At 36.9% G+C, this 115343-nt stretch carries 102 protein-coding genes, 1 tRNA gene and 1 pseudogene (2 of these 104 only partly in view); 60 read left to right on the top strand and 44 right to left on the bottom strand.

Going from position 1 to position 115343, the window contains the following annotated elements; translation table 11 throughout:
• From atpA to ACU8DI_RS03480, 10 genes are all read left to right on the top strand, one after another.
• Positions 1–962: the 3' portion of a F0F1 ATP synthase subunit alpha gene (gene atpA, locus ACU8DI_RS03525; protein ID WP_447111354.1), read on the top strand. The gene continues 619 nt to the left of window position 1, outside the view; the window shows 962 of its 1581 coding nt (coding positions 620–1581); its start codon lies beyond the left edge, outside the window; it ends in the stop codon at positions 960–962.
• Positions 963–1014: 52 nt separating this feature from the next.
• Positions 1015–1875 (top strand): ATP synthase F1 subunit gamma, encoded by an 861-nt coding sequence (gene atpG / locus ACU8DI_RS03520; RefSeq protein ID WP_447111353.1) that lies wholly within the window; start codon positions 1015–1017, stop codon positions 1873–1875.
• Positions 1876–1975: 100 nt separating this feature from the next.
• The gene (locus ACU8DI_RS03515; protein ID WP_447111352.1) at positions 1976–2491 is read left to right on the top strand and encodes a hypothetical protein; all 516 of its coding nucleotides are present in this window, start codon (positions 1976–1978) and stop codon (positions 2489–2491) included.
• Positions 2492–2516: 25 nt separating this feature from the next.
• Entirely contained in the window at positions 2517–2978 is a 462-nt protein-coding gene (locus tag ACU8DI_RS03510; RefSeq protein WP_447111351.1) for a hypothetical protein, read from the top strand.
• 57 nt (positions 2979–3035) lie between these two features.
• On the top strand, positions 3036–4466 hold the full coding sequence (locus ACU8DI_RS03505; protein ID WP_447111350.1) for an oligosaccharide flippase family protein: 1431 nt from the start codon (positions 3036–3038) through the stop codon (positions 4464–4466).
• A gap of 21 nt (positions 4467–4487) precedes the next feature.
• Positions 4488–4922 (top strand): dUTP diphosphatase, encoded by a 435-nt coding sequence (dut, locus tag ACU8DI_RS03500; protein ID WP_447111349.1) that lies wholly within the window; start codon positions 4488–4490, stop codon positions 4920–4922.
• A gap of 25 nt (positions 4923–4947) precedes the next feature.
• The gene (locus ACU8DI_RS03495) at positions 4948–5967 is read left to right on the top strand and encodes a sugar phosphate nucleotidyltransferase (RefSeq protein ID WP_447111348.1); all 1020 of its coding nucleotides are present in this window, start codon (positions 4948–4950) and stop codon (positions 5965–5967) included.
• 42 nt (positions 5968–6009) lie between these two features.
• Positions 6010–7371, top strand: a complete 1362-nt coding sequence (locus tag ACU8DI_RS03490; protein ID WP_447111347.1) for a tetratricopeptide repeat protein — start codon at positions 6010–6012, stop codon at positions 7369–7371.
• 3 nt (positions 7372–7374) lie between these two features.
• Positions 7375–8157 carry a DUF4292 domain-containing protein gene (locus tag ACU8DI_RS03485; RefSeq protein ID WP_447111346.1) on the top strand — a complete coding sequence of 261 codons (783 nt, stop codon included), beginning with the start codon at positions 7375–7377 and terminating at the stop codon, positions 8155–8157.
• Positions 8147–9364, top strand: a complete 1218-nt coding sequence (locus tag ACU8DI_RS03480; protein ID WP_447111345.1) for a murein hydrolase activator EnvC family protein — start codon at positions 8147–8149, stop codon at positions 9362–9364. The genes ACU8DI_RS03485 and ACU8DI_RS03480 overlap by 11 nt, the downstream gene beginning before the upstream one ends.
• A 42-nt stretch (positions 9365–9406) precedes the next feature.
• Here ACU8DI_RS03480 and ACU8DI_RS03475 read toward each other — a convergent pair whose 3' ends face one another.
• Complete coding sequence (locus ACU8DI_RS03475; RefSeq protein ID WP_447111344.1) at positions 9407–9916, bottom strand: acyl-CoA thioesterase; 510 nt, start codon at positions 9914–9916, stop codon at positions 9407–9409.
• Positions 9917–10008: 92 nt separating this feature from the next.
• On the bottom strand, positions 10009–10947 hold the full coding sequence (locus ACU8DI_RS03470) for an HU domain-containing protein (RefSeq protein WP_447111343.1): 939 nt from the start codon (positions 10945–10947) through the stop codon (positions 10009–10011).
• A gap of 101 nt (positions 10948–11048) precedes the next feature.
• Here ACU8DI_RS03470 and dprA point away from each other — a divergent pair, with 101 nt between their 5' ends.
• Positions 11049–12152 (top strand): DNA-processing protein DprA, encoded by a 1104-nt coding sequence (gene dprA / locus ACU8DI_RS03465; protein WP_447111342.1) that lies wholly within the window; start codon positions 11049–11051, stop codon positions 12150–12152.
• Positions 12153–12164: 12 nt separating this feature from the next.
• Here dprA and trpS read toward each other — a convergent pair whose 3' ends face one another.
• A complete protein-coding gene (trpS, locus tag ACU8DI_RS03460) occupies positions 12165–13133 on the bottom strand; it encodes a tryptophan--tRNA ligase (RefSeq protein WP_447111341.1) in 969 nt (322 codons plus the stop codon).
• A 113-nt stretch (positions 13134–13246) separates the two neighbouring features.
• On the opposite strand from trpS, the gene ACU8DI_RS03455 reads away from it, so the two are divergent.
• Positions 13247–13975 carry a lysophospholipid acyltransferase family protein gene (locus ACU8DI_RS03455; RefSeq protein WP_447111340.1) on the top strand — a complete coding sequence of 243 codons (729 nt, stop codon included), beginning with the start codon at positions 13247–13249 and terminating at the stop codon, positions 13973–13975.
• An 82-nt stretch (positions 13976–14057) separates the two neighbouring features.
• Here the strand turns inward: ACU8DI_RS03455 and ACU8DI_RS03450 are convergent, their stop codons facing one another.
• The 4 genes from ACU8DI_RS03450 to recA form a co-directional block, all read right to left on the bottom strand.
• Positions 14058–15662, bottom strand: coding sequence for a hypothetical protein (locus ACU8DI_RS03450; RefSeq protein WP_447111339.1), 1605 nt, complete (start codon positions 15660–15662; stop codon positions 14058–14060).
• Positions 15662–16204, bottom strand: a complete 543-nt coding sequence (locus tag ACU8DI_RS03445; RefSeq protein WP_447111338.1) for an RNA polymerase sigma factor — start codon at positions 16202–16204, stop codon at positions 15662–15664. The genes ACU8DI_RS03450 and ACU8DI_RS03445 overlap by 1 nt, the downstream gene beginning before the upstream one ends.
• Positions 16205–16229: 25 nt before the next feature.
• On the bottom strand, positions 16230–16637 hold the full coding sequence (locus tag ACU8DI_RS03440; protein WP_447111337.1) for a hypothetical protein: 408 nt from the start codon (positions 16635–16637) through the stop codon (positions 16230–16232).
• Positions 16638–16761: 124 nt separating this feature from the next.
• The gene (gene recA / locus ACU8DI_RS03435) at positions 16762–17766 is read right to left on the bottom strand and encodes a recombinase RecA (protein ID WP_447111336.1); all 1005 of its coding nucleotides are present in this window, start codon (positions 17764–17766) and stop codon (positions 16762–16764) included.
• 562 nt (positions 17767–18328) lie between these two features.
• Between recA and trhO the strand changes: the two genes are divergently transcribed.
• From trhO to ACU8DI_RS03400, 7 genes are all read left to right on the top strand, one after another.
• The gene (trhO, locus tag ACU8DI_RS03430; protein ID WP_447111335.1) at positions 18329–19393 is read left to right on the top strand and encodes an oxygen-dependent tRNA uridine(34) hydroxylase TrhO; all 1065 of its coding nucleotides are present in this window, start codon (positions 18329–18331) and stop codon (positions 19391–19393) included.
• 5 nt (positions 19394–19398) lie between these two features.
• Positions 19399–20403, top strand: coding sequence for a radical SAM protein (locus ACU8DI_RS03425; RefSeq protein ID WP_447111334.1), 1005 nt, complete (start codon positions 19399–19401; stop codon positions 20401–20403).
• A 107-nt stretch (positions 20404–20510) separates the two neighbouring features.
• Entirely contained in the window at positions 20511–21686 is a 1176-nt protein-coding gene (locus tag ACU8DI_RS03420) for a PSP1 domain-containing protein (protein ID WP_447111333.1), read from the top strand.
• Positions 21673–22176, top strand: a complete 504-nt coding sequence (locus tag ACU8DI_RS03415; protein WP_447111332.1) for a gliding motility lipoprotein GldH — start codon at positions 21673–21675, stop codon at positions 22174–22176. The genes ACU8DI_RS03420 and ACU8DI_RS03415 overlap by 14 nt, the downstream gene beginning before the upstream one ends.
• A gap of 2 nt (positions 22177–22178) precedes the next feature.
• On the top strand, positions 22179–24536 hold the full coding sequence (locus ACU8DI_RS03410; RefSeq protein WP_447111331.1) for a penicillin-binding protein 1A: 2358 nt from the start codon (positions 22179–22181) through the stop codon (positions 24534–24536).
• A gap of 87 nt (positions 24537–24623) precedes the next feature.
• Positions 24624–25325: a CoA transferase subunit A gene (locus ACU8DI_RS03405; protein WP_447111330.1), complete on the top strand. Its 702-nt coding sequence runs from the start codon at positions 24624–24626 to the stop codon at positions 25323–25325.
• Between the two features lie 2 nt (positions 25326–25327).
• Positions 25328–25981, top strand: coding sequence for a 3-oxoacid CoA-transferase subunit B (locus tag ACU8DI_RS03400; RefSeq protein WP_447111329.1), 654 nt, complete (start codon positions 25328–25330; stop codon positions 25979–25981).
• Positions 25982–26370: 389 nt separating this feature from the next.
• Here ACU8DI_RS03400 and ACU8DI_RS03395 read toward each other — a convergent pair whose 3' ends face one another.
• Complete coding sequence (locus ACU8DI_RS03395; protein ID WP_447111328.1) at positions 26371–28062, bottom strand: ABC transporter ATP-binding protein; 1692 nt, start codon at positions 28060–28062, stop codon at positions 26371–26373.
• Positions 28063–28246: 184 nt separating this feature from the next.
• Here ACU8DI_RS03395 and ACU8DI_RS03390 point away from each other — a divergent pair, with 184 nt between their 5' ends.
• The 4 genes from ACU8DI_RS03390 (at position 28247) to ACU8DI_RS03375 (ending at position 44518) form a co-directional block, all read left to right on the top strand.
• Positions 28247–28372, top strand: coding sequence for a hypothetical protein (locus ACU8DI_RS03390; protein WP_447111327.1), 126 nt, complete (start codon positions 28247–28249; stop codon positions 28370–28372).
• 381 nt (positions 28373–28753) lie between these two features.
• Positions 28754–30970 (top strand): M43 family zinc metalloprotease, encoded by a 2217-nt coding sequence (locus tag ACU8DI_RS03385; RefSeq protein ID WP_447111326.1) that lies wholly within the window; start codon positions 28754–28756, stop codon positions 30968–30970.
• A gap of 223 nt (positions 30971–31193) precedes the next feature.
• Positions 31194–37142, top strand: coding sequence for an immunoglobulin-like domain-containing protein (locus ACU8DI_RS03380; protein WP_447111325.1), 5949 nt, complete (start codon positions 31194–31196; stop codon positions 37140–37142).
• A 242-nt stretch (positions 37143–37384) separates the two neighbouring features.
• Positions 37385–44518 (top strand): M14 family zinc carboxypeptidase, encoded by a 7134-nt coding sequence (locus ACU8DI_RS03375; RefSeq protein ID WP_447111324.1) that lies wholly within the window; start codon positions 37385–37387, stop codon positions 44516–44518.
• A gap of 3 nt (positions 44519–44521) precedes the next feature.
• Here ACU8DI_RS03375 and ACU8DI_RS03370 read toward each other — a convergent pair whose 3' ends face one another.
• The 3 genes from ACU8DI_RS03370 to ACU8DI_RS03360 are packed head-to-tail and all read right to left on the bottom strand — an operon-like array spanning position 44522 to position 47105.
• Entirely contained in the window at positions 44522–45235 is a 714-nt protein-coding gene (locus tag ACU8DI_RS03370; protein WP_447111323.1) for a 3'-5' exonuclease, read from the bottom strand.
• 46 nt (positions 45236–45281) lie between these two features.
• Entirely contained in the window at positions 45282–46445 is a 1164-nt protein-coding gene (locus ACU8DI_RS03365) for a serine hydrolase domain-containing protein (protein ID WP_447111322.1), read from the bottom strand.
• Between the two features lie 54 nt (positions 46446–46499).
• Positions 46500–47105: a TetR/AcrR family transcriptional regulator gene (locus ACU8DI_RS03360; protein WP_447111321.1), complete on the bottom strand. Its 606-nt coding sequence runs from the start codon at positions 47103–47105 to the stop codon at positions 46500–46502.
• 72 nt (positions 47106–47177) lie between these two features.
• Here ACU8DI_RS03360 and ACU8DI_RS03355 point away from each other — a divergent pair, with 72 nt between their 5' ends.
• Positions 47178–47612 (top strand): cupin domain-containing protein, encoded by a 435-nt coding sequence (locus ACU8DI_RS03355; protein ID WP_447111320.1) that lies wholly within the window; start codon positions 47178–47180, stop codon positions 47610–47612.
• Positions 47613–47615: 3 nt separating this feature from the next.
• Here the strand turns inward: ACU8DI_RS03355 and ACU8DI_RS03350 are convergent, their stop codons facing one another.
• Genes ACU8DI_RS03350 through hemA form a run of 9 tightly spaced genes read right to left on the bottom strand, consistent with a single transcriptional unit; the run spans position 47616 to position 56293 of the window.
• The gene (locus ACU8DI_RS03350; RefSeq protein WP_447111319.1) at positions 47616–48089 is read right to left on the bottom strand and encodes a methylated-DNA--[protein]-cysteine S-methyltransferase; all 474 of its coding nucleotides are present in this window, start codon (positions 48087–48089) and stop codon (positions 47616–47618) included.
• Entirely contained in the window at positions 48089–49174 is a 1086-nt protein-coding gene (locus ACU8DI_RS03345) for a CNNM domain-containing protein (RefSeq protein ID WP_447111318.1), read from the bottom strand. The genes ACU8DI_RS03350 and ACU8DI_RS03345 overlap by 1 nt, the downstream gene beginning before the upstream one ends.
• 28 nt (positions 49175–49202) lie before the next feature.
• Positions 49203–50192, bottom strand: a complete 990-nt coding sequence (gene hemB / locus ACU8DI_RS03340) for a porphobilinogen synthase (protein ID WP_447111317.1) — start codon at positions 50190–50192, stop codon at positions 49203–49205.
• Positions 50193–50216: 24 nt separating this feature from the next.
• Positions 50217–51119: an oxygen-dependent coproporphyrinogen oxidase gene (hemF, locus tag ACU8DI_RS03335; protein ID WP_447111316.1), complete on the bottom strand. Its 903-nt coding sequence runs from the start codon at positions 51117–51119 to the stop codon at positions 50217–50219.
• A gap of 3 nt (positions 51120–51122) precedes the next feature.
• On the bottom strand, positions 51123–51659 hold the full coding sequence (locus ACU8DI_RS03330; RefSeq protein WP_447111315.1) for a GNAT family N-acetyltransferase: 537 nt from the start codon (positions 51657–51659) through the stop codon (positions 51123–51125).
• Positions 51659–52426, bottom strand: coding sequence for an EI24 domain-containing protein (locus ACU8DI_RS03325; RefSeq protein WP_447111314.1), 768 nt, complete (start codon positions 52424–52426; stop codon positions 51659–51661). The genes ACU8DI_RS03330 and ACU8DI_RS03325 overlap by 1 nt, the downstream gene beginning before the upstream one ends.
• 10 nt (positions 52427–52436) lie before the next feature.
• Positions 52437–53462 carry a uroporphyrinogen decarboxylase gene (hemE, locus tag ACU8DI_RS03320; RefSeq protein ID WP_447111566.1) on the bottom strand — a complete coding sequence of 342 codons (1026 nt, stop codon included), beginning with the start codon at positions 53460–53462 and terminating at the stop codon, positions 52437–52439.
• 1 nt (position 53463) lies between these two features.
• Positions 53464–55038 (bottom strand): hydroxymethylbilane synthase, encoded by a 1575-nt coding sequence (gene hemC / locus ACU8DI_RS03315; protein WP_447111313.1) that lies wholly within the window; start codon positions 55036–55038, stop codon positions 53464–53466.
• Positions 55031–56293, bottom strand: a complete 1263-nt coding sequence (gene hemA / locus ACU8DI_RS03310; protein WP_447111312.1) for a glutamyl-tRNA reductase — start codon at positions 56291–56293, stop codon at positions 55031–55033. The genes hemC and hemA overlap by 8 nt, the downstream gene beginning before the upstream one ends.
• 170 nt (positions 56294–56463) lie before the next feature.
• Between hemA and ACU8DI_RS03305 the strand changes: the two genes are divergently transcribed.
• Complete coding sequence (locus tag ACU8DI_RS03305; protein ID WP_447111311.1) at positions 56464–57384, top strand: helix-turn-helix transcriptional regulator; 921 nt, start codon at positions 56464–56466, stop codon at positions 57382–57384.
• 70 nt (positions 57385–57454) lie between these two features.
• Here ACU8DI_RS03305 and ACU8DI_RS03300 read toward each other — a convergent pair whose 3' ends face one another.
• Positions 57455–58057 carry a DUF6705 family protein gene (locus ACU8DI_RS03300; RefSeq protein ID WP_447111310.1) on the bottom strand — a complete coding sequence of 201 codons (603 nt, stop codon included), beginning with the start codon at positions 58055–58057 and terminating at the stop codon, positions 57455–57457.
• Positions 58058–58277: 220 nt separating this feature from the next.
• Between ACU8DI_RS03300 and hemH the strand changes: the two genes are divergently transcribed.
• The 7 genes from hemH to ACU8DI_RS03265 all read left to right on the top strand — a co-directional run bounded on the left by hemH (position 58278) and on the right by ACU8DI_RS03265 (position 67880).
• Positions 58278–59309: a ferrochelatase gene (gene hemH / locus ACU8DI_RS03295; protein ID WP_447111309.1), complete on the top strand. Its 1032-nt coding sequence runs from the start codon at positions 58278–58280 to the stop codon at positions 59307–59309.
• Positions 59309–60661, top strand: coding sequence for an MATE family efflux transporter (locus tag ACU8DI_RS03290; protein WP_447111308.1), 1353 nt, complete (start codon positions 59309–59311; stop codon positions 60659–60661). The genes hemH and ACU8DI_RS03290 overlap by 1 nt, the downstream gene beginning before the upstream one ends.
• Positions 60662–60707: 46 nt before the next feature.
• The gene (locus tag ACU8DI_RS03285) at positions 60708–63800 is read left to right on the top strand and encodes a VPS10 domain-containing protein (RefSeq protein ID WP_447111307.1); all 3093 of its coding nucleotides are present in this window, start codon (positions 60708–60710) and stop codon (positions 63798–63800) included.
• Complete coding sequence (locus ACU8DI_RS03280) at positions 63800–64348, top strand: CopD family protein (protein WP_447111306.1); 549 nt, start codon at positions 63800–63802, stop codon at positions 64346–64348. The genes ACU8DI_RS03285 and ACU8DI_RS03280 overlap by 1 nt, the downstream gene beginning before the upstream one ends.
• 45 nt (positions 64349–64393) lie before the next feature.
• Complete coding sequence (locus tag ACU8DI_RS03275) at positions 64394–65848, top strand: sensor histidine kinase (RefSeq protein WP_447111305.1); 1455 nt, start codon at positions 64394–64396, stop codon at positions 65846–65848.
• 14 nt (positions 65849–65862) lie between these two features.
• Complete coding sequence (locus ACU8DI_RS03270; RefSeq protein WP_447111304.1) at positions 65863–66645, top strand: enoyl-CoA hydratase/isomerase family protein; 783 nt, start codon at positions 65863–65865, stop codon at positions 66643–66645.
• 161 nt (positions 66646–66806) lie between these two features.
• Positions 66807–67880 (top strand): PA0069 family radical SAM protein, encoded by a 1074-nt coding sequence (locus tag ACU8DI_RS03265; protein WP_447111303.1) that lies wholly within the window; start codon positions 66807–66809, stop codon positions 67878–67880.
• Positions 67881–67929: 49 nt separating this feature from the next.
• On the opposite strand, the gene ACU8DI_RS03260 is transcribed toward ACU8DI_RS03265, so the two are convergent.
• The 3 genes from ACU8DI_RS03260 to ACU8DI_RS03250 all read right to left on the bottom strand — a co-directional run bounded on the left by ACU8DI_RS03260 (position 67930) and on the right by ACU8DI_RS03250 (position 71612).
• Positions 67930–68003, bottom strand: a tRNA-Asn gene (locus tag ACU8DI_RS03260).
• A gap of 129 nt (positions 68004–68132) precedes the next feature.
• Positions 68133–69596 carry an RIP metalloprotease RseP gene (gene rseP, locus ACU8DI_RS03255; RefSeq protein ID WP_447111302.1) on the bottom strand — a complete coding sequence of 488 codons (1464 nt, stop codon included), beginning with the start codon at positions 69594–69596 and terminating at the stop codon, positions 68133–68135.
• Positions 69597–69674: 78 nt separating this feature from the next.
• Positions 69675–71612, bottom strand: a complete 1938-nt coding sequence (locus ACU8DI_RS03250; RefSeq protein WP_447111301.1) for a M1 family aminopeptidase — start codon at positions 71610–71612, stop codon at positions 69675–69677.
• A gap of 107 nt (positions 71613–71719) precedes the next feature.
• Here ACU8DI_RS03250 and ACU8DI_RS03245 point away from each other — a divergent pair, with 107 nt between their 5' ends.
• The 3 genes from ACU8DI_RS03245 (at position 71720) to feoB (ending at position 74786) form a co-directional block, all read left to right on the top strand.
• A complete protein-coding gene (locus tag ACU8DI_RS03245) occupies positions 71720–72388 on the top strand; it encodes an SCO family protein (RefSeq protein ID WP_447111300.1) in 669 nt (222 codons plus the stop codon).
• Positions 72389–72460: 72 nt separating this feature from the next.
• The gene (locus ACU8DI_RS03240; RefSeq protein WP_447111299.1) at positions 72461–72694 is read left to right on the top strand and encodes a FeoA family protein; all 234 of its coding nucleotides are present in this window, start codon (positions 72461–72463) and stop codon (positions 72692–72694) included.
• Positions 72687–74786 carry a ferrous iron transport protein B gene (gene feoB / locus ACU8DI_RS03235; protein WP_447111298.1) on the top strand — a complete coding sequence of 700 codons (2100 nt, stop codon included), beginning with the start codon at positions 72687–72689 and terminating at the stop codon, positions 74784–74786. The genes ACU8DI_RS03240 and feoB overlap by 8 nt, the downstream gene beginning before the upstream one ends.
• Before the next feature lie 167 nt (positions 74787–74953).
• Here the strand turns inward: feoB and ACU8DI_RS03230 are convergent, their stop codons facing one another.
• Positions 74954–75388, bottom strand: coding sequence for a hypothetical protein (locus ACU8DI_RS03230; RefSeq protein ID WP_447111297.1), 435 nt, complete (start codon positions 75386–75388; stop codon positions 74954–74956).
• Positions 75389–75505: 117 nt separating this feature from the next.
• On the opposite strand from ACU8DI_RS03230, the gene ACU8DI_RS03225 reads away from it, so the two are divergent.
• The 6 genes from ACU8DI_RS03225 to ACU8DI_RS03200 are packed head-to-tail and all read left to right on the top strand — an operon-like array spanning position 75506 to position 80933.
• The gene (locus ACU8DI_RS03225) at positions 75506–76162 is read left to right on the top strand and encodes a metal-dependent transcriptional regulator (protein WP_447111296.1); all 657 of its coding nucleotides are present in this window, start codon (positions 75506–75508) and stop codon (positions 76160–76162) included.
• Entirely contained in the window at positions 76152–76958 is an 807-nt protein-coding gene (locus ACU8DI_RS03220; protein ID WP_447111295.1) for a transporter, read from the top strand. Before ACU8DI_RS03225 ends, ACU8DI_RS03220 begins: the two co-directional genes overlap by 11 nt.
• A 49-nt stretch (positions 76959–77007) precedes the next feature.
• Positions 77008–77916, top strand: a complete 909-nt coding sequence (locus ACU8DI_RS03215) for a metal ABC transporter solute-binding protein, Zn/Mn family (RefSeq protein WP_447111294.1) — start codon at positions 77008–77010, stop codon at positions 77914–77916.
• Positions 77916–78653, top strand: coding sequence for a metal ABC transporter ATP-binding protein (locus tag ACU8DI_RS03210; protein WP_447111293.1), 738 nt, complete (start codon positions 77916–77918; stop codon positions 78651–78653). Before ACU8DI_RS03215 ends, ACU8DI_RS03210 begins: the two co-directional genes overlap by 1 nt.
• Positions 78653–79780, top strand: coding sequence for a metal ABC transporter permease (locus ACU8DI_RS03205; RefSeq protein WP_447111292.1), 1128 nt, complete (start codon positions 78653–78655; stop codon positions 79778–79780). Before ACU8DI_RS03210 ends, ACU8DI_RS03205 begins: the two co-directional genes overlap by 1 nt.
• Entirely contained in the window at positions 79773–80933 is a 1161-nt protein-coding gene (locus ACU8DI_RS03200; RefSeq protein ID WP_447111565.1) for a metal ABC transporter permease, read from the top strand. Before ACU8DI_RS03205 ends, ACU8DI_RS03200 begins: the two co-directional genes overlap by 8 nt.
• Here ACU8DI_RS03200 and ACU8DI_RS03195 read toward each other — a convergent pair.
• The 3 genes from ACU8DI_RS03195 to ACU8DI_RS03185 all read right to left on the bottom strand — a co-directional run bounded on the left by ACU8DI_RS03195 (position 80930) and on the right by ACU8DI_RS03185 (position 84597).
• On the bottom strand, positions 80930–83086 hold the full coding sequence (locus ACU8DI_RS03195; protein WP_447111291.1) for a hypothetical protein: 2157 nt from the start codon (positions 83084–83086) through the stop codon (positions 80930–80932). The genes ACU8DI_RS03200 and ACU8DI_RS03195 overlap by 4 nt on opposite strands.
• A gap of 10 nt (positions 83087–83096) precedes the next feature.
• Positions 83097–83639 carry an RNA polymerase sigma factor gene (locus ACU8DI_RS03190; protein WP_447111290.1) on the bottom strand — a complete coding sequence of 181 codons (543 nt, stop codon included), beginning with the start codon at positions 83637–83639 and terminating at the stop codon, positions 83097–83099.
• A 172-nt stretch (positions 83640–83811) separates the two neighbouring features.
• Positions 83812–84597 carry a TerB family tellurite resistance protein gene (locus ACU8DI_RS03185; RefSeq protein ID WP_447111289.1) on the bottom strand — a complete coding sequence of 262 codons (786 nt, stop codon included), beginning with the start codon at positions 84595–84597 and terminating at the stop codon, positions 83812–83814.
• 123 nt (positions 84598–84720) lie between these two features.
• Between ACU8DI_RS03185 and ACU8DI_RS03180 the strand changes: the two genes are divergently transcribed.
• The 4 genes from ACU8DI_RS03180 to ACU8DI_RS03165 all read left to right on the top strand — a co-directional run bounded on the left by ACU8DI_RS03180 (position 84721) and on the right by ACU8DI_RS03165 (position 87150).
• Positions 84721–85125 (top strand): hypothetical protein, encoded by a 405-nt coding sequence (locus ACU8DI_RS03180; RefSeq protein ID WP_447111288.1) that lies wholly within the window; start codon positions 84721–84723, stop codon positions 85123–85125.
• 128 nt (positions 85126–85253) lie between these two features.
• Positions 85254–85664 (top strand): BrxA/BrxB family bacilliredoxin, encoded by a 411-nt coding sequence (locus tag ACU8DI_RS03175; protein WP_447111287.1) that lies wholly within the window; start codon positions 85254–85256, stop codon positions 85662–85664.
• Positions 85665–85749: 85 nt separating this feature from the next.
• Entirely contained in the window at positions 85750–86490 is a 741-nt protein-coding gene (locus ACU8DI_RS03170) for a lysophospholipid acyltransferase family protein (RefSeq protein ID WP_447111286.1), read from the top strand.
• Complete coding sequence (locus tag ACU8DI_RS03165) at positions 86491–87150, top strand: HD domain-containing protein (RefSeq protein WP_447111285.1); 660 nt, start codon at positions 86491–86493, stop codon at positions 87148–87150. It abuts the gene before it with no gap.
• Here the strand turns inward: ACU8DI_RS03165 and ACU8DI_RS03160 are convergent, their stop codons facing one another.
• Positions 87151–88023, bottom strand: coding sequence for an AraC family transcriptional regulator (locus ACU8DI_RS03160; protein WP_447111284.1), 873 nt, complete (start codon positions 88021–88023; stop codon positions 87151–87153).
• 201 nt (positions 88024–88224) lie between these two features.
• Between ACU8DI_RS03160 and ACU8DI_RS03155 the strand changes: the two genes are divergently transcribed.
• The gene (locus tag ACU8DI_RS03155) at positions 88225–88800 is read left to right on the top strand and encodes a hypothetical protein (protein ID WP_447111283.1); all 576 of its coding nucleotides are present in this window, start codon (positions 88225–88227) and stop codon (positions 88798–88800) included.
• 48 nt (positions 88801–88848) lie between these two features.
• On the opposite strand, the gene ACU8DI_RS03150 is transcribed toward ACU8DI_RS03155, so the two are convergent.
• The gene (locus ACU8DI_RS03150; protein WP_447111282.1) at positions 88849–89811 is read right to left on the bottom strand and encodes an NAD-dependent epimerase/dehydratase family protein; all 963 of its coding nucleotides are present in this window, start codon (positions 89809–89811) and stop codon (positions 88849–88851) included.
• A 153-nt stretch (positions 89812–89964) separates the two neighbouring features.
• Here ACU8DI_RS03150 and ACU8DI_RS03145 point away from each other — a divergent pair, with 153 nt between their 5' ends.
• Positions 89965–90489 carry a hypothetical protein gene (locus ACU8DI_RS03145; RefSeq protein ID WP_447111281.1) on the top strand — a complete coding sequence of 175 codons (525 nt, stop codon included), beginning with the start codon at positions 89965–89967 and terminating at the stop codon, positions 90487–90489.
• Positions 90490–90593: 104 nt separating this feature from the next.
• Entirely contained in the window at positions 90594–92657 is a 2064-nt protein-coding gene (locus ACU8DI_RS03140; protein ID WP_447111280.1) for a M13 family metallopeptidase, read from the top strand.
• A gap of 63 nt (positions 92658–92720) precedes the next feature.
• Here ACU8DI_RS03140 and ACU8DI_RS03135 read toward each other — a convergent pair whose 3' ends face one another.
• Positions 92721–93410 (bottom strand): tetratricopeptide repeat protein, encoded by a 690-nt coding sequence (locus tag ACU8DI_RS03135; RefSeq protein ID WP_447111279.1) that lies wholly within the window; start codon positions 93408–93410, stop codon positions 92721–92723.
• Positions 93411–93478: 68 nt separating this feature from the next.
• Positions 93479–94285, bottom strand: coding sequence for an NAD-dependent epimerase/dehydratase family protein (locus ACU8DI_RS03130; RefSeq protein ID WP_447111278.1), 807 nt, complete (start codon positions 94283–94285; stop codon positions 93479–93481).
• A 108-nt stretch (positions 94286–94393) separates the two neighbouring features.
• Here ACU8DI_RS03130 and ACU8DI_RS03125 point away from each other — a divergent pair, with 108 nt between their 5' ends.
• Positions 94394–94858, top strand: a complete 465-nt coding sequence (locus tag ACU8DI_RS03125; protein WP_447111277.1) for a CBS domain-containing protein — start codon at positions 94394–94396, stop codon at positions 94856–94858.
• A 4-nt stretch (positions 94859–94862) separates the two neighbouring features.
• Here ACU8DI_RS03125 and ACU8DI_RS03120 read toward each other — a convergent pair whose 3' ends face one another.
• Together ACU8DI_RS03120 and ACU8DI_RS03115 are read right to left on the bottom strand one after the other, a co-directional pair.
• Positions 94863–95552 carry a hypothetical protein gene (locus ACU8DI_RS03120; RefSeq protein WP_447111276.1) on the bottom strand — a complete coding sequence of 230 codons (690 nt, stop codon included), beginning with the start codon at positions 95550–95552 and terminating at the stop codon, positions 94863–94865.
• Between the two features lie 50 nt (positions 95553–95602).
• Positions 95603–95971 (bottom strand): hypothetical protein, encoded by a 369-nt coding sequence (locus tag ACU8DI_RS03115; protein ID WP_447111275.1) that lies wholly within the window; start codon positions 95969–95971, stop codon positions 95603–95605.
• Between the two features lie 195 nt (positions 95972–96166).
• Between ACU8DI_RS03115 and ACU8DI_RS03110 the strand changes: the two genes are divergently transcribed.
• On the top strand, positions 96167–96499 hold the full coding sequence (locus tag ACU8DI_RS03110; RefSeq protein WP_447111274.1) for a single-stranded DNA-binding protein: 333 nt from the start codon (positions 96167–96169) through the stop codon (positions 96497–96499).
• A 66-nt stretch (positions 96500–96565) separates the two neighbouring features.
• Here the strand turns inward: ACU8DI_RS03110 and ACU8DI_RS03105 are convergent, their stop codons facing one another.
• Entirely contained in the window at positions 96566–98929 is a 2364-nt protein-coding gene (locus tag ACU8DI_RS03105) for a hypothetical protein (RefSeq protein WP_447111273.1), read from the bottom strand.
• A gap of 194 nt (positions 98930–99123) precedes the next feature.
• Between ACU8DI_RS03105 and ACU8DI_RS03100 the strand changes: the two genes are divergently transcribed.
• Both ACU8DI_RS03100 and ACU8DI_RS03095 read left to right on the top strand, forming a co-directional pair.
• On the top strand, positions 99124–101706 hold the full coding sequence (locus ACU8DI_RS03100) for a phosphoenolpyruvate carboxylase (RefSeq protein WP_447111272.1): 2583 nt from the start codon (positions 99124–99126) through the stop codon (positions 101704–101706).
• Between the two features lie 42 nt (positions 101707–101748).
• Positions 101749–102243, top strand: a complete 495-nt coding sequence (locus tag ACU8DI_RS03095; RefSeq protein WP_447111271.1) for a hypothetical protein — start codon at positions 101749–101751, stop codon at positions 102241–102243.
• Positions 102244–102253: 10 nt separating this feature from the next.
• Here the strand turns inward: ACU8DI_RS03095 and ACU8DI_RS03090 are convergent, their stop codons facing one another.
• The 4 genes and pseudogenes from ACU8DI_RS03090 to metG all read right to left on the bottom strand — a co-directional run.
• Positions 102254–103156, bottom strand: a complete 903-nt coding sequence (locus tag ACU8DI_RS03090; RefSeq protein ID WP_447111270.1) for a histone deacetylase family protein — start codon at positions 103154–103156, stop codon at positions 102254–102256.
• Between the two features lie 70 nt (positions 103157–103226).
• Complete coding sequence (locus tag ACU8DI_RS03085; RefSeq protein ID WP_447111269.1) at positions 103227–103934, bottom strand: OmpA family protein; 708 nt, start codon at positions 103932–103934, stop codon at positions 103227–103229.
• 2 nt (positions 103935–103936) lie between these two features.
• Entirely contained in the window at positions 103937–104410 is a 474-nt protein-coding gene (locus ACU8DI_RS03080; protein ID WP_447111268.1) for a lipocalin family protein, read from the bottom strand.
• A gap of 111 nt (positions 104411–104521) precedes the next feature.
• Positions 104522–106594 (bottom strand): annotated as a pseudogene (gene metG, locus ACU8DI_RS03075) (methionine--tRNA ligase); the annotation flags it as partial.
• A gap of 120 nt (positions 106595–106714) precedes the next feature.
• Between metG and ACU8DI_RS03070 the strand changes: the two are divergent.
• The 5 genes from ACU8DI_RS03070 (at position 106715) to ACU8DI_RS03050 (ending at position 110302) form a co-directional block, all read left to right on the top strand.
• Complete coding sequence (locus ACU8DI_RS03070) at positions 106715–107308, top strand: hypothetical protein (RefSeq protein ID WP_447111266.1); 594 nt, start codon at positions 106715–106717, stop codon at positions 107306–107308.
• A gap of 130 nt (positions 107309–107438) precedes the next feature.
• A complete protein-coding gene (locus tag ACU8DI_RS03065; protein WP_447111265.1) occupies positions 107439–108419 on the top strand; it encodes a S66 peptidase family protein in 981 nt (326 codons plus the stop codon).
• A 5-nt stretch (positions 108420–108424) separates the two neighbouring features.
• Positions 108425–109186, top strand: coding sequence for a HEAT repeat domain-containing protein (locus tag ACU8DI_RS03060; RefSeq protein WP_447111264.1), 762 nt, complete (start codon positions 108425–108427; stop codon positions 109184–109186).
• Complete coding sequence (locus ACU8DI_RS03055; RefSeq protein WP_447111263.1) at positions 109187–109546, top strand: YraN family protein; 360 nt, start codon at positions 109187–109189, stop codon at positions 109544–109546. It begins immediately after the preceding gene.
• A gap of 135 nt (positions 109547–109681) precedes the next feature.
• Positions 109682–110302: a hypothetical protein gene (locus ACU8DI_RS03050; protein ID WP_447111262.1), complete on the top strand. Its 621-nt coding sequence runs from the start codon at positions 109682–109684 to the stop codon at positions 110300–110302.
• Positions 110303–110305: 3 nt separating this feature from the next.
• On the opposite strand, the gene nadD is transcribed toward ACU8DI_RS03050, so the two are convergent.
• From nadD to ACU8DI_RS03035, 3 genes are read right to left on the bottom strand one after another with little or no spacing between them, the layout of a single operon-like run.
• Positions 110306–110884, bottom strand: a complete 579-nt coding sequence (nadD, locus tag ACU8DI_RS03045) for a nicotinate (nicotinamide) nucleotide adenylyltransferase (protein ID WP_447111261.1) — start codon at positions 110882–110884, stop codon at positions 110306–110308.
• Positions 110885–110887: 3 nt separating this feature from the next.
• A complete protein-coding gene (gmk, locus tag ACU8DI_RS03040) occupies positions 110888–111478 on the bottom strand; it encodes a guanylate kinase (RefSeq protein WP_447111260.1) in 591 nt (196 codons plus the stop codon).
• A gap of 22 nt (positions 111479–111500) precedes the next feature.
• Complete coding sequence (locus ACU8DI_RS03035; protein WP_447111259.1) at positions 111501–112358, bottom strand: YicC/YloC family endoribonuclease; 858 nt, start codon at positions 112356–112358, stop codon at positions 111501–111503.
• A 104-nt stretch (positions 112359–112462) separates the two neighbouring features.
• On the opposite strand from ACU8DI_RS03035, the gene ACU8DI_RS03030 reads away from it, so the two are divergent.
• Positions 112463–112939 carry an acyl-CoA thioesterase gene (locus tag ACU8DI_RS03030; RefSeq protein ID WP_447111258.1) on the top strand — a complete coding sequence of 159 codons (477 nt, stop codon included), beginning with the start codon at positions 112463–112465 and terminating at the stop codon, positions 112937–112939.
• Here the strand turns inward: ACU8DI_RS03030 and ACU8DI_RS03025 are convergent.
• Both ACU8DI_RS03025 and ACU8DI_RS03020 read right to left on the bottom strand, forming a co-directional pair.
• Positions 112931–113824 carry a DMT family transporter gene (locus ACU8DI_RS03025; RefSeq protein WP_447111257.1) on the bottom strand — a complete coding sequence of 298 codons (894 nt, stop codon included), beginning with the start codon at positions 113822–113824 and terminating at the stop codon, positions 112931–112933. The two genes, ACU8DI_RS03030 and ACU8DI_RS03025, sit on opposite strands and share 9 nt — an antisense overlap.
• Positions 113817–114176: an arsenate reductase family protein gene (locus ACU8DI_RS03020; RefSeq protein ID WP_447111256.1), complete on the bottom strand. Its 360-nt coding sequence runs from the start codon at positions 114174–114176 to the stop codon at positions 113817–113819. The genes ACU8DI_RS03025 and ACU8DI_RS03020 overlap by 8 nt, the downstream gene beginning before the upstream one ends.
• 106 nt (positions 114177–114282) lie before the next feature.
• On the opposite strand from ACU8DI_RS03020, the gene ACU8DI_RS03015 reads away from it, so the two are divergent.
• Positions 114283–114738 (top strand): DinB family protein, encoded by a 456-nt coding sequence (locus ACU8DI_RS03015; RefSeq protein WP_447111255.1) that lies wholly within the window; start codon positions 114283–114285, stop codon positions 114736–114738.
• Positions 114739–114742: 4 nt separating this feature from the next.
• Positions 114743–115343, top strand: the 5' end (the start) of a protein-coding gene (locus tag ACU8DI_RS03010) for a cation:proton antiporter (protein WP_447111254.1). It continues 647 nt past the right edge of the window; the window shows 601 of its 1248 coding nt (coding positions 1–601); its start codon is at positions 114743–114745; the stop codon falls past the right edge of the window.

The following is a 115343-nucleotide window of genomic DNA, read 5'->3' as shown; positions in this document are numbered from 1 at the left end:
AAAAAGCATCTACGGTAGCAAACATTGCTAAGGTCCTTGAAGAAAAAGGGGCTTTGGCTTATACCACTATTGTTGCGGCTAACGCATCCGATCCTGCAGCCATGCAGGTTTATGCACCTTTTACTGGAGCATCTATTGGAGAGTACTTCAGAGATACTGGTCGTCCAGCATTGATTGTTTTTGATGATTTATCAAAACAAGCCGTTGCATACCGTGAGGTATCTTTATTATTACGTCGTCCTCCAGGACGTGAAGCGTATCCTGGTGACGTTTTCTACCTACACTCAAGATTATTAGAGCGTGCAGCAAAAGTAATCGCTGATGACGGTATTGCTAAAGACATGAACGATTTACCAGATAGTTTAAAACCAATAGTTAAAGGTGGTGGATCATTAACAGCCTTACCAATTATTGAAACACAAGCTGGTGACGTTTCTGCTTATATTCCAACGAACGTGATTTCTATTACAGATGGTCAGATATTCTTGGAATCCGATTTGTTTAACTCTGGTGTACGTCCTGCGATTAACGTTGGTATTTCTGTATCTCGTGTGGGAGGTTCTGCTCAGATCAAATCGATGAAGAAAGTAGCCGGTACGCTTAAGTTAGATCAAGCGCAATTCCGTGAACTAGAAGCCTTTGCTAAGTTTGGTTCTGATTTAGATGCAGCAACATTAAATGTTATCGAAAAAGGTAAACGTAACGTTGAAATCTTAAAGCAGGCACAGAACGATCCTTATACAGTAGAAGATCAAGTAGCGATCATTTATGCAGGTTCTAAAAACTTATTGAGAGATGTTCCTGTAGATAAAATTAAGGAATTTGAACGTGATTATCTAGAGTATTTAAATGCAAAACACAGAGATGTATTAGATACTTTAAAAGCAGGTAAATTAACTGATGAAGTGACAGACACCTTGTTAAAAGTGACTAAAGACTTATCAGCAAAGTATAGAGCATAATTAATAATCCTACACTAGCAATGGTTGGTGTAGGATCTTTCATATTTCATATATGGCTAATCTAAAAGAAATACGTAACAGAATATCTTCGGTATCGTCAACGATGCAGATTACCAGTGCCATGAAAATGGTTTCTGCTGCAAAATTGAAGAAAGCCCAAGATGCGATTACTGCGATGCGTCCATATTCTGATAAGTTGACCGAGCTTTTACAGAGCTTGAGTGCAACACTAGAAGGGGACTCAGGTAGTAAGTTTGCAGAACAACGTGAGGTTAAAAAAGTCTTACTTGTAGTGATCACTTCCAATAGAGGTCTTGCAGGTGCTTTCAATTCCAACATCATTAAGGAGGTTACTAATCTTTCGAAAGAGACTTACGCAAACCAAGAAGTATCTTATTTAGCGATTGGAAAAAAGGCAAATGATGCTTTTAAGAAAACCAATAAAGTTATCGCTAATAAAAGTGATATTTACGACGACTTAACCTTTGACAAAGTAGCGGATATCGCTGAATTGCTAATGGAAAAGTTTGTAGAAGGTGCGTATGATCGCATTGAAATTGTCTACAACCACTTCAAAAATGCGGCTACACAAATCGTAAAAACCGAACAGTTTTTACCTATTCAGCCAATAGAAGGAGACCTGAACGTTAATGTAGATTACATATTTGAACCTTCAAAGGTTGAAATCGTTGAAGAGCTAATTCCGAAGTCATTGAAAACACAGTTATATAAGTCTGTTCGTGATAGTTTTGCTTCAGAGCATGGCGCACGTATGACAGCGATGCATAAAGCAACCGATAACGCGACTGAGCTAAGAGATCAATTGAAATTAACTTATAATAAAGCACGTCAAGCTGCTATTACCAATGAGATACTCGAGATTGTTGGTGGAGCTGAAGCTTTAAATAACTAAGTTGATATCCAATTATAAAAAAAAGTCCTGCTTTAGAAGCAGGACTTTTTTTATGGCATTAATTTTGAAATTGTATATTTATAAGATTCAAAATAATATCATGAAAACAATTAATGATCTTTCGTTTTTAGGCCTTATGGTCGTGTTTGTAGTGAGTTTTTCCCGATGTTCATCAGCTCAAAAATTGCAAAAGGAAGCGCCGTTAGATATTGGTGATGTGTATTTTCAGCGTTGGACAGGTGGCGTTAAAGGCGCGGGTTCTGGATTAAACATTTTTATTCCAACAGAGCAAAGCGCAGTCATCTTAGATAGTGTTTATTTTAGAGAAAAAGTGGCGAAATTGGAATTAGCAGAGACCGATGATTCCCACCTTTATATAGGACGATTTAAAACGGCATTTAATGAGCCTGACACTGATCTGGTTTTAAGTAGTGATCAGAAGGAAGAATACAGTAATCAGTTACCTAAAAAGAAACATGAGTTACCATTTGAGATATCAGATACTGAATGTATTGTGAGCTATCGCAAAGGTGAAAAGCAGTATTATTTTAAAATCTCCAATATTCAGGAAAAAGAACCGTTACTTTATCCGAGTACACCACCAAATCACAATTAACTAATTCCCCAAAACACTTAGCCAAATGTCATATTCAAAATCAACCGTGTTATTATGTCTTTTAACACTCACTTTGCTGTACGGGTGCTCTAATGCTTACAAACTTCAAAAAACAGCGCCTTTTCAATACACACGAGCCTATTTTCAATATTGGACAGCTCCCATTAAAATTGGAAGCTCAGGCATTAATTTACATATTGCGAATTTAACGCCTAATAACAATGTCGTTATCGATAGTGTCTTTTTTAGAAACATGAAAGGTAGGTTAGTCCCTGGGAAAGGGAAGTATTTTTGTCAATTAATAAAACGAAAGCCTATTGCTGAAGGGCATACGCTAATGACGCTGTCAGATTTTCCATTTGATATTTCCAATCGGGATTGTGTTGTTAGCTACCGTGTGGAAGGTGAAACGAAATATGTTAAAGTTGCTAATCTCATTGAAAATGAAGGAGTTTACTATGAAAGTGGTGTGCCAGATAAGCTCTAATATATCCTTGGTTTGCGTTGTCTAAAAACGTAATTTTAACAGCATAAAACACATTTCTTGAGTGTACTAAAAACCTTTTTCAAAGACACGGTTATTTATGGGTTAGCAATCGTTTTGCCAAGACTCATTAATTTCCTATTGGTACGACTTCACACAGATGTACTTCCAAATGAAGGGTATTCTGAAAACACTGAATTTTATGTCGTTGCTGCTTTCTTTAATGTCATACTTACCTATGGAATGGAAACTTCTTTTTTTAGGTTTTTCAGTAAAAACAAGGATAAAAAGGCGGTGTTATCTACCGCGATTCTTACAATTTTAGGTAGTACACTTTTGTTTGGAATTGCGCTGTTGGTCTTTCGAGAGACCATTTCAGAAATATTAAGAATTAATACAGATTTTTATACGCTTCTCGTTGGAATCACGCTCATTGACACCTTGATTGTCATACCGTTTGCGTATCTCAGAGTCACGGGTAGACCCATCAGATTTGCTTCCATCAAATTGATAAACGTACTAATTATCGTGGTTCTTAATGTACTGCTCTTATCTAAAACTTATGGTTGGGAAGGTCTGAGAGAATGGTTTCATGTTGAAAATAAGGTAGAATATATTTTTATTGCGAACCTTATAGCTAGTGCGGCTGTTTTAATACTTGTTTCTCCCTATTTCTTTAGATCTAAATTTCAGTTTGACACAAAAATTTTAAAGCAATTATTAACCTACGGTTGGCCAATTATGGTCGCTGGTTTAGCTTTTGTAATTAATGAGAATCTCGATAAATGGTTATTGCCGAGTCTAGAAAGTGAATTTGTAAATGGAGCCTATAGCGCCTGTTACAAATTAGCGGTTTTTATGACCTTGTTCATTCAAGCATTTCGCATGGGAGCAGAACCATTCTTTTTCAACCATTCAGATAAAGACAATGCTACTCAGACCTATGCGACCATTCTTAAGTACTTTACGATTGTTGGCGCTCTGGGCTTAATGATTGTTGTGATATATATTGATTTGTTACGACCGTTATTCATTAATAAAGAAAGCTATTTATTAGCGTTGGATATTGTTCCAATCGTACTCTTAGCAAACCTTTGCCTTGGGATTTACCATAATTTGTCAATATGGTATAAACTTACTGACCGCACCAAATTTGGTATGTATATCTCAATCATTGGAGCAGGAATAACAATTGCTGTTAACCTTATTTTTATTAGCAAAATCGGTTTTATGGCTGCAGCATATGCCACACTCATGGCCTACGGAATCATGATGCTGCTGTCTTATCTTCTTGGTAGAAAATATTACCCTGTTCCATATCAAGTATCAAGAATAGCACTATATCTATTGCTAAGCGCTGGCCTAAGTTTTATAACTTATTATAAATTTGATAGAGATATTTTATTAGGAACTGTATTTTTGTTACTCTTTTCGGCATTAGTGGTTTTTTTAGAACGAAAAGAACTAACGAAGTTGTTGAGAAAAAGATAGTTAAATCGAAATTGTAGTGACATGCAAATTAAAATCATTAATAAATCAACTCATGACCTGCCACATTACGAAACCATCGCTTCTGCTGGTATGGATTTGAGAGCAAATTTATCTGAATCTAGAATACTAAAGCCTCTTGAAAGAAGTATTGTTGGAACAGGTTTATTTATCGAATTACCAATAGGCTATGAGGCGCAAGTGAGGCCACGCAGTGGCTTGGCAGCAAAAAAAGGCATTACAGTATTAAACGCACCAGGTACTGTGGATGCCGATTATAGGGGAGAAATTGGCGTCATTTTAGTCAATCTTTCAAATGAGGATTTTGTGATTAACAATGGCGAACGCATTGCCCAACTAGTCATCGCGAAACATGAAAGAGCAGAATGGAACTTGGTGGAGGAATTATCTGAGACATCAAGAGGCGAAGGTGGTTTCGGAAGTACAGGTGTAAAATAACAAAGAATTCAATTTAGAAAAACACATGAAAATTATAGTACCAATGGCAGGTCGAGGGTCTCGATTACGTCCACATAGTTTAACCGTACCGAAACCGTTAATTCCAGTAGCTGGCCAACCGATTGTTCACAGATTAGTGAAAGATATCGCTAAGGTTTTAAAGCAACAGATTGATGAAATTGCTTTTGTTCTTGGTGATCCAGCATGGTTTGGGGATGACGTTGTAGAAAGTTTGGAGTCTTTGGCTAAAAGCTTAGGAGCAAAACCATCTATATATCGTCAAGATCAACCCTTAGGAACAGGCCATGCCATTATGTGTGCCGAACCTTCGCTTTCTGGACCAGCAGTGGTCGCTTATGCCGATACCTTAATTCGCGCTGAATTTGATTTGGACGCCAATGCCGATAGTGTTATCTGGACTAAAAAAGTGGCGAACCCTGAAGCTTATGGCGTTGTGAAATTAAATGAAAAGAATGAAATCATAGAATTGGTAGAAAAACCAGAAACGTTTGTGAGCGACCAAGCTGTTATTGGTATTTATTATTTCAAGGATGTTTCTGTGTTGAAGCAGAAACTTCAAGAAGTACTCGATGAGCACATTATGAATGGTGGAGAATATCAAATTAATGATGGAATCAAACGCATGATGGCTGAAGGAAAAGTGTTTAAGACAGGAACTGTAGATGAATGGATGGATTGTGGAAATAAAAACGTCACGCTAGATACCAATACCAAAATGCTCCACTTTCTAAAAGCGGATGGTGATGAACAACTGATTGCAAACTCTGTAAAAAACACAAATTCAACCATTATTGAGCCTTGTTTTATAGGAGAGAATGTAGTTCTTAATAATGCCACTGTAGGACCAAATGTCTCTATAGGAAATAACTGTGTCATTGAAAATACAACCGTTAAAAATAGCTTAATTCAAAACGAAACTATCATTAAAAACGCTATTTTAGATGATGCGATGATTGGAAACCATGTCAAGTATAATGGTGATTTTAATTCTGTGAGTATTGGTGATTACTCCGTTTTGGAATAATTATTGAAACGACCTGTAAGCATCGCTGTCAAATCTCTATAAATGAAAACGCAACTACATATCATCATTGTAATCTTCGGTATCTTAATGTTTCCGCAGCAGGTTGTGGCGCAAGTTGATTTCAATAAACGTCCAAATGATGATTTGGGAAATGTAGAAGATAAATTTCAGGAATATTTCTTTGAAGCCTTGAAACAAAAGGGTATTGAAAACTATCAGAAATCGGTGGATGCCCTTTTAAAATGCATTGAATTAGACGACAGCGACCCTGTTCTTTATTATGAACTAGGGAAAAACTATAAAGCTCTGAAAAATTATGGTGCTGCAGAGGATGCTCTAAAAGAAGCTGTTTCTGAAGACCCGCAAAACGAATGGTTTTTAGATGAGTTATACGATGTCTACATTCAGCAGAATGATATGGATAAAGCGCTTAAGACCGTCAAACAACTCGTAAAATTCCATCCAGATTACAAACAAGACTTGGCGTCGCTTTATATTCAAGTCAAGAAATATAGAGATGCGTTAAAACTGTTGGATGAAATGGATGAAGAGTTGGGATACAGTCAGGACCGAGATTATTTACGAAATCAGATCTATACTATAACTGGTAATGATGAAGATCGTATCGAGAACCTTGAAGAACGTGTAAAAAGTAACCCTGAAGACGAGTCCAACTATTTAAGACTTATTTTCCGATATAGTGAAACAGGTGAGACCAAAAAGGCATTTGATGCCGCAAAACGCTTGCAAAAGCTGCATCCAGATTCTCATTTAGTACATTTGGCGCTGTATAAATTCTATTTGGATGAAAACAATACAGAGGAAGCCATTAATTCTATGAAGGTCGTTTTGACGAGTCCGATTATTACACCAGAAGCCAAGACTAAAGTGCTTAACGATTTTGTAAAGTTTGTTTCCACTCATCCAGAACATGAACAAGACTTAATTGAAATTACGGCTTTGGTTAGTGAAGACAAAAGTGTTATAACTTTATTGGAGCTCGGAGATTATTACCTCAAATTAGAAGAAAAAGAAAAAGCATTGTCTTACTATGAGGAGGCTTTAAAACAGGAGCCCAATGAATTTAAAATTCTAACAGATGTCTTGATGTTGCAAATTGACCTCAATAAGGATAGTCAGGCTGCTCAAAAAAGTATGGAAGCACTTGAAATATTTCCAGCTCAACCCATCTTATATCTCGTGAATGGTGTTGCCAATAACAAACTTAAACAGCCTCAAAAAGCGATTGAAAGCCTTGAAATGGGATTGGATTTTATTGTAGAGAACCCAAAAATGAAAGCGGATTTTTTTACACAATTGAGTTTGGCATACAAACAAGTTAATAATATTAGTCAATCGGAAGCGTTTGCTAAGAAGGCGGAAGCCTTATTGAAAGATCAATAGTTTATGAAGATTATAAAATTCAGTTGTGTTTGTATGGTTCTTGCCTTTACAATTTCTTGTAAATCGGCCAGAAGTGTGGTGGCTTCAGGAAAAGTAGATGAAAAACTTACAGCCAAACAATTGATAAGAGAAAGTGGGAGGCGTGAATCAGATTTTAAAACCCTTCAGGCTAAAGTAAAGATTGATATCATTCAAGACTTAAAAGAATCATCATATACTGTGAACCTCAGAATGGAGAAGGACAAAACTATTTGGATTAGCGCTACCTTAGGACTTGCTCGCGCTATGATTACTCCAGATAAAGTACAGTTTTATGATAAAATCAACAATCAATATTTTGATGGTGATTACCGTTTATTAAGTGACTTGTTGGGTGTTGAACTGAATTATCAAAAAGTTCAAAACCTTTTGATTGGTGAGCCTTTATTTAATTTGAAAGATGATCAGTACATCATTTCCATAAATGACAATTCCTATATTTTGCAGCCTAAAAATCAAAGCCAGTTATTGGAGCTGTTTTTACTGTTTAATCCTTCGCATTTCAAAATGGATTCGCAACAGTTAATGCAACCGCTTAAAAGGCGCTTTTTACAAGTTGACTATTTAAAGTATCAGGATGTAGATAAAGAAATATTACCGCAAAACTTGAATATTATTGCTATTGAAGACAGCGAAGAACTTAATGTGATGATGGAATACAAATCAGTTTCTGTCAATGAAGACCTGAGATTTCCGTTCAAGATTCCTTCTGGTTTTGAAGAAATAATTTTAGACAATGCGAAATAAGATATTCTATATAGGCTTTCTTTTTTTTCTACTGAATAGTGTTTCAGTAGTAGCTCAAAGTGCCAAACAAAAGGCATTGGAGGCCAAACGTCTCAAATTTCAACAAGAACTTAAACAATTAAATACACTGCTTTTTTCAGATAAGAAAAAAGAAAAATCGGTGGTATCGCTTGTAGAGGATTTGAATTCTAAAATTAGTGTGAGAAGAAACCTGATCAATATCACGAATGATCAAGCTAATTTATTGACTAGAGAGATCAATGCTAATCAAAATGAAATTTCAAGCTTAAGAGACCAGCTCGTCACTTTAAAAAAGGACTACTCTGAAATGGTCGTGAAATCTTATAAAAGTAAATCTGAACAAAGTAAAGTGATGTTCCTCTTGTCTTCAGAGGACTTTAAACAAGCTTATAAACGTCTTCAGTATATCAAACAATATGCAGATTATCAAAAAGAACAAGGAGATTTGATAAAATCGAAAACGGAAAAACTACAAGAACTCAATACCGATTTATTACGACAAAAGAAGGACAAAGATCAATTGGTTGCGGAAAACAGACAGTCTAAGATTGAACTTGAAAAAGAGCTTAAGGAGCAAGAAAAACTCATAGCTTCGATACGTCAAAGTATGAGTAGCTATGCTTCTAAGATTAAAAAGAAGCAGCAACAAATTGATGAGATTGATGGAGAGATTGATAGGATTATTAGAGAAGCCATTGCCGCATCGAATAAAAAAGCGGGAAAATCAACGTCGTCTAAAGGCTTTGCATTAACACCTGAAGCTAAATTAATTGCCAAGAATTTTGCATCTAACAAAGGGCAATTACCATGGCCTGTTGAAAAAGGCGTGGTAAAAGTGCGTTTTGGTATGCAACCATCTCCCATTGATCCAAGCATTTCAATAAAAAGTAATGGTGTTAGAATAGCAACAGAGCGTAACGCCTCTGTTCGAGCAGTCTTTAATGGTGAGGTCTTAGCAGTAACGGGTAAAAAGTACCAAAACCCGACCGTTTTGATTCAACATGGTAATTATATTACGGCCTATAGAAATCTATCCAAGGTGTTTGTGCAAAAAGGTGATAAGATCTCTGCGAAACAAGTGATAGGGGAGGTGTTTACTAATAACGGGGGTGATACCATACTTGGGTTTGGTCTTTTCAAGGAAAAAGAACCACAAAATCCAGCGGGATGGATTTATAAAATGTAAATGCAGTAAAACATATGCCTAATAGATGGGTAATCTCAAGACTTACAAAAACAAGGCCTTTAGTTCGGTAGCATCCACAGGTTTCATTTTTCCAGCCAATACCAAACTCAGTTGTTTACGACGTAAAGCCGCTTCATAGCGTTCTTTTTCCAATTTGGTTTCAGGAATTAATTCGGGCACTTTTACTGGACGACCTGTCTCATCTACAGCTACAAACGTATAAATTGCTTCATTCGCTTTTATCGAATCACCAGACTCACGATCTTCAGTCCAAACATCCAGATACACTTCCATCGAACTCTTGAATGAACGAGACACTTTAGCCTCAATAGTCACGACACTTCCTAAGGGAACAGACCTGTTAAAAGCTACATGATTCACAGATGCTGTCACGACAATTCGACGACTATGACGACGTGCCGCAATACTGGCTGCACGATCCATACGCGCCAAAAGTTCACCTCCAAAAAGGTTGTTTAATGGATTGGTTTCACTTGGTAGAACCAAGTCGGTCATGACGGTTTTTGACTGAAATGCAGTTTTTGGGCTCATTATCGAGATGATTTAATTTTGCCGCAAAGGTAAGACGAATTTCAATCTTAGATAACAGATTTAAGAAATTATAAAGAAAAGAGCGTTTGTACTTAATCTAAAGCTTTCACAAGTAACCACGCATCCGAATTGTGTGAGCGTTTGATAGATCTGAGCGTTTCTAACGCTTCAATACGATCTACATGGCTAGAATACACCACTTCATGAAGCCCATATTTATTCTTACCAATCTTACGTGCTTTAAATCCTTGGTCTCTAAGTTGCTGTACTTTTTTATCTGAATTCGCTTCAATTCTAAAGGCACCAGCTACGATGTGGTAATTACCAGATGGCTTTTCGACGGTAAGCGTGGCTGCAGGCAACGGATTGTCAATAACGAAGGTTGCCTCTTGTACTTTAGTATCTAATTGCTGATTGGCTTCTTCTTGTGCTATTTGATTATGACTCTCTATTTGATTTACATAGTAATTTGAAGCCGTAAAACCGCCAATAGTTAGGGCAATGAGTGCAATGGCAGCATATTTTAAATAAGGTCTGTTGCGACGTTTTTGTGGAGTCACTGTGATTGGAATGGCGTCTTCTAACGCTTCAACTTGCTCCTTGTAAACTTCTCTTGTAATGTCTTTGGTTGAAAATTGAGAAAGTCCAAAAGCATCTGTCAGATAATTGATATGATGTGAAGGTTCAAAATTAACTTTTCCTTCGGTATTCAAAATTAAATCACCAATATTATCAAAGGCAATCGTTTCGCCCGCAATGAGATAAGATTTTATAGCTTTGACTTGCTTAGCGATTTTTTCTACAGCGACTTCATAAGGAACTTTTTCAATTTCAGCAATATAACTTGCTAAAAGCCCATCATTATGTTGTAATTGCTCATTAAAGGACAAAGCCTTTTTTGGAGGATAAAATGAATGTGTCGTCTCATGAACCTTAGCTGAAACACGATGCGTTAAAAATGCTCCAAACTGTGGCACAGTCACACAATCATATCTATATAACAAATCGCCTATGTAAGTTTCTAATTGCATAAAAACAAAGTTAAAATTTTTTTGATGTGAATAAAACATCGTGATAAGTATTTATTAACAAGGGAAATTTTGTTTATTGCATATAGAAAATATACTATAAAATGACAGATACTGAATTACTCTATGTCTTGGCACTACAGCACATTCCTAAAATAGGTGATATTTCAGCTAAAAAACTGATTGAACATTGCGGCTCTGCCGAAGCCGTATTAAAAGAGAAGCGATCCAATCTTTTAAGTATTAATGGGATTGGAATCAATACCATAAAAAAACTCACCAATAAAGCGCATTTAAAAGCGGCAGAGCAGGAGCTTCAATTTATTCATGACAATCAGATTAAGTGTTTATATTTTAGGGATGACGATTATCCAGCTCGTTTAAAGCATTGCATTGATGGACCAATCCTTTTATTTCAAGCGGGAAATGTGAGGCTTAAAGATGATCCCATAATTAGTATTGTGGGCACTAGAAATATAACCAAACAAGGCGTCATGTTTTGTGAAAGGTTGGTTGAAGAATTGGCGCCATTTAATCCAATAATTGTGTCCGGATTTGCCTATGGAACAGATATTTCAGCACACAAATTTGCCATTAAAAATAAGCTACAAACTATTGGGTGCTTAGCACATGGCTTGAATCAAATTTATCCGAAAGTTCACAAAAAATATATGGTAGATGTTGAAAAGCATGGTGGATTTCTCACTGATTTTTGGAGTTCTGATACCTTTGATCGCAATAATTTTTTAAAACGAAATCGTGTCATTGCTGGTGTTAGCGAGGCCACAATCGTTATTGAATCTGCTGAAAAGGGTGGTAGCTTGGTCACTGCAGATATTGCCAATTCTTATAATCGCGACGTTTTTGCGGTTCCAGGTCGCGTTACTGATAACCAGAGTATTGGGTGTAATAATCTCATTAAAACACAACAAGCTCACCTACTTTCAAACCCGTTAGATATTCCTTATATGCTCAATTGGCAAGTAGGTTCAGAGAAGCAACCAACCATTCAAAAAGAACTGTTTATAGCCTTAACCACAGAGGAAGAGTTAATCACTGAAGCCATGAAAAATGGTGCGCCACAATTACTTGATGTTATTGCATTAGAATCCCAACTGCCCATTTATAAAGTGGCCAGTTTACTATTGCAAATGGAGCTCAAAGGTATTGTGAGACCACTTCCAGGAAAAATGTTTGAATTGGTTTGACTGTAAAAACGATTAATAGCCCACTTTTGAACGCACACGATCAAGAACATCATTAGCGACGATTTTCGCTTTTTCCGCACCAATGGCAAGAGCATCATCGAGTTCATTAAGATGATTCATATAATGATCATAACGCTCGCGTTGTGCGCTAAATTTATTTAAAATCAATTCAAACAAGGCTTGTTTAGCATGGCCATAGCCATAACCACCATTTTCATAATTGGAAATCATCGTTTCAATCTCTTGTTCAGAAGCCAATAATTTATATAAAGCAAAGCAATTACAAGTACGCCAGTCTTTAGGCTCTTCTAACGGAGTACTATCGGTTTCGATAGCCATGATTTGTTTTCGTAATTTTTTTTCTGGCAAGAATATATTGATAAAGTTATTTCTACTCTTGCTCATTTTTTCACCATCAGTACCAGGAATTAATTTGGTCTGTTCTTGTACTTTACTTTCAGGTAAAACAAAAGTTTCTCCCATTTTGGCATGAAAACGAGTGGCAACATCACGCGTCATTTCTATGTGTTGTAATTGATCTTTTCCTACTGGGATGATATCTGCATCGTATAAAAGGATATCTGCAGCCATAAGCATTGGATACATAAAAAGACCTGAATTCACATCATCCAGCCGATCTGCTTTATCTTTAAAGCCATGAGCTAGCTTCAGTCGTTTAAAAGGAAAAAAACAATCTAAATACCAAGCTAATTCAGTTACCTGCGGAATATCACTCTGTCTGTAAAATACGGTTTTATTAATATCTAAACCGAAAGCTAACCAAGTAGCTGCAACAGAATAGGTGTGTTGTCTTAATAATGTAGCATCTTTGATTTGTGTTAGGGTGTGCAAATTCGCAATAAAAAGATACGACTCGTTTTTTGAATCGTTCGCCATTTCAATAGCTGGTAAAATTGCGCCTAAAATATTACCTAGATGTGGTGTTCCTGTACTTTGTATGCCGGTGAGTATTCTTGCCATGACGGTTTGCCGCAAAAGCGGAAATAAATTTAATTGTTCATTCAACTTATATCGTCAGCAAAGGTAATTTTTTTAATAGAAATGTTGAATTAATTTAAGTAGTTTTGAGCCCTATGAAGCTATTTAAACACGTCTTTTGGGTTTTCTATCGTATATGGTTCTATGTTTTGGTAGCCATACCAATTATCATACTCCTTCCCATACTCGTGATTTCCATATTAAAAGAATCGTGGTATCCCTTCTTTTTTAGATTAGCTAGGTTATGGGCACGCTTTATTCTATTTGGAATGGGGTTTCGTGTCAAAATTCAACGAGAACAATCACCACAACCTGATAAAAGCTATATGTTTATTGCAAACCACACTTCTATGGCCGACATAATGCTCATGTTAGTCACGGTGAAAAACCCATTTGTGTTCGTTGGTAAAAAAGAATTGGCAAAAATACCCTTATTTGGGTTTTTCTATAAGCGTACGAGTATTTTAGTGGATAGAAGTAGTGCGAAAAGTAGGCAAGCCGTATTTTTAAGAGCACAAAGACGGTTAAAACAAGGCATGAGTATTTGTATTTTCCCTGAAGGTGGTGTGCCAGATGAACACATCATACTTGATGATTTCAAAGACGGTGCTTTTCGAATGGCAATTAATCATCAGATTCCTATTGTTCCTATTACATTCATGGATAATAAAAAGCGGTTTTCTTATACGTTTTTCAGTGGAGGACCCGGACCTATGAGAGTGAAGGTACATACTTTTATTCCTACGAAAGACCTCACTATAGAAGATACAAAAAGCATAAATGCAAAGGCGCATCAGCTTCTTTTAGCGCAATTAACCCATTAAAAAAGCCGCTCTTGGCACAGAGCAGCTTTTTCATCATCATTGCATATTAAGTTTGCAATAACTATCTAACCAACTAAAAAACCTAAAACTTAAAACTAAGTCCTGTATAAACTCCAATAAAAAAGGGCTGAAAATCTCCAGCGGTATTATTGAAGGTATTTATTTGATACTTGAACGTAGGTTCAAGATTGAATTGTAATTGTCTCGTAAAATTGTAATTCACACCAATACCAAAATTGGCACTGTAGCTCATGTCCCGAATATTAGTGGCTTCTCCCATAAGCGTTCTATTGCCATTATTTTGTACTGAGTAAACTTCATTATCGCTTAAGAATAGGGTACTAAACCCACCGATAAGATTCACACCAACTTTCTTATTGAATAATTGGTATTCAATTTCAACAGGAACTTCAATAAAACCTAAACGTTGATCAATTGAACCTTGTTCTTTCGTGGATAAAATATTTGGCCCAGACGCAAAGCTCACACTATTGGCACTTACATAAGCATTGTTATTCATCGTGTCATTCAGTTTAATATTTTGCAAGAGTCGGCTATTTTCAACAGAAGCATTGGCATCATTAAACACTAAAATGTTATCAGTGGTATAGCCCATATCTACTTTGTGCACACCCGCACGTATCCTTAATTTTTTACTAATAGCGTACGTCCCTTTGATACCATAACTCATAGTCACATCTCCTTCTTTATTATTATCAATGAATTGATTATCCAAAGAAGAACCTCTGCCTAAGGTGTTGAAATACACTGGAGCTACATTGGGTGCGACACTCCATCGGGTCATCGGAATAGCCGCTTTATCAATCGAATCCTCTGACTTTTCAGCATCTGCAATGGCCTCCTCAATGGCATTTTTTTCTTTCAGAGCTTGACTAGCTTTAGTCGAATCAATGGTCTCAAGCTGATGTTCTGTTTCAGAATTATTTGCAGTTGTGACCTGTGTTGATTTCCCGTTTTTTGAATCCTTAAGTAATTTGTCAATTTCTGATTGGTCTTTTCTTAAGTCATCCGTAGATTTACTCTGATTTTCTTTTGAAACGGCCATGGCGTTTTTCTCGTTTTTCTCAGTGTTATTTACAGGTAATTGGCTTTTATTCAAGGGGTTTTGCGTCTCTTTCTTCTGAGAATTAGTGTTGGCAACAGCCTCTTTCGTTGGCGCTTTTTCCTTGAGTATGGAAGGGTTTTTATTTATGTTCTTATTTGAATCTTCAGATGTGTTAGTCACAGAGTTATTGGTTGATGCTTCATTAGTTAAAGCTTCAGTGTCAAAACTTTTTTCTGAGGTGTTTGAATCTGTAGACTCCCTTTGATTATTATCAACCACTGCGTCATCGGTCGCTTCTTCCGACAATAATTGATTTGTTGCCTTATCTTTTTTGTCTTTACCAATCGTCTCGTTTGAATCGGTCTTAATTTTAGTGTCTCCAACCTGAGGTTGCACGGTATCAGTACTCTTATTCAATAAAGTGTTTCCAACGGTAAACATTACTACAAGTGCGGCCGCAACACCAGCAACTTTCCACCAAAGAGGAATAATGATTCGTTTTTTGCGATCTTCCTTGTGGAGTTCCTTCTCAATTCGTTCCCAAACAGCGTCATCTGGAGCAACTTCAAAATTTTTAAGTTGCTCTTTAAAGAGTTTGTCTATATGTTTTTTATCACTCATTATAAACTTTGCGAGTTGAGACTCGCTTTATGTTCTTCAATTTTATCTTTTAAAATCAAACGCGCTCTTGCTAAATTTGATTTTGATGTACCTGTTGAAATATCCAACATGTCTGCAATCTCCTTATGCGAATAATCGTCTAAGGCATATAAATTAAATACCAATCGATACCGATCTGGTAATTCTTGAATGATGTTTAAAAGAAAGTCAAGACTCATCTGATTGTCTTCAACTTCCACCGACACATCTTCAATTTGTTCTTCATTGACAATACTAAAAACTCCAGCACTTCTGTAGCGCTGCAAAGCCGTATTAATCGTAATTCTTTTCATCCAACCTTCCAGAGAACCTTGACTTTTAAATTGATGTATTTTTTTAAAAATCGTGATATAAGCGTCCTGTAAATTATCTTCCGCTTCGGCATAATTACGGGAATACTTCAAGCAAATCGAAAACAGTTTACTCGCGTATAGCTTATATAGTTGACTTTGTGCTTGAGCATCATTTTTTTTACACTGCTCTATGAGTTGGTCTAAACTCACATGATTGGATTTTATTAAAAGTTAATTATTCTACTACAGGTACTTCAACAATGTAGTAGGTGTCATTCCCGTTTTCATCGGTTCCTTGCCAAAATCTAAAAGTGTATGGTTCAAAGCTGTTAACTTCAAAATTAAAAGACACCTCTTCAAGATTATTCACATCATTACAATTTTGATTGGTATACACAGAAGTCACCACAGCTACGGTTCTTTGGTTGAGGTCTGTTTCATAAAAAAAATTGTTAAACACATGGCAATCAGTTGGCTTGTAATAGGTTAAGGAAATTTCATGAACACTTCCAAACTGAAATTCATCAGGGATATCCACACTTTCCACAGGCAAAATCTCATAATAGAAATTAGGCGTATCGTCTCCTACACTACATGAAAACAGGGAAAACAGTAAAAAACTTATTATAAAAATCTTCTTCATTTGTAAAATTTGGTTTTGAAATACGGTTGATTTCAATAACTAGATGCAAAATGTATACAATGGTTGCGTCTAAAAGCAAAAAAAATCCCAAAAAGAGGGATTTTTTTATTTCGCGATTGTTTTTTTAGTCGTTTGAACTAATAATTGCTCGAACTTTTTCTTCCAATTCATCCATAAGCTCAGGATTATCTTTAATAAGAGATTTTACAGCATCACGACCTTGACCTAGTTTCGTGTCACCATAACTAAACCATGAGCCACTCTTTTTAATGATTTCGTGCTCTACAGCCACATCTAATATTTCACCGACTTTTGAAATTCCTTCACCATACATGATATCGAATTCACACATTTTGAATGGTGGAGCGACTTTGTTCTTGACGACCTTTACTCTGGTTTTGTTTCCAGCAACAGTGCCATCGGTTTCCTTAATTTGTGTCGACCTTCTAATATCTAACCGCACAGATGCGTAGAATTTCAACGCATTTCCACCTGTTGTGGTTTCTGGGTTCCCAAACATAACGCCAATTTTTTCACGTAATTGGTTGATAAAAATAACCGTACAGTTGGTCTTACTAATCGAACCTGTAAGTTTCCTCAATGCTTGTGACATTAATCGGGCATGTAATCCCATTTTGGAATCTCCCATTTCTCCTTCAATTTCACTTTTAGGTGTTAAGGCGGCTACGGAATCCACAACGACGATATCAATAGCGCCGGAACGAATCAAATTATCAGTGATTTCAAGTGCTTGTTCACCGTTGTCGGGTTGAGAGATAATCAAGTTATCAATATCCACATTCAGTTTTTCGGCATAGGTTCTGTCGAAGGCGTGTTCTGCATCTATAAAAGCTGCTATACCTCCAGCTTTTTGTGCTTCAGCAATGGCATGCAAAGTCAAGGTTGTTTTACCCGAAGACTCTGGACCATAAATTTCTATCACACGTCCTCTAGGATATCCACCTACTCCTAAAGCAATGTCGAGTCCTAAGGATCCCGACGGAATAGCATCTACATCAACGACCGCCTGATCGCTCATTTTCATTACTGTTCCTTTTCCGTAAGCCTTATCTAATTTATCTAAAGTTAATTTTAATGCTTTTAATTTTGCGTCTTTTTCACTGCTCATCTATCTGTAATTTTTAATTTGAAACGTTAGCTAAAATACAACATCTTTTAATTTTTTTGACCTTAAGACGCAACCTTTTTAAACTTTTTGCATCTACCAATTGAGATTGGGAAATCTTGTTATGAAAAAGAAGCTTTTAAACTAATGAAAAAGGAAGCTTTACTATCATTTCTGAATTTGATTGACTTTGTGCTTTTTCTAGAAAAGCAGCGCGACTGAGTCAAGAAAATCAGTTAATCTAGTAAGTTCCGAGACTCAAAGGCTATAAAGCATATCCAAAAATTTAATGCTTATTTGAAAATGAGATTCTTTAGAAAAATTATTTTAAATTTCGCATTAGGTGTTTCAGTTACTGTAGGTATAAACAGTAATTGTAAAGCCGATGGAGGTTAACTCGTTCCATATTTTTAAGACAAACATTTTAAAAATATTAATAACGAGTTAGTCCTCAAAAAAGCCCTTTAGCAACGCTAGAGGGCTTTTTTATGTCATCCATTTGATATTTGTTGAAAAAGAATACCTTTGCAACATAGATAATCTTTAACCTTAAAATTAGTATAGCATGCAACTGTACAATAACTTAAGTGCTGAAGAAAGAGCTAGTCTCATCGAAAAAGCGGGAAAAGAACGCTTAACGATCTCTTTTTATAAGTACGCCAAAATTAATAATACCGAAATTTTTAGAAACCACATGTTCTTAGCATGGGATCAGCTAGACGTTTTAGGTAGAATCTACATTGCGAACGAAGGCATAAATGCACAACTTTCTGTGCCTGCAGATAATTTTGAAGCTTTTAAAAACCATTTAGATACGATTACTTTTTTAGAAAATGTGCGATTAAACATAGCCATAGAGCATGATAATTTTGCCTTTTTGAAATTGAAAGTCAAAGTGCGTCATAAGATTGTGGCTGATGGCTTAAATGACGATACTTTTGATGTGACTAATAAAGGTATTCATGTTGGTGCCGAACAATTCAATACGCTTATAGAAGACCCAAATACTGTATTAGTGGATATGCGCAATCATTATGAAAGTGAAATAGGTCATTTTAAAAATGCTGTAACACCTGATGTGGATACGTTTAGAGAATCCTTGGATTTAATTGAAGAGGATTTAAAAGAACACAAGGAAGATAAGAATCTTGTGATGTACTGTACAGGAGGTATTCGCTGTGAAAAGGCGAGTGCTTACTACAAACACAAGGGGTTCAAAAATGTGTTTCAACTGGAAGGCGGCATTATTAATTATGTGAGACAGGTTGAAGCGAATAATTTGGAGAATAAGTTCATAGGAAAAAACTTTGTGTTCGATCAACGACGTTCTGAACGCATTAGTGATGACGTTATTGCCAACTGTCATCAATGTGGGAAGCCGGCAGATATGCACACTAATTGTGCGAATGAGGCTTGTCATTTACTTTTCATTCAGTGTGAAGAATGTAAAGCTCAAATGGAAAATTGTTGCTCTACCAATTGCATGGAAATCAATAGACTTCCTTACGAAGAGCAAAAAGCATTGAGAAAAGGACAAGGCAATAGTAATGACATTTTTAAAAAAGGACGAGCAGATCATTTGCCTTTCAAAAAAGATCTCAGGAATATTTTTGAGTCGCTCAAAAAATAGACACCGTGAATATTTACAAGCTATTACAACTCAATAGAAAAATAAAAAGCCATAGAATTAAGTTTCTAGGGCTTTTTTTGTTACACAAGCTTAATAAAAGGTATTTAGCTGTGAACCTGGATCCTGTGATGGCTTGTAATTTGCGTTGTAAGATGTGTTATTTTACGGATGCCGATTATGTTAAAACCCTAAAAGGTCAATTTAAACCTGATGATTTAGATTTGGTGGCAAAAGCCATATTTAAACGTGCTTTAAAACTTCAAATAGGCTGTGGAACAGAACCTACCTTATACAAGAATCTTGAAAAAATTGTCGCTTTAGGGAAACAATATCAAGTGCCTTATATTTCCATTACAACCAATGCCAATTTACTTACTGAGGAAAAAATTGAAGCCTTGTTGAAAGCAGGGCTTAATGAGTTTACGATTTCCCTTCATGGGGTCACTAAGGAGAGTTACGAAAGCTTTATGCAAAAGGCTAGTTATGAAAAATTCCTCAATGCATTTAAGGCATTTGAAGCCTTAAAAGCTACTTATGATTTTAAGGTTAGAATCAATTACACTTTTAATAAGGACAATTTTTACGAGTTGCAAGAATTTTTCAAGCATTTCAGTCCGGAAAGTTTTGATATTCTTCAAATTAGACCCATTCAGAAAATCGGAAATACCGAGTACAATGACTTTGATATTTCCACCTTAACAGATGATTACCCTGAAGTGATTAGGACTGTTAGGGAACGCTGTAAGCAGTATGATATCACTTTGTTAGCGCCACAATCGATTTCTAGCCTGTCTAATGAAAATGAATCGAGCTTTATTTTTGATTATACGTTTTGCTATATTTCGCCTAATAAATTTTGGAAAGAAGGATTTAATTGGAGAGAAGAGTCATTCAATGATTTCTCAAAACAAATTGGTTGGAGCCACACACTTTTCTCTAATATTTTTAAGACCAAAAAGCAATTAAGGTCACTCACAAATAGATTAAATTACGAAATTGAGTTTAATTGAGTCAGGCCTTTTTTAAGTCATTATAATAATCTTATCTTTACATTTCAAAATAATTATTAATCGCCATTTGACAACACTGAGAGTTGTCGAATTTTATATATAATTTCATGAGTTGTAACAGTTGCTCAACTGGAAAGGATGGACAACCGAAAGGATGCAAAAACAATGGGACTTGCGGCACAGATAGCTGTAATAAACTGACTGTTTTTGATTGGTTGGCCAACATGTCGTTACCACAAGGACAAGACCCATTTATTGGCGTGGAAGTCCGATTTAAAAATGGGCGAAAGCAATATTATAAAAACACCGAAAATCTCACATTAAGTATCGGAGATATCGTAGCGACCCAAGCCAAAACGGGTCATGATATCGGGATGGTGACGCTTACAGGCGAGTTGGTGAGAATACAAATGAAACGTAAAAAAATTGCTATCGATGATAGTGAAAACGTTTTAAAAATTTACCGTAAAGCTAGTCAAAAAGATATTGATGTATGGTCTGCTGCCCGAGACAAAGAGGAGCCTATGAAGGTGAAGGCCAGACAATTTGCTATTGATCTAAATCTAAAGATGAAGATTTCGGATATCGAATATCAAGGCGATGCAAGTAAAGCGACATTCTATTATACAGCTGAAGAACGTGTTGATTTTAGAGAATTAATCAAAGTGTTCGCTCGAGAGTTTAGAACACGTATTGAAATGAAGCAAGTAGGTTTCCGTCAAGAAGCTGCACGTCTTGGAGGTATTGGGTCCTGTGGTCGAGAACTTTGTTGCTCAACTTGGCTAACTGATTTTAGATCAGTGAGCACGTCTGCGGCTAGATACCAGCAATTATCCTTGAATCCATTAAAATTGGCAGGACAATGCGGGAAGTTAAAATGCTGTCTTAATTATGAATTAGATGCTTATCTTGATGCCTTAAAGGCCTTTCCAAAAACAGAAACACGTTTATATACTGAAAAGGGAAAAGCAGTTTGTCAAAAGACAGACATATTTAAAGGTCATATGTGGTATGCTTATGAAGGGGAATGGATGAACTGGCATAAATTGACAACGGATCAAGCGAACGAAATTATTGAAAAAAACAAACGAAAGGAAAAAGTTGCCAGCCTTGAAGAATACGCTTCTGAACTTATAGAAGATACTAAAACAGAGTTTGAAAACGTTGTGGGTCAAGATAGTTTAACACGTTTTGATAGTCCAAGACGTAAAAACAAACGTAGAAATAATAAAGGGAAGAAAAGACGTCGCAATAAATCAAATAATAACAATGCAAAAAAATAAGTATTGGATCCTTGGTTTGTTTGTCCTGATGACACTAGCTTCTTGTGATAACGACCGAGTTTTTGACGAGTATCAATCAGTACCTGACGAGTGGGATAAAGATGAGCGTATAGAATTTAAGTTTACACCACCAGATACGATCAATGCCTATAACTTATTCGTGAACCTGAGGAATACAGAAAATTATAAATTCAGTAATTTATTTTTAATTGTAGAGTTAGGGTATCCTAATGGAAAAACATTAAAAGACACTTTGGAGTATAGAATGGCCTATCCAGATGGGACTTTTATGGGAACTGGATTTACAGATTTGAAAGAGAATAAATTGTGGTACAAAGGCTATATCGACCCGTTTGTATTTGAGGAAAGTGGCGAATATACTGTCAATATTCAACATGCTATGAGAAAAAATGGGATTGTTGAAGGCGTCGATAAATTAGAAGGTATTACAGATATTGGTTTTAGAATTGAACATTCAAAAACAAATTGATTATGGCAAAAAAAACAGCAACAAAGAAGAAACCTGTTAAGAAACCAACGCAAGACTTTTCTAAATACGTAAGACGTTTTTGGATGATCTTTGCAGGTGGAGTCATCGCCTTTTTCGGAATGTTCTTATTGGCTTCTTGGGGACTTTTAGGAGAGATGCCAGATCATACCATTCTTGAAAATCCAAAAACATTTTTGGCCACAGAGGTCATTTCTTCAGACAATAAAACACTCGGAAAATTTTATCTGGAAGACAATAGAACGCCTGTTGATTTTGAAGAATTACCAAAGGACTTAGTCGATGCCTTAGTTGCGACCGAAGACATCCGGTATTTTGACCATTCTGGAATTGATTTCCGAGGAACATTAAGAGCCATTGCTAAGTTAGGTAAAGGTGGTGGTGCAAGTACGATTTCACAGCAGTTGGCGAAACAGTTATTTACAAAGCAGGTATCCTCAAACCGATTTATGCGTGTGGTTCAAAAAGTTAAAGAATGGGTCATTGCCATTCGTCTTGAACGTCAGTACACAAAAGAAGAGATCATTGCGATGTATTTTAATATTTATGACTTCGGAAATAATGCCGATGGTATCAGAAGTGCCTCAAGAATTTATTTCGGTAAAGAACCAAAGGAATTGACACTGAAAGAGTCGGCAATGCTCGTTGGCATGTTTAAGAACTCATCGCTCTACAATCCAAGACCGCATCGTAATCCAGAAGGCACCAAGAATAGAAGAGATGTCGTGCTCGCTCAGATGTACAAATACGAGTACATTTCAGAACAAAAAAAAGACAGTTTACAAGCAACAGAGTTGGGACTTAATTATACTCCTGAATCTCATAGGGAAGGAACAGCGACTTATTTTAGAGCGTATTTAGATGAGTTTATGAAAGATTGGATCAAAGAAAATCCAAAACCTGATGGCTCTAAATACAGTCTATATAATGACGGACTCAAAATATATACGACTATAGATTCCAGAATGCAAAGATATGCGGAGGATGCCGTGGCAAGACACATGCCGAGATTACAAGCAGCATTTGATAGTCAAAACACGCCAAAACAAAATAAAACAGCGCCTTTTCTTGAATTAAGTGAAAAGGAAATAGAAGATTTACTAAACCGAAGTATGTCGCGATCAGAACGATGGAGAATTATGAAGGCGGCAGGTAAATCAGAAAAGGAAATTCGTGATTCCTTTGAAAAACCAACTCAGATGACAGTTTTCAAATGGGTGAATGGTAAAGCCAGTGAAGTCGATACGGTATTGAAGCCAATAGATTCTATGCGCTATTATAAATCGTTTCTACAACCAGGTATGATGTCTATGGATCCACAAACAGGTCATGTAAAAGCCTGGGTTGGTGGGATGAATTTTAGACATTTTCAGTATGATCATGTTAAAAAAGGAAAACGACAAGTTGGTTCTACGTTCAAACCTTTTGTCTATGCCACGGCAATTGATCAGCTTCATTTGTCTCCTTGTGATACTATTCCACAACAACAAATTACGATTGAGGCTAATAAATATGGAAACCCCTTGCCTTGGACGGCCAAAAATTCAAACGGTCGTTATGATGGATTTCTAACACTAAAAGATGCGTTGGCAAATTCAGTGAATACTGCCACAGCACGTCTAATGGATAAGGTAGGACCAGAGCCTGTTATTGATATGGTTAAAAATTTAGGTATAGACTCTGATATTCCTGCTGTGCCTGCCATAGCTTTAGGAACGCCGGACATTAGCGTTTACGAAATGGTAGCTGCCTATGCGACGTTTGCTAACAAAGGTGTTTACAACAAACCTGTTATGGTCACACGTATCGAGGATAAAAATGGAACCGTTTTATATCAATTTACGCCAGAAACCAAAGATGTTTTGAGTGCCGAAGTGGCTTATACCACCATTAATTTGATGGAAGGTGTTACCAAGTCTGGGTCAGGAAAACGTTTATGGCATACTTGGGCAGTGAATGCACCAGTGTATAAGGAAATAATTACAGGTTATCCTTACGAATTAACGAATCCAATTGCAGGAAAAACAGGGACAACTCAAAATCAAAGTGATGGTTGGTTCATGGGAATGGTTCCAAACTTAGTCACGGGTGTTTGGGTAGGCGCAGAAGACAGAGCAGCTCATTTTAGAAGTCTTGGCTATGGTCAAGGAGCATCTATGGCTCTACCAATCTGGGGCTTGTATATGAAAGCTTGTTATGCAGATGAAGAATTAGGTATTTCTAAAGAAGAATTTGAGAAACCAGCAAATTTATCCATTGAAGTTGATTGTAGTAAATGGGAAGGTAATGATGGCGATGGCAATGATCCGGTGGATGAATTAGATGGCGTTATCGATTTTTAAGCTTTTTAAAGGAAAGAAAAAGGCAAGCCATTCATTTTTGAATGGCTTTTTTATTTCGTAATTTTCACTTGACAAATTAGAGAACAAATGATAAGTAAAAAAGTGGTGAATGTTCAGGAGGCGCTAAAAGGCGTTTCAGATAATATGACCTTCATGTTTGGTGGTTTTGGCCTATCTGGTATTCCTGAAAATGCGATCGCAGAATTAGTACGATTGGGCGTCAAAGGATTAAAATGTATTTCCAACAATGCGGGAGTTGATGATTTTGGGTTAGGACTATTATTACAAGGCAAGCAAATAGATAAAATGACCTCTTCTTATGTGGGAGAAAATGATGAATTTGAGCGCCAGATGCTATCAGGTGAACTAGAGGTTGAATTAATTCCACAGGGCACACTCGCAGAGCGTTGTAGAGCAGCTCAGGCAGGATTTCCAGCTATTTACACACCAGCAGGCTATGGTACGGAAGTTGCCGAAGGTAAAGAGACACGAGAGTTTGACGGTAAAATGTATGTCTTAGAACATGCTTTTAAAGCAGACTTTGCATTCGTAAAAGCTTGGAAAGGGGATGAAGCAGGTAACCTTATATTCAAAGGAACAGCTCGTAATTTCAATCCGAATATGTGTGGTGCAGCAAGGATTACAGTTGCCGAAGTAGAAGAGCTAGTACCAGTTGGAACCCTTGATCCAAACCAAATACATATACCTGGTATTTTCGTTCAACGTATATTTAAAGGAGAACGTTATGAGAAACGAATTGAACAACGAACTGTAAGACAAAGAAATTAATTATGTTAGATAAAAACGGCATTGCAAAACGTATCGCTAAAGAAGTTCAAGATGGCTATTATGTGAATCTCGGAATCGGAATTCCGACGTTGGTAGCTAATTATGTGAGAGATGATATTGAAGTAGAATTTCAAAGTGAAAATGGTGTCTTAGGAATGGGACCATTCCCCTTTGAAGGAGAAGAAGATGCCGATATCATTAATGCGGGCAAACAGACCATTACCACCTTACCTGGTGCAAGTTTTTTTGATTCTGCTATGAGTTTTTCAATGATTCGCGGTCAGCACGTGGACCTTACGATTTTAGGTGCTATGGAAGTGGCTGAAAATGGCGATATCGCTAATTGGAAAATTCCTGGAAAAATGGTGAAGGGAATGGGAGGAGCCATGGATTTAGTAGCTAGCGCAGAAAATATCATCGTGGCCATGATGCATACGAATCGTGAAGGTGCATCAAAGTTATTGAAACGCTGTTCTTTACCGCTAACAGGCGTGGGCTGTGTAAAAAAAGTGGTGACTAATTTGGCTGTTTTGGAAGTAACACCTAACGGATTTAAACTTTTAGAGCGTGCACCAGGAGTTTCTGTAGAAACTATTGAAAATGCCACGGAAGGAACTTTAATCATTGATGGAGACATTCCTGAAATGGACATTTAAAATTTTCCTCCGTTAATAGAAAATGCAAGCCACTTTTGAAGTGGCTTTTTTATTTTAAAAAGAAATACTAATAAAGTTTATTTGTAGGAAAATACGCTTTTATAGGGCTTAAATGTTAAAATAATGTGTATTTCATCGATTTATTATGTATTTAAACTGATAAATTGAAAATAAGTTTCATATTAGCAGAACCAAATCGAAATAACCAAATTTACTGTTTACTAACTTTTATGATTTGCCCCAAATCTATCATAAATTTTAACCAAATGAACTTTTTTGCCCCAAATCTACCTAAACCTACATTGACTGAGAACAAGCTTCTAGCGAGTTTTCAAAACACTTTAAGATTGCTCAAAAATATCTTAACCCTAACTAAAAAAATATTCATGCTATAATCCTTTCGGAATAGCATGAATAAGTTTTTTAGTGTATGCCGTTTTTGGCGACTTGTAGATATGATCGGCATCTCCCATTTCTTCAATTTTTCCTTGATTCATGACAATTAGTTGATCGGACATGTATTTGACTACTGCCAAGTCATGTGAAATAAAAATATAGGTAAACCCGTAGTTATTTTTTAATTCGTTGAGTAAATTTAAAACTTGTGCCTGAACAGAAATATCTAATGCAGATACAGATTCATCGCAGATAATTAGTTTCGGTTCCAAGGCAATGGCACGTGCAATACCAATTCTCTGACGCTGTCCTCCGGAAAATTCATGAGGATAACGGTCAAAGTAGCTGTCGTCTAAACCTACTTTTAAAAGTAGTTCTTTAGCCTTGTTTATTCTATCATCGTCTGTTGAACCAATACCATGAACTTTCATTGGCTCTGTAATAGCTTTACCAACTGTTAGTCGAGGGTTTAATGAGGCATATGGATCTTGAAAAATTATTTGTATGTCTTTCCGCAATCGTCTGATTTGTGAATTTGTAAGTTTTGTAATGTCCACACCTTGATATAAAATTGATCCTGCTGTGGGCTTATCTAATTGCAATATCGCGTTAGATAATGTCGATTTTCCACATCCGGACTCACCAACCAGACCTAAAGTTTCACCTTCATATAATTTAAATGAGACATTATCTACGGCTTTGAAACTTTCTGGTTTTGAAAACCAGCCTGATTTTGAAATGTATGTTTTTTCCAAGTTCAAGACCTCTAAAAGTGGCGCCTTGTCATAAAGTTGTCGGAGTTTAAGTAAGCGTTCCTCTGAAGTTACAACAGCGTCATTTGCAGTGTCATTGATGAAATCATCAATCGTGGGAAGTTGTTTCAATCGCTTATCCATAGAAGGTCTAGAATTAATCAGTGCCTTGGTATATAATTTTTGTGGCGCGTTAAATATTCTTGCTACTGGACCTTGTTCTACGATATCTCCCTTGTACATAACCAAAACACGATCGGCAATTTCAGAAACAAGTGATAAATCGTGTGAAATAAATATCACACTCATCTGTTCTTCTTTTTGTAATTGCTTTAATAGTGCAATGATGTCTTTTTGTACCGTGACATCCAATGCCGTAGTCGGTTCATCTGCCACCAAAATTTTTGGTTTACAAGCAATGGCCATGGCTATCATAACCCGTTGTTTTTGACCACCAGAAATTTCATGTGGATAGGCATTATAAACCCGATCAGGCAGTGGTAATTTTACTTTTTCAAATAACTTGAGGACTTCTTCTTTAGCAGCATCCTTGTTAAGTGAGGTATGTTGCCGTAAAATTTCAAGTACTTGTTTACCACAAGTCATTGAAGGGTTCAAGGAACTCATTGGTTCTTGAAAAATCATCGCAATCTCTTTTCCTCTCAGTTTTTGAAATGCTTTATTGGAAATCTTGGTCAATTCATTAGCATTATAACGGATGGTACCACCTGTTATTTTCGATATCCTTTTTGGTAATAACCCAAGAAGCGCTAGTGACGAAACAGACTTTCCTGAACCGGATTCACCTACAATTCCTAATATTTCATTAGGATACAATTCGTAAGATATTTGATTGATAATTTGAGTCTGTTTTCCTTCAGAAAAAAAGGAAATCGATAAGTCTTTAACTCGAAGTAGTTCTGGTTTGTCCATAAGTAAAAGTAGCTATTTTCAGTAAAACTCTTAAGAAAAATCTCAAGTGATGAACCTTAAATAGGTTGTTTGACGAATATGAGAATTTAATATTTTGATTTTAACAAAATTTTAATAAATTCAACTCTTTTTATAAACGGAAGTATTGGACTACAATACTTGTTGAAACTAAAAGTCATCTATTATGAACAAAAGGTTGCGTCTCATTGTGGCAGGTTGCTTTATTATGCTGATAACCATCGGAATTATTATGCTTTATCCTTCTCAAGATAATGAAGACAAAACAGCTGTTCATGTCACTGAGATATGAACGCGATATTTTAAGTTCCAATCAACATCCTAGGTCATCAAATCCTTAAGAAGAATACAACAATTTTAATTCTAAAATTGTTTTTTGAGGTCTTTTTGAGACACTATCAATTTTTTTTGATTCAAATTTTAGCAATCTCTCATATCATAAATTCTCTGGGTATTAACTCCAGACTTTTTTAATTTATGCGCGCTCCTCATTTGGCTAAAAAAGGACGTTTTGTAGGAAATTGATTAAGCCAAATTACGGAGAAACCGTAAGGTTTTTTTTTATTCTTGTATTTCAACGAAAACGTTATCGTAAAATTTTGATATTCGCAAAATTTTAATAGTTTCATTCGATTTTTAACACATATTAACACATTTTAATTTAACTATCAGTATGAAAAAAACAATTACATTAATGACTGTGTGTTTTCTATTAGTGACTTCGGTTTTTGCACAAGACAGAAACTGTTCGTCAATGGAAAACTTAGAGTACAGAATGCAGCAAGATCCAAATCTAGCGCAACGAATGGCTCAAATTGAAACTTATACCCAAAATAAGATTCAATCGATGCAACAAGATAGAATAGACGGTTCTGTCATTACAATCCCAGTTGTGGTGCACGTGCTGTATCGAACTTCACAAGAAAACATTAGTGATGCCCAAATCTTATCTCAAATTCAAGTTTTGAATGATGATTTCAGAAGAATGAATGCTGACGCTGACAACACTTGGTTGCAAGCAGCGGATACTGAAATACAATTTTGTATGGCAACTGTTGACCCTAATGGTAACCCTACCAACGGAATCACCAGAAAATCAACAAATAAAACATCTTGGGGAACCAATGATGCGATGAAAAAATCCTCACAAGGTGGTGTCGATCCTTGGGACACATCCCAATATTTAAATATGTGGGTTTGTAACATTGGTGGTGGCATTTTAGGATATGCACAATTTCCAGGAGGAAGTGCTGCAACCGATGGTGTCGTTATGGGACCAAATTACTTCGGCAGTGTTAATGGAGGATCTGGATTTTATTTATCTGCACCATTTAATCTTGGAAGAACCACAACTCATGAGGTTGGACACTTTTTAAACCTAAGACATATATGGGGTGACGGTGGTTGCTCTGTGGATGACTTTGTTTCTGATACGCCAACTTCCGATGGTGCCAATTACGGATGTGCCACAAGTCACGTATCATGTGGGACAACAGATATGGTACAAAACTATATGGACTACAGTGATGATGCTTGTATGAATTTATTCACACAAGGACAACGTGACAGAATGCGCGCTGTCTTGCTCCCAGGAGGAGTGAGAGCAAGCTTAGGTGCTTCTACGAAGTGTGATGGCGGTGGATCTACACCAACTTGTTCTGATGGTATTCAAAACGGAGATGAAACTGGCGTAGATTGCGGTGGTTCGTCTTGTGCTCCTTGTCAAACGGCTTGTAATGATAACGATGTTAATTTATCTATTACTTTTGATAATTACCCTGAGGAAACAGCATGGACATTAACGAATAGTGGTGGACAAACAGTTGCTTCTGGTGGCACTTATGGAAGTCAGCCAGATGGGTCAACTTATACTGAGAGCTTGTGCTTACCAGATGGTTGTTATACGTTCACAATTACCGATGCTTATGGTGATGGTATTTGCTGTGCTTATGGAAACGGGTCTTATAGTCTTACTGATAGTTCAGGAGTATTAGCTTCTGGTGGATCCTTCTCATCATCTGATGTGACTGATTTCTGTTTAGGCAGTAGCCCAGCTCCAACTTGTACAGACGGTGTTCAGAATGGTGATGAAACAGGTATTGATTGTGGTGGCTCTTCTTGTGCGCCATGTTCAACTCCAGGAACAACCATCTTGAGTGAAGGTTACTTCGAATCTGGATGGGATGGCTGGTCTGACGGCGGAAGCGATTGTGCACGTTATTCAGGATCCAATTCTTACGAAAACAATTATTCAATAAGATTAAGAGATAATTCAGGTGTAGCGTCTGCAATGACATCTCCTACTCTGAATTTAACAGGTTTTGATCAAGTTGAAATTGAATTCTACTTCTATGCGGTGAGTATGGAAAATGGTGAAGATTTCTGGGTGCGTTACTATAACGGATCGTCATGGTCTACAGTTGCTGCCTATGCGCGAGGAACAAGCTTTAATAATAATACCTTCTATACAGCTACGGTATCTTTGAATGCTTCTGAAGTTAACTTCGCTAGTAATTCTCAATTTAGATTCCAATGTGATGCTTCTGGTAATAATGATCAAATCTATATTGATCAAGTGACTATTAGAGGTATTAACGGTTCTGGAAAAGTAGATAGTATTAGAGCGTTAGGTGCAAGTGAACCAGATAGCGTTTTTGAATCTGAAGAGGATTTCGTGATTTATCCGAACCCAGTGAAAGGTAGCACCTTATTTGTGAAATTACCAAACGGCGTAGATTCGTCTTTCAGAATTATAAATATGCTAGGTCAAACGATGATGCAAGGTGATTCTGTGAAGGAAATCAATGTGTCTAATTTAAAATCAGGCATGTATTTCATCGAAGTCAATGATGGTGATGAAACTTTGACCAAGAAATTTATTAAGCAATAACACTAACCGTTTACTTAATAGTAAAAGTCCAGATGTTAAATCTGGACTTTTTTTATGCTTGTAAGACAAGTCTGAAAGAAGATTACGGAAAAACCACAAATTTGCTATCAAATCTAAAATTTTAAGAAAAATGCTATCTAGACTTGTAAAAAAAGTCATTAAATTCAAATGAATTCTTACGAATTTTCATGCTATTAATTATCCATTTTAAATCACCATACCGATGAAAATTAAATTACTCCTGCTCATATTTTTAATGAGCTGCAACTTTGCACTGTCACAAAGTAAAAACCTTTGGCAGAAACAATCAGTTGCTAATTTTTCTAAAGTGAAAGCTAGTAAACAGCAATTGCCAAGGACTCAAATTTATACGTTAGATTTAGTAGCTTTAAGGCAGGCTTTAAGTAATGTTCCAGATAGAAGTGCTTTGGGTACTTCCGCAGGAACCCTATTATCATTTCCGAATGATTCTGGGAAACTTGAAAACTTTCGGGTTGTTGAAGCCTCTAACTTTAGCCCAGATCTTCAAGATCGGTATCCAGAAATCAGGTCTTATATAGGTCAAGGCATTGATGATCCTTCCTCTGTGATACGATTCAGTATCTCTCCTCTAGGTTTTCAAAGTATGCGCTTATCTGCCAATCAGCCTGCATCTTTCATTGAAGCACTAACGACTGATTTATCACAATATGTCGTTTTTAAAAGAGCTGATAAGATCAATTATTCTGATGATTTTGAATGTCAGGTTACAGAAAGTTTGAACAAATCAATGGATGTTGGAGATGTCAATATGATGCGTAATGCAGACGATGGCATTTTAAGAACCTATAGACTCGCTGTTTCTGCCACTGGAGAATACACACAATATCATGGTGGTACCAAAGCCTTGGCATTAGCGGCAATTAATGCGACAATGACACGTGTTAATGGGATTTATGAATCTGATTTCAACGTGACTTTAGTTCTTATAGGAAATACAGATGATGTCATTTATACGAGTACCAACAGTGATCCTTACGGAAATACAACTTCAGGCTACAATAGTGCACTTCAGTCTACTTTGACCAATGTTATTGGTGAATCAAATTACGATATCGGCCACTTATTTGCGAATCTTCAAAATAATGGAAATGCGGGCTGTATTGGCTGTGTTTGCGTGAATAACCAAAAAGGAAGTGGATGGACATCACATACAGTACCGGAAGGCGATCCTTTCGATGTGGATTATGTAGCGCATGAAATGGGACACCAATTTGGAGGCAATCATACTTGGACTTTTGGAGGTAATGAAGGGACGAATGCTCAAATGGAACCCGGAAGTGGCTCCACTATCATGGGATATGCTGGGATTACCGGATCAACGGATGTACAATCGAATAGTGATCCTTATTTTCATGCCATTTCGATTCAGCAAATAACCGATTATATTAAATCTACAAGTTGCCAGACCAATACAAATACTGGAAATTCGGTGCCATCAGTAAATGCTGGTGCCAATTATACAATTCCTAGAGGAACAGCGTTTGTTTTGGAAGGCACAGCTTCAGATGCTGATGCTGGTGATGTACTAACTTATTGTTGGGAACAATTTGATGAAAATAATGCATCTACAACAAACCCTAGCGTCAATGCCACTTCTGGAGTTGCTTTTAGATCATACACTCCAACAACAGATAATAAGCGCTATTTCCCTAGATTATCCACTATAAAAACTGGAGCTACTTCATGGCAATGGGAAGCCGTTCCGAATGTGGCTCGTACTTTGAATTTTAGGTTGACTGTAAGAGATAATCAAGCAGGTGGTGGCACCAATAATAGTGATGATATGGTCGTATCCGTTAATGGAACTGCCGGTCCTTTCGTGGTCAATTCGCCCAATACAAATGTCACTTGGAATGCAGGAACCACACAATCCGTTACCTGGAATGTCGCAGGAACCACTGGAAATGGCATTAATGCAGCCAATGTAGATATATTCCTATCTACCGATGGTGGTAACACATACCCTATTGCTTTAGCATCAGGAGTACCTAATGATGGGTCACACGATATCATTGTTCCGAATAACCAAGGAAACCTGAATAGAATCATGGTCAGGGGATCAAACAATATATTCTTTGATATTTCAAATTCAAATTTTACCATTGCAGGTCAAGTGGTGTGTAATGCGACCATACCTACAGGACTGTCGGCAACTAATGTAACTGCAAATTCTGCGACTTTAAGTTGGGGTGCTGTTCCTGGTGCCAATTATGATTTAAGGTATCGTGAATTAGGATCTTCCACATGGATAACAACGAGCGTCACAGGAATCTCCACAAACATTAATGGATTGACCGAGTTAACAGATTATGAGGCTCAGGTAAGGAGTAAATGTACAGATGGGTCAAATTCTGCTTACAGTACGTCGGTTAATTTTACAACGACAGAAGTACAATTGAATTATTGTAACTCAGCAAGTACTAATGTTAATGACGAATATATCAGTCGTGTGCAATTGAATACTATTGACAATAGTTCTGGAGCACAGTTTTACTCTGATTTTACAGGTATTTCAACCACATTAACTAAGGAAACAGCATACACCATCACTGTTACACCAACTTGGACTGGAACTGTCTATAATGAGGCATATTCCGTATGGATAGACTACAATCGTGATGGTGATTTTAATGATGCCGGTGAACAGGTTTGGTCGCAATCGCCAACCCAGGCTACGCCTGTCAGTGGGACTTTTACAATTCCATCAGGAGCTGTCGAAAATTCTACTCGAATGCGTGTTTCTATGAAGTATAACGCGCTTCCAACGGCTTGCGAAACCTTTACTTATGGTGAAGTAGAAGATTATACCGTGAATATTGAAGGTTCAGGACCAGATACTATAGCTCCTATTATTACACTGAACGGAGCTTCAACGATTAATTTGAACTTAGGAGATACCTATACAGAATTGGGTGCTACCGCAACAGATGATGTTGATGGCGATATTTCAGCAAATATCATTATTGGTGGTGATGTTGTTGATTCGAATACAGTAGGTACTTATGTTGTAACGTATAATGTGAGTGATGCTGCAGGTAATGCTGCCAATGAGGTCGTTAGGACTGTCAATGTACTTCCTGATACTACGGCTCCTGTGATTACACTGAACGGAGCTTCAACGATTGACTTGAACTTAGGTGATACCTACACAGAATTGGGTGCTACCGCAACAGATAATATTGATGGTGATATTTCAGGGGATATCATTATTGGAGGTGATGTTGTTGATTCAAATACAGTTGGGACCTATCTTGTAACTTACAATGTTAGTGATGCTGCTGGTAATGCCGCCTCGGAAGTGATTAGAACTGTTAATGTAAATTCTGACACTCAAGCACCAACAGCACCAACAAATCTCACAGCTTCAAATACTACCCAGACAACTACCGATTTAAACTGGAATGCATCAACAGATAATATTGGTGTTGTGAGTTACAACGTGTATCAAGATGGCGGTTTAATAGCAAACATATCAGGAACATCTTATGGCGCTACAGGTTTGTCTCCAAGTACTAATTATGATTTTTATGTCATAGCTCTCGATGCGGCTGGCAATGCATCTCCATCGAGTAATATAGTCAATATAACTACTTTAAATCCTCCAGACACACAAGCACCAAGTGCACCCACAAATTTGACAGCATCGAATACGACAGAAGCTTCAACGGATTTGAATTGGAACGCATCAACTGACAATGTGGGAGTATCTGAATATGATGTGTATCAAGATGGTAATTTAATTGCAAACGTGTCCAATACATCATACCAAGTAACTGGCTTATTACCTAGTACTAATTATGACTTTTATGTGGTAGCTAAAGATGCTGCAGGTAATAGTTCGTCACAAAGTAATTCAGTTAATGTCACGACATTAGATGCCCAAGTTTCTTATTGTAATTCAGCGAGTACAAATGTGAATGATGAATACATAAGTCGCGTGCAATTAAATACTATTGATAATAGTTCTGGACCGCAATTTTATTCCGATTTTACCAATATTATTACTACCGTTACAAAAGGGACGCCATATACAATTTCAGTGACACCTACATGGACTGGAACTGTTTACAATGAAGCATATGCTGTTTGGATCGATTATAATAAGGATGGCGATTTTGATGATGCTGGAGAACAAGTTTGGACGCAATCACCAACGCAAGCTACGCCTGTAAGTGGGACTTTTACAATTCCAGCGGGCGCTGTTGAAAATTCGACTAGAATGCGTGTTTCTATGAAATACAATGCGATTCCTACCTCTTGTGAGACGTTTACGTACGGTGAAGTTGAGGATTATACACTTATTATTGAAGGTGCTGGACCAGATACTACGGCACCAATCATTGCATTAAATGGCGCAGCAACTATTAACTTAGATTTGACAAGCACGTATACAGAATTTGGAGCCACAGCAATCGATAATGTCGATGGTGATATAACTGCAAATATTATTATTGGTGGTGATGTTGTGGATACCAATACTGCTGGTACTTATTTGGTGACTTACAATGTGAGTGATGCAGCAGGTAATGCAGCAGCTGAAGTTGTTAGAACAGTTAATGTCATACCAGACACGACAGCACCTGTAATTACCTTGAATGGTGCAGCAAATATTGATGTCACTTTGGGTGAGAATTATGTTGAATTAGGTGCTACCGCAACAGATAATGTTGATGGCGATATTTCGTCGAATATAATTATTGGAGGAGATAGTGTAGATGAAAACTCAATTGGCACTTACATAGTAACGTATAATGTGACAGACGCCTCTGGAAATGCAGCGGCAGAAGTTGTTAGAACGGTGAATGTTACTGAAGCGTCTTCTGGATGTACTGGAGGGATCTCATCATTCCCATATTCAGAAGGTTTTGAAAACACTCTTGGTGCATGGACGCAATCTACTGAAGATGATATCGATTGGACCGTGGATGCCAATGGTACACCTTCCAATAATACAGGGCCTTCATCTGCAGCACAAGGAACCTATTATGTGTATGTTGAAGCCTCGAGTCCAAACTTCCCAAGCCGACGTGCTATCTTGAATTCACCATGTTTTGATTTAAGTACTTTATCTGAAGCATTCTTCAGTTTTAAATATCACATGTATGGCTCTTCAGATATGGGAACAATCGACTTGGAAGTTAGTGACGATGACGGAGCAACATGGACCAGCATTTGGAATGAAACTGGAAATAAGGGCAATTCATGGTTGACAGCCAATGTTGATTTGTCGTCGTATGTAGGATCTTCTATCAAATTACGATTTAATCGATTTGTAGGAGGAACTTGGCAAGCAGATATTGCCATTGACGATGTGAGTCTAACAGAAGGAGGTAGTTCAGGAGGTAATGGTTGTACCAATGGGATTACCAGTTATCCATATTCAGAAGGTTTTGAAAACACCTTGGGAGCATGGTCTCAATCCACAGCCGATGATTTAGACTGGACGATAGATGCTAACGGTACACCTTCTAGTAATACAGGACCGTCGAGTGCTATTCAAGGCACTTACTATATTTATGTAGAAGCTTCTGGCAATAATGTGGGATATCCTAACAAGCGCGCAATCATAACTTCCCCTTGTTTCGATTTGAGTTCACAGACTTCGGCCACATTTACTTTTAATTACCATCAATATGGCGCAGCCGATATGGGTACTTTAGATCTTGAAGTTAGTGTGGACAATGGTTCAACTTGGTTGAGTATTTGGAATAGTTCAGGAAATCTAGGAAACTCATGGCAATCTGAAAGTGTAGACCTATCGGCTTACACAGGAGAGACTGTGCAATTGCGATTTAATCGATTTGTTGGCAGTACATGGCAGGCCGATATTGCCATAGATAATATCAACTTATCTACAGGAACTGCCAAAGATGTTATGGCTAGACCTGCAATCGAAGAAGAAGAATTCGGTGTTACTATGTATCCAAACCCTGTTAAAGGAGGTGAATTACACATTCTTTCGAACTTTGACAATATTAACTATGAAATCTATAATACAGTAGGTCAATTAGTTGCAAAAGGTATTGTAAATAATCAGGTAATTGATGTTAGTGACCTAGATGGTGCTGTGTATCACATAAAATTTGATGCTGCAGGCAACACCTTTACCAAAAGATTTATCAAGCAGTAAAAGTCGCTGATAAACGATCAACTAAAAGTCCAGATATCATATTTGGACTTTTTTTGTTTCCACCTCTGAATAGACTATAACGATCAATAAAATTAAAAAACTGAAAATCAGATACTTAAATAATTATGTAAAAAATAAATACACACTTAATCGGTTTTTTATGCGTTTTATGGATAAAAATTCAAATAATATGATATATTAGCACCTTGAATACGAGCTATGAATTCATCCCTATAAAACGAATGAGAAAAATTACCCGCTTAACTTTGCTATTAGTACTTATCGTACAATCGGTATTTTCCCAAGATAAAGTATCTAGAATTAAAATAACAAATCCAGACCAATCAACCATTAACACCATAGCTAGTCAAGGTATTGACCTAAGTTGTGGAGCCCAACACGATGGTTTGAATTTGATAATTGAACTATCTGAACTGGAAATCAATAGTCTTGATGCCAACAATGTCAATTATACGGTTTTGATAGATGATCTACAGTCATTTTATGCGGATAGAGCGCAACAAGACCTTCCCAAAGCAATAGCTGCCTTAAATGCTGAAAAAGCTGTGGCTGCAAATGCCGGTGAAAGATCAATTTCAAGTGTCGTTTTAGACAATGTTATTCAGTATGCTGAATGTGATGAAATTCCTTGGGTAACACCTTCAAATTTCAACTTAGGAAGTATGGCAGGATGCCTAACCTACAGTGAGATGAAGTCGGAGTTAGACGATATGTATGCCTATTCGCAAAGCAACGGATTGGATATCGTCTCTCAGAAAGCCAATGCTTCTTCCACAGGCCAAACTACATGGGGAAATCCGGCATCAACGATTACTAATAATGGTTTAACATATTCTGGGCAAGGAACCACAAGATGGAATCCTGAAACTATTTGGTATGTTAGGATCACAGGAAACCAAAGTAGCGTGCCTGAAAACTCAAAACCGCAAATGTTGTTCACTTCTATGATTCACTCTAGAGAAGTAAGTGCATTGATGAACAACATCTTTTTTATGTGGTACATTATAGAAAACTACAATACCGATCCAGCCATTCAGGAATTGGTGGATAATAATGAACTTTATTTTGTTCCAGTCGTTAATCCAGATGGTTTGCGTTGGAATGAACACCTCAATCCCAATGGTGGCGGACTTCAACGTAAGAATTTAAGACCAAATACTGGAGGTACTGGGAACACTTCAAATAATAGAGGTGTCGACCTCAACAGAAATTTCGATTATTTCTGGGGAATTAATAATATTGGTTCCTCTGGAACTCAAACCAGTGGAACTTATAGAGGACCGTCTCCAGAATCAGAACCAGAAACACAAATAATGGTGGATTTTATAACCAATAGAAATATAAAATCAGCCGTATGGAACCATTCATTTGCTAATTCAGTACCTCATCCTTATGGTGGTGTACCATCGCAAAGTTCTGGTAGGGAAGATGAGTATTATCGCTGGCACGAGGAAATGACCAGATATAACAGATATCTTTATGGTGCGACTATTTTTTATGAATCCAATGGTTTACCTGATGACTGGATGATGGGTGGTGCACCTGATAATAATGGCTCAACGGGTTCTGGACAAGGGATAATTGCAACCACACCTGAACATGGCGGACAAGGATTTTGGCCTACGCCTTCAACCATTATACCTATTGCTAAACAATCCATGCGTATTTCTTTGGGAACTGCTTATTATGGAGGTAAGTATGCGAAATTACACGACTTGACACAAAGCAATATCACGACACTCACCTCAAACTTAGATTTTGGTATTGAACGTATTGGTCAAACAGCCAGTAATTTTACGGTGACTGTGACACCAATATCTCCAAACATCACGAGTATCATATCACCAACGATGCAATCAGGCATTGCTGTATTGGATCAAAGAAATGTCTCCGCTGTTCTTCAATTGGATCCAAGTATTACAGCTAATGAAATCATTGCTTATAATGTGACGCTTGCAAATGATGATGGCGTTATTTATGAAGCTAATTATGAAAAATATTATCAGCCTTCCTTACTGTTTGATCATAATCCAGATATAAATGGGTTGACTGGTTGGACGCAATCTGGTGGATGGAATAATACCACTTCAGATAGTTATTCAGGATTAAATGCACTAAGCACAGGAACGTATTCTAATAATGCCACTAAAACTCTAACGACTACCAATAGTTTTGATTTTTCGAATTCAAGTGAGGTCTTGATTCAGTTTTATTCAAAATGGGACATTGAGAGAAATTATGATTTTGTTGAAATTTTAGGGTCACCAGATGGTGGTTCTAGTTGGATTTCTCTTTGTGGAAATTATACGAAACCGAATGCTACTTCTGCTACAACAAGTCACGATAATAAAAGTGCCACGTATTCAAATTTTCAAGCGAATAGTCTTGGTCAAGTCTATGATGGTGACCGTATGGATCATTGGGTAATGGAAGAAATCGCTATCGACGACAATTATACGGCGTTATTAAATTCCAATGATGTAAAAATCAGATTCAATTTTAGGACAGACGCACTCAATGTGAATGAAAATTATTCCACAACTAATGATGGATTCTTTATCGATGATTTTAAAATCATTAGTGTTAATGTACCTTGCCAGACAACAGTGCCTACCGGAATTAGTGTGTCTAATGTAAATGCCATTTCAGCAGAAGTTAGTTGGAATGAGGTTCCATCTGCAACCTATGATTTGAGATATCGTGAAATTGGAAATCCGACTTGGATTGAAACAACCGATATACCAACAGCGACTTACCTTTTAACAGGTTTGTCTGCTGCTACGGATTATGAAGTGCAAGTGGCTACAAGATGTATTTCAAACACTTCAGTCTATAGTGTTTCCACTAATTTTACAACCACAACACCTATTCCCTGTACAGGAAATGTGGTGTCAACATTTCCTTATTTAGAAAACTTCGAAGCGGATGAAGGGCTTTGGGAACAGACCACCGATGATGACATCAATTGGACTCGTGACAGTGGTGGAACGCCTTCCAGTAATACAGGACCTAGCACTGGTGATGGTGATACCTTTTATATGTATACGGAAGCGTCAGGAAATGGGACAGGCTTTCCTAGTAAGGTTGCTAACTTTGAAAGTCCGTGTTTCGATTTTACGGGAAAAGATAATATTCAGTTTACTTACAGTTACCACATGTTCGGTGGATCTATTGGATCTTTAAGATTTCAAATAAGTTTGGATAATGGTGCCTCTTATATAACGATTGATGAGTATAGTTCGGAAATTGGGAATGTTTGGAATCAACAAACCGTAGATTTAAGTGCTTATAAAGATCTAGTCGTTAAGTTCCGATTCAATGCGATAACAGGCGCTGATACTACAACGGGTTGGGCTAGTGATATTGCTATTGATAATATTAATGTGACAGCAGATGATGCAGGATCCGATCCTCCAGTAGCCGTCTGTCAAGATATTACCGTTCAACTGGATACTACCGGAAATGCAGTGATTGTTGCAGCAGATCTAGATGGTGGTTCAACAGATGATGTAGGCATCGTCGATAGGAGTATTGATATAGATACGTTTAACTGTTCCAATATAGGGACACCAGTTGCTGTGACACTTACAGTGACTGATGAAGATGATCAAACGGATACTTGTGTTGCTACGGTTACTGTGATGGATGAGGTAATTCCTGAATTTGTCGACTTGCCTGCTGATATCAATTTATCTTGTGGAAATAATCAACCAACATGGACAGACCCAACAGCAATAGATAATTGTACAACGCCTGTTACTCCTGTAAGAACAGATGGAACAGGTCTTAATAGTGGCGATGTGTTTCCAGTTGGAACTACCGTTATAAGTTATGCTGTTACAGATGCCTATGGTAATGTAAATACCGGCTCTTTTAATGTGATTGTTGAGGTAGATAATGAAAATCCTGTAGCTATTTGCCAGAATATTGCTGTGCAATTGGATGCGACTGGAAGCGCAATAGTTACAGCTGCTCAAATTAACAATGGTTCTACAGATAATTGTGGTATTGCCTCCATTTCATTGTCAGAAACTAGCTTTACATGTGCAGACGAAGGAGACAATAATGTGACTTTAACAATCACAGACACCAATGGAAACACAGATACTTGCGTGGCTGTAGTTACCGTAAGTGTTCAAGATGTACCTACAGGATTAAATTGTTGGGAAGTAGCCAATTATAATTATACAACTTGTTCTTGGGATATCAGCGGAATACAACCTGAAGAACCCGTAGCTACTAATTGTTGGGATGACTATCAATTCAATACAACCACCTGTTCTTGGGAGAACCAAGGAACGGAACCAGAAGAGCCAGTAACGCAATGTTGGGAAACAACTAATTTTAATACAACTACCTGTTCATGGGAGATTACTGGAACACAACCAGAAGCACCAACACCAGTAAATTGTTGGGATGATTTCCAATTTAATAATACTACGTGTGCTTGGGAAAATCAAGGTACGGAACCTGTTGAACCCGTTGCCGTTAACTGTTGGGATGATTATCAATTTAATAGTACCACCTGCGCCTGGGAAAATCAAGGTATAGAACCGGAAGAGCCAGTAACACAATGCTGGGAAATCACGAATTTTAATACGACAACATGCTCTTGGGAAATTAGTGGTACGCAGCCTGAGGAACCAGTGGCCGTGAATTGTTGGGATGATTACCAATTCAATACAACCACTTGTTCATGGGAGAACCAAGGAACGGAACCGGAAGAGCCAGTAACGCAATGTTGGGAAACCACTAGTTTTAATACCACAACCTGTTCATGGGAAATTAGTGGCACCCAACCAGAAGAACCACTAGCTGTGAATTGTTGGGATGATTATCAGTTCAATACCATCACATGTACTTGGGAGAATTTAGGAGTTGAACCTGTGGAACCAACAGGTCTTGAGTGCTGGGAATCGACTAATTTTAATGCAAACACTTGTGCTTGGGAAGTGAGTGGGACACAGCCAGAAGAGCCTCTTGCTGTGAATTGTTGGGACGATTATCAGTTCAATACAACCTTGTGTATTTGGGAGAATCAGGGAGTTGAACCTTCCGAACCAACAGGACTGATTGTAGATTTTATAACAACTACCGAAGCCACTGTGACTTGGAATAACCTACCAAATGTAACTTATGACTTAAGGTATCGCGAAGTTGGTACTACAACTTGGATTGAACTTCAAGATATTACTGTAAATACACAATTATTATCAGGATTAAATCCTTCAACTCGTTACATAGTGCATGTACGCAGTAAATGTTCTGCAATTTCAACTTCAGAATACTCAGATATTGTATCATTCACGACTTTAGATATTGTTTTGACGTATTGCGATTCCCAAAGTAATAATGCCACTGAGGAATATATCGAAAATGTCCAATTGAATACTATTAATAATACCTCTGGATCACAAAACTATTCGGATTTCACGAGTATTTCAACCATCTTAGCTGAGGGACAGACCTATAATATTTCTGTAACAGGTGTCTGGACAGGAACGGTTTACAATGAATCCTATTCAGTTTGGATTGATTATAATAATGATGGCGATTTCGAAGATGCAGGTGAGCAAGTATTCACGCAAGGTAATACACAGGCCAGCCCAATAGGTGGAAGCTTTACAGTACCATTTGGAACATCTAGAGAAACGACTCGTATGAGAGTGTCTATGAAGTACAATGCCTTACCAGGACCCTGTGAAACTTTTGATTTTGGTGAAGTGGAAGATTATTCTATTACCTTGGTTGGAAGTAACGATTTGATATATACGAGTAGTGCTTGGTCTCCATATGCGCCTTCAGCTCTCACTGCCACAGACAATGCCTTAATATTAGACGGGACTTACGCAGTGACAGATGACGTACAAATCAATAATATGATTGTTTATGATGGTGCAGGAATAACCGTTGAAAAAGCGAAATCACTCACCATAAATGGGGATTTAGTCTCTAAAGATAACGTTGTGTTGGAGTCGGATTCCGATGAATATGCGAGTCTTATTGTCAATAATTTCGTGATTGGAGATGTCCTTTATAAGAGACATGTGAATACAACAGCAGCCGTTGGAGGCAATGATTTAGTGGCACCACCTGTTTATGGTGAGTCGTTTATCGATTTTAGAGCTGTGAATCCAAATATCTTGAGTAACGCTACCAATACCTTGTTCTTGTTTGGTCCTTTTGATAAAGTGACTGATACGTATGTGCTATATACAAATACTGAAACAGCGCCTATGGAAGCAGGCATAGGTTATCGCGCAGCCTCTACAGATGCAGGAACTTTTACCTTTACAGGACTTGTGGAAACAGGAAACGTGAGTGTGCCTATTGTGAATAATGGTCCGACAAATCCAGAATGGAATTTAGTTGGAAACCCTTATCCTTCTTATATTGATCTAGGAGAATTTTTATTAGCGAATAATACACAATTTGATACCCAAAGTGCTGGTATTTATGGCTACGATGGCGATGCATCCAATGGTTGGGCCATTTGGAATCAGGCCTATGCAGATGCGAATCCTGATGCGGTAATAACACCAGGTCAAGGCTTCCTGATTGCATCTGCAACTAATAATGGACAAATTGATTTTACACCTTCCATGAGACGCATTGGTAGCTCAGACGATTTCATCTTAGGAAGACAAAGCAATTCATCTGAGATTTCTCATCTTCAATTAGATTTATACAACACATCGGAAGGTCATTATAAAACGGACTTTTACTTTACGGATAATGCTTCTAACGGTATGGACTTTAATTATGATGCGAGTATTTACGGAGATCAAGCACCTTCAGATTTTGCATTGTACTCACATCTTTTGGAAGAAAACGTAGGCATCGATATGGCTATCCAATCTTTAGGTTTTGATGCCTTGTCTAGTGCAGTCATTCCTTTAGGAATTCATGCAGAACAAGGGCAGCAATTAACCATTAGTATTTCAGAAAGCACCTTGCCACAGAATATTGAAGTGTATTTAGAAGACACTTTAAATAATAGCTTTACACTATTGAATGCAACGGACTATACCATTACGCCAACTGGGAACATCAACTCCATTGGTCGTTATTTCCTAAGATTTAATGAAGAGACTTTGAGTGCTGCGTCGCATGAGCATACTAACTTAGATATTTTCACAACAGTCTCACCTAGACAAATTATTGTGAAAGGATATTTGATGGAGAATACCAAAGTGATGATCAATGATTTACAAGGTCGCTTAATTAAAACGGTGACACTTGATGCTTCGGAAAGCTTACATTACATCGACATGTCCTCTTTTAGTTCGGGTGTCTATATGGTTTCAGTTAGAAATAAATTCCAACAGGCTCATGAAAAGGTAGTGATTAAATAATAATCATACATGAATAATTTCAGAATCATCTAGGAGTTCATCGCCTTGAAATTTTAGAAACACTTGTGCGACCGCTATAGTATCTTTTTCACAGTAGGTAATAATTCTATCGATGTCATTATCTTGATAATAGACGCTATAAACTTGACTACCACTGATATCATCTTTAGGAGAAGGAATCCCAAGGACATTGGTTAATAGTTTCAAAGATGTGAAGGTTTTATAATCGCCGAATTTCCATAGCTCTAAGGTATCGAGATGTGGCACTTCCCAGGGTTTTTTACCGAAAAGATTTAGCTTGTACGGAAGTTCTATACCTTGGATGATCATACGTCTTGCGATATAAGGGAAATCAAATTCCTTTCCGTTGTGTGCACAAAGTAAATGTTTGGTACCACTATAATGTGTAATGATGAGGTTTTTAAAGTCTTTTAGAATCTTAACTTCATCGCCATAAAAAGAGGTAACTCGAAACGTTCTAATAGCGCCTTCCACTTTAAAGTAGCCTACGGAAATACATATAATTTTACCGAATTCCGCCCAGATGCCTGCACGTTCATAAAATGCTTCAGCGGTATACTCATCGCGTCTCTGATACTGCGATTTAAGCTCCCAAAGTTCTTGTTTTGTTGCATCCAATTGCGAATAGTGCTCCGTTTCTGGAACTGTTTCAATGTCTAAAAATAGAATATTTTCTATATGTAATTTCGAAAGCATGACCGTAAGATTTTGAAGAATTGATACATTTTTTTAATGAATTATATTATTGGATAGATTGTCCGAGCATTTTATAACCTTCCTCAATATACAAAGAAATATCGTCAGTAAAAGTTTTAGTTCCAATATCTGGAGACTTCTGATGACCTAATCTCACAATGATAATATTATCATCAGGCTCCACAAATACATACTGTCCTAAATGACCTCGCATCATAAAGAAGTGTTTGTCTCCCATGTTTCGTAACCACCAACCGTAGCCATACTCTGGGCTTTCAGGGAAACGTGGTTGTACGGAGGTTGCGATAAACGAAGAATCCAATAATTGTTTGCCTTGCCACTTCCCATGATCTTTATACAATTTTCCGAAGCGTGCAAAGTCTTTGGCATTACTAGCAATACAACAATAAGCTTTGACTAAATCATGATCTTCACTATCTACTTGCCAAAGGGCATCATTTTCAGAGCCTAGTGGTTTCCAAAAACTTTCTTCAAGATAATCGTACAATTTTTTACCTGTGGCCTTTTCTATCACCATCGCGAGCATTTGAGTGTCGCCACTGGCATACTTAAATACTTGTCCTGGTTCGTCTACCACTTTAAGTCCGTTCATTACTTTAGCAAGATCATCATCAAAATAAGCTCTTGTCGTAATGGATAAAGGAGAATAGTAAGCTTCATCCCAATTGGTGCCTGAGGCCATAGATGACAAATCACCAACCGTCATTTTTGAAGCCTTTCCGTCGCAAAACGCCGGTAGGAAATCACAAACAGGTTGATTCAAACTTTTAATATGTCCATCCATGATGGCTTTTCCTAAAAGACCAGATACATAGCTTTTAGCCATGGAAAAAGAGTTAGACTTAGAGGCTTCTCCAAACCCATCATAGTACTTTTCAAACCAAATACTGTCATTTTTTATGATAACATAGGCTATGGTTTCCCAATCTTTATTGGCTTTTTGCAACCTTGGAGTCACAGAAACTGAATTGTAATCCTTGTGATTTGGCCATGATACTGGCGTACTAGAAGCCTCAATAATTTGGTTATCAAATTCTTTATAATCCTCTAAAAAAGCAGTGCTGTGACCTTTCATGTAAATCGTTCTAACAGCTTTAATGAGATAATCGGTATCTGTGATGTACAGTAAAGCAATGACAAGGGCCAAGAAAACAATAAGAAATTTGAAGAGCTTTTTTAAGAATTTCATTCAAGTGGATTTATTCAACTAAATATAGGAAATAATATGGATTGTTAAATTGAGTTATTGGACTTTATTTAAAATCGTTTTTTCCAATAGAATTTGAAGTGCCCACCTTAACGTTTCAATGGCTTTTTCGTTGGAGAGCTGACAGACATCTTTGGCGGCAATCATGGGTTCTATTCCCATGAGTATGGTAGCACAATGAATAAGATGATGATACTCCTTTTTTTGTATCTGATCGCGAATGGGTGATAGCGCGAGTTTTAAAGATTCAACGCGTCGTGAACCTCTGGTAGCTGATTTGTTATCTTTTAAATAGACACTTAAGTAGGTCCTGAAAGCCATTTCATTATCTAATGCTAGTTGGTTGTAATAGTTTTGAATAGCAATAATACGCTCGATAATTGATAAATGCTGAAATTCATCGAACAAGGTGTCTGGTGATTTGGTATGAATGTCTAATCCTGCTTCAGAACACAATACGTCTATATTTGAAAAGTAGCGGTATACCGTAGCTCTAGAGGTATTGGAATGTTTCGCTACATCTTCTAAGGTAAAGGGTTTCCCAAGACTCAAAAGATTTTGAGCCGATTGCAATAACTGTTTTCTCGTTTTTTTCTTTTGAGCTTTTCGTCCTGTCTCTAAAAGATCATTTTTTTTATTCATAAGACAAATGTCTTATAAAGTTTTCGATTTTCAAAAAAAGAATTTATATTTGTGAGACAAAAATCTCATAAAATGAAACAATCAGCTACCAAATGGGTGTTAGGTCATAAAGTGACGCCTTGTGATGTCACCGGTGATTACGATTTTGTATTGGGTGAAACTCCAGCCAAAGTTCAGGGACCACCTCCACATAGTCATGCTCAATACAATGAAACGTTTTTGATTACGGAAGGTGAAATGGAATTTATGATAAATGGTGATATTAAAACGTACAAGGCAGGTGACTTTATTGACTTACCGCCGAATACGGTTCATACCTTCAATAATTCTAGTGATGCTGTTTGTAAATGGGTGAATATTCACAGCCCTAAAGGTTTTAGATCCTTTTTTGAAACCTTGGGAGTTCCTATCGAAGAAGCGGATTCTCAAATGAAATCTGTGGCTGAAGATAAAATTAAATTGGTGATAGAAACCGCTGCGAACTACGATATGCTACTCAAATTATAAGGTTTAAAAAAGCCGTTGTTGCTTATATGGGCTTTCGTGCTCTAACAACCATTGTTTACGATAAAGTCCACCAGCATAACCCGTAAGACTACCATCACTTCCTATAACGCGGTGACATGGAATAATAATCCATATTGGGTTTTTGCCATTGGCATTGGCAACAGCTCTGATAGCCTTAACATCACCTATTCGCTTTGATAATTCTAAGTAGGAGCATGTTGAGCCGTAGGGGATTTGTTCTAAGGTTTTCCAAACTGATTTTTGGAAATCGGTGCCTTCAGGATTTAATACAAGGTCAAATTGGGTCCGAGATCCTTCAAAATATTCTTGCAACTGCCTAACACAATCTTCCAAAACTACAGGCACAATATCAGTTTCTTTCTCTTCAGAATTTAAAACGGTCACTTGAGAAATTCCAGAATCATCGCCCACTATTTTTGTAGAACCCAAAGGTGAATGGATGATGCACGTTTCCATTAGTCAATAGTATCTTCGGAAGCATTGTTATCTAATATACCAAGCTTTTTTGCTCTAGTTTCCCAGCTTTTACGAGCCATAAGTTGCAAGTCAGACACATTATCACTTTCATCCATAATTTCCATACCGAGTAAGGTTTCGATAACATCTTCCATGGTTACCAAACCACTCACTGAACCGTATTCATCAACGACAAGTGCCATATGGTTGCGGCTTTCCACCAATTGTTCAAATAATTTTGGTATCGGTAGGTCACGTTCTACCACAATAATATGTCGCTTGAGTTCTGACAATTTTCTGGACCCATTATCTAGTGCCATTTCCTTAAACACTTCATCTTTTAAAACAAGACCTTTTATATTGTCTGGGCTATCAGAATAAATTGGGATTCTAGAAAATCGCAAGTTCATGTTTTTATTAAAAAATGCTTCGACCGTCGTATTTTCATCAACGGCTTTCATAACAGTTCTTGGCGTCATCACATCTTTGGCAAACACTTCCTTAAACGTCAATAGATTTTTTATGATTTTACTTTCGTTCTCTTGAAAAACACCTTCTTCATGAGCCATATCGGTCATGACCATAAACCCTTCTCGACTTAACACACTGCCATGGCCTTTACCTCCAATCAATTTGGTGGTAAGTTGCATAAGCCATAAAATGCCAGTCCACTTTAATGGAAAGATAAGCACGTTTAAAGCTTTGGTTGTAAAATTGGCCAATTGTTTCCAATAGGTCGCACCAATGGTTTTAGGAATGATTTCTGAAGCGACCAAAATGAGAAAGGTCATCACAGCAGAAACGATAAACACGCCATAACTGTCACCACCACCGTAAAGTTGTTCTGCTTGTTTACCTACGAGAATAGCACCTACCGTATGTGCAATGGTGTTTAAAGTAAGAATCGCAATTAATGGTCGGTCTACATCTTTTTTTAAGGCCTCTAAATCGGTGGCGTACGATTTTCCCTCACGTTTTTTGACGTTCAAGAATGTTGGCGTGATACTAAGAAGCACGGCTTCCAGAATGGAACATAAGAACGAAAAGAAAATAGAAATTAGCGCGTAAAATATGAGTAATCCCATGGACAGATTTTGGTGTTAAATTACGAATTTACGATAATAATTTCACAACATCCTTGGCAAAATAACTCGCAATCACATCGGCACCTGCACGTTTGATGGCTGTAATTTGTTCTAGCATCACGGCATCATGGTCTAACCAGCCTTTTTCGGCCGCTGCTTTTAACATGGCATATTCTCCAGATACTTGATAAACAGCTACTGGCACGTCTACTTCATTCTTAATTTCTCTTACGATGTCTAAATAACATAATCCCGGCTTAACCATAACAATATCTGCACCTTCATCAATGTCCATTTCTGTTTCTTTTAAAGCTTCAAATCGATTAGCATAATCCATTTGATAAGTTTGTTTATCCTTTGGAACATTTTTGATGTCTGCAGGTGCAGAGTCTAAGGCATCGCGAAAGGGACCATAAAAAGCAGAGGCGTATTTAGCTGAGTAACTCATAATTCCCGTATCCACAAAACCATTATCTTCCAAGGCTTCCCGAATAGCCAAGATACGACCATCCATCATATCACTAGGAGCCACAAAATCTGCTCCAGCCTGAGCATGCGATAAGCTCATTTCAGCTAATATATCTACGGTGTCATCATTGACAATTTTTCCTTCAGCTACAATTCCATCGTGACCATAAGAGGAATAGGGATCAAGCGCAACATCGGTCATCACTAACATATCCGGACAGGTGTTTTTTACGGTTTTTATCGCGCGTTGCATCAAGCCATGAGCGTTGAGTGCTTCTCTACCTTGATTGTCCTTAAGGTTGTCTGGCACTTTCACAAATAGTAAAACAGATTTCAATCCAAGTTGCCAAAGCGCTTTCACTTCTTGTTCGAGTAAATCTAAACTATAGCGATAATAATTAGGCATGGATGCGATCTCCTGTTTGATACCATTCCCTTCAACAATAAAGAGTGGCACCAAAAAATCGTTGGGAGAAATAATGGTTTCTCGCACCAAATTTCTAATGGTGTCGTTGGTTCTTAATCTTCGGTTTCTTCGTAATGGATACATTTAAAAAATGTTTTATTAATTATACTAGACCCAATCTTTAGGATGTTTTAAAACGTCTAAAAGCTTGGCCTCTTCACTTCCTTTTTCTGGATGATGATCATACACCCATTGCACATGTGGCGGCAAACTCATCAAGATGCTTTCGATGCGACCATTGGTTTTTAGGCCGAAAAGTGTCCCCTTATCGTGCACTAGATTAAATTCTACATAACGACCACGACGAATTTCTTGCCAATCACGTTGCGCTTGCGTATAAGTGAGATATTTTCGTTTCACAACGATGGGAACATAGGCATCGAGGAAATGATTGCCAACGTCGGTTACAAAGTCATACCAATCTTGCATGCGCATGTCTTCTGTTTGTTTGCAATAGTCAAAAAAGAGTCCGCCAATGCCTCTACCTTCTTGTCTGTGCGCATTGTAAAAATAATCATCGCATCGCTTTTTGTAAGTCGTGTAAAAGTTTGGGTTATGTTTATCACAGACTGTTTTACAAATGTGATGAAAATGAACCGCATCTTCTTCGAATAAGTAGTATGGCGTAAGATCTTGTCCGCCACCAAACCACTGGTCCACAATTTGACCTTGTTGATCATACATTTCAAAATAGCGCCAATTAGCGTGCACTGTTGGGACCATTGGGTTTGTAGGATGTAATACCAGACTGAGTCCGCATGCGAAGAAATCAGCATCCTTAACACCAAAATAGGCTTGCATGCTTTCAGGTAATTTACCGTGGACACCAGAAATATTCACACCGCCTTTTTCAAAGACCTCACCGTTTTCAATCACTCGAGTACGTCCGCCACCACCTTCTGGACGGTCCCAAAGATCCTCTCGAAATTTAGCTTTGCCGTCAATTTCTTCTAGTGTCTTAGTGATGGTATCCTGTAGGTCGTGTATGTAATTAAAGAAAGTATCTTTCAAAATTTAATATTTATAACGTTCATAAAGTTCCATATCCATTGGCTGTTCTCCCGTTGGTGTAAATTCTTTTTCTAAGGTGCGTTGCCATTCAAAATTATTATTGAGTGCCACTTTGATGCTGGAAGGATTACTTTTATTTACGATGATTTGAATAGTCTTCAATTCTAAGGTTTTAAAAGCGTATTTGGTCAGCGCGCTTACCGCTTTAGAGGTGAGACCTTTTCTTTCGAAAGGATAGCCAATACAATAGGCAAATTCCCCTTGTTTTTTATGCCAATCTAATTCTTTGAGATAAATTAAGCCAGCGAGTTCTCTGGTTTCACTGTGTTTTAGTGTAAATAAAAATGTCTCTTTATTTTGAAATCCCTTTACATGTTGATCTACAAATAACTTGGAAAGGGTCGGATTTAAATTCTGCTCTAAGGTTTTTGGAAAATAGCGTTTAAGACGATCGGCATTGGCAACCACAAAATCACAAGTTTTCCAGGCGTCACCTTCGTGAATCGGATTGAGTTCGAAACCATCAAACTTAGCTACCATTACACCACCGATTTAGAGTTTATAAGTATCTGATCTTCTTTCAACAGATTTACTGTTTTTAAGGATGCTGCAGTAACACTCATGGGTAACACTAAAATGATTCCTATTACAGGAATAAACAAAAACAGCATAAAAACAATGCCATTTCCAATGGCAATACCACGATGTCTTTTTACAAAATTAATGCTTTCACGATATTTGAAATGGCGCTCTAAGGTGTAATCCATATTACCAAAACCTGCATAATAGGCTTGTACTAAAAATAACAACACCGTAGAAGCGATATTAACAACAGGAATAAATTTCAGTAATAATATAGGAAGCGTGATCAACAGTTCTTTTGCCAAGTTTCTCAGGTTGATACGAATACCACGCCACAACTGTTCCTGAAATGTTGTATGACGATGCTCATGTTTTTCCACACCAGTTAAGTGGGCTTCAATTTTTTCTGAAACTGGACTCATAAAAGGTGCCGATAAGGCCATGATGATATGTTTGTAAAGTATCAATCCTATGGCTAAAACGATTATGGCTCCAATAAAGGTTGAAATAGAGGTGAAGGTCGTTTTTCCAAACTCCCATGGCCATGCCCTTGAGATAAAGTTGCCTATATTGTCTGATAATCCATAGGATAAAAAGCCTATGGTTAAGGCCGTAATAATACTAATAGCGATAGGAATAAAAAAGAACTTCCAAAGCTTCAACTTTGATATGAGTGCAAGGGCACCAGAATATGCTTGGATACCTTTAAGAATGTTCTTAATCATAAGAAATCATTTAAACCTTATATTCTTTAACCGCATCAATAAACGCCTTAGCATGATCGAGCGGGATGTTAGGCAAAATACCATGACCTAAATTTACAATATATTTATCCTTTCCAAAGTCATCAATCATTTGGTGCACCATTTTCTTTATTTCTGAAGGTGGCGAAAATAACCGTGTCGGGTCAAAATTACCTTGTAAAGTTATTTGACCACCTGTTAAGTAACGTGCATTCTTTGGAGAACAAGTCCAATCTACACCTAAAGCCGAAGCACCCGATTTGGCCATCACATCCAGAGCAAACCAACAGCCTTTTCCAAAGGCAATGACAGGTGCATCCTCTTTGAGCGCATCAATAATTTGTTGGATATATTTCCAGGAGAACTCTTGATAATCGGTAGGAGATAACATGCCACCCCAAGAATCAAATACTTGAACAGCGTTACAACCGGCTTTTACCTTTTCCTTGAGATAGGCGATTGTTGTATCTGTAATTTTTTGCAATAAATGATGCGCTGCGATTGGATTCGTAAAGCAAAATTCTTTCGCTTTATCAAAGTTTTTAGAGCCTTGACCTTGCACACAATAACATAAAATCGTCCATGGAGATCCAGCAAACCCAATGAGCGGAATCTCATTATTTAGTTTTTCCTTAGTGGCTTTAATTGCTTCATACACATAATTAAGTGCCTCTTTAACATCCGGAACAATCACCTGATCCACATCTTTTTGAGTGCGAATAGGATTGGGTAAATACGGACCAAAATTAGGCTTCATCTGCACCTCGATATTCATCGCTTGTGGAATCACCAAAATATCACTGAAAAGAATAGCGGCATCCATCCCATAACGACGAATAGGTTGTACCGTTATTTCACTTGCGAGTTCTGGTGTTTGGCATCTGGTAAAGAAATCATATTTTGCCTTGATTTCCATGAATTCTGGCAAATAGCGACCTGCTTGACGCATCATCCAAACTGGCGGACGTTCAACAGTTTCTCCTTTTAAAGCTCTTAAAAATAAATCGTTCTTTATCATGTTAGGCGTAATATTCATTCACTAATTTTATAACACTTTCCACAGTGGGCATTTTTGCAGTTCGAACATCTTTAAAATGTTTGCTTGCTTCTTTTGCTGTTGTTTCTCCAATGCAAAATGCCACCACATCATCGTCATTCTCCTGTTTGTAACTTTGTACAGTAGATGGACTATAAAACATGACGCCTTCTACTGATTGTGGAATTTTGGTAGCATCGTATTTCGTTTCATAAGCAACAACTTCGTGGAGATCAATATGGTTGTCTTTTAATATTGAAGGTAATTCGTCAAGCCTCATATCACTGCAAAAATAAGTGGCTGTAGTTCCTTCCATAAATTCGATTAAATGTTCAGCGAGTGCTTTTGCGTTGTTTTCTGTGTGTTTAACTTTCCCAATTTTACGTTCCACCAAACGTTTGGTGCGTCGGCCAACACAATAGATATTTTCAAATTTCAACTCTTGTGGTGCAAAATTGGTGAGCAATGCTTCAACCGCATTTTTACTCGTAATAATGACATTTTTAGGCATAGGCTTTAAAACGCTTGGTGTCATCCTATTGATGCTGATTTTAATAAAATCGGAACTTTCTGAAACCACCGCTTCATGAAACAATTGTTTCTGGTCGTCTGTAAGTGTTTTAGTGGAATACACATTCACCGTTTTGGATGATTTTTTTAGATCATCCATAAGACGATTACCACCACGTTCAATAATATAATCGGCACAGAAGGACGCTAAGTCGTTGTGCTTTCCTAATGGAGCACTACGTTGTACGTCTATTTTTTTACTACCATCTAAACTCAATAAGACCCCTTGAAAATGAACCTCTTCATTTTTGATGAACGCCAATGCGCCAATTGGTGCTGAGCATCCACCTTCTAATAAATTGAGGAATCGACGTTCTATGGTGGTGCAAATTTCGGTTTCCTCATGATTAATTTCTGCGCAAGCAGCTCTCGTTTCATCATCATTTTCCATGGCAGTTATCATGATGGCTCCTTGTGCTGGAGCAGGTAGCATCCAGTCTAAATTAAAGGATTGTTCTGGACGCAATCCAATGCGACCTAAACCTGCAGCTGCAAAAATAGCAGCGTTCCAATCGTTATCTTCAAGTTTCTGAAGTCGAGAGTTCACATTACCTCTTAAATCCACTAAGGTGTGTGTTGGATAGCGATTGAGCCATTGAGCACGTCTGCGCAAACTACCTGTGGCGATAATGGCGTCACGTTGAGATAAAAATTCTTCATTGGTTTTATAAACCAAGCAATCCTTTACATTACCTCGTTTTAATACAGCCGCTTGTACAATACCTTTTGGCAGTAGGGTTGGGACATCTTTTAAGGAATGTACAGCAATATCAATGTCTCCATTAAGCATGGCAATATCTAAGGTTTTAGTAAAAACACCTGTGATACCTAATTCGTAAATGGGTTTATCAAGTACGAGATCACCAGTAGATTTCACAGGAACTAGTTCCGTTTTATACCCTATATGTTCTAGTTGTTGTTGTACGGTTTGAGCTTGCCATAGCGCTAATTCACTATCACGAGTTCCTATTCTGATTGTTTTAGACATTGTCTTTAGTTGCTTCTAGTTGAAACACTTTTTTTATAAGTTCAAGGCTGTCATCGGTAGAGACATCATCGCCTTTAAGATGATGTGCAAAGTGATTGGTAATTTTTTGAATGATGTTATGGCTAATTAAGGCCGCCTGAGTCTCATTAAAATCACTCATTTTTTTGCGTTGGGTATCCAATTCTGCGTTGGCAAAATCAGTAAGCTTATGTTTTAAGGCTTTGATCGTAGGTGCAAATTTGCGTGTCGCTAACCAAGCGTTAAAATCTGATTTGACTGTTTCAATAATAGCTTCTGCCACTGGGATGTGCGCTTTTCTACGCTCTAAGGTTTCATCTGTAATTTGGGATAGGTCATCCAAATGTACCAAGGTAACATGCTCTAAATCACAAACGTTGTCATGCACATTTTTTGGGATGGAAAGATCTAAGATTAATAACGGTTTGTCTGATTGAATACAGTGCTTATCAACCGTTGGATTCTGCGCACCAGTGGCAACAATTAAAATATCTGAGGCATTAATTTCCTCTTGGAGATTGGCATAATCTTTTACGAGAACATTAAATTTTCCGGCAACGGCTTCTGCTTTGTTTTTGGTACGATTGATTAAGGTGATATGCTCGTTTTTAGTGTGCTTCACTAAATTCTCACAAGTGTTTCTTCCGATTTTCCCGGTTCCGAAGAGTAAAATATTTTTATCTGAAACACGCTCAATTGTATTCATGATGTATTGTACAGAAGCAAATGATACCGAAGTGGCACCAGAAGAAATGTCCGTTTCCGTTTTAATGCGTTTGGAGGCTTGAATGACGGCATTTACTAAACGTTCTAAAAAAGGATTAAGCAGCGCTTGTTTTTTGGATAAACGCGCACTCATTTTCAACTGACTTATAATTTCGAAGTCACCCAATATTTGGCTATCCAGTCCAGAACCTACTCTGAAAATATGTGAAATAGCGTCTTTGTTTTTATAGACATAGGCCACTTTTTGAAACTCCTCAACGGTCCCTTTGGTATTGTCGCAAAGCAATTGAATGAGTTGAAAAGGGTGTTGTGCGAATCCGTAAATTTCGGTACGGTTACAAGTAGAGGTGACGATAAGGCTTTCAATACCATTGGTTTTGGCTTGTTCTAAAACAGCTGACTTAGCGGCATCATCTAAATTAAAATGACCACGCACTTCAGCGTCCGCTTTTTTATAGCTTAACCCAATCGCATAAAATGTAGTGCCTCTCGACATATTGTAGTGCTCCATACCTGATTTGGAAAATTACATCAGCAAAAATAAACAGTGAGTTCGATAAAAAACAACGCTACAAGAACTTTTAGTATCGTTTGTGGGTTTTTAAGCTTTTTTCTTATTATAACATGATAATTATCATATTTTTGTAGTCATATCAACTGTTTAAACCTTTTTAGTTTAGAATGAATCTAAATAACAATTCTGAATTCTCTGATTTTTCAGATACAAAAAATACCGCTAGAGGTTCATTTGAGGAAACCAAATTAGACGATGGTTTTTTCGTACTCACTTATCAAAATGAATCGAATACCATTCAAACCCTTGAACGCGAGATTGATAGTACCTACATTCAATTTCATTTTTGTATAAAGGGCTCCAGCGTGTTTGTTTTCAATAATGGTAACTACCGTTTAGGTATTGAGGCCGAAAACTCCTTACTATTGTATAATCCGCAACGAGATTTACCTATTCATCTTGAGGTACAACCCAACTCTTGGTTGGTGTCTGTGCTGGTGTCCATTAAGAAGTTTCATGGCTTGTTCTCACAGGAAGCTGACTACATCACATTTTTAAGTGCCGACAATAAAGACAAAAAGTACTACAAGGATGGCAAAATATCGCCGTCGATGGCCATTGCCTTAAATCAAATAGTGAATTACAATCTCAATACCTCAATTAAAAATCTTTATTTCAAAGGAAAGGCGCTAGAATTATTGAGTTTGTATTTCAATAGAAGTGAAGATGCCGATATTGAACAGTGTCCGTTTCTGGTAGATGAAACCAACGTGATTAAGATTCGAAAGGCCAAAGATATTGTGATTGCAAGAATGGCTGAGCCACCAACCTTACAGGAATTATCTGAGGAAATAGGCTTAAGTCTTAAAAAGCTCAAAGAAGGTTTTAAGCAGATTTATGGCGATTCGGTATTTAGTTTTTTGTTCGATTATAAAATGGAAGTCGCGCGTAAACTTTTAGAAGCAGGTGACCATAATGTCAACGAAGTAGGCCTTAAAGTAGGTTATAGTACCTCGAGTCATTTTATTTCTGCCTTTAAAAAGAAATATGGCACCACACCCAAAAAATATTTAATGGCTTTGGGTTAAAAATTTATCAATATCTTGGGTTTAATAATGATACAAAAAAGCTTCGAACGTACTCGAAGCCTTTTAGAAACTATTGCTTTGTCAACGTATAAGCACCATAAGGTACTCTTGGGCTATCGGGTTGGTCTTCTGGTTGCACAACAGTACCAGCTCTATAAATGACGGTTTCAATTCTTTCGACGTCATTTTCTATGACATGTCTTAATACGATAGCGTCATGAAGATGTTCTCTATTTGGGTCTGGATCGTAAAAAGTTAGTGATATCCCACGTTCAGACAACAAACAAGTATCACAATCAGGTGCATCGCTAAACTTGCCAATGATGTCATTGCCTTGAAGATTGTAGTCAAAAGGATCATTGTATGTACCAATTAAAGGTAAGGTGTTGATTTTTTCCAATCCATTTTCTATGTATTGATATTCTCCAACCAGTAAATCTTCATAACACTTTCCATTATAAGCTTGTTCTGCTTTTAAAAGCGTTATTTTTAATGATGTATCACCATTTTCATATATCCAAGTACCGACAAATTTGTTTAAAATATTATTGGTGTCTTTATAATAGGCGTTGTCTTGAATGTCATAATATTGTTCTATTGAGTAAATAGAACTCTGTGCTTTACATGAAAAACAAAATATAATTACTAGGATTATTAAAAATTTTTTTTTCATAAAATATATTTTAATTGCAATCTACTTTTCAAGTTTATAAATTACTATTAATTTTTATTAAGTAGCATTCAAACTTAAAACAGAAGCTTTGATTATCAAACCGGTCTTATGTGAATAGGCCTTATGGATGAGTTAAGTTCAATTTAGAATGAGCTAAGCGATTCTTTAAGATTTCTATCGTATTTTTGCAAAACAAATTGGCCAACAGAAAAAGAAACACATGAAAGGAGTTTTACTCGTTAATTTAGGATCACCAGATAGTCCAGATCCTAAGGATGTCAAAAAATATTTGGGAGAGTTTTTAATGGATGAGCGTGTCATTGATGTGCCGCTTTGGGCGAGGACTTTATTGGTAAAAGGGATCATCCTCAACACGCGTCCTAAAGCTTCTGCTGCTGCGTATAAAAAGATTTGGTGGGAAGAGGGTTCACCGCTTATTGTTCTTTCAGAACGCCTCCAAAATAAGGTGCAGCAACAAGTGGATTTTCCGGTGAGTCTGGCGATGCGTTACGGCAGTATGACCATTAAAAAAGGATTACAAGAATTGGTAGACAAAGGTGTAGATGAGGTGTTTTTAATTCCATTATACCCACAATTTGCCATGGCTACCACAGAAACAATCTTAGTATTGGCGGAAGAGATTAGAAAAGCGCATTTTCCAGAATTGACTATTACAGATTTACCAGCTTTTTACAAGGAGCCAGACTATATTGAGGTCCTGTCGAATGCCATTTCCAACCATTTGAAGGATAAAAAATATGACCATTTACTGTTTTCTTATCACGGTGTGCCTGAGCGTCATATTAGAAAAAGTGATATCACGAAATCACATTGTCAAATCGATGGATTGTGCTGTAAAACGCCTTCACAAGCTCATGAGTTTTGCTATAGGCACCAGTGTTTGGAAGTCACGCGTTTGGTCGCTGAAAAATTGCAATTAAAGGAAGGTAGTTTTTCAACCTCCTTCCAATCGCGTTTAGGATTTGATCCATGGCTACAACCTTATACCGATAGAACGATAGAACGTTTAGGAAAGGAAGGCATTAAAAACATGGCTATTGTGACACCTGCTTTCGTGAGTGACTGTCTAGAAACACTCGAGGAAATTGCAATGGAAGGCGAAGAGATTTTTCATGAAATGGGTGGTCAAGAATTCACGACGGTGCCTTGCTTAAATGATGATGACGCATGGGTGGCATTACTCGCCAAATGGATCAAGCAATGGGCTAACGCTGAAACCATGACTGCCTAATGGCGAAAGTATCAGCACAAGATCTCGGATCACAACCCATTGGTAAATTACTTATCAAGCAAGCTGTTCCTGCGTCTATTGGGATATTGGTGATGTCACTCAATATTTTGGTCGATACTATTTTTGTGGGTCAATGGATTGGTTCTACTGCCATTGCAGCGATCAACGTAGTATTACCAGTGTCATTTTTTATTGCAGCGCTAGGGATGAGTATTGGTATTGGTGGTTCATCTATTATTTCTAGAGCGTTGGGAGCCAATCAAACAGAAAAAGCACTAAAAACCTTCGGCAATCAGCTCACCCTTACCTTGTTACTTACAGTGACTATGGTAATTTTTGGTTTGTGGTATATCAATGATATTATTCCAGCTTTCGGTGGTAAAGGACCCATTTTTGAACCAGCAAAAATCTATTATAAAATAGTCTTGTATGGTGTCCCGTTTTTAGCCCTATGCATGATGGGTAATACCGTGATTAGAGCTGAAGGTAAGCCTAAATTTGCGATGTATGCCATGATGATTCCATCCGTTGGAAACCTCGTCTTGGATTATGTTTTTATCAATGTTTTAGACTTAGGAATGGAAGGTGCAGCTTGGGCGACCACAGGGTCATATCTCCTTTGTTTTGCTTTTATAGCTTGGTTTTTCATTTCCAAAAATTCTGAATTGAAAATTAATATGTCCCATTTCGGACTAGATCGACCAATTGTTTCTGAAATAACATCTTTGGGATTTGTGACCTTGGCCAGACAGGCAGTTGTAAGTATTACGTATTTATTTATGAACAATATTCTGTTCGATTTAGGTGGTGAAACTTCCGTTACAGCTTATGCCATTGTTGGTCGAATGTTAATGTTTGCTTTGTTTCCCGTTTACGGTATCACACAAGGGTTTCTTCCTATTGCTGGATTTAATTATGGTGCTGAAAATTATAACCGTGTTAGGTTAACGATAGCAACAGCGTTGAAATATGCCATCGGATTAGCGTCCATAGTATTTATCGCGCTTATGATTTTTCCTGAAGCGATTACGCGTTTATTTACGACAGATTCCGAAGTTATTAAGGAAACACCATCAGCCATGCGTTGGGTGTTTGCTGCCACGCCTATTATCGCTATTCAGCTTATTGGAGCCGCTTACTTTCAAGCAGTTGGTAAAGCGGTTCCTGCCTTATTACTTACCTTAACACGTCAAGGATTTTTCTTTATTCCACTAATTTTAATTTTACCGAAATACTATGGCGAATTGGGCGTTTGGATGTCTTTTCCAATCGCAGATGTACTATCGACTGTAGTGACTGCCTATTTCTTGAACCGTGAAGTCAAGTTAAAATTACATGAGGCGCAAGCATAAATTTTTTTATGCGTATTTTTAAGCTATTAACAAAACCACCATTATCATGAGGCTAATAACCATTTTATGCTGTTTGTTTCTCTTCGGAAATGAATCATTCTTGAACGCACAATCTTTTGATGAATCTAAATATGACGCTCTAGAATATCGACTTTTAGGGCCCTTTAGAGGTGGACGAAGTGCTGCTGTAACAGGCGTTCCTAATCAGCCAAACCTTTATTATTTTGGTGCCACAGGAGGCGGTATTTGGAAAACGTTGGATGGTGGACGAACTTGGGAGAATATTTCGGATGGGTATTTTGGCGGTAGCATTGGTGCTATCACAGTTGCTAAAAGTGATCCTAACGTTTTATATGCTGGAGGAGGAGAAAAGACGGTACGAGGAAATGTATCCTCAGGTTATGGTATATGGAAAAGTGTGGATGCAGGTAAAACATGGACATCGGCAGGATTAAAGAATTCTCGCCATGTTCCCAGAATTGCTGTAGATCCAACAAATCATAATATTGTGTATGCAGGTGTCCTAGGAAATATTTATAAGCCAACCTCTGACAGAGGTGTTTATAAAAGTGTTGATGGTGGTAAAACATGGAACAAGACCTTGTTTGCTAATGAGCATGCAGGCGTTGTAGATTTACTTATTGATCCTACGAACCCAAGAATATTATATGCGTCCACATGGCGCGTGCAACGAACACCATATAGTTTGAGTTCAGGAGGCGAGGGTTCCGCATTATGGAAAAGTACCGATCGTGGTGAGACTTGGCAAGAAATTTCAACAAATAAAGGATTTCCTGAAGGCACATTAGGAATTATGGGTGTGACTGTTTCTCCATTAAACAACCAACGTGTTTGGGCTATGGTAGAGAACAAAGATCAAGGAGGATTGTATCGAAGTGATGACGGAGGTGACACTTGGAACCAAGTGAATAGTGAAAGAAAACTGCGTCAACGTGCTTGGTATTACACACGGGTTTATGCCGACACAAAAGATGTGGATGTGGTGTATGTCCTTAATGTACGCTATCACAAAAGTGTCGATGGTGGAAAGACTTTTGATACCTATAATGCGCCTCATGGTGACCATCATGATTTATGGATTGCACCCAATGATCCTAATCGCATGATTATTGGAGATGATGGTGGAGCACAAGTTACCTATGATGGTGGTGAAACATGGAGTACCTATCACAACCAACCAACGTCCCAGTTTTATCGTGTAACGACCGATAATCATTTTCCGTACCGTATATATGCAGCGCAACAAGACAATTCGACGGTAAGAATTCCTCATCGAACCGATGGAAGATCCATAAGCGAGGATGATTGGGAATCAACCGCAGGTGGTGAGTCGGCACATATTGCCGTAGACCCTGAAAATAACGACATCGTTTATGGCGGAAGTTATGATGGCTTTTTAACACGAGTCAATCATGAACGTGGCACAGTAAGAGCTATTAATGTATGGCCGGACAACCCAATGGGTCATGGTGCCGAAGGCATGAAATACCGCTTTCAGTGGAACTTTCCAATTCAGTTTTCAAAACACAATCCGAACCGTTTATATACCTTTTCACAACATGTACATGTTACAGAAAATGAAGGGCAATCCTGGGAAATTATTAGTCCGGATTTGACCAGAAATGATCCTGAAAAGTTAAAATCTTCAGGTGGACCCATTACTCAGGACAATACGTCGGTTGAATATTATTGCACCATTTTTGCCGCTCAAGAATCACCAATTACGGAAGGTTTACTTTGGGTTGGAAGTGATGATGGCTTGATACATGTCACCAAAGACGGTGGTAAAAACTGGGAGAATGTGACTCCAAAAGGAATGCCAGAATGGATGATGATCAATAGTATTGAGCCGAGTGCTTTTGATGCAGGAACCTGCTATGTGGCTGGGACGAAGTATAAAACTGGCGATTTTAATCCGTATTTATACAAGACCACCGACTATGGAAAGACCTGGAAAAAAATCACCAACGGGATTCCTTCAGAACATTTTACAAGAGTCCTCAGAGAAGATCCTAAACAAAAAGGCTTGCTCTATGCAGGTACCGAAACAGGGATGTATATTTCCTTTGATGACGGTAACAACTGGAAGCCATTTCAGTTAAATCTACCTATTGTGCCAATCACTGATTTAGCTATAAAAGACAATAATTTAATTGTTGCCACGCAAGGAAGAAGTCTTTGGGTGATTGATGATTTATCTGTTTTGCATCAATTATATGGCGCAAAGGAAAGTGCCTTTCAGCTTTTTAAACCTAAGAATACGTATCGAATGCGAGGCAGAAGCAGAAAAGGCAGTAAAACGGCTGGTACCAATCACCCAAATGGTGTCATGACCTATTTCAGACTAGATAACTATGACGAAAAAAAGGATACCGTATCCTTGATATATTTCGATAAGCAAGGGGATACTATCAAGTCGTTTTCTACTAAACATAAAAAGAAAGACCGATTGAATGTTAAAGAGGGGATGAACCTTTTTGTGTGGGATATGACTTATGATGGCGCTGAAAAACTAGATGGCATGATATTATGGTGGGCTAGTTTGGATGGACCGCAAGCCATTCCTGGAACCTATAAAGTACAGTTGAAGGTGAATGAAAATACCTTTGCGCAAGATTTTAATATTTTGGCAGATCCGAGAGCAGAGAGTTCGCAGCAGGATATGGAAAACCAGTTTCAATTTATTACCGATGTGAATGAGACTATGGATAAGGCGCATAAATCTATCAAAAAAATTCGCAATATCACATCCCAATTGACGGCCTTTGAAGCACAGTACAAAGGGAATAGCGATGTGCAAGATTTATTGGAAAAATCGAAACAACTTAGAGAGGACTTTAAAGGCATAGAGGAAGCATTGTATCAAACAAAAAATAGAAGTGGACAAGACCCGCTTAATTTTCCGATAAGATTAACCAATAAACTTGGGCATTTAAATGCTTTGGTGGGTATGGGAGATTTCGCGCCTACCGCTCAAGATATTGCTGTTAAAAATGAACTCACTTCCAAAATTGAAATGCAACTGGCGGCTTTTGACCAATTGATTACAACAGAGATTAGTGCGTTTAACGCAGCGTTTAATTCCAAGAAGTTAAATTATTTATTTGTTGAAAACTGATGGCCTATTATAATTATATCAAAGCATTACACCTTATTTTTATTATTACTTGGTTCGCAGGTCTTTTCTATATTCCGAGACTTTTCGTCTATCAAATAGAAGCATTTCACAAACCCTCACCCGATAAAGAAATATTAGGGAAGCAACTCAAACTCATGGCTAAAAGGCTTTGGTATATTATTACATGGCCATCGGCAATACTGGCGACATTATTTGCCGTATGGCTTCTAATTTTAAATCCGTATTTACTAGAGCAATCCTGGATGCATGTCAAACTAACCTTTGTTATTTTTCTTATTATTTACCATCTAAAAACACACCAATTTTTCAAGCAGTTACAAGCGGATGACGTTAGAAAAACATCCAATTTTATGAGGCTATGGAATGAAGGTGCGACATTCATTTTATTTGCCGTCATTTTTTTAGTCATTTTAAAAAATGCCTTCAATTGGATATTCGGTGTTATCGGTATTGTTGTGCTCGCCGGACTTTTAATGTTAGGGTTCAAATTTTACAAGCAGATACGGAGCAAAAATCCAGATGCCTAACATTGGCTTAATTATTGCTACATTTATTGCAATCTAAATTTTAAGATGAAGCTGAATAAACTGTCTTTACGAGTCCGCATATTTTTTGCCATGATTTTGTTAGTGCTTATTGCCTCAGTGTTAATTGCAGGCGTGACCATTTATCAATATAATGAAGAGGCTATCGACTATCATAAGGAACGTTTAGAACGGAAAGAAAGGGCTATTATTAGTGATATTGATTATGTCATCCGTGAAACAACTTATCCTGTTGAAACAGAGAAAGTACCATTGATTTTTAAAGATGAGATTTATAGAATTGCTGAAATACATAGTCTTAGAATTAATCTATATGATTTGGATGGCACCTTACTCATTACTTCCAAAGCAAGTATTAAAAGCGACTCCATTTCGAGATGTATAGAGACTGAAGTTCTTAATGAAATCTCAAATACCGCACAACACCGTTATGTCATTAAAAATGAAAAAAATGGTGAAACCTTCCAATCATCCTACAACTATATTGTTGATTCCAGATCAAAACCTTTGGCAATATTGAATTTACCTTATTTAGAAAATGATGATTTTTTGAACAAGGAACTGAATGAATTTTTAGAACGCTTAGGTTATGCTTATTTGTTCATGATGCTCATTGCTATTATTCTCGCTTTATTACTGTCAAAATACATCACTAGAACGCTCAAAACGATTTCAGATAAAATCAATGAAACACGCTTGGAGAAACGAAATAAAAAAATTGACATCTCTTCATCAAGTGAGGAAATTTCAACCTTGGTTAACTCCTACAATAGTATGATAGATCAATTAGAGGAAAGTGCCGTTAAATTGGCAACTAGTGAGCGAGAACAAGCTTGGCGTGAAATGGCAAAACAGGTTGCACATGAAATTAAGAACCCTTTAACTCCTATGCGATTAAGCGTACAAAGTTTTCAAAGGAAGTTCGATCCTAATGATGTGAACATCCATCAAAAAGTTGACGAGTATAGTCAAACACTCATTCAGCAAATAGATACGATGAGTTCTATTGCATCTGCGTTTTCGAATTTTGCAAAAATGCCTGCACAGCAAAATGAAATGCTTAATGTAACGAACATTGTCAAATTAGGACTAGATATTTTTAGCGAGGATTATATTGAGTTCGTTTCCGAAGATACGGAACTGATGGCTAATTTTGATCGTACACAACTCATTCGAGTAGTCACTAATTTAGTGAAAAATGGCATTCAAGCTATTCCAGATGAGCAGTCACATCCAAAAATTAAAGTCACGGTGTCTTCAGAGAATGATATGGCCAAAATAGCGATTACTGATAATGGTATAGGTATTACTGAAGCAAACAAGGATAAAATTTTTGAACCTAAGTTCACCACGAAAAGTAGTGGAATGGGTCTCGGCTTAGCTATGGTAAAAAATATTGTGGAAACTTATCAAGGAAATATTACCTTTACATCTCAACTAGGAGAAGGCACCACTTTTATCGTCACCTTTCCGAAAGTCTAGAAACGCATAACACTATGAATTACCAAAACATTTTATCATCAACCAATAACGGAATTACAACCATTACAGTGAATAGACCTAAAAAGCTCAACGCACTGAACAAAGCGACCATTCAAGAGTTACATGAGGCTTTGGATGCGGCAAATAGTAGTAAAGACACAAAAGTTATTATTGTCACAGGGAGTGGCGAAAAAGCATTTGTGGCAGGTGCTGATATTAGTGAGTTTGCAGATTTTGATGTTAAAAATGGTGGTAAATTGGCTGCAAAAGGTCAAGAAATCTTATTTGATTTTATTGCAAATTTATCGACTCCAGTGATCGCAGCAGTGAATGGATTTGCCTTAGGAGGTGGTTTAGAATTGGCAATGGCATGTCATTTTAGATTGGCAAGTACTAATGCAAAAATGGGATTACCTGAGGTGTCCTTGGGTGTGATTCCAGGCTATGGAGGAACTCAGCGTTTACCGCAATTGGTAGGAAAGGGACGTGCGATGGAAATGATCATGACTGCAGGAATGATTGATGCCAATCAAGCTTTAGAATACGGATTAGTTAACCATGTTACTTCAGAAGAGGAATTGCTGCCTTTAGCTGAAAAGATTGCTGGAAAAATTATGAGAAATTCTTCCGTAGCTATAAAAGGCGCCATAAAGGCCATTAATGACAACTACAAAGATGGTGTGGACGGTTTTAAAACCGAAATCAAGCAGTTTGGTAAGTGTTTCGGAACCGAAGACTTTAAAGAGGGTACGTCGGCATTTTTAGAAAAGCGTAAGGCGTCTTTTCCAGGGAAATAATAGCCTACTGTAATATGTAATTGTCATTTTTTAAACCTCAATCGTATGGTTTATTTAGTGAATCTTCATTTATAATTTTTTAGGATTTTCGAGGTCAAAAATGTTGTGACACTTGTATTTTTCTTTCTAATATTTTGTATTTTTACAAAACATTATTTAAAATGTTTGAAAAAGAACCAATAAAGGGTCGTGGAGCTCAAAAAAACACAAAAAATCGCTTTTTTAATTTGAGTCATGAACTTCGAGATGATTTTTTAGAATATTGCCAGAAGGAAGGTGAGAAGATAGACCTTAATAAAACACAATATTTGCCAGTTTTCCCTAAAACTATTGTGAATAAAGTGTCAAGTCCAGATGTTGGAATGGCGTATTCTATGAACATGTATCAAGGTTGTGAACACGGCTGCATATACTGCTATGCAAGAAACAGTCATGAATTTTGGGGTTATAGTGCAGGACTGGATTTTGAACGGAATATTTTAGTTAAGCAAGAAGCACCCGTGTTGTTAGAACAGTTTATCAAGCGTCAAAATTGGAAGGCACATCCCATAGTGCTGTCTGGAAACACAGATTGCTATCAACCGGCAGAACAGACCTATAAAATTACCAGACAATGCCTAAAAGTGTTTTTAAAATATAAACACCCAGTAGGAATCATTACTAAAAATGCTTTGGTATTACGAGACTTAGATCTATTGGAAGCCTTAGCTAAAGATCAACTCGTGAGTGTTACGATTTCCATTACGTCGTTATCAGAGCAAACGCGACGTATTCTCGAACCACGTACGACCACTATTAGAAAACGATTGGAAACGGTACGAGTTTTAAGTGACCGAGGCATTCCTGTTAACGTAATGCTAGCACCAATAATACCGTCTATTAATAGTCATGAAGTGTTGCCATTGGCCAAGAAGGTGTCGGAAGCTGGTGCTAGTAGTGTGGCACATACCGTCGTAAGATTAAACGGCGCCATAGGAGAAATTTTCACAGATTGGATTCAGAAAACACTTCCAGATCGTGCTGAAAAGGTATTACATCAAATCGCAAATTGCCATGGTGGAAGTCTTAATGATTCTAGATTCGGACATCGGATGAGAGGCGAAGGGCAAATTGCGAAACAAATTAACGACCTGATGACTTTAGCGCGACTAAAGTATTTTAAAGATAGAATGAAACAACCACTGAATACGAGTTTACATGACCAGTATAAAGATGGGCAGTTGCGTTTATTTTAATTAATAAGACACAAAAAAACCCGATACATTTGTATCGGGTTGACTTTTGCTCCTCTTCTTGGGCTCGAACCAAGGACCCTCTGATTAACAGTCAGATGCTCTAACCAACTGAGCTAAAGAGGAGTGTTTATCGCTTTAGCGAGCGCAAATATATATTATTTTTTATATATAGCAAAACGACTATTAATTTTTTAACTTGATTTTTTTCAAGAACTCGGACTTCTCAAATGTAACTGGTTCTATAAAAAAGGATTAGCCTGTAATTGCTTTAAAAATATCATTCCCATTAGCGAAAAGAACAAGAGCAATTAAAATTAAAAAACCAATAGTTTGGGCACGTTCCAAGAATTTTTCACTCGGTTTGCGGCCAGAAATCATTTCATAGAGTAAAAACATGACATGACCACCATCTAAGGCTGGTATTGGTAATAAATTTAACACTCCTAACATAATCGATAAGAAGGCAGTAATTCCCCAGAAAAACTCCCAACTCCATGTATCAGGAAAGACATTGTAAATAGCATAAAACCCACCTACACCTTTATAGGCGCCAGTGCTTGGATTGAATATGAGCTTTAATTGCTCGCCATATTTTTTGAATTGTTTGACAAACTTGGTGGTGCCAGCACCAAAACTTTCGTAGAAGGTATATTCTTTTCTAACGACATCTAGGTAACCTAACTTATCAAATTCCTCATAACTACCACCCATTTGGATACCTAGTTTCGCATCCTTATTGACTTTGAGTTTGAAAGGCATTTCCTGACCATCTCTTAAAATTTGAGCTTCAACTGTTTGATTCTTATAATTTTTAAGAACCTCGTCAAATTCATCAAAATATTTAAGTCTTTGGTCATTTATACCAACAATCAAATCCCCTTCTTTTAAGCTTACAGAAGCATTCTGCATCGTGTCAATAACTTCATTGACATAAAAAGGAGTTCTCAATTGTAACAAGGGACCATCTTCTTTTTTAGACTTGGTTAACTGACCAGCAAAATCCTCTGGAAAATCAACCGTCATCGTTTTGCCATCACGAATTATTGTCGCTTTTTCCGCAGTGATAAAACTGTAACTCAAGTCAGCTAAATTTTCATAGGCCTCTCCGTTAACAGAGACTATTTTATCTCCAGTTTTAAGTCCTACTTTTTTTAATATCGGATTTTCAATAATGTAGCCATCTTGTATGCTATTGGTTGCTACAGTTGTATCACCATAGTATCCAGACATAAAAACATAAATTAACCATGCGAGTACAAAATTCACGATAACACCACCTAGCATAATAATTAATCGTTGCCATGCTGGTTTAGATCGAAATTCCCAAGGTTGAGGCGGACGCGCCATTTGCTCCTTGTCCATACTCTCGTCAATCATTCCCGAAATTTTCACGTATCCTCCTAGAGGCAACCATCCAATTCCGTATTCAGTTCCACCAATTTTTTTCCTTAAAAGTGCTAGACTCTTTGGTTCATATTTATCCCAGAATGACGGACTGTAAGTTTCGCCTTCCGCTTCTAAATCTTCTTTTTTTTGTGCTCTATACGCTTCAAGTTCTTTTTCTTTACGTCGTTTTGCCCAAGGATCAAAAAATAAAAAGAATTTTTCAACTCTCGTTTTGAAAGCTTTGGCAGGTAGGTAATGACCAAACTCATGCAAAACAATTAATAAGGATAAACTCAATAAAAATTGAGATATTTTAATTACAATTTCCATTTAACGTCGCGTTAATTTTGTGAACGGACAAAAGTACATTTTTAAAACCATATTATAAAGCATCCACAATAGTCCTTACTACTTTTTTAACACTGTTTTAGTAATTATTCGCTCTTTCGTTTGAAATTGAATAAAGAATAAACCCGAAGACCATGAAGCGGTTTCTAAACTGGGTTGCCAAGGCATCTCTGTGATTAATTGCCCTAATGGATTATAAATTTTGATGGTAGTGATCGCTACTTCATTTGGCTTTTCAATGTGAAGGATGGTCGATGTAGGATTTGGAAATAACTTTAATCTCTCGGCTAATTCAAGATCCTCAACATCCAATAACACCTCGTTGTTTCTCGAGATTAAATCAGATTCAGGATCAAACAAAATGTCTTGTACTGTAAAATTAACGGGTTCCAAAAAGTTTTCTTGGTTTGATGTATTGTTCAAAACTAAATCAAGTTCTTCGCCCATGGTGCCAATCAGTCTTAAAGGCACTGGAGCTTCAAAAAACGAAACGGATGGATCGCTCTGACTTTGATTAATTGTAATTGACACCATATTTGTGCTTGGTTGATGCCACTGGATGGTGTAACTAGGATAGCCTTCATTAAACAACCAATCATCAAAAAATTCAGTAAGATCAGTTCCTGATGAGGCTTCCACGATGGCTATAAAATCAGCAGTTTTAGCGTAATCATAAGCATGGTTGGGAGCTACTAAATAGTCTTGTAACGCTTGATAAAAGTTGGCATCTCCAAGTTGCTTTCTTAACATATGCAATACCATTGCGCCTTTATTGTAGCTCAAACGTCCGTTGAAAATTCGACTAACACTCAAGGTATCTGTGTCGGACAAATATACGGCACCATCAGGTGCTGCTGTAATGTTGTTAGTACGTTGCGCCTTCCAAGTGGTAAAGGCGACGTTACCGTCTAAACTTTCAATGGTAAGTCCTGATAAATAGGTAGCAAAGCCTTCATTCAACCAAATATCTTTCCAACTTCCACAGGTAATTTTATTACCAAACCATTGGTGCGCCAACTCATGTGCAATCAGATTCCTATTAAAGCTTCCCATAAAAGAGACGGTCGTATGTTCCATACCACCTCCCCAACCAAATTGGGCATGACCATATTTTTCATTGGCGAAAGGGTAAGTTTCAAATAAATTAGTGAAAAGATTCATGATATCAACGGTAATACCAGTACTGGCTTGAGCGTTAGCTAGGCTTTCAGGATACACATAATTGACAATATCAAAAGGGTTCCCACCATTTGGTAAAGTATGAGAATAGACTTCATAATTGGTAGCAGCAATAGCAATAAGATATGCTGGTATAGGATAGCGATGTTTGAAATGTGTGGTTTTATCTGTACCGTTAATCACTTGACTTTGCTCCAAGCCATTAGAAACAGAAATATATGCTTCGTTGGAAGCATTGAATTGTGGTGTGGTCATGAAGACATCGATAGAATCAATTTTATCAATCAAATCTTGTTTGCAAGGCCACCAAGCCTTTGCACCATAGGGCTCCGAAAGTGTCCAAATTACAGGGTCTCCATTATGGGTTGTTTGTTCAAAGGAACCAAAACCTGAGCTTACGGGATTTCCCGAATAACTCACAGTTAAAGAATCTAATACACCTGTATTTAATGTAGCAGGTAGCGTGATGACTAATTCATCATTAGCATTTTGTGTAAAACTTAACAGATTATCGCGTTGCATCACTTGCGTGACCGTCATATTATTGGCCAAATCAAAAGTTATGGTATTCATTGCACTTTTTGCCTCAAAATAGCTCGTGACTTCACCCGAAATAAACGCAACAGCAGGATCCAAATCTAGTTCTAATCTGTGGTATTTTAAATCGTAATTTCCCGTGTTGAGGTTAGCGCGTTGCATCATGCGGCCAAGAGCAGATTTTGCTTCAGCTTCTCGAACACTATTTAAAGTTTCATCAAAATCCTGTGCATAAGACATTGTAGTGAGTAACACTAAGAATAAGGGTAATTGAATTTTCATGAGTTCTGTTTTTCTTTTTAAGATAGCTTGTTAAATGTAGTCAATTTGTTGGGATTCTGTCGTATTTTTGCAATCAAATCTTACAGTAAAGCCTTAAAAATCAAGTCATGTTAGACTACATAAAGAAATTTAAATTTTTCTTCATTGCCTTTTTCATTGTTTCCGTGATTATTATTTCAATTATCTATTCCATTTTGGATATTGAGAAACCATTACCGATCTATCAGCCCAATAGAGTAGATGCTTCTTTAGTTGACAGTACGATTCAGCATAAAAAGAAATATCATACTATTGCCAACTTTAAATTAATCAATCAAAATGGTGATACCATTACTCAGGATAACTATGCTGGGAAAATATATGTCGCCGACTTCTTTTTTACGACTTGTCAAACCATATGTCCGATAATGACCGATCAAATGACGCGCATCCAAGAGCAAATTATAACAGATGATGAAGTCATGTTGTTGTCACATTCTGTAACACCAGAAATAGATTCAGTGGCTCAGTTGAAACGCTATGCCGTTGAAAAAGGTGTTATTGACAAAAAATGGAACTTAGTAACTGGTGATCGAAAACAAATTTATGATTTGGCCAGAAAGTCCTATTTGGTAGTTAAGGATGATAGCTCTGAAGACTACGGTATGGTTCACACTGAAAACTTTGCACTCATAGATAAAGACAAGCAGATTAGAGGGTTATATAATGGGATAAGTCCTGCATCGGTTGATTCATTGTTGCAAGATATTAAACGTTTAAAAAAGGAATATGAATAGTTTTAGGGTCACAATTTTTTTACCCTAACTTTTTCCTTTATTTTTGCTTCTTTAAAATCAATCTAAATAAGCTTGCAAGTTACTTTATCAGAAATAAAACGAGGTCAGCAAGGCATAATTGCCGATGTATCCTCAATTCATGTGCCATTAAAACTTTTGGAAATGGGTTGTCTTCCTGGTAATATTGTTGAGCTAGTTCAAGTGGCGCCTTTTGCAGATCCCATGTATTTGAATATTAATGGAACCCATTTGGCCATACGAAAAGAAACCGCGATTCATATTTTAATAGAAATTTCTAATGAGTAAACAGATCAATGTAGCACTTATTGGAAATCCAAATACTGGTAAGACTTCAGTATTCAATTCTTTAACAGGATTGAATCAAAAAGTAGGTAATTATCCTGGGATTACCGTAGAAAAAAAGGAAGGTATTTGCAAACTGCCAAGGGGTGTCAAAGCGCATATTATCGATTTGCCTGGGACCTATAGTTTAAATGCTTCGTCTTTAGATGAAAATGTGGTCATTGAATTACTTCTAAATAAAAACGATAAGGATTTTCCTGATGTCGCAGTGGTAGTGAGTGATGTTGAAAACTTAAAGCGAAACCTGCTACTGTTTACTCAAATCAAAGATTTAGAGATTCCCACAATTCTTGTCATTAACATGGCAGACCGAATGCAGTATAAAGGCATTCAGTTGGATATTCCCTATTTGGAATCGCAATTACAAACAAAAATAGCTTTAGTTAGTACAAGAAAGAAGGTTGGTATAGAGACCTTAAAAGAATTGATTGCCAATTATAAGGAGCTTTCAGTGGAACCATGTATGAATGCTTCTGAAATTGATCAAGATTACTTTGACAAGCTAAAAAACGCGTTTCCCAATCAATTGCTCTACAAACTTTGGTTGGTTATCACACAGGATGTCAATTTTGGGAAAACGGATCGAAATGAGATTGATGCTATCAACAGTTTTAAAACCAAAGGTAAGGCAGACTTAAAGCGGCTCCAGCAGAAAGAAACCATAAAGCGATATCAGTTTATAAATGCTACTTTAAAAGAAGGGCAAACAATAGATTTGAATTCTGCTAAGGATTTACGCATTAAATTCGATAGAATATTAACGCATAAAGTTTGGGGTTACCTCATATTTTTTATCATATTATTGACCATTTTCCAAGCGATCTACGATTGGGCTCAGGTACCAATGGAGATTATAGATAGCGCATTCGCCTCGCTGAGCGAATGGACCAAAAATGTGATGCCAAGTGGTGCTTTTACAAGTCTTATTGCGGAAGGAATTATTCCGGGACTTGGAGGCATTGTCATATTTATACCTCAGATAGCATTCCTCTTCTTATTTATTTCAGTACTTGAGGAAAGTGGCTATATGAGTCGCGTTGTCTTTTTAATGGATCGCATCATGAGGCGTTTTGGTTTAAGTGGTAAAAGTGTGGTACCCTTAATATCTGGAACGGCTTGTGCTATTCCAGCAATCATGGCCACAAGAAATATTGAAAGTTGGAAAGAACGACTTATCACAATACTAGTGACCCCATTTACAACCTGTTCGGCACGTTTACCCGTGTATCTTATAATTATTGAATTAGTCATCCCGGAAGGTCGCATATTTGGTTTGGGTTATCAGCCGCTGACACTCATGTTACTATACTTAATTGGCTTTGGAGCAGCAGTGCTTTCAGCGTGGGTATTGAATAAGGTTTTAAAAATAAAAAGTAAGACATTTTTTGTCGTAGAAATGCCAAATTATAAGTTACCATTATTTAAAAATGTGGCTTTGGCAGTTTTGGAAAAAACAAAATCCTTCGTTTTTGGAGCTGGTAAAATCATTTTAGCCATTTCCATTGTACTTTGGTTTTTGGCGTCATATGGTCCTGGCGAGCAGTTCAATAATGCGGAGGACATTGTGACTACTCAATACGCATCCGAAAATCTTTCTGCTGAAGAATTGCAGCAAAAGATTGCGTCTCATAAGCTAGAACATTCTTTTATTGGTATTGCAGGACATGCCATTGAGCCAGCAATAAGACCGCTAGGATATGATTGGAAGATAGGGATTGCTATTGTCAGTTCTTTTGCAGCTCGCGAGGTTTTTGTGGGGACATTGGCAACTATCTATAGTGTTGGAAGCGATGAAGAGGAAACAATAAAAAACAGAATGGCTGGTGAGGTCAACCCCATTTTAGGTGGTCCATTGTTTAATTTTGCAAGTGGGATCTCACTCTTGTTATTTTATGCCTTTGCCATGCAGTGTATGAGTACTTTAGCTATTGTGAAGAGAGAAACCAATTCTTGGAAATGGCCTATGCTGCAATTGGTAGTAATGAGTGCTTTTGCTTATATTGTAGCATTAGTTGCTTACCAATTGTTAAAGTAAGGAATTAATGATAAAAACGACCAAAAAACCATGAATACAATCGTGCAAAACATATTGACTTTTATTGCAATAATTGCGGCTGTGGTATATTTATTTCAGAAATTTGGCGTAATTCCGTCCAGAAAAAAAGTAAAAACCAAGGCATGTGGCACGAATGATTGTGGTTGTCATTGAGATCTTCTAGGCTGAAAAACAACTTCTAATTCATAGGTGTGATCAGGGATTTTTTCCTCTGTTTTTGGGTAGGGTGTTAAAGCCACGCCATAAATACTTTGATCTAAATCACGAAAGACTAAATTGGTCTCTTCCATAACGTACCCACCAGCATGAATAATGATTTCTCGATCTTTAATGTGCTTCCCTTCTTTATAGATGCCTACTAAAACCTTTGCTTCTCCGGCTCTTATGCACATCACATCTTTTGGACATCTTGAATCTGTAATGATTTTTTTTAACTGAACTTGATAATTGGCATGTTGCGCAATCTCGTCCAGTTTCATAGTGGTACTCACACTCAACGAGTCTTTGACGAAAGCGGTTTGTGCCATGAATTGATGAATAGCAAACACGTTTAAAATGAGAAAGGTATAGAAAGTTTTCATGCTTTAAATTTAATTAATTTCACATATAAGTACTGTTCGCATTAACATAATATTAAAATTTTAGTTACTTTTGTAAAAAATTTAAGTATACTTAAAAAATAATTAAAGCAATAAGAAATGTCAGTAGCTATTGAAAATTTTGTCAAGGCCATTTATAATAATGATACGCATGATATCAAGGATACTAAACCGGGAAACATCGCAAAACAATTAGGCATTTCCAATGCGGCTGCCACTGATATGGCTAAGAAATTAGCCTCAAGGGATTTATTGAATTATGAAAAATACCAAGCTTTGCAGTTAACCGATAAAGGCACTAAAATGGCTTTGAATGTTGTTCGGAAGCATCGTTTATGGGAAGCTTTTTTATATAAGATGTTTGACATGTCCCTACATGATATACATCGAGAGGCGGAGCTATTGGAGCATCAAACATCTGATCTTTTAGCGGAAAAAATAAGTGCATATCTCGGTCATCCAAAATTTGACCCACATGGTGATCCCATACCGAATGCTTTAGGGGAAATCACAACTGTTGATACATCGATAGCACTGGCAGATGCAAGCGAAGGAAAAACTTATATGATCTCTAGGCTGATTAGTGATGATAAGGAATTCTTCGATTTTTGTACACACAATCAGATTAAATATAGGAATAAAATAACCGTGTCTAAACAGTTTAATGGCAACGCGATGACTCAAATCACTATTGATTCTAATACCATTGTACTGAATGAAGATTTCACTAAAATTATTTATGTTGATGAGTTATAAAACGATTGCTCATTTTATTTTTTTGACCCTTAATAGTAGTGCTCTAATCGCACAAAACGATCAAGCAATCAATGTTTCTGAACCATTGGTGACCGACCGACCTGATGCTACAGAGGCTTCGTCTACTGTTGGAAAGGGCGTCCTTCAATTTGAGTCAGGAGGTTTGTATGAATCTTTTGAAGACAGCGCTGTACAAATAGAAAGTTATACCTACAATACAACACTTGTTCGTTATGGAATTTTAGATAATGTGGAGTTGCGTGTAGGTTGGGATTTTGTTGAAGGTGTTACTAAGGTGAATGGTGCAAAACTTGATGACGTGACTAGCGGATTATCTCCTTTGTTACTAGGCGTTAAGGTGGACATTACAGAAGAAGCTAATGGTGTACCAGAAATAGCGTTGATTGGTCATGTTTTTCCGCTGTTTACTGCCTCAAACGATTTTCGGCCTGAAACTACAGGCGTTGATTTTAGGTTATCGTTGTCACATACTCTAAATGAGCGATCTAGCCTTGGTTATAATTTAGGTGCACAATGGGGAAATGATTCTCCCGAGGCGGCTGCTATTTATTCCGTTTCTTATGGTTATAAATTGTCAGATAACTTTGGAATATATGCAGAACTTTATGGTGATTTACCTGAAGATAGCGCTGCTAACCACTATTGGGATTCAGGGTTGACGTATTTGATTTCTAATGATTTGCAGTTAGACGCTTATGTTGGAACAAGTTTCACTGAGGGTCAAGATATTTTAATGGGCTTAGGTGCTAGTTATAGAGTAGCAAATAAAAAATAAACAATTCATACTTTGTGTTGTCAGAGTATTCATAATTTTAAAAAATAGAATGAAAAAATATAGTGTAATATTACTTTTAGTTTTGGTGTTCAATTGTAAAAATGAAACGCCATCCAATGGCAAATTAAACATTGTGACCACCACTACCATGATAACGGATTTAGTGAAAAACATAGGTGGAGACCAGGTTAATGTCAAAGGCTTGATGGGAAGTGGTGTTGATCCACATCTATACAAAGCTAGCGAAGGCGATGTTACGAAACTTGTAGATGCAGATATTGTATTTTACAATGGGTTACATCTGGAAGGAAAACTTGTAGAGGTCTTCGAGAAAATGGAGACATCGAATAAAATGACTGTTGCACTTGGTGAAGAATTAGATAAAAACACTTTAATAGGTTCCGATTATTTTGCATCTAATTACGACCCACATGTTTGGTTTAACATCAATTATTTTAAACAATTTGCAAGAAAAGTCACTGCCGTTTTATCTGAACAAAGTCCTGAAAACTCAGACGTATTCAAGGCGAATGAGAAAACATATATTGACAAATTAGACAATCTTCAGGACAAAATAGAGGCCATTATTCAGACGCTTCCGAAGGATAAAAGAATATTGGTGACGGCACATGATGCGTTTAATTATTTTGGAAAGGCTTATGGTTTTGAAGTTGTTGGATTACAAGGTTTGTCGACTGCAACTGAAGCAGGCGTTCAAGATGTACAAAATTTATCGGCTTTTATTATTGAAAATAAAATCAAAGCTATCTTTGTAGAGAGTTCAGTCCCTAAACGCACTATAGAAGCCTTACAGGCAGCGGTAAAATCGAAAGGACATGATGTCGTTATAGGTGGAACCTTGTACTCAGATGCTTTAGGCAGCTCCGGAACTGTAGAGGGCACCTATATCGGAATGTTTGAATATAACGTGAATACGATTGTAAATGCTTTAAAATAATGAGTAAAAGGACAGCAGTACAAGTAGATGATTTAACGGTAGCATATAACTACAAACCAGTATTATGGGATATTGATTTGGAAATCCCAGAAGGTGTCTTGATGGCTATTGTTGGTCCTAATGGTGCGGGTAAGTCAACACTCATCAAGTCCATTTTAGGCATTTTAAAACCTATTGCTGGAAGTGTTTCCATTTATGGTAAACCTTACAATAAGCAACGATCATTGGTGGCCTATGTTCCACAAAAAGGCAGTGTGGATTGGGATTTTCCCACAACAGCCTTAGATGTGGTTATGATGGGAACGTATGGTAGTTTAGGTTGGATAAAGAGACCGAGACAGAAAGAAAAGAAAGCGGCTTTAGAAGCCCTTGAAAAAGTTGGAATGCTACCTTTTAAAAACAGGCAGATTAGTCAATTATCTGGAGGACAACAACAACGGATATTTTTAGCTAGAGCACTTGTTCAGGATGCTTCTATTTATTTTATGGATGAACCTTTTCAAGGGGTCGACGCTACAACCGAAATTGCGATTATCAATATTTTAAAGGAATTAAGAAAAGCTGGTAAAACGGTTATAGTGGTGCATCATGACCTTCAAACGGTCCCAGAATACTTTGATTGGGTCACGTTTTTGAATGTGAAGAAAATAGCTACAGGACCTGTAAAAGACATTTTTAACGATGATAATTTAACGAAAACTTACGGTATTAATTATAAAGTAAGTATCCAAGAATAATGACCATTCAAGAGTATTTTTCTTTAGTGTTTTCAGATTATACGCTGCGTACAATCACCATTGGGACAGCTATTCTAGGAGCTGTTACAGGCATGCTTGGTAGTTTTGCGGTATTGAGAAAACAAAGTCTTTTGGGAGATGCAATCTCTCATGCGGCACTTCCTGGTATCGCGATTGCGTTCTTAATTACTGGCGCTAAAGATAGTAACACCTTGTTGTTGGGTGCTTTGGTAAGTGGTTTAATTGGGACTTTTTGGATTCGAGGAATAATAACAAAAACACACCTTAAGTCGGATACCGCTCTTGGACTGATCTTATCTTTGTTTTTTGGTTTTGGAATGTTGTTACTCACCTTTATTCAAAAGCAACCCAATGCTAATCAAGCTGGACTCGACAAATATTTATTCGGACAAGCTGCTACACTTGTGGAAAGTGATATTTGGATGATGGCTGTAATTACAGGTTTGTGTCTCATTGTGCTATTGTTATTTTGGAAAGAATTCAAGATTTTGCTTTTTGATAAGGATTATGCCAAAACGTTAGGTTTTAACACCAGAACGATAGATATTTTGATCACGTCATTTATTGTTTTAGCGATTGTTCTCGGATTACAAACCGTAGGTGTTGTACTCATGAGCGCTATGCTTTTAGCGCCAGCAGCAGCAGCTCGTCAATGGACCAATAACCTATCAATCATGGTGTTTTTAGCGGCTATATTTGGGGCGTTTTCTGGGGTGTTTGGTACGGCTATTAGCGCTAGTCAAAATAATTTATCTACGGGACCAGTTATCGTACTTGTGGCTGCGGTATTTGTCTTTATTTCATTCGTGTTTTCTCCAAGTCGAGGTATTTTATTTAAACAGCTACGAATTATAAAAAACAGACGTGATTTAGAGCTAAATAAGACCTTGGCTTTTATGTATCATATTGCTGAAACACATGAAAATATTTCACATCCACACGAAATTAAAATACTGAACAACTTCCATGGATTTACTAAAGGAACTTTAAAAAAGTTAGTAGAGAAAGATTTTGTGACCCTTGAGGGAACCACATGGAGTTTAACTTCTGAAGGTTTCGATACGGCCTCTAATTTGTATAATCAATTAAGTAAACATGATGAGTAGCGCACAATTAGAAATACAACTCATCGCTAGCTTAGTAGCGATAGCTTGCGCCATACCTGGAACATTTTTAGTGTTGCGCAAAATGGCTATGATAAGTGACGCTATCAGTCATTCGATTTTACCTGGAATTGTCATCGGATTTTTTATCACTCAAGATTTAAACTCACCACTATTAATTTTACTTGCTGCCGTCACTGGTATTATTACAGTCGTTTTGGTTGAATATATTCAAAAAACAGGGCTTGTCAAGGAGGACACAGCCATAGGGTTGGTGTTTCCAGTACTTTTCAGTATCGGTGTTATTCTAATTGCTAAAAATGCCAACGATGTACATTTGGATGTCGATGCTGTATTGTTGGGTGAATTGGCTTTTGCTCCTTTTGACCGATTACTTATTGCAGGCATAGACGTTGGCCCAAAATCCTTATGGATTATTGGAATCATATTATTGATAACAGTTATTTTGCTAATCACCTTTTTTAAAGAGCTCAAGTTGAGTACTTTCGATAAAGGATTGGCAGCCTCATTAGGGTTTTCTCCAGTGGTAATTCATTATGGTTTAATGAGTGTTGCATCTGTGACTACAGTTGGTGCTTTCGATGCGGTTGGTGCCATTTTGGTTGTCGCACTAATGATTGCTCCAGCAGCAACAGCGTATCTGTTAACCACAGATTTGAAAAAAATGCTGACTTTATCTATACTATTTGGTGTGTTTAGTGCTATTGCAGGTTACTGGTTAGCACATGGATTAGATGCTTCTATCGCAGGTTCGATTACAACGATGCTTGGCGTCCTGTTTTTAGTGGTCTATTTATTCGCTCCGAATAAAGGCATCATTGCCGTTTTGTATAGAGAGAAACAACAACGAACAGAAGTTTCTTTGTTGACATTTTTACTGCATTTAAAAAACCATGACGATGAAAAAGAGCGACATGTTAACCACTTAAACGAACATATCAATTGGCAAAAGGTACGTTCTAAAACAGTATTAGATTTAGCATTAAAAAACAATATGATTACAATCAAGAATCAAGTGGTCTCATTAACACCAAAAGGGGACACATTTACCTCTCTGGCTATTGATTATATTATGACCAATGAAGACTCTCAAATTGAAGATATAAAAGACGATTTCTTCTTATTTAGAGGTTAATTCTTGTCACTGTTGAGTTGATCCAATGTCATTTTTAAAGCTTCCAAACTAACCTCTTTGAAATCAAAATTAACGTCTGGATGTTCCTCTGTTTTCGTTGGTACTAAATCGTAACAGAGTTTCCCTGCTTTTCTTTTAATGGCGAATAAAACAATATCTTCATTATCAGGAACTGTTCGAAAATCATAATAACCATTGGTGTTCCAACTCGGTAATACGGAATTTACCGACTTAAAGATCATGCTGATTTGAGCGCCTTCGGCATTCTTAATTTTTATTTTGTATTTGATACGCTTGGTGCGACCATTGATAAATCGGTCACAATTGATCCAACCTAAGTTTGAGGTTTTCAATACATAATAATTGGCATCTCTAGAAGTAATAGATCGATCATTATTGTCTATTAATCGCGATTCAAATTCTTCAGTTGTGACAGCATCATTTCCAGCGTAAAAAAGGCGTTTGGGAACAAGATTCATGATACGTGTGGTTGTCGGTATTTTTGTTTTGTCCCAAGGAACACGTATCACATGTCCACCTCTTGTAATGGAATCATCCTCTAGTATTTTAAATTTGGTATCAGGCATCTCAAATAGCGCCTTTCTCAAAACATAAGCCGTTTCAATTCGATTTGGTTGGGTTTCCAGGCTGATGTTTCTGATAAGTCGTTGCTGTTTATATTGATCCCATTCAAGCAGAAAAAGAGAGTCTACTATAAAATCCTTGTCATGCATCACTTCTCTAATTAATTCTACCATGCCACGACGTTCATTGAATATTGTGTCCATTTCCATCGTACTTCCAAAATTAGATTGACTTAGTGACGAATCTCTCATAATAATATTCCCAGAAACATTTTGAACGCGATTATTCACATTAAAAACAATAGGTAAGGAGTAGGGAACGGTGACTGGTTTTCCACGTTGTAAACCTGGTACCATTTGGGGTAAGAGAGCAATCACCCTATCTGCTTCATCACTCAATCTTGGATCTGACGCTCGCGATTGAATGAATACAACTTGGCCGTCTCGATCAATTTTAAATACGGACATGATGCGCTGAGTACCACTTAAGCCTAGTATATTAGCTATATCCTTATTGAAATTTCTGTCAATAAAATTTGCTATGGCATCAATTGTACATTGTTTACGAACCGCTTCATCTTCATTTTCACATCCTGGAAATGTTGGCGCTTGTTCCACAACCGAAAATGGCACTTCAATATTTTCAGATTCTGTTGGCGCCTCTACCGATACTTCAATACTTTCAAGTTGATCATTTTCTAATTGCCAATTGATGGTGTCATCCTTCCACTCACCGGTAAACAGTTGCATGTCTGGTTTTTTAGATGCCGTTGGAAATGCTATTTCAATGGTTTTATTTGGGTTGAGCTCAAGAGATGTGTTTTGCTGATAAGCTTTCAATTGAAGCATGCCTCCTGTCTCTAATTGATTGCCATCTGAAACCGTTGACAGATGGTTTAATAAAATGTCAGAAAGTTGATAAAATTCAGAGACCACTAATGTGATTTTTCCTTGAACTGAAAGTCCTGTGATTGGATTCCTAAAAGACCCTTTTGAAATACGAAGCAGCGTGCCTTCTTTACAACGAACAACCGTGTCTTTTTGTGTGTTTATCCTGATGCGTTCTGGACGCTTTTTAAGGGATATTTGAGCTTTATTGCCACCAAAAGCATTGGATTCAGTAGTCGTGTTGCCCGGCTGTTCCTTGTCTATGAACGTGGTATCTTTCACAACAAACTCAGAGCTGCTTTCTTGGATTATTTCAGTCTCAGTTTTCACGGAAACAGTATCTGTGACAACCGTCTTTGCATGCTTATGTTTCGGAGTTGGAGCTATTTCCGAAGTCTGAAAAACGAAGGTATACAGTGCGACCAAGACACCAAGACCTATAATAGCGATACCTGAAATTTTTAACCATTTTTCAGTTAAATATGCGCGCTGGGCTTTTACAATATCTGCTTTCAAAGGGATTCTTTCTAGGCCCTTTAAAAACAAGACATGTTCTTGGTAAAGCGTATTTAAGTCCTCATCGCTTTGAAGTCTAGCTTCAAAATTTAAACGCGCTTTTGCTGATAACAGGTTATTGATATAATTGTTAATGAGTTCGATATGTTGCTGATACGTTTCCATGCTTTTCTTTTTAAGATTGAACAGATTTCAATTGGGTTTGGTAAATGTCTTTGGCTTTTTGCAAGCATTTATACTTCTGATTTTTTGCAACTTTTGAAGATTTAAATTGCATCACTTCGGCAATGTCTTTAAAAGACATGCTTCTGTGATAAAACAGTTGTAATAATTGCTGACATCGTTTCCCAATTTTTGAAAAAGCATGTTCGGCTAGTTGGTATTTTTTTTCCTCAATGACGGCTTGAAACATTTCAATTTCTTGAGCATTGAGCTCTTGTAGATTTTTTCTGGAATGGGACTTTTGAAGGTCAGACCAGACAAATCGAGATACCGCATATAAATAGGTATAAAATGAAGACGTGAGCTGAAAATCTGAAGTCTCCAGATTCCTATTTAAAATAATCAAAGCTTCTTGAAATACGTCATTGGCGTCGGCTTGACTGCCACCTTTGGAAAGGATTAACTTCTCAATTCTGGGATAAAGTCGATAGAGTTTTTTAAATGCTTTATCACGTTGACCTTTTTTAAAAAGTTCTAAAATGTCCTGATCGCTCATACATGCTGTTTACTTATTAATGGTCAAAAGTTGAAAAGGTCTCCCTAATTTTTTTAAAACTAGCAATAAAAATGCCAAATAACTAGTTCGCATGAGTCAGAAGAATGATTAACATGTGACATGTGAGTACTACTAGCACTGTAGTATCGCTAAAACTTGAAGTCCCTAAAATTTAAAAGCCGCGTTCTTTTTGAAGTTGTTCGTAGGCTAATTGGACTTGTCTAAATTTCTCTTCAGCACCCTTTTGATGTTCTTCACCTAAATGAATCACTTTATCAGGATGGTACTTTTTAGCCATTTTTCTATAGGCTTTTTTCACCTCTTCATCTGTGGCTTCAGGCGTGATTTCCAAAATCTTGTAGGCATTACCACGACTGTCGTAAAACATGGCTTTGATACTGCCATAATCTCTCGAACTAATGCCTAGATACCCTGAAATCATGAAAATTTGTGACACTTCATCTTCGGTAACCATACCATCAGCCTTAGCGATTCCAAACAAAAAATGCAATAACTGTAAGCGCGACGGATGGTCCATCATGGATTTTATCTGTAAACAAACTTTTCGGGTAGGGATTTGTTGCTTATTAATATTGTTAAACAATCTAAACGCCTGATTTGCACGTTCTTTTCCATACATGCTCACAAATTGCTGACGAACGAAATCCAATTCACTTTGGTCTTGCTTACCATCTGCCTTTATCACAACAGAAGCCAAAATAAGCAAACTGACTTCAAAATCACCTGAACGTGTTTGCGGACGCGTATTTGATTGTGATCGAGATCGTGTTGTTGATGATCTTGAGCGTTTTTTATAAGGATCACCTTCACCCAATAAAAACCCATTGCCATCAGAAGCGCCATCAATGATACTTCCAATAGCTAAACCAATTATAGCGCCAATTGGTCCGCCAAATGACCAACCCAAAGCGCCTCCTATCCATTTTGCAAAACTCATGTATGTCTCTTAAATTCTTGTGAAGTTCAAATATACTATTTGTTAGTAGATAATTATCTCAATTGTTACGTTATCACGCAACCTTTTTATCACATTTGTATCTTTATATAAAAGTTAAACACTATGAAAACACATTTAGTTATTTTACTATGCTGTCTTCTAACCTTATCTTGCAACTCAGATGATGATGCAGCCGTGGTGATTGAACCTACAATAGATGGACAATGGTCTCTAACTAACATTTCTGGAGGTTTGGTTGGTATGGATCAAGATTTTGAACAAGGCACCATCGTTTGGGATTTTGACACTCAAAACGAACAAGTGACTATCACTAACAACAGCGATTCAGAAATGGTGTACAGTGGATTAAACAGTGGAACATACGATTATTCGGTTTCAAGCACAGAGACGTCAACCGTCATTTCTGTTGATTTTCTGAATTTAGAAATTATGACGCTCACAGCAAATCAACTTGTACTGGATGATGGTATCGCATTTGATGGATTTTTATTAACGTTCATGAGATAAAATTCTCTAAATTACTCATAGAGATTTTGAATGGCACCATTAAATCAGACAACTGAATACACGAACAAACAGACTAATTTTACGTATCTTTGTGGTCTAATATTAATAGAATTAAAAAATAAAAATATATGTATCCAGCAGAATTAGTAAAGCCAATGCGCGAGGATCTAACCAAAGTAGGGTTTGAAGAATTACACACAGCAGAAGCCGTAGAAACAGCACTATCTAAAGAAGGGACAACCTTGGTCGTTGTAAATTCAGTGTGTGGTTGTGCAGCTGCCAATGCACGTCCAGGTGCGAGACAAAGTTTACAAAACGCAAAGCGTCCAGATCACATTGTTACCGTTTTTGCAGGTGTCGATAAAGAAGCGGTTGATGCTGCGAGAGCTCACATGGTACCTTTTCCTCCAAGTTCGCCAAGTATGGCCTTGTTTAAAGACGGTGAATTGGTTCATATGTTAGAGCGTCATCATATTGAAGGTCGTCCAGCAGAATTGATTGCTGAAAACCTCATGGATGCTTACAACGATCATTGCTAATCAAACCTATTTTGATTTACAATATAAAGCCACGATTTTATCGTGGTTTTTTTGTGTATTTCGGGCATTACCGTAATTTTACCTTATGCGAAAACTCCTAGCTTACCCTTTAACGGTTTTATATTTTATCTGCTTCGGATTGACCTTACTCATTTTTCATCCGATACAATGGGTCTGCTTCAATGTTTTTGGATATGAAGCCCATAAAAAGAGTGTGGATGCACTTCAGTTCTTCATCATGAGAAGTTTGAATGTTTTGGGCACGCGATTTAGCTGGGAGAATCCATATCATATTGAAGAAGATCAACCCTTACTCATCGTGTCAAATCATCAAAGTATGTATGATATTCCACCTATTATTTGGTATATGCGAAAGCATCATGTCAAATTTGTGTCCAAAAAGGAATTAGGCAAAGGCATTCCGAGCGTATCTTATAATTTGAGACATGGTGGTTCTGTATTAATTGATCGGAAAAATCCGCGTCAAGCGCTACCTGCTATGGAAGCATTTGCGCGCTATATTGAAGACACCAAACGAGCTGCCGTCATATTTCCGGAAGGGACACGGAGTAAAAATGGTGATCCAAAACCCTTTAAGACAAAAGGCTTGGAGTTGTTGTTTAAAAACACACCTTCTGCTTTAATTGTGCCTCTAACAGTTAATAATTCTTGGAAAACATTGCGATATGGAGCATTTCCTATGGGTATTGGGAGTCATATAAAATTTAAGGTGCATCAACCTGTAAAATTAAGTGAGATTACAGATACTACAAGTTTTATTAAAACACTCGAAAAAACCATTCATGATGCCGTAATTACTGATTAAATGACTGCTATTGAAAACCAACAAATTGAAGCGACGAAAACCTTTGTTCAAAACACCTTGAAGGATGCCGAAGGTGGTCATGATTGGTTTCATATTCAAAGAGTTTATCACAATGCGCTTTTAATTTCAAAGCGTGAATCTGTCAATACTTTTGTCGTTGCCCTTGCTGCTTTACTGCACGATATTGCGGATAGTAAATTTCATAATGGCGATGAAACTATAGGGCCTCAAATGGCTAGAACGTTTTTGTTCCAATTGAATATCGATTCTAAGGTCATCGAACATGTGGTTCATATTATTGAAAATATTTCGTTTAAAGGAGGTAATGAAACACAACAATTCAGATCTCCAGAACTGGATGTGGTTCAAGATGCAGATCGCTTGGATGCTTTAGGTGCTATAGGAATAGCACGAACTTTTAATTATGGTGGCTATAAAAATAGAAAGCTATTTGATCCATCTATTAAGCCAAAGTTGGATATGAGCAAAGAAGCATATAAGGCATCTACTGCACCAACCATCAACCATTTTTATGAAAAATTATTACTATTAAAAGATCGAATGAATACTGAGACTGGCAAGGCCATAGCTACCAAAAGACATAATTACATGCTTGGTTTTCTGGATCAGTTTTATGCTGAATGGGACGGTGAAAAATAATTATTTCATCATTTGTGTGAGCTCACTTCTATATTTTGAAGCATTTTTCCCTGTGAATTCTTTAAACAACTTATTAAAATGCGAGAAATTATTGAAACCACATTCAAAAGCAACATCTGCAATACTCATTTGACTTTCAGATAATAGTTTAGTCGCATGTACAACACGATATTCGTTCACTAACTTTGTAAAGGTTTTTCCAGTAGATTTTTTAAAGTATCTACAAAAGGCAGGCACAGTCATACTCACTTTCTCCGAAATTTCATCTAGTGAAATATGGTTTTTAAAATGACTGTTAATGTGCTTGTAAATAATATCAATCTTGGTGCTGTCTTGTAATTCTGTTTCGAAAACAAAACCTTCAGCATTAAGAATCTCATAATCTTCAGCCAAAGCTAAGTCATTCAATATTTTGATCAATAATAGGATGCGGTCAACTCCTTTGACTTCATGTAATTTATGCATCTTCTTTTTAAGTCGACGCTTGGTATCGGTTTTAAATAAAATACCATTTTTGGCACGTTCAAAAAGCGTATTGATATGCGTCATCTCAGGTATATCAAAGAAATAGGCACCTAAAAAATCTGGCATAAACTGTACGAGTACTTCCGAGCCGTTTTGGGTTAATCGATCCGTAAAACCATTGTGTGGTAAATTAGAACCGATTAATAGCAATTGGCTATTGTTAAAGTACGAAAGGTGGTTGCCAATATGCCTTTTACCTTGTCCTTTATCCACATAAATCAATTCAATCTCTGGATGGAAATGCCAAAAGGGTTTGCGATCATTATGATCGGATGTACTCTTCTTTACAAATACCGAGCTTCCAAAATCAGGACTTATTTTTTCTAAAGTAGGTTTTCTATGTATCATATTTCAAATTTCACTGCAAAGTTACATCATTGAATGGCAATAATCTATTCAAAATTAGCCTAAAAATATGCTAAATTAACATCATTGTAAAAAATCAGCAACATGCCTGTTAAAATAACACATAAATATGGCAAATCTGTTGTTTTCTATGCCTGCATAACACCCTACATTTGTCGTGTTAATCATTAAAACCCAAACGTGATGAAAACATTTAAAAAGATGCTTACTGTTGCTATGCTATTGACCATGATGTTAAGCTACGCCAATGAAATTAAAACTGCCACATTCAAAAACTCAATTACCATAGTTCAGTTCTCAAATGTTAGAAAAGGACATGAATTTGTCATCAAGGATGATCGTGGCACAGTGTTACACCGAGAAACCATTGATAAGAACGGTACCTACTCACAAAAATTTGATTTATCAAAATTGAAAGACGGCTTATATACTGTTGAAACTATCAAGGATTTTGTCATAGTTGTTTCCCCTTTCAAAATTGAATCCAGCAAAGTCACTTTTTTGGAGCAAATGGAAACGAAAATTTTCAAGCCAGTGGTAAGAAGAGATGATCACCAGTTGTTTATTTCGCAATTGACGTTTGATACTAAGCCCTTGAAAATTGAATTATTTTATAACGATAATTTGATCCATACGGATACCTTAAAGGGTGAAGTCATATTAGAACGCGTGTATGCTTTGTCTAAAAACCAAAAAGGAGATTATTATGTAAGAATGACATCAGGTGACCGACAATTTATCGAGCGTTTTTCGATTTAAATCCTCTATATGGAATTATTAAAAGCACCTTTTTAGGTGCTTTTTTTGTTATTCGGTCACTGGTTTTGCGTATTTTTTCCGGAGCTGTTCAATCATTTCACTCGTCATTTTTTTCAAGTCATAGTCTGGATGCCAGTTCCAGTCGTCTCTGGCCTTACTATCATCTATTGATTTCGGCCAGCTATCCGCAATTTGTTGTCTAAAATCAGGAGAATAGGAAATATCAAAGTTGGGAATATGCTTTTTTATAGCTTCGGCAATTTCTTTTGGTGTAAAACTGATGGCTGCTAGATTGTAAGAAGATCTTACAGTTATTGCTTCTGAAGGTGCTTGCATCAAATCTAAAGTTGCCTTTATAGCATCTTCCATAAACATCATTGGTAATTTCGTTTCCTCACTCAAAAAACAATCGTAATGCGCATCTAAAAGGGCTTGGTGGTAAATTTCCACAGCATAATCGGTCGTGCCACCTCCAGGCATGGTTTTCCAGCTTATGATGCCTGGGTAACGTAAACTCCTTACGTCCACACCATACTTTTTATGATAATATTCACACCAACGTTCTCCAACTTGTTTTGTAATTCCGTAAACTGTTGATGGTTCCATAATGGTGTGTTGAGGTGTATGGACCTTAGGTGTTGTAGGCCCAAAAACGGCAATACTTGAAGGCCAAAAAATACGCTTTATAAAGCCATCTTTAGCTAGATTCAGCACATGGAACAGAGAATCCATATTCAAATTCCAAGCTTTCATGGGATATTTTTCACCTGTCGCACTTAACATCGCTGCCATCAGGTATATAGTATCAATATTATGTTTATCAACGCAAACCTTTACCGAATTGTAGTCTTGCGCATCCACTATTTCAAAAATTCCAGAATTAACAACATCCAAATTGTTGTAACCAATATCACTGGCAACAACATTTTCTGATCCATATATATCCTTGAGCTTGAACGTGAGCTCAGAACCAATTTGTCCGCAGGCACCAATGATTAATACTTTAGGCATAAAAGCTGTAGTTAAATGATGCTTCAAAAATAACAAGAATTAAGAGCTTAGAAAACTTAAAGTGCTAAAATTAACATGGTATTAATTTTTGTTAATTGCATTTAAGATACACAGGCATTGCCTATATTTACGAGAAATTGAAGATTATTAATAATGCGCATAATTCTATTCATATTCCTAATCTGCTTTTTACTAACAGCCAGTTGTAAAAATGAAAAAGAACAACAGCCAGTTGAAGAAACTCAAGAACAGTTGGATGCCAGAACGATTAGTCAGAGTGATATTGCGAGTATTCGTTACACAGAGTTTGAATTAAGCCAAGATGCTTATAAAGCGGTGATTGATTGGCAGAAATTTCAGGAATTGGAAACTCAGGTTGATTTGATAAAAAAGGGCGATCTCAATTTTTTTAAGGGTGAGCGTTTAATCGTGAAGACATTCTTTTCTGAATTTCGCACAGAGATGCCAGTCGCATTACAAACCAAAGAGATTTTGGCAAGAATCACAGCTCTCGACACCAAAGCGCAAAAATTAAATAGCTTGTTAACCATCAGTAATATTGATAAGAGCGACCAACTTAAAGCAATTAAGGAGTTTTTAATTACGGTATCCAATCTAAAGCTTCAGATCAATAAAAAGTTAGAATTTGAAAAAAACAATATTCAAAAGCCCGAGTAACTAAGGTTCTATATATCTTAATATTTTGTTAATATGTAACAATTCTTAGTTTCAGGCTTCTTATTAATAACTAATTTTAATCAAATTAAATTTTCAAACACATTATGAAAACCAATATCAAAAGTATTTTGGTAGTTTCTGTGTTGGGACTTTTTGCATTTATTGGATGTAAGGAAGAGCCCAAAGAAGAAACTGCCATGGTTGAGACAATTCCAGGAATTAATCTCGATAACATGGATCCTTCGGTGAGTCCTAAAGATGATTTTTACAATTACGTTAATGGTAATTGGGTTAAAACGACAACGATTCCTGAAGACGAAACACGATGGGGTGGATTTGGAGTATTGCGTAAAGATACGCGAAAAGACGTTCTTGAAATCATGAATGTTTCTAAGGAACTTGGTAAATATGAAGAAGGTACAGACCAGAAGAAAGCACTACTTATTTTTCAAACAGAGTTGGATACTGTTGCTAGAAATGAAGCAGGAATTAAGCCTTTGCAGCCATTACTAGATAAAATTGATGGTATTAATAGTATTGAAGATATGCAAACGGTTTATGCGACGACTATTGGTGTTTCTGCGCCTTTTGTTGGAATCGGTTCAAACGCAGATCTTAATGATAGCAGCATGAATGTGGCATGGGTATTTGCAGGTGGATTAGGCTTACAACGTGATTATTATTTAGATCAGGATGCTAAATCCAAAGAGATTAGAAAAAAATATGTCGCGCATATTTCTAGAATGCTCCAGTATATTAATTATACGCCTGAAGAGGCTGATGCAGCAGCAGAGAAAGTCTTAGCTATGGAAACAAAACTTGCTGAGCCAAGATTAGATAAAGTAGCGATGCGTGATGCTCGTAACTTTAATAATCCAACATCTCTAGCAGACTTGCAAAAAATGTGTCCAGCTATTGATTGGAACAAGATGATTGACGATTTAGGTATTGAAAAACAAATTGATACACTGAATGTGATGCAGCCTAAATACATGGCTGAAATGAGCCAGTTTTTAAATACAACACCTATTGAAGATATTAAAACTTTAATGGATTGGAGTACTATTGATAACGCTGCAGGATTTTTGACTACTGAAATTGAAAAGGCCAACTGGGAGTTTTATGGTAAGGAATTAAATGGTGCTAAACAAATGCGTCCAGCCGATGAGCGCGCATTAGGAACTGTTGATGGTTCCGTAGGGGAAGCCATTGGTAAATTGTACGTAGACGCTAAGTTTCCGCCAGAAGCTAAGGCAAAGGCAGAAAAAATGATTGCTAATGTCATCACAGCTTTTCAAAATAGAATTCAGAAATTGGATTGGATGACTGAAGATACTAAGGCAAAGGCTATTGAAAAACTAGATAAGTTTACTGTAAAGATCGCCTATCCTGATGAGTGGGAAGATTATTCAGAATTAAAAGTGAAGGAAGGTAATAGTTTTGCTGAAAACATGATGGCCGTTGGTGAATGGTCTTCTAAAAAGAATCTTTCTGAAATTGGAGAGCCAGTTGATAAGTCACGATGGGGAATGCCACCACAAATGGTGAATGCCTATTTCAATCCTTTAAATAATGAGATTGTATTCCCAGCGGCAATTCTGCAACCACCTTTTTACAACTACACAGCTGATGAGGCAGTAAACTATGGAGGTATTGGAGCCGTAATTGGTCATGAGATTTCTCATGCTTTTGACGATTCTGGAGCACGTTTTGATGGCGATGGAAACTTGAAAAACTGGTGGACAGATCAAGACTTAGAGGAGTTTACTAAGAGAGGTAATGCCCTAGCTGAGCAGTACAGCCAGATAGAAGTATTGGATAGTGTTAACATCAATGGTAAATTTACACTAGGAGAAAATATTGGTGATTTAGGAGGTGTTCTTGGAGCTTATGACGGCTTGCAGTTATACTTCGAAGAAAATGGCCGTCCTGAAAACATTGATGGTTTTACACCGGAACAACGTTTCTTTATGTCATGGGCAACCGTTTGGAGAACATTAACTCGAGAAGATGCGTTAAGAACACAGATAAAAACAGATCCGCATTCGCCTGGTATTTATAGAGCAACACAACCACTAAGAAATATCGATGCTTTTTATGAAGCTTTTGATATCAAAGAAGGGGATAAGATGTGGTTAGCTCCGGAAGACCGAGTAAGAATTTGGTAATTAGAACTAACAAAAAAAGCACTCCAATTGGAGTGCTTTTTTTTGGTTTAAACTGAAGGTATTCTATTCTTTTTTGGCTTTACGAGCTTCAAGTGCTTCTTTACTAATTTTAGCCAGATTAAAATTAGCGTCCATAGTCATCGCTTCATTAAGTAACCCAATAGCTTGATCGAGATTATCCGTTTGGTTCATGTTAAACACGACCAGTGCTTTGAGATATGTCAATGCTCCTTTTAAAGATACTTCATATGGACGTTGAGATTCATAATAACCACGTTTCATATCTGGTGTGACATTTGCAAGACCAAAATCAATACTTGCTTTAGCACCAGCATAATCTTGCAGCTGCGTTTTTAAATCTGCAATTTCATAAGCTAAATATGGGTTAGACTCACGTTTGAATAATTCTTCATAAAATACCAAAGCACGTGCAGGCTGGTTAATCCCTTTAAGGGCCAATGCTTTGACTTCTGTATTAATATTTGAGTCTGTTGGATTTTTTTCAATCCCTAATGTATTGAGCGCTTCAAGGTTTCTGCCTTCAGATACATAGACATAAGCTAGCGTATCCAATCGTTCTTGAGAAGGCTGTAAAACTTGTAAGTGAGTCATGGCGTTAATAATACCTTGCACATCTCCTTGACCTTTCATTTGCTCGTAATAAGCTTCAAAATGTTTGAGAAGGTCATTTTGTGTTTGAGCGGTTGCACTGAATGACATCATCACAGTGACTAGAAGTATAATTTTTTTCATGATTTTATAATTAATTGCGCCAAAACTAAAAAAATATATGGCATAAATTCTTAAAAGTCTCCTAATTATTAGGGTTTTATTTTAAACTCATAGTTCAAAAGGCGTACCAGTTTTTCAGAATTAATGCTCTTACCCTTACTTTTTGATTGATGGTCAAATTGCGGTATTGGGATTCCCATGTGTTGGCATATGGATGTGTAGTATTCTGATTTCGTTAAAGAAGATGTGTTCGAGGCATTGAATACCTCGCCCCAAATATATGTCTTAATAAGTTTTAAAATGATAGCAATACAATCACTTCTATGGATAAGATTGACAGGCGCTTCGGGATTATTGATTTGTTTTTTCCCTGAGAGATAGGTGGCTGGATGTCGTTGCTCACCAAAAAGACCACCAAACCGCAAGATTGTTGTTTGGAAATGTTCACTCTCCATAAATAGACGCTCTACGGCCAACAGTTTTAAAGCCGTTTTAGAATCTGACGTCTCTGAAGTTTCGGTGATTATGGGAAAATGGGTAGCGTCGTCATACACAGACGTAGAACCAATGAATAGCACGTGTTTCGTAGGAGCCCTTTCTATGGCTTCTAAGAAATGCGTCATCTGTTTGATATAATCATGATGAGGGTCTTTTCTAAGTCCTGGCGGAATGTTGACGATAAGCGTTTCACAATGCGATAAAAGCGATTGGATAGGACCAGTAATACCATCTGAGGTAAGATGGATGTTATACGGATGGATACCAGCCTTTTGGAGGATACTCATTTTGGATTCTGAGGTGGTTGATCCATGTACCGTATATCCATTCTCAATAAAGACCTTTGCCAAAGCAAAGCCTAACCAACCACATCCAATAATACCAATTTGTTGATTCACACCGCATCATATTTAATATTGCAAATTTACTAATTCCTTCCTGGATATTTAGGTTAGTTTAATTCACTAATTTTCAGTAACTTTAGTTGCAACACAAAATAATTGATTATGGGTATTAAAAGTTTTATAGGTGCACGAAAGCAGCAAGGCACTGTTGAAGCTGCTGCATTTCGGGTGAGTGATTTTATGACGCGCGATCTCATCACATTCAAACCGGAACAACAAGTGGAAGAAGTGATCCAAACTTTGATTAAACATAAGATTTCTGGTGGTCCTGTGGTAAATAGCAATAATGAATTGATTGGAATTATCTCTGAAGGAGATTGTCTAAAAGATATTAGTGAAAGCAGGTATTATAACATGCCAATGGAACAACACTTAGTTAAAAACCGTATGGTAAAGAACGTGGAAACTATAGATGGCAATATGAATGTTTTTGATGCGGCTAATAAATTCTTAGAGTCTAAGATTCGACGTTTTCCAATTGTTGAAGACGGCAAACTTGTTGGACAAATTAGTCAGAAGGATATTTTAAAAGCCGCCATACAACTCAAAGGACAGAATTGGAAATAAGTGCTTATTTGTGATGCCTTTTTGGTAAGACCTCAAGCAAATCTGTGATAATCAATTTTTGTTTATCCTTACTTTCTAGTGTCGCTATTTTGGAATAGGGATATTCAGGTAATGGTTCGTTCAGAGTTTTCCATTTGGCGATTCCTGCTACTGTAATCATTTCTCCAATTTCTATGACACCCTCTTCATATCGAAGACGCTTATTGAATCCAAAATAAGTTTCAGGGTTGATATGGTATCGTTTCAATAAACTTACAAATTTAGGAGTTGGGTCATTAAATGTTCCTGACGACTGTTTCTTATCTTTAACCAAGTAGCAAATGTAATTTTTTGGATGGTTAGCTGGTGTTACAATGACGAAGTCACCATTGGAATCAATAAAAAAATCTTGACATTTTTCTTCTTCTATTAAGGTTTTCCAATGCGAACTTTTGCCAGTACTTACCCGCTGTTGAATTTTTATTTGATAGAATACACAGGGTCTGTTCGTGTATGGTGCCAATAAGGGTTGTTCAACATGTAAGGCTCTGCCACTAACTTTTGAAACCTCATTGGTTTTAAGACTTGACGACGGTTTTTGTGGAATTTTAGAAAGTGTTCTGATGATAACTTTTTTTCTGCTGAAATAATAGGACAAAAAAATAATGCCAGACACGACGCTTAGAATGAAAAGGATGATGATTGGAGTTTCCATGTATAAATATTCTAAATAATAGGTATGGAAAAGGTTAAGAATGTTACAAATTAACGTTCTCGTTTAACCAAGGCATAGTAATCATCTTCTAAGGCCAAATAACCTTGGTCGTAAACAAAAAAGTACTGATTTCCTGTTTTAGTTGTATAGATACTCGTAAAATAGTTGAAATCGAAACCTTTGCCCATCATACGCTCACGCGATGTTTTTTTCTTTTGGTTTGGATTTAGTTCTTCTAAAATACGATAGTTTTTTCTAAGACGATTGTGCGTATTGCGAATGAGGTTTTTAATGTCTTTATTAAGCGCATTATTATAGGTATTCCTGCAAGCATCGCTACAATATTTTTTATCAATTCTGCCAACTATTTTTTCACCACATTCTGGGCATGTTCTCTGAGAATTTTGATTTTTTACCATGATCATACAAGTTTAAAAACGAAACGCGTTTCTAATATAGAAAATATTCTACAAAATGTCAATATAAAATTGCAAACATTTACAAACGATTTTAAATAAGTAATAACCGAATAGTCATTGATTCCCTATTCATATTTGCAATGTCGAAACATCAGAACTCGATAGTATTAACTGTTTAACATTAAAAATTTTATTATGAACACACTTAGAAACAAAGTACAGTTGATTGGAAGATTAGGACAAGATCCTGAAATCATTAATTTTTCAGATGGCAACAAAATGGCAAAATTTTCCTTAGCAACGGATGATAGCTACAAAGACAAAGAAGGTCAGAAAGTGGAGCGTACCTATTGGCATAATGTCATAGTTCGTGGTGGACTTGTGAAAGTCGTAGAAGAATATGTGACCAAAGGGAAAGAGATTGCAATCGAAGGCAAATTGACCAATCGATCATGGGATGATGAAGAAGGAAACAAACGATATACTACTGAAATCGTTTGTAATGAACTCTTAATGCTAGGGAAATAAATGATTCCCTTTGTCATGAAAAAGGCTTTCTTAGAAAGCCTTTTTTTTATGTGACATCGAATCTGATTAATTTAAATTAAGGATTCTTTCTTCAGAAATAACGTCACCTTGATTCGTCACACCTTCTATAAAAACTTTGACACGATCTGTACCTGTATTGAATATTGAGAAATTGATCGTATTGGTACTGTCGATAGTCGTTTCATTCACCCATCCCATAACACCGTATTTTTCATAGAAGTCACTCGTATATGAGTTGTAAACAGGCGTATAAAAGCGTTTTTTTCTACTAAAAGCTAAAGGAATATCGTATGCTTGATACGTTTTACCATATTTACTAATGACTGAAATACTTGGGTCCGTAAATATTTTAATAGAACCTGCGTTACCCCGAATACCCTCTCCAAAGCCTAATTTATTTATCTGAACATAATCAACAATAGACATGTCGAAATTATATAGAACACTGAGGTCTGTGAGTAAAACACCATCCAAAAACACCAAAGGCGTGGTTCTTGCAGACCCTACGGCACGTGGATTTGTAATGACTATAGACCCCAAGCTTTGTCTTACATTAAAACCTTGAGTGATAATATAACTTGCAAAATTTCTAAATGCTCTCCTTTTAGTTTCATCAAAGATATCTATTTGATCAAAAGCGGATTTTTTTAACTTTTCAATACGATTTTCTTTTTTGTTGGCATTTACAACAACTTCATCCAATTGTTCAATATTTTCCCAAGAGGATTGAAAGATGGTTTGGGAATCAGAAAAACCAACAAAGGTGTGTTGCTTTTGTTTCATAGGATCATTTACAACTCCGAATGAATGTATTTTGGACGGTCCGAATTGTACATAAATACTAGGCTTACCTATTTTGGCCTTTTTTTGTAACTCTCCTATTTTTAGCTGCTCCTTTTCTAAAGGAAAGAAACCACTAACGACAAAATTCTTGTCGTCATCTTCAATAGTCACAATTTCAGAACCGTTTAAACGTGTTGGAAAAATAAGATATTGACCAGTTTCTCGATTGTTCACGTTCGCTATTAAGCTAATACCATTCTCAAAATTGTAAGTGATTTTTGGTGCGTTTTTAAACAAGCTTGTCCAGTTGTAACTGCTCCAACCTTGTGTAATCAATAAGTTATCAAGTTCAAACTTTTTCTTTCGGTCAATATTTTTAAAATAATATGCTGCATTTTCAATGATGCCTTTTACATAAGGTCTTAAGTAGGTTTGAGAAATAATATTATGGTGATGATTATAAGAGCTAGTCGCTTCAGGAAGTATAGAAATACTTACTTTACCGGTACTACTGGTGTTTTTACTCACTGGTAGAGACACCATGAGTGAATCCATGTTTTTTGTAACAGTATACGTATCCGTGGTGGACATGATATCAATACCATTATAATTGAAGTACAAACGCTCCAAAATAGGATTCATACGATCGTCAAACAGTGTAAAAACATTCATGCCTTTAAATAATTTATCGGCAGTAATAATCTTAGTTAATGAAAGCTTATCTGAAAAATCAACCTCGATACTTTTAATTGTTTTTCCATTATGCAATGTTAATTGATAAGGGGTTTTATTAATTTCTGAAAGGGTAGCTTCATTCGTGTTCAGGGTAATCGCTACTTTATCTCCAATGGTAGCAAGTGATAAGCAAATTCCTTTAGGCGCTGCTTTTTGAATTGGAAAATCATACGTGTTTTCATCAATTTTTAATTGGGCAACATAGCGTTCATTGGTTTTTGGTAACAACAGAAATTTACCTATTCCAAATTGGTTGGTTTTAAATTTTCCTACGATACTATTTGATTCAGACAGTATGATTCCCTCTACATTTGAAATGCCAAATCCGAGAGAATCCTTAACAATAACTCCAATGGTGTTTTGTGTCTCAGCAACCAAATGCCCACCTTCTGGTAAAAATTGAGCATCTACCTGGTTTGAAATATGCTTTGAATTGGTTCGTTGCGAATTTTCAGGATCAATCACACGAAAACTTTGCACATAATAGTTGTGTTCATCAAAATTTCGCATCCAATTGGTGTAAGCTTTTATTTTGTAGGAACCAGAGGTCAAAGTACTATCGATATCAAATTGTCCAGACCCATAACCATCGGTTATTTTAATCAGTTGCTTTTTGATGACTTTATCGTTTTCATCCATTATCACGCAATATAAATTGGTGGTAAGTACCGAAGGTTTTTTTTCAAACTTATCAAAAACATAACTACTAAAACCCATGGTTTCACCAGTTACAAATAGTGATTTATTAAGGTGTAAATAAGATACTTCTCTCGGTGATTCTGTGTAGTTTTCAAAGGCAGTAATAATCTTACTCGGTGCTTGAGCACGTAACGGATGAATAACTGATAAGAAGGTTACTAACGTAAAAAAAGCAGGTTTTATAAGGTTCATAGATACAGTTTTAGTGGTCGTTTTGGGCCATCGGATTTTTAATATAGAAAATATACTACAAAAATAATATTAATCCAAGTTAAATTCATTAATTTTTTTTCAATTTAAGGTCAATATTTTAAGAATTTCATAAAAACATCAAATTATTTATCTAAGCCAATGTCCTTGCTTATCTTTATGGAAAACGATACTTAATGTCTACACAGCCAAAATTAACACGATTCAGGCAAAATGTGATGTCTAAATACCAAATTTACAATAGTATTTTCATGACCTTGCCATTCGATACCATCACTAAAACAGGTGTATTATTACCTTTATTTCATGAGACTTGCGAAAAAGGTTTTAAAGCAGGTGACAACCCAACCACCATTGTCGAGACATTTTTTAAAAAATATCAAGCCAGACGATCCAAGGACAGCCAAATAAATTTATTATTTCGATTCATTCAGTATATTGAGCGTCAAGTTGTTTTATTTGATGCGATTGAGGATGCCGCATTTCCTATCGTGAATAATATGGATGGTATTGGTACTTTGAGAAGCCTTAAAGAATCTGCAAGATCAGAGAACAAGTTGGAGGAGTTAAAGCATTATTTGGAAGAGTTTAAAGTTCGAATTGTACTCACAGCACACCCAACGCAGTTTTATCCTGGAGCGGTTTTAGGCATTATTACCGATTTAACGAAAGCGATTAAAAAAAATGACTTGTTGACCATCAATGACTTGTTGGCGCAATTGGGTAAAACCCCCTTTTTTAAGCACGAAAAGCCAACACCTTATGACGAAGCCGTCAGTTTAATTTGGTATCTAGAAAACGTATTTTACTATTCCTTCGGAAGTATCTATGATTATATTCAACAGAATATTTTTGAAGATAGACACATAGAAAACGACATCATAAATATAGGCTTTTGGCCAGGTGGTGACCGTGATGGAAATCCATTTGTGACCCCTGAAATCACATTGAAAGTAGCACAACGTCTCCGTGAGACAATTATTAAGAACTATTATAGAGACGTGAGGCGTTTGAAAAGAAAACTCACGTTTAGAGGCGTGGAGGAACGCTTAAATGTTTTGGAAGCAAAACTCTACAATGCTTTTATTACACCTGAAAAATCCGATATGACATTGACAGATTTTGTCAATGAATTAGAGGCTATTAAATTGGTCGTTATCAAGGAACACCAATCTCTTTATTTGGATGAGATAAGTAGCCTTATCAACAAAACACATTTATTCGGATTTCACTTTGGAGCCTTGGATATTCGCCAAGATAGTCGTGCACATGCTGCGGTATTCAATAAAATGGTAGATGGACTTATGGCTGCAGGCAGTACCATTTTTCCAAAGAATTATTATGAGTTATCTGAATCGGAACAAGTCAAAATTCTTTCTAATATTAAAGGTGATGTCGATGTATCCATGTTTGAGGATGAGGATGTTTTAAAAACGCTTAATGCGATGAAAGCGATTAAAACCATTCAACAAAATAATGGTGAAAAGGCAGCCAATCGCTACATCATAAGTAATAACCAATCCACACTTCACGTGATGCAGCTTTTTGCCATGTTAAAATTAGTGGCATTCAATGATGAGCTTACCATAGATATTGGTCCCTTATTTGAAACGATCACGGATTTAGAAAATGCTCCAGCTGTGATGGAGGAGTTATATACCAATCCAGCATACGCAAAACATCTTAAGAAGAGAGGTAACAAACAAACAATTATGCTAGGCTTTAGTGACGGAACCAAAGACGGTGGATATCTTATGGCAAATTGGGGCATCTTTAAGGCGAAAGAACGTCTAACAGAAGTCTCTAGAAAATATGATGTCACGGTTATTTTCTTTGATGGTCGTGGAGGACCTCCAGCAAGAGGAGGTGGTAAAACCCACCAATTCTATGCGTCGCTAGGACCTACTATTGAAGATAAAGAAGTGCAATTGACCATTCAAGGACAAACGATTAGTTCAAATTTCGGGACTTTAGATTCCTCTCAATACAACTTGGAACAATTGATAAGTTCTGGCATTTTGAACCGACTTAATGATACTAATTTGGCCATGAAAAAGGAAAATATCTCAGTCATGGACGATTTGGCTAATTTGAGTTTTAAGGCTTATTCAGATTTTAAAAACCACCCGATGTTTGTGCCTTATTTGGAGCGTATGAGTACTTTAAAATATTATGCAAAAACGAATATTGGGAGTCGACCATCAAAACGCGGGAAGTCCGATAAATTAGTATTTGAAGATCTAAGAGCTATTCCTTTTGTGGGTAGTTGGAGTCAATTAAAACAAAATGTTCCTGGGTTTTTTGGTGTTGGAACGGCCTTGAAATATTATGAAGATCAGGGTGATTTTGAGAAGGTTAAAGATTTATATCATAGTTCAAATTTTTTCAAGACCTTAGTTGAAAATAGTATGATGTCATTATCAAAATCCTTTTTTGATCTCACTAAATACATGGCGGATGATGAGGAGTTTGGCGGTTTTTGGAAAATTATTTATGAAGAATTTGAAACGTCTAAGCGCCTGCTTTTGAAACTCACAGGCTCTAAAGAACTCATGGAGGAGGAACCTGCAGGTAAGGCATCCATTGATGTGCGGGAATCTATCGTCTTACCGTTATTGACCATTCAACAATATGCCTTAAAGAAAATTCAAGAATTGGAAAAAACCGAGGAAAGAGACCAAGAACAAATAGCCATTTATGAAAAGATTGTGACACGTTCGCTCTTCGGAAATATTAACGCTAGTCGAAATTCAGCTTAACCTCAATGACATTGTTTATTAATCATCTTAAACCATATCGCAATGAAAAATTTAGGACTTCTTTTATTAGTTTTAGCGCTTGTCTCCTGTAAAGAAAAATCGGATCAACAAGAAATTCAACAGCCAGAACAACAAAGCATTGATATAGCATCAGAATTGGCTGCTATTGAAGAAACGAGAACTGCTTTTCAGTTAGCCGTCAGAGAAAATAGATTTAGTGACTTACAAAAATACGGCACGCCAGATGTGAAATCCTTAACACCTAGTTGTGGTGCTTGGGAACCTTTCAAAGAATTACGTAAAAATCCATCTGGTCAATTCCATTATGACAGCTTAGTCATGAGACCCGTAGAGACCATTATTGTGAGTGACAGCATCGCTTATGATTTCGGAATGAGTTCCACTTATTATACCGATGAAGAGGGCAAATCAGTAGAATTAACAGCGACGTTTTTGGCTGTTCTTAAAAAAGATAAAACGGATGGTGTTTGGAAACTTCATAGGGAAGTGGCTAATACGCGGAATTTAGACGATTAAACCTCGATTTTTAAAAATAAAGTGCTTGTGCCAATCGATACGTATTGGCATGCGCTTCTATGATGATTTTGATGTCTGGTGAATAGCCGCCTCCCATGCTGCACATCACTGGAACATGATTTTTTTTACAGGTCTCAAGCACAAATTGATCACGTGCTTTACAACCATTTACTGTCATGCCCAGTTTCCCCAGTTTATCTGAAGCAATCACATCAACTCCACTTAAGTAATAGACAAAGTCGGGTTGCAGCTCTAAAAAAAGCTTCGGAAGTGTGTCATAGAGTAAGTTAAGATATGTATCATCTGTCGTGTCGTTTTCCAAAGCAATGTCTAAATTACTGGTTTCCTTTTTAAAGGGGTAATTGCTTTTACCATGCATTGAAAATGTAAATACCGAATCATCATTTCTGAAAATTTCAGCAGTACCATTGCCTTGATGCACATCCAGATCTACGATAAGAATTTTCTTTGCTAAGCCACTTCTCTGAAGGTAACGTGCGCCAATGGCTTGATCGTTTAGTAGACAAAACGCTTCACCGTGACTTGTGTAGGCATGATGTGTACCGCCAGCAATATTCATGGCGATGCCATGTTCCAATGCAAATTTACTCGCCTTTATGGTGCCATCAGCAATCACGACTTCACGCTTAACCAATGTTTCGCTTAATGGGAAACCAATTTTACGAGCCGCACTTTTATCAAGTGTCAGTTGTTTAAGATCGTTTAAATAGCTCGCTGAATGCACCTGAAGAATATGCGTATCTTCTAGTACTTCGGGTTCAAAAAAGTTAGCTTCTTTGCAAGTACCTTCATAGCGCAATTGCTCTGGTAATAACTCGTATTTAAGCATGGGAAACCTATGACCTTCTGGCAAGGGATGCTTATAAATTGGATGATAGGCTATTTTTAACATAGAAAACCAAAAATAGTAATAAAAAAAAAGCAAGCTCCTTAGGAGCTTGCTTTAAATAACTTAAATCTTTTTAGTTTTCACCTGCCTGCTGTTTCGCCTGCTCTATCATTTGTTCACTTGGCAAAATAGCGACATTTACCCTTCTGTTTTTAGCGCGTCCTTCTACAGTAGAATTATCATATTTAGGTTGCGATTCTCCAAACCAATTCGTTGTAAATCTGCCGCTTGACAATCCTTTGTTCGTTAAATAATTGGTCACAGCATAAGCTCTATCTTTTGATAAGGTCATATTATAATCTTCAGATCCTGTATTATCTGTATGTCCAACAACTAAGATATTGGTATCTGGATACTCCACAAAAATACCAGCTAGTTTATTTAATGTTGTCTGCGATGCACTATTAATATTGGATTTGTCGGTTTCAAAGTAAACACCGCTATTTTCATCAAACGTTACAACAATACCATCATCCACCCGTTCTACTTGAGCTCCTGGTATTTCTTCCTCAATTTTTTGAGCTTGTTTATCCATTTTATTACCTATAATCACACCGGCAGTACCACCTACAACACCTCCAATTACAGCACCTAATTCTCCGTTACCACCTTTACCGACATTGTTACCTATAATTGCACCTAAAATGGCTCCGCTTGTGGCACCAATTACAGCACCTTTTTGTTTGTTGTTCGCATTTTTTACCGCGTTACAATTAGTAAGACTAAATGTGAGTAGAAGCGTTAAACTTATAACGGCTATTTTATTTAAAATTGTTTTCATAATTATTGTGTTTTTGTAAAGTTCATAGTTATTGTAAATGGCGCTCCTTCAACATTGAGTGTTTGTTGCCATTGCATATTAGATTCGGACAGTGATGATAAGTTCAGACGAAAACCAACATTCGTATCAGAATTTCCTTTTTCATCAGTAGGTTTTAAAAGGAAGTCATAATAGCCTGTCACTTCATCTACCTCTTGAATGGTGAAATTAAAGTAGCGTGCTCCCGTTGTACAGTTGTTTTTAGTAATGGTATAGATACCTGTATTATTGTTTGGTATAAATTGCCAATCACTACCTTCAAAACATTCTTTGGTTGAATCATTTAAAAGCGTCACATTATAAGTACCTGTTTCGCTATAGGAAATGTTAGTAAGTGTCCAATTTCCTTTTATTATTTTCTTAGAATCTCTAACGGTTTTTGACGTTCCGCAGGAAAGAAAACAAATGGTGATGCAAATTGCTATAAATTGTTTCATGATTATCTTTTTTTGTTATTACCAAAGTAAGCATGAAACTTAAAGTCAAATGATGCAAATGAATTAATTTTTACTTCATTTAGAAAAATAATTATTAAGAGCTTTTTAAACCTAGCTAATCTTTAAACCACTATTTACGGTCGTATCCGGATTAACAAATACGAGTTGACCTTCAGGTGTTTCGCTCATTAAAATCATACCTTCACTGTCGACACCTCTTAATTTTCTCGGTGCTAAATTCACTAAAACAGTGACCTGCTTGCCAACCACTTCCTCTGGCGTAAAACTTTCAGCGATACCAGAGACAATAGTTCTTGTATCAATACCAGTATCTACTTTTAACACGAGTAGCTTTTTGGTTTTTGGCATTTTTTCAGCAGCTATGATGGTTCCTACTCTCAAATCGAGTTTGGTAAAATCCTCAAAAGTGATAAGTTCTTTTTGTGGTTCTATTTGTTTGTTGGCTGCCTCATTTGCTTTTTTGTTAGCCTCGAGTTTGTCTAATTGTTCTTGAATGGTGGCATCTTCAATTTTAGAAAATAGCAATTCACCTTTTCCAATTTGATGACCTGAAGGAAGCAGCGTGGTTTTGGTTGAAATTTCATCCCACGAATTGGACGAAGTACTCAAAATACGATTGAGTTTTTCAGAAGTAAATGGCAAAAACGGTTCACTCAAAGTCGCCAAAGCGCTAGCGATTTGAAGCGCAACAAACATAATGGTTTTGGTTCTGGTTTCATCCGTTTTTATAAGTTTCCAAGGTTCTTCATCCGCCAAATATTTATTACCCAATCGTGCCAAATTCATTAACTCTTGGCTCGCTTCTCTAAAACGGTAACGTTCAATCGAACTGGCAATAACATCGGGATAGGCTTTTACAGCGGCTAAAGTTTCCTCATCAACTTCCGAAAAATTAGAGGCTTCAGGAATAATACCGTCGTAATATTTATGAGTAAGCACGACCACACGGTTGATAAAATTTCCGAAGATCGCTACCAATTCATTATTATTTCTAGCTTGGAAGTCTTTCCACGTAAAGTCATTATCTTTAGTCTCTGGCGCATTTGCTGTCAACGCATAGCGCAATACATCTTGTTGGTTAGGAAAGTCCTTTAAATAATCAGGAAGCCATACAGCCCAATTTTTTGAGGTGGACAATTTATTGCCTTCCAAGTTTAAGAACTCATTTGCTGGCACATTATCTGGTAATATATAGGAGCCTTCAGCCTTTAGCATCGACGGAAAAATAATGCAATGAAATACGATATTGTCTTTGCCAATAAAGTGTACTAATTTCGTGTTGTCGTCTTTCCAATACGGTTCCCAATCCTTACCTTCACGAGCGGCCCATTCTTTGGTAGCTGAAATATAACCGATAGGCGCATCAAACCATACGTAAAGTACTTTTCCTTCGCCACCAGGTACTGGAACAGGAATTCCCCAATCCAGATCTCGCGTCACGGCACGTGGTCGTAAACCATCATCAATCCACGATTTTACTTGTCCGAGCACATTGGATTTCCAGTCTTTTTTATGTCCTTTTATAATCCATTCCCTAAGGAATGATTCATGTTTATTAAGTGGTAGAAACCAGTGTTTGGTTTCTTTCAGTGTTGGCACATTACCGGTTATAGCAGATTTCGGATTGATGAGGTCGGTGGCATTGAGGCTAGTTCCGCAGTTCTCACATTGATCACCATAGGCTTCTTCATGGCCACATTTCGGGCAAGTCCCTGTTACAAAACGATCTGCCAAAAATTGATTCGCCTCCTCGTCATAGAGTTGCTCAGTGATTTCCTCTACAAATTCGTGCTTATCATAGAGGGTTTTGAAAAATTCTGAAGCGGTATCGTGATGTATTTGAGCTGAAGTACGCGAATAATTATCAAATGTAATTCCGAAGTCTTCAAACGATTTTTTGATGATTGCGTGGTATTTATCCACGATATCTTGAGGTGATACACCTTCCTTTTTGGCCTTAATAGTAATGGGAACTCCGTGCTCATCACTACCACACATAAAGGCGACATCATTCCCAGTTAAACGCTTATAACGAGCGTAAATATCGGCTGGGACATAAACACCGGCTAGGTGCCCAATGTGTATAGGTCCGTTAGTATAAGGTAATGCTGCCGTAATGGTATATCGTTGTGACATGGTATGTTTTTTAAAGCTACAAAAGTAAACATTTTGACGTGTGAATTATAATGAATTGACGAATCGATGCACTATTAAATGAAGTAAATGTTTTGTGGCATGTTCAAAAGATATATATTTAGACCTTCAATCTTAAAAACTCAAAATATGAAAAGCCTAAAATTGTTTGTTTTACTGATAACTGTAAGTATGCTGTCTTTTTCCTGTGGAAATGACGATGATAATCAGAATTCGTCTAGTAATAAATTGATCTTTGGAGATACCGAATATCAATTAAGAGCTGGTGTTATTGAAGATTATGGAGCTTATTCAGAGGGGATTTACAATTTTGATATTGTTCTTTTAAATTCAGAAATCAATAATGTTGATGGAGAGTTTCAGCCTGTCAATGAGACCTTTTCTGGTGTGTATTTTGAACTATTCACGGATAACTCAGAAAATTTAGCCGAAGGAACCTATACTTTTGGTGATAATATTGATGTTGGGACTTATGTATATGCTGAAGTTTTTATTAATACGACTGTAGATAATTATTCGGCAATCGACATCACCTCAGGAACTTTTACAGTTTTAGACAATGGAACTACTTACGAATTTGTATTTGAAGGAACTGTTGATGGAGGCGCTTCATTCTCTGGATACTACAAAGGCTCTTTAAGTTCTTATGACAGTCAGGTAGTGAATGGTGACAAACTTTTTTCTTCTGAAACAAAAGCAAAATCTAAAGCCTTTAAAAACTAGTTCAAATAACACCTAGTTTTTTACAAAATGATAGGGTTGTCTTGATGAAAGGACAATCCTTTTTTTGTTTGTAAAGCCACCTTTCATATTTTTTTGTTAGCTTAGACAAAAAGCCGCTGAAAGCACTAAAATGATTTTAAAGAAAATAACATTGTTTCTCATTTGCATGATTGCTCATGAAACATTTGCACAACAAGAAATGATACAACCACCATATTTAAAAGCAGGTGATACGGTCGCAATTGTAGCACCTTCCGGGATTCTGAAAAACCGCAATGATGAAGTGAACCAAGCAGTAAAATTATTAGAAAGTTGGGGATTACATACCACTGTTGGGCAACATGTATTTAACCAGGCCAATCATTTTGCTGGAACAGACAATGAACGTTGCGAAGATTTTCAAAAAGCATTAGACGATCCGAGTGTGAGTGCCATCTGGTGTGCGAGAGGAGGTTATGGTACGGTTAGAATTTTAGATAAATTAGATTATACGACATTTAAAAAACATCCTAAATGGATTATTGGATATAGTGATATCACGGCGTTACACAGTCAAGTTCACAATGTAGGTTATCAATCCATTCACGCTTTGATGTGTGTTAGTTTAACGCAGGACTTAAACGATATTAAGGAGACCTTAGACACGTTCAAAGCGACTATTTTTGGTGCACCCGTCAATTATGAACTCAAAGGCTCAACCTATAATAGAACTGGAGAAGCTCATGGTCCTTTGGTTGGTGGAAACTTGACAATGTTGCACACCATGTTAGGTTCAAAAACGAGTATAGATACAACAGGAAAAATTTTGTTTATCGAAGAAATTGGGGAGTACAAATACCATATCGACCGTATGTTACAGAGTTTGAAACGCGCTGGTTACTTTGATCATTGTGCTGGTGTTGTGGTTGGCGATATGTCAAAACTTAGAAAGAATACGACGCTTTGGGGAACTTCAGTTGAACAATTAATTTTAGATGCTTTATCGGAATATGACTTTCCGATAGCTTTTAATATGCCAGCTGGGCACGAATCAGACAATAGAGCTTTGATCTTAGGACGAACGGTATCACTAAAAGTAGAGAAGGACCAAGCACTGCTTAACTTTGATTAGACATTATGGCTTTCTATGACTTGTCAAAATCGGAGCGTCAGGAATTGGCACAGCAAATACGTAGGAACATTCTTTTCGATTTGGACCAAGAAACGTATGAAAGCATTCAAGGGTATTTTTCTGATGAAGATACCTATATAAGAAAAACGGCCTATTTAGCGATTGGCAAGTTGTTTTATGAAAACCCAAAACTACAGAAGACAATCTTCATTGTTTTGAACCACCTCATGACTTCTGAAAATGAATTGGTGAGGCAAACTGTTATTAATTCGGCAGGTGAAATAGGGAAGTTTCATTTTGATAAAATACAAACTTATATGGAGGAGGGATTATTTGATAAACACCATCGCGTTCGAAATGCGGTTATCGGATCTATAAAGAAAATGAGTGAGGCAAATCCTGAACCTGTCTTATCATGGGCAAAACCCTATCTTAAACATCCGGATAAAGAAGTAAGAAGAGAAATTTGCCACGGCATTGAACTTCGTGGACGAACACATCCTCAAGATATTTTACCGTTGTTACAACTCCTAGAGTTTGATGAGACCAAGAGAGTTCGTGATACCTTAGTTCACGTGCTAGGACAAATATCTTACAAAAATGGCTGCTTAAAAACAGTGATTGCACATCTCAATACTTGGAATAATACCGAATTGGTCTCTGAAGCTATAGACGAGATTGTAGACGTTCATTATCGCTATAAAAAGTTTGCCGTTTTGAGTCAGGATGAAGCCATTGCATACATTGATAAGAACTACAACAATTAAATGGCAACTCACAATGACTTAGGGAAACAGGGCGAGAACATAGCTATTACTCATTTATTGAAGAATGGTTATAAAATAATCTGTCGCAATTATCATTACCAAAAAGCAGAGGTTGATATTATAGCACAAAAAGAGGACCTATTAATTGTTGTTGAGGTGAAAACAAGAACAAGTGCCTATTTTGGCGACCCTCAGCAATTCTTAAAACCTAAACAAATGCAAAGGATTGTAAAAGCAGTCAATCATTTTATAGAATCGAATGAACTAGATTTAGAAGTCCGTTTTGATATCATTGCCATTGTTATCAATAAAAAAGGGACGTCTATAGAACATATTGAAGACGCCTATTACCATTTTTGATATCTATAAGATGTTTTTATTTGTAAGAAAATACTTCAATTTCTAAAAATTTAATGCATTTCATCTAATAAATTTAGTATTAAAACGTTGATTGTCTAATTTTAGAATTGTAACCCCAAATTCTATTATCATATTATGAAAAAAATCTACCTACCAATAAGTCTCATGTTTTTATGCTTGTGTTTTTCTTGTACTAACGAGTCATTAAACGATGATCTTTTGGAATCTAACAGAAAGCAACCAAAATTTGACGCTTCGGCTGTCACAGAAACTGTCGTCACAACATCAGAAGATGACGATGAGCATTGTGTTGAAACAAACCTGATGGCAGGACAACACCATGTTGCCGGAACCGTAACCGTTGATATCGATGGTGATAATCTAGTGATTACCTATTCGAGCAATGGCGATTGGACGATTGGAACAACTCATTTGAGTATCGGTAACTGCGATGAAGAATGGGCTCCATTAACTGGATCAGGAAATCCTCAAATAGGACAATTTGAATATACAGAGCCTGATTCTGCAACACCTTATGAAGTCGTTTATATTATTAGTCTAGCAGAATTAGATGACAACTACTGTTTTGCAGCTCACGCTGAAGTTGAAGGACCTACAGGAGGAGAAACTGCTTGGGCAGAAGGTGAACAATTCTCAGGACGAGGATGGGCCATGTACGTGGATGCCTTATTATCAGAGTGTGAAGATCAAGATGATGAAGATGATGACAATAATGGTGGCGGAACCCCTTATTAAGAACTATTTATAAAAATTCATTTCATCCAAATAAGACCAGACGTGCTCTGGAAGCATAGGTCTCACATTTTTACCATGTTTAATGGCGTTTCGGATGAACGTAGAAGATAATTCCATAATAGGTGCATTGATAAAATGCACCTTTTTGTGATTATTGAATTGGGTTTCAATGTGACCTTCAGAAATTCTAGGATACACATAAATATCATGATTCTCTAGAATTAATTCATAGTTTTTCCATTTGTGAAAACTCTTTAAATTATCCTCGCCCATGATCAATGAAAACTGATGCTCAGGATATTTCTCCTGAAGATATGTCAAGGTGTGTATGGTATAATTGGGCTGTTGTAAATTAAATTCAATATCGCTAGGTTCTAATTTAGGGTAATCTGCTGTTGCGCGATAGACCATTTCATAGCGCTGCCGATTGTCAAGTAAAGAGCTTTTCTTTTTAAATGGGCTTTGCGGTGTGACGACGAACCAAATTTTTTCTAAGTCACTGTATTCAGCCATGTGATTGGCTATGGTCAAATGTCCAACATGAATGGGGTTGAAGGTTCCAAAGTACAGACCAATATTCATAACCTATTTCTTAATAAAATCAGAGACGAGTTGATACGATTTTTCCAAAGCATCTTCTAAGTCCTTATTCACAACAATGACATCAAATAAAGGTGCTGTAGCCAGTTCAGCTGGTGCTTTTGCGACACGCATACTAATTTTGTCTTCACTTTCCTCACCTCGTCTTTTTAGCCGTTTTATAAGTTCATTTAAATCGGGTGGCTTCACAAAAATAGCTAAGGTTTCCTCAGGAAATTTACGTTTGATACGCAGGCCTCCCGAAACATCAATATCAAATATCACATTTTTACCTTTCGCCCAAATGCGTTCAATTTCAGTTTTTAAAGTGCCATAGAAATTATCTCTGTAGACTTCTTCCCATTCTAAAAACTCATCGTTGCGAATCCTGTTTTTGAAGTCAGTAATGTCAAGAAAGTAATAATCTTTCCCATTGACTTCTTGTCCGCGTTTTTCTCTTGAGGTTGCTGAAATTGAAAATTCTAGGTTCAACTCTTCTTGTTTTAACAAATGTCTCACAATCGTTGTCTTACCTGAACCTGAAGGTGCCGAAAACACAATCAATTTACCTCTTTTTTTATTTTTTATTTCTGCCACGAATTTGATTTATGATGGTTTATTAAAGCACATTCAATAATTGTTCCTTAATTTTTTCGAGCTCATCTTTCATTTGGACGACTAGTTTCTGCATAGGCGCATAATTAGACTTGGAGCCGATGGTATTAATTTCACGTCCCATTTCTTGAGAAATAAAGCCGAGCTTTTTCCCGTTGGAATCTTCAGATTCTAAGGCTTTTAAAAAATAGTCCAAATGGTTTTTCAATCGTACTTTTTCTTCCGTAATGTCAAACTTTTCAATGTAATACACCAATTCCTGCTCAAAGCGATTTTCATCTACTTTTTCTTTGATGTCTGCTATGCCTTTTGTTAATCGTTCCCTAACACCATCAATGCGTTCAGGATCCATAGCGATCACTTGATCTAGAAGTGTTGCGATATTATGCACGCGGTTTTGAAAGTCTGTTTCCAAACTTTGACCTTCATCAAGACGATACTGCTGTATTTTCGTTAAACTATCATCAATAGTTTTGGCGATTGCTTTCCATTCATCTTCATCAATATCATCGCGTTCTGTGGTTACGGCATCGGGTAATCTAATCGCCATTTTTAATAACTCTGTATCCTCACCGTTTGCAACTTCTTTAAGCTGTTTCATATACTGCATCACCACAGTCTTGTTGATTTGGGTAGAGGTTTCTTCTCCCGTAATTTCCATATACAACGAGAAATCTACTTTTCCTCTAACCAATTTGGAAGCAATAAGTTTTCGAATCTCAAGCTCTTTTTCGCGATATAACGAAGGCATGCGTGTATTAAGATCGAGGTTTTTACTATTGAGTGATTTGATCTCAATTGAAATTTTTTTGGTTGGAAGTTGAATTACGGATTTCCCATAACCTGTCATTGACTGTATCATGAACACATTTTAAAAGTTGAACAAAGGTAACGAAAATCATAAAGTAATAAATGATGAATGTAGATTATCCAAAATCAATATCTTTGCCAACTTAAAGTGAAAATATGTATCAAAAGGATTTTGAAATACGTTGGAGTGATGTCGATGCCAACAGCCATTTGGCAAATTCGGCTTACATCAATTTTATGAGTCATACACGTGTTGGCTTTTTAAACCAACATGGCTTTTCTATGAAACAGCTTATTGAACACGGTATTGGTCCAGTGGTTTTTTCTGAGCAGATTTATTATTTTAAAGAGTCGTTTTTAGGGCAAACCTTAACAGTGACCTTGGCGGTTTCAGGTTTGAGTGAAGATGGCATGTTTTTCAGGTTTGAGCATAATTTTTACAATGAAAAGGGCCAACATTTGGCTACCTGTGATATTTCTGGAGGTTGGATCGATTTAAAAACAAGAAGCTTGACACCTTTGTCTGAAGTGCTTCAGAAGTCATTGAAAACATTTCCAAAAGCTGAAAACTTTAAAATTTTGACCAAATCTGATATGCGTCAATCGGGTAAAAAACCAAAAGATTTAAGTTGATACTTTCGGTTTTTTAGTCACTAAATATACGCCTGAAAAGATCAAACACATGGCTGCAATTTTTACTGCATCAATAGAGTCTACACCCATGATCAAGGCAAAGAGTCCGGCAATTACAGGTTGCAGATAAATGAAGACACCTACGGTTGAGGCTTTTAATGATTTTAGGGCCAAAGGATTTAAAAAATAGGTTCCAAACGTAGCCCCTATAATTACGAAACCTACTGAAAACCAAATGTAAGGTGAGAAGGTATCCCATTGGACCTCCATTGATTCGCTATAGCCGAAAGGAATGACTAAAATTAAACCAAATAGAAACAACCATTTAATGAAGGTAAATGGATGGTATTTAGCAGTTAGTCGTTTTACAATAATGACGTAAATACTGTATGAAATGACATTGATGAAAATCAATAAATTGCCAAGAGTGACATTATCTCCTACGCGATCAGATGTTCCTAAGGCCGTTAATAGTAAACCACCACAAAAGCCCAAGAATACACCAAATAATTTAAGTTTGGTCAATTTTTCATCCAGAAAGAAAGTGGAGAGTATTAAGATGATGATTGGAATGATGGTCATAATAACCGAGGCATGAATAGGAGTCGTAAATTCCAGACCTTTTAGAAATAATAGCATGTTCACACAAACACCAAACACAGCGGCAAAAAAAATGGTAAGGTAGTCCTTCTTTTCGATGGGTTCACTTTTATAGAACGCACCTATTAACCAAAATAGCACTGTGGCTCCAGCAACTCTTAAGAAAACAAAACCAAACGGTTTGATGAAGTTTTCATTCATCACATTTTTCGCGAATGTGTAATTGAGGCCGTACAACAGTTGCACCATAAAGAGTGCGATTATAGCAAAAACACGGCTATTCATTGTTGTGGATAAAGGCTTTTGCTGCCTCTACAGTTTTGGCGCTATTACCAATGAAAATATGATTATCGTAAACGAGAACTGGACGCTTTAAAAACGTATAATGGTCCAAAATGTAATGTTTGTAATCTGCCTCTGATAAGGCTTGGTCCTTTAATCCCATTTCTTTGTAAAGTTTCGCTCTTCTACTGAATAATGCTTCGTAACTACCTGAAAGTTCTTTTAGAGACTCCAATTGCTTTACGGTCATTTCTTCTTCCTTAATATCCTGAAAGCTGACATCATTTGGTAAATCCAAGGATTTAATGATTCTCATACAAGTATTACAGGTTTTAAGGTAGTATATTTTTCTCATAGCTGTTAGTGAAATTCTATTCTAAAGAACAGGTGTTTTGATTTGACCATACAAAGAAAACGGATTTAAAAGTAAAATTAATTACTTTTAGAAAAAATTTACGCATATGAATTGGGCATTTGACATCACATTAAAAAATAGAGCCGTATTGAAGTCTTTTATTGAGGGATATTCCTTAGAAGAGTTGAATAGAATTCCTAAAGGATTCAACAACAATATCATTTGGAATATTGCGCATGTTATTGCCGTTCAACAATCTTTAATTTATAAATTATCTGGTGTGCCTCCCATCATTAGTGAGGACATGATTGAGATGTTTAAAAAAGGGACAAAACCCGAGCGTGATTTGACACAAGCTGAAGTGGATGAGATTAAAGGTTTGCTGTTTTCAACGGTTGAGAAAACGAAGGAAGATTATGAAAATGACATTTTTAAAACCTATCATGAATATACGGTAACCACTAAAAACACCCTTACCAATGTATTGGAAGCTATTGAATTTAATAACTTTCATGAAGGCATTCATTTAGGTTACATTCTTGCGCTTAAAAAATCACTCTAGATTTATGGAATATTATGCTATTGCATCCATTCTTATTGTTTTATCAGCACTTTTCGGCTATATCAATGTACGGTTCCTAAAACTACCTATCACCATAGGTTTAATGCTAATTACCATCATATTTACGGTGGTGGTTGTTGCCATTGGTCAATTTGATAATACTTTATTACTGAGGGAAAAAGCATTCATATCTCAAATTGATTTTAAAACGGTACTTCTTGATATTATGTTGAGTTTTCTCCTGTTCGCAGGAGCACTTCATACGAACTTCAATCAATTAAAAGTGCAGCGGTGGCCTGTAATGGTATTTGCAACTTTGGGTGTTTTGGTGTCCACATTTTTGGTTGGGATACTCATGTATTATTTGCTTCAAATCATCGGTTTAGAAGTCCATTTTATTTATTGTTTGCTTTTTGGAGCACTTATTTCACCTACCGATCCTATTGCAGTACTCGGTATTTTAAAGCAAGCTGGTGCACCCAAAAAACTAGAAACTAAGATTGTTGGAGAATCATTATTCAATGATGGCGTGGGCGTTGTTGTGTTTTTAACCATTTTTGCCATAGCTGCCAAGCCCGAAGCTGCCATCGAATTTGATGAAATTG

The organism is Psychroserpens sp. BH13MA-6 (genome assembly GCF_052983595.1).
The sequence above is the reverse complement of the archived record's forward strand: the minus strand, read 5'-3'. Positions and strand labels throughout refer to the sequence as shown.

Excerpts from the sequence above, each read along its gene's own strand:
- ACU8DI_RS03200 (WP_447111565.1), top strand. The coding sequence starts at position 79,773 with ATGAGTAGCGCACAATTAGAAATACAACTCATCGCTAGCTTAGTAGCG.
- ACU8DI_RS03455 (WP_447111340.1), top strand. The coding sequence starts at position 13,247 with ATGAAGCTATTTAAACACGTCTTTTGGGTTTTCTATCGTATATGGTTC.
- ACU8DI_RS03055 (WP_447111263.1), top strand. The coding sequence starts at position 109,187 with ATGGCAACTCACAATGACTTAGGGAAACAGGGCGAGAACATAGCTATT.
- ACU8DI_RS03125 (WP_447111277.1), top strand. The coding sequence starts at position 94,394 with ATGGGTATTAAAAGTTTTATAGGTGCACGAAAGCAGCAAGGCACTGTT.
- trhO (WP_447111335.1), top strand. The coding sequence starts at position 18,329 with ATGCAACTGTACAATAACTTAAGTGCTGAAGAAAGAGCTAGTCTCATC.
- hemC (WP_447111313.1), bottom strand. The coding sequence starts at position 55,038 with ATGTCTAAAACAATCAGAATAGGAACTCGTGATAGTGAATTAGCGCTA.
- ACU8DI_RS03365 (WP_447111322.1), bottom strand. The coding sequence starts at position 46,445 with ATGAAATTCTTAAAAAAGCTCTTCAAATTTCTTATTGTTTTCTTGGCC.
- ACU8DI_RS03030 (WP_447111258.1), top strand. The coding sequence starts at position 112,463 with ATGTATCAAAAGGATTTTGAAATACGTTGGAGTGATGTCGATGCCAAC.
- ACU8DI_RS03220 (WP_447111295.1), top strand. The coding sequence starts at position 76,152 with ATGAGTTATAAAACGATTGCTCATTTTATTTTTTTGACCCTTAATAGT.
- ACU8DI_RS03270 (WP_447111304.1), top strand. The coding sequence starts at position 65,863 with ATGAATTACCAAAACATTTTATCATCAACCAATAACGGAATTACAACC.
- ACU8DI_RS03205 (WP_447111292.1), top strand. The coding sequence starts at position 78,653 with ATGACCATTCAAGAGTATTTTTCTTTAGTGTTTTCAGATTATACGCTG.
- hemE (WP_447111566.1), bottom strand. The coding sequence starts at position 53,462 with ATGATAAAGAACGATTTATTTTTAAGAGCTTTAAAAGGAGAAACTGTT.
- atpG (WP_447111353.1), top strand. The coding sequence starts at position 1,015 with ATGGCTAATCTAAAAGAAATACGTAACAGAATATCTTCGGTATCGTCA.
- ACU8DI_RS03490 (WP_447111347.1), top strand. The coding sequence starts at position 6,010 with ATGAAAACGCAACTACATATCATCATTGTAATCTTCGGTATCTTAATG.
- ACU8DI_RS03345 (WP_447111318.1), bottom strand. The coding sequence starts at position 49,174 with ATGGGATTACTCATATTTTACGCGCTAATTTCTATTTTCTTTTCGTTC.
- recA (WP_447111336.1), bottom strand. The coding sequence starts at position 17,766 with ATGAGCAGTGAAAAAGACGCAAAATTAAAAGCATTAAAATTAACTTTA.
- ACU8DI_RS03190 (WP_447111290.1), bottom strand. The coding sequence starts at position 83,639 with ATGAGCGATCAGGACATTTTAGAACTTTTTAAAAAAGGTCAACGTGAT.
- ACU8DI_RS03390 (WP_447111327.1), top strand. The coding sequence starts at position 28,247 with ATGAACAAAAGGTTGCGTCTCATTGTGGCAGGTTGCTTTATTATGCTG.
- ACU8DI_RS03210 (WP_447111293.1), top strand. The coding sequence starts at position 77,916 with ATGAGTAAAAGGACAGCAGTACAAGTAGATGATTTAACGGTAGCATAT.
- ACU8DI_RS03485 (WP_447111346.1), top strand. The coding sequence starts at position 7,375 with ATGAAGATTATAAAATTCAGTTGTGTTTGTATGGTTCTTGCCTTTACA.
- ACU8DI_RS03495 (WP_447111348.1), top strand. The coding sequence starts at position 4,948 with ATGAAAATTATAGTACCAATGGCAGGTCGAGGGTCTCGATTACGTCCA.
- ACU8DI_RS03185 (WP_447111289.1), bottom strand. The coding sequence starts at position 84,597 with ATGAGTTTTGCAAAATGGATAGGAGGCGCTTTGGGTTGGTCATTTGGC.
- ACU8DI_RS03395 (WP_447111328.1), bottom strand. The coding sequence starts at position 28,062 with ATGGACAAACCAGAACTACTTCGAGTTAAAGACTTATCGATTTCCTTT.
- ACU8DI_RS03180 (WP_447111288.1), top strand. The coding sequence starts at position 84,721 with ATGAAAACACATTTAGTTATTTTACTATGCTGTCTTCTAACCTTATCT.
- ACU8DI_RS03135 (WP_447111279.1), bottom strand. The coding sequence starts at position 93,410 with ATGAAAAAAATTATACTTCTAGTCACTGTGATGATGTCATTCAGTGCA.
- ACU8DI_RS03250 (WP_447111301.1), bottom strand. The coding sequence starts at position 71,612 with ATGAAAATTCAATTACCCTTATTCTTAGTGTTACTCACTACAATGTCT.
- ACU8DI_RS03265 (WP_447111303.1), top strand. The coding sequence starts at position 66,807 with ATGTTTGAAAAAGAACCAATAAAGGGTCGTGGAGCTCAAAAAAACACA.
- ACU8DI_RS03155 (WP_447111283.1), top strand. The coding sequence starts at position 88,225 with ATGAAAACATTTAAAAAGATGCTTACTGTTGCTATGCTATTGACCATG.
- ACU8DI_RS03165 (WP_447111285.1), top strand. The coding sequence starts at position 86,491 with ATGACTGCTATTGAAAACCAACAAATTGAAGCGACGAAAACCTTTGTT.
- ACU8DI_RS03515 (WP_447111352.1), top strand. The coding sequence starts at position 1,976 with ATGAAAACAATTAATGATCTTTCGTTTTTAGGCCTTATGGTCGTGTTT.
- ACU8DI_RS03400 (WP_447111329.1), top strand. The coding sequence starts at position 25,328 with ATGTTAGATAAAAACGGCATTGCAAAACGTATCGCTAAAGAAGTTCAA.
- ACU8DI_RS03300 (WP_447111310.1), bottom strand. The coding sequence starts at position 58,057 with ATGAAAAAAAAATTTTTAATAATCCTAGTAATTATATTTTGTTTTTCA.
- ACU8DI_RS03360 (WP_447111321.1), bottom strand. The coding sequence starts at position 47,105 with ATGAATAAAAAAAATGATCTTTTAGAGACAGGACGAAAAGCTCAAAAG.
- ACU8DI_RS03405 (WP_447111330.1), top strand. The coding sequence starts at position 24,624 with ATGATAAGTAAAAAAGTGGTGAATGTTCAGGAGGCGCTAAAAGGCGTT.
- ACU8DI_RS03080 (WP_447111268.1), bottom strand. The coding sequence starts at position 104,410 with ATGAAACAATTTATAGCAATTTGCATCACCATTTGTTTTCTTTCCTGC.
- nadD (WP_447111261.1), bottom strand. The coding sequence starts at position 110,884 with ATGAATATTGGTCTGTACTTTGGAACCTTCAACCCCATTCATGTTGGA.
- hemA (WP_447111312.1), bottom strand. The coding sequence starts at position 56,293 with ATGGAGCACTACAATATGTCGAGAGGCACTACATTTTATGCGATTGGG.
- ACU8DI_RS03110 (WP_447111274.1), top strand. The coding sequence starts at position 96,167 with ATGAACACACTTAGAAACAAAGTACAGTTGATTGGAAGATTAGGACAA.
- dut (WP_447111349.1), top strand. The coding sequence starts at position 4,488 with ATGCAAATTAAAATCATTAATAAATCAACTCATGACCTGCCACATTAC.
- ACU8DI_RS03350 (WP_447111319.1), bottom strand. The coding sequence starts at position 48,089 with ATGGAAACGTGCATCATCCATTCACCTTTGGGTTCTACAAAAATAGTG.
- ACU8DI_RS03470 (WP_447111343.1), bottom strand. The coding sequence starts at position 10,947 with ATGCAATTAGAAACTTACATAGGCGATTTGTTATATAGATATGATTGT.
- ACU8DI_RS03510 (WP_447111351.1), top strand. The coding sequence starts at position 2,517 with ATGTCATATTCAAAATCAACCGTGTTATTATGTCTTTTAACACTCACT.
- ACU8DI_RS03170 (WP_447111286.1), top strand. The coding sequence starts at position 85,750 with ATGCGAAAACTCCTAGCTTACCCTTTAACGGTTTTATATTTTATCTGC.
- ACU8DI_RS03060 (WP_447111264.1), top strand. The coding sequence starts at position 108,425 with ATGGCTTTCTATGACTTGTCAAAATCGGAGCGTCAGGAATTGGCACAG.
- ACU8DI_RS03150 (WP_447111282.1), bottom strand. The coding sequence starts at position 89,811 with ATGCCTAAAGTATTAATCATTGGTGCCTGCGGACAAATTGGTTCTGAG.
- ACU8DI_RS03015 (WP_447111255.1), top strand. The coding sequence starts at position 114,283 with ATGAATTGGGCATTTGACATCACATTAAAAAATAGAGCCGTATTGAAG.
- ACU8DI_RS03090 (WP_447111270.1), bottom strand. The coding sequence starts at position 103,156 with ATGTTAAAAATAGCCTATCATCCAATTTATAAGCATCCCTTGCCAGAA.
- ACU8DI_RS03020 (WP_447111256.1), bottom strand. The coding sequence starts at position 114,176 with ATGAGAAAAATATACTACCTTAAAACCTGTAATACTTGTATGAGAATC.
- ACU8DI_RS03140 (WP_447111280.1), top strand. The coding sequence starts at position 90,594 with ATGAAAACCAATATCAAAAGTATTTTGGTAGTTTCTGTGTTGGGACTT.
- hemH (WP_447111309.1), top strand. The coding sequence starts at position 58,278 with ATGAAAGGAGTTTTACTCGTTAATTTAGGATCACCAGATAGTCCAGAT.
- ACU8DI_RS03105 (WP_447111273.1), bottom strand. The coding sequence starts at position 98,929 with ATGAACCTTATAAAACCTGCTTTTTTTACGTTAGTAACCTTCTTATCA.
- ACU8DI_RS03175 (WP_447111287.1), top strand. The coding sequence starts at position 85,254 with ATGTATCCAGCAGAATTAGTAAAGCCAATGCGCGAGGATCTAACCAAA.
- ACU8DI_RS03420 (WP_447111333.1), top strand. The coding sequence starts at position 20,511 with ATGAGTTGTAACAGTTGCTCAACTGGAAAGGATGGACAACCGAAAGGA.
- ACU8DI_RS03410 (WP_447111331.1), top strand. The coding sequence starts at position 22,179 with ATGGCAAAAAAAACAGCAACAAAGAAGAAACCTGTTAAGAAACCAACG.
- rseP (WP_447111302.1), bottom strand. The coding sequence starts at position 69,596 with ATGGAAATTGTAATTAAAATATCTCAATTTTTATTGAGTTTATCCTTA.
- ACU8DI_RS03475 (WP_447111344.1), bottom strand. The coding sequence starts at position 9,916 with ATGAGCCCAAAAACTGCATTTCAGTCAAAAACCGTCATGACCGACTTG.
- ACU8DI_RS03330 (WP_447111315.1), bottom strand. The coding sequence starts at position 51,659 with ATGGTAGCTAAGTTTGATGGTTTCGAACTCAATCCGATTCACGAAGGT.
- ACU8DI_RS03275 (WP_447111305.1), top strand. The coding sequence starts at position 64,394 with ATGAAGCTGAATAAACTGTCTTTACGAGTCCGCATATTTTTTGCCATG.
- ACU8DI_RS03480 (WP_447111345.1), top strand. The coding sequence starts at position 8,147 with ATGCGAAATAAGATATTCTATATAGGCTTTCTTTTTTTTCTACTGAAT.
- ACU8DI_RS03215 (WP_447111294.1), top strand. The coding sequence starts at position 77,008 with ATGAAAAAATATAGTGTAATATTACTTTTAGTTTTGGTGTTCAATTGT.
- ACU8DI_RS03440 (WP_447111337.1), bottom strand. The coding sequence starts at position 16,637 with ATGAAGAAGATTTTTATAATAAGTTTTTTACTGTTTTCCCTGTTTTCA.
- ACU8DI_RS03035 (WP_447111259.1), bottom strand. The coding sequence starts at position 112,358 with ATGATACAGTCAATGACAGGTTATGGGAAATCCGTAATTCAACTTCCA.
- ACU8DI_RS03415 (WP_447111332.1), top strand. The coding sequence starts at position 21,673 with ATGCAAAAAAATAAGTATTGGATCCTTGGTTTGTTTGTCCTGATGACA.
- ACU8DI_RS03145 (WP_447111281.1), top strand. The coding sequence starts at position 89,965 with ATGCGCATAATTCTATTCATATTCCTAATCTGCTTTTTACTAACAGCC.
- ACU8DI_RS03195 (WP_447111291.1), bottom strand. The coding sequence starts at position 83,086 with ATGGAAACGTATCAGCAACATATCGAACTCATTAACAATTATATCAAT.
- ACU8DI_RS03370 (WP_447111323.1), bottom strand. The coding sequence starts at position 45,235 with ATGCTTTCGAAATTACATATAGAAAATATTCTATTTTTAGACATTGAA.
- ACU8DI_RS03095 (WP_447111271.1), top strand. The coding sequence starts at position 101,749 with ATGAAAAATTTAGGACTTCTTTTATTAGTTTTAGCGCTTGTCTCCTGT.
- ACU8DI_RS03230 (WP_447111297.1), bottom strand. The coding sequence starts at position 75,388 with ATGAAAACTTTCTATACCTTTCTCATTTTAAACGTGTTTGCTATTCAT.
- ACU8DI_RS03285 (WP_447111307.1), top strand. The coding sequence starts at position 60,708 with ATGAGGCTAATAACCATTTTATGCTGTTTGTTTCTCTTCGGAAATGAA.
- ACU8DI_RS03070 (WP_447111266.1), top strand. The coding sequence starts at position 106,715 with ATGAAAAGCCTAAAATTGTTTGTTTTACTGATAACTGTAAGTATGCTG.
- ACU8DI_RS03120 (WP_447111276.1), bottom strand. The coding sequence starts at position 95,552 with ATGGAAACTCCAATCATCATCCTTTTCATTCTAAGCGTCGTGTCTGGC.
- dprA (WP_447111342.1), top strand. The coding sequence starts at position 11,049 with ATGACAGATACTGAATTACTCTATGTCTTGGCACTACAGCACATTCCT.
- ACU8DI_RS03305 (WP_447111311.1), top strand. The coding sequence starts at position 56,464 with ATGAATCTAAATAACAATTCTGAATTCTCTGATTTTTCAGATACAAAA.
- hemB (WP_447111317.1), bottom strand. The coding sequence starts at position 50,192 with ATGTATCCATTACGAAGAAACCGAAGATTAAGAACCAACGACACCATT.
- ACU8DI_RS03085 (WP_447111269.1), bottom strand. The coding sequence starts at position 103,934 with ATGAAAACAATTTTAAATAAAATAGCCGTTATAAGTTTAACGCTTCTA.
- ACU8DI_RS03245 (WP_447111300.1), top strand. The coding sequence starts at position 71,720 with ATGTTAGACTACATAAAGAAATTTAAATTTTTCTTCATTGCCTTTTTC.
- trpS (WP_447111341.1), bottom strand. The coding sequence starts at position 13,133 with ATGGCAAGAATACTCACCGGCATACAAAGTACAGGAACACCACATCTA.
- ACU8DI_RS03225 (WP_447111296.1), top strand. The coding sequence starts at position 75,506 with ATGTCAGTAGCTATTGAAAATTTTGTCAAGGCCATTTATAATAATGAT.
- ACU8DI_RS03100 (WP_447111272.1), top strand. The coding sequence starts at position 99,124 with ATGTCTACACAGCCAAAATTAACACGATTCAGGCAAAATGTGATGTCT.
- ACU8DI_RS03385 (WP_447111326.1), top strand. The coding sequence starts at position 28,754 with ATGAAAAAAACAATTACATTAATGACTGTGTGTTTTCTATTAGTGACT.
- ACU8DI_RS03115 (WP_447111275.1), bottom strand. The coding sequence starts at position 95,971 with ATGGTAAAAAATCAAAATTCTCAGAGAACATGCCCAGAATGTGGTGAA.
- ACU8DI_RS03375 (WP_447111324.1), top strand. The coding sequence starts at position 37,385 with ATGAGAAAAATTACCCGCTTAACTTTGCTATTAGTACTTATCGTACAA.
- ACU8DI_RS03380 (WP_447111325.1), top strand. The coding sequence starts at position 31,194 with ATGAAAATTAAATTACTCCTGCTCATATTTTTAATGAGCTGCAACTTT.
- ACU8DI_RS03280 (WP_447111306.1), top strand. The coding sequence starts at position 63,800 with ATGGCCTATTATAATTATATCAAAGCATTACACCTTATTTTTATTATT.
- feoB (WP_447111298.1), top strand. The coding sequence starts at position 72,687 with ATGAGTAAACAGATCAATGTAGCACTTATTGGAAATCCAAATACTGGT.
- ACU8DI_RS03025 (WP_447111257.1), bottom strand. The coding sequence starts at position 113,824 with ATGAATAGCCGTGTTTTTGCTATAATCGCACTCTTTATGGTGCAACTG.
- ACU8DI_RS03355 (WP_447111320.1), top strand. The coding sequence starts at position 47,178 with ATGAAACAATCAGCTACCAAATGGGTGTTAGGTCATAAAGTGACGCCT.
- ACU8DI_RS03050 (WP_447111262.1), top strand. The coding sequence starts at position 109,682 with ATGAAAAAAATCTACCTACCAATAAGTCTCATGTTTTTATGCTTGTGT.
- ACU8DI_RS03325 (WP_447111314.1), bottom strand. The coding sequence starts at position 52,426 with ATGATTAAGAACATTCTTAAAGGTATCCAAGCATATTCTGGTGCCCTT.
- ACU8DI_RS03290 (WP_447111308.1), top strand. The coding sequence starts at position 59,309 with ATGGCGAAAGTATCAGCACAAGATCTCGGATCACAACCCATTGGTAAA.
- ACU8DI_RS03065 (WP_447111265.1), top strand. The coding sequence starts at position 107,439 with ATGATTTTAAAGAAAATAACATTGTTTCTCATTTGCATGATTGCTCAT.
- ACU8DI_RS03160 (WP_447111284.1), bottom strand. The coding sequence starts at position 88,023 with ATGATACATAGAAAACCTACTTTAGAAAAAATAAGTCCTGATTTTGGA.
- ACU8DI_RS03450 (WP_447111339.1), bottom strand. The coding sequence starts at position 15,662 with ATGAGTGATAAAAAACATATAGACAAACTCTTTAAAGAGCAACTTAAA.